Annotated in this window: 112 protein-coding genes, 1 tRNA gene, 1 pseudogene and 2 riboswitches (1 of these 116 only partly in view); of the genes and pseudogenes, 55 read left to right on the forward strand and 59 right to left on the reverse strand. The window is 67.1% G+C overall.

Annotation, left to right across the window (positions count from 1 at the left end):
• On the forward strand, window positions 1-595 hold a 595-nt coding region (locus ACVOME_RS00005), incomplete at its 5' end, for an autotransporter outer membrane beta-barrel domain-containing protein (RefSeq protein WP_481504571.1).
• A gap of 82 nt (window positions 596-677) precedes the next feature.
• Here ACVOME_RS00005 and ACVOME_RS00010 read toward each other — a convergent pair.
• Window positions 678-1130 (reverse strand): PA2169 family four-helix-bundle protein, encoded by a 453-nt coding sequence (locus tag ACVOME_RS00010; protein ID WP_053517176.1) that lies wholly within the window; start codon window positions 1128-1130, stop codon window positions 678-680.
• 458 nt (window positions 1131-1588) lie between these two features.
• On the opposite strand from ACVOME_RS00010, the gene ACVOME_RS00015 reads away from it, so the two are divergent.
• Together ACVOME_RS00015 and ACVOME_RS00020 are read left to right on the forward strand one after the other, a co-directional pair.
• A complete protein-coding gene (locus ACVOME_RS00015; protein WP_065181611.1) occupies window positions 1589-2086 on the forward strand; it encodes a YciE/YciF ferroxidase family protein in 498 nt (165 codons plus the stop codon).
• 50 nt (window positions 2087-2136) lie between these two features.
• The gene (locus ACVOME_RS00020; protein WP_481504572.1) at window positions 2137-2415 is read left to right on the forward strand and encodes a hypothetical protein; all 279 of its coding nucleotides are present in this window, start codon (window positions 2137-2139) and stop codon (window positions 2413-2415) included.
• Here ACVOME_RS00020 and ACVOME_RS00025 read toward each other — a convergent pair whose 3' ends face one another.
• The 3 genes from ACVOME_RS00025 to ACVOME_RS00035 are packed head-to-tail and all read right to left on the reverse strand — an operon-like array spanning window position 2416 to window position 4410.
• On the reverse strand, window positions 2416-3177 hold the full coding sequence (locus ACVOME_RS00025) for a DNA-formamidopyrimidine glycosylase family protein (RefSeq protein WP_053517171.1): 762 nt from the start codon (window positions 3175-3177) through the stop codon (window positions 2416-2418).
• Window positions 3170-3940 carry a DUF72 domain-containing protein gene (locus ACVOME_RS00030; protein ID WP_065181609.1) on the reverse strand — a complete coding sequence of 257 codons (771 nt, stop codon included), beginning with the start codon at window positions 3938-3940 and terminating at the stop codon, window positions 3170-3172. Before ACVOME_RS00030 ends, ACVOME_RS00025 begins: the two co-directional genes overlap by 8 nt.
• Window positions 3937-4410 carry a BLUF domain-containing protein gene (locus ACVOME_RS00035; protein WP_053517167.1) on the reverse strand — a complete coding sequence of 158 codons (474 nt, stop codon included), beginning with the start codon at window positions 4408-4410 and terminating at the stop codon, window positions 3937-3939. Before ACVOME_RS00035 ends, ACVOME_RS00030 begins: the two co-directional genes overlap by 4 nt.
• A gap of 235 nt (window positions 4411-4645) precedes the next feature.
• On the opposite strand from ACVOME_RS00035, the gene ACVOME_RS00040 reads away from it, so the two are divergent.
• Window positions 4646-4960 (forward strand): KGG domain-containing protein, encoded by a 315-nt coding sequence (locus ACVOME_RS00040; protein ID WP_053517166.1) that lies wholly within the window; start codon window positions 4646-4648, stop codon window positions 4958-4960.
• A 58-nt stretch (window positions 4961-5018) separates the two neighbouring features.
• Here ACVOME_RS00040 and ACVOME_RS00045 read toward each other — a convergent pair whose 3' ends face one another.
• The 4 genes from ACVOME_RS00045 to ACVOME_RS00060 form a co-directional block, all read right to left on the reverse strand.
• The gene (locus ACVOME_RS00045) at window positions 5019-6506 is read right to left on the reverse strand and encodes an FAD-dependent oxidoreductase (RefSeq protein WP_481504573.1); all 1488 of its coding nucleotides are present in this window, start codon (window positions 6504-6506) and stop codon (window positions 5019-5021) included.
• Window positions 6507-6626: 120 nt separating this feature from the next.
• Entirely contained in the window at window positions 6627-7535 is a 909-nt protein-coding gene (locus ACVOME_RS00050; RefSeq protein WP_053517164.1) for a manganese catalase family protein, read from the reverse strand.
• A gap of 30 nt (window positions 7536-7565) precedes the next feature.
• Window positions 7566-8087 (reverse strand): ferritin-like domain-containing protein, encoded by a 522-nt coding sequence (locus tag ACVOME_RS00055; protein ID WP_053517162.1) that lies wholly within the window; start codon window positions 8085-8087, stop codon window positions 7566-7568.
• A gap of 164 nt (window positions 8088-8251) precedes the next feature.
• Window positions 8252-8590 carry a hypothetical protein gene (locus ACVOME_RS00060; RefSeq protein ID WP_229765803.1) on the reverse strand — a complete coding sequence of 113 codons (339 nt, stop codon included), beginning with the start codon at window positions 8588-8590 and terminating at the stop codon, window positions 8252-8254.
• A gap of 191 nt (window positions 8591-8781) precedes the next feature.
• Between ACVOME_RS00060 and ACVOME_RS00065 the strand changes: the two genes are divergently transcribed.
• Window positions 8782-9174, forward strand: a complete 393-nt coding sequence (locus ACVOME_RS00065) for a response regulator (RefSeq protein WP_053517160.1) — start codon at window positions 8782-8784, stop codon at window positions 9172-9174.
• 42 nt (window positions 9175-9216) lie between these two features.
• On the opposite strand, the gene ACVOME_RS00070 is transcribed toward ACVOME_RS00065, so the two are convergent.
• The 3 genes from ACVOME_RS00070 to ACVOME_RS00080 all read right to left on the reverse strand — a co-directional run bounded on the left by ACVOME_RS00070 (window position 9217) and on the right by ACVOME_RS00080 (window position 11434).
• A complete protein-coding gene (locus tag ACVOME_RS00070; RefSeq protein ID WP_053517158.1) occupies window positions 9217-9645 on the reverse strand; it encodes a BLUF domain-containing protein in 429 nt (142 codons plus the stop codon).
• Window positions 9646-9768: 123 nt separating this feature from the next.
• Window positions 9769-10263 (reverse strand): hypothetical protein, encoded by a 495-nt coding sequence (locus ACVOME_RS00075; RefSeq protein WP_065181605.1) that lies wholly within the window; start codon window positions 10261-10263, stop codon window positions 9769-9771.
• A gap of 7 nt (window positions 10264-10270) precedes the next feature.
• Window positions 10271-11434, reverse strand: coding sequence for a zinc-dependent alcohol dehydrogenase (locus ACVOME_RS00080; protein ID WP_065174470.1), 1164 nt, complete (start codon window positions 11432-11434; stop codon window positions 10271-10273).
• A gap of 150 nt (window positions 11435-11584) precedes the next feature.
• On the opposite strand from ACVOME_RS00080, the gene ACVOME_RS00085 reads away from it, so the two are divergent.
• The 5 genes from ACVOME_RS00085 (at window position 11585) to ACVOME_RS00105 (ending at window position 14817) form a co-directional block, all read left to right on the forward strand.
• The gene (locus ACVOME_RS00085) at window positions 11585-11779 is read left to right on the forward strand and encodes a hypothetical protein (protein ID WP_053517152.1); all 195 of its coding nucleotides are present in this window, start codon (window positions 11585-11587) and stop codon (window positions 11777-11779) included.
• A 100-nt stretch (window positions 11780-11879) separates the two neighbouring features.
• Complete coding sequence (locus ACVOME_RS00090; RefSeq protein ID WP_053517150.1) at window positions 11880-12518, forward strand: DUF6766 family protein; 639 nt, start codon at window positions 11880-11882, stop codon at window positions 12516-12518.
• 3 nt (window positions 12519-12521) lie between these two features.
• Window positions 12522-13094: a cysteine hydrolase family protein gene (locus ACVOME_RS00095; RefSeq protein ID WP_481504574.1), complete on the forward strand. Its 573-nt coding sequence runs from the start codon at window positions 12522-12524 to the stop codon at window positions 13092-13094.
• Window positions 13095-13168: 74 nt separating this feature from the next.
• Window positions 13169-13810 (forward strand): glutathione S-transferase family protein, encoded by a 642-nt coding sequence (locus ACVOME_RS00100; RefSeq protein ID WP_065181604.1) that lies wholly within the window; start codon window positions 13169-13171, stop codon window positions 13808-13810.
• Between the two features lie 251 nt (window positions 13811-14061).
• Entirely contained in the window at window positions 14062-14817 is a 756-nt protein-coding gene (locus tag ACVOME_RS00105; protein ID WP_322522602.1) for an SDR family oxidoreductase, read from the forward strand.
• Window positions 14818-14869: 52 nt separating this feature from the next.
• On the opposite strand, the gene ACVOME_RS00110 is transcribed toward ACVOME_RS00105, so the two are convergent.
• A complete protein-coding gene (locus ACVOME_RS00110) occupies window positions 14870-15277 on the reverse strand; it encodes a hypothetical protein (RefSeq protein WP_065181602.1) in 408 nt (135 codons plus the stop codon).
• A 183-nt stretch (window positions 15278-15460) separates the two neighbouring features.
• On the opposite strand from ACVOME_RS00110, the gene ACVOME_RS00115 reads away from it, so the two are divergent.
• Complete coding sequence (locus ACVOME_RS00115) at window positions 15461-15853, forward strand: DoxX family protein (RefSeq protein ID WP_065174465.1); 393 nt, start codon at window positions 15461-15463, stop codon at window positions 15851-15853.
• 178 nt (window positions 15854-16031) lie between these two features.
• Window positions 16032-16649: a hypothetical protein gene (locus tag ACVOME_RS00120; RefSeq protein WP_197600686.1), complete on the forward strand. Its 618-nt coding sequence runs from the start codon at window positions 16032-16034 to the stop codon at window positions 16647-16649.
• 25 nt (window positions 16650-16674) lie between these two features.
• Here ACVOME_RS00120 and ACVOME_RS00125 read toward each other — a convergent pair whose 3' ends face one another.
• Together ACVOME_RS00125 and ACVOME_RS00130 are read right to left on the reverse strand one after the other, a co-directional pair.
• Window positions 16675-17457, reverse strand: coding sequence for an SDR family oxidoreductase (locus tag ACVOME_RS00125; protein WP_197600687.1), 783 nt, complete (start codon window positions 17455-17457; stop codon window positions 16675-16677).
• Window positions 17454-17780, reverse strand: a complete 327-nt coding sequence (locus ACVOME_RS00130; protein WP_065174462.1) for a nuclear transport factor 2 family protein — start codon at window positions 17778-17780, stop codon at window positions 17454-17456. The genes ACVOME_RS00125 and ACVOME_RS00130 overlap by 4 nt, the downstream gene beginning before the upstream one ends.
• Window positions 17781-17879: 99 nt before the next feature.
• On the opposite strand from ACVOME_RS00130, the gene ACVOME_RS00135 reads away from it, so the two are divergent.
• The 3 genes from ACVOME_RS00135 to ACVOME_RS00145 all read left to right on the forward strand — a co-directional run bounded on the left by ACVOME_RS00135 (window position 17880) and on the right by ACVOME_RS00145 (window position 20618).
• Window positions 17880-18815 carry a LysR family transcriptional regulator gene (locus ACVOME_RS00135; RefSeq protein ID WP_197600688.1) on the forward strand — a complete coding sequence of 312 codons (936 nt, stop codon included), beginning with the start codon at window positions 17880-17882 and terminating at the stop codon, window positions 18813-18815.
• 384 nt (window positions 18816-19199) lie between these two features.
• On the forward strand, window positions 19200-20003 hold the full coding sequence (locus ACVOME_RS00140; protein ID WP_196768732.1) for a type I restriction enzyme HsdR N-terminal domain-containing protein: 804 nt from the start codon (window positions 19200-19202) through the stop codon (window positions 20001-20003).
• Window positions 20004-20360: 357 nt separating this feature from the next.
• Window positions 20361-20618: a cysteine peptidase family C39 domain-containing protein gene (locus ACVOME_RS00145; RefSeq protein ID WP_197600690.1), complete on the forward strand. Its 258-nt coding sequence runs from the start codon at window positions 20361-20363 to the stop codon at window positions 20616-20618.
• Here ACVOME_RS00145 and ACVOME_RS00150 read toward each other — a convergent pair.
• From ACVOME_RS00150 to ACVOME_RS00160, 3 genes and pseudogenes are all read right to left on the reverse strand, one after another.
• Window positions 20534-21154, reverse strand: coding sequence for a radical SAM protein (locus ACVOME_RS00150; RefSeq protein ID WP_065181597.1), 621 nt, complete (start codon window positions 21152-21154; stop codon window positions 20534-20536). The genes ACVOME_RS00145 and ACVOME_RS00150 overlap by 85 nt on opposite strands.
• A 113-nt stretch (window positions 21155-21267) precedes the next feature.
• Entirely contained in the window at window positions 21268-22875 is a 1608-nt protein-coding gene (locus ACVOME_RS00155) for a hypothetical protein (protein WP_065181596.1), read from the reverse strand.
• Between the two features lie 48 nt (window positions 22876-22923).
• Window positions 22924-23232: pseudogene (locus tag ACVOME_RS00160) on the reverse strand (ATP-binding cassette domain-containing protein); the annotation flags it as partial.
• Between the two features lie 234 nt (window positions 23233-23466).
• On the opposite strand from ACVOME_RS00160, the gene ACVOME_RS00165 reads away from it, so the two are divergent.
• Window positions 23467-23961, forward strand: a complete 495-nt coding sequence (locus tag ACVOME_RS00165) for a site-specific integrase (protein ID WP_065181630.1) — start codon at window positions 23467-23469, stop codon at window positions 23959-23961.
• Between the two features lie 69 nt (window positions 23962-24030).
• Here ACVOME_RS00165 and ACVOME_RS00170 read toward each other — a convergent pair.
• From ACVOME_RS00170 to dtd, 4 genes are all read right to left on the reverse strand, one after another.
• A tRNA-Ile gene (locus ACVOME_RS00170) sits at window positions 24031-24106 on the reverse strand.
• Between the two features lie 65 nt (window positions 24107-24171).
• On the reverse strand, window positions 24172-25572 hold the full coding sequence (yjjJ, locus tag ACVOME_RS00175) for a type II toxin-antitoxin system HipA family toxin YjjJ (protein ID WP_481504575.1): 1401 nt from the start codon (window positions 25570-25572) through the stop codon (window positions 24172-24174).
• A 199-nt stretch (window positions 25573-25771) separates the two neighbouring features.
• On the reverse strand, window positions 25772-27625 hold the full coding sequence (gene rpoD / locus ACVOME_RS00180; protein WP_053517130.1) for an RNA polymerase sigma factor RpoD: 1854 nt from the start codon (window positions 27623-27625) through the stop codon (window positions 25772-25774).
• A gap of 92 nt (window positions 27626-27717) precedes the next feature.
• Complete coding sequence (gene dtd, locus ACVOME_RS00185; RefSeq protein ID WP_053517128.1) at window positions 27718-28158, reverse strand: D-aminoacyl-tRNA deacylase; 441 nt, start codon at window positions 28156-28158, stop codon at window positions 27718-27720.
• 61 nt (window positions 28159-28219) lie between these two features.
• On the opposite strand from dtd, the gene ACVOME_RS00190 reads away from it, so the two are divergent.
• From ACVOME_RS00190 to ACVOME_RS00205, 4 genes are all read left to right on the forward strand, one after another.
• On the forward strand, window positions 28220-29140 hold the full coding sequence (locus tag ACVOME_RS00190) for a lauroyl acyltransferase (RefSeq protein WP_065181594.1): 921 nt from the start codon (window positions 28220-28222) through the stop codon (window positions 29138-29140).
• A 74-nt stretch (window positions 29141-29214) separates the two neighbouring features.
• Window positions 29215-30351 (forward strand): GTP cyclohydrolase II RibA, encoded by a 1137-nt coding sequence (gene ribA / locus ACVOME_RS00195; RefSeq protein ID WP_074899932.1) that lies wholly within the window; start codon window positions 29215-29217, stop codon window positions 30349-30351.
• A gap of 74 nt (window positions 30352-30425) precedes the next feature.
• Window positions 30426-30926 carry a PH domain-containing protein gene (locus tag ACVOME_RS00200; protein ID WP_053517123.1) on the forward strand — a complete coding sequence of 167 codons (501 nt, stop codon included), beginning with the start codon at window positions 30426-30428 and terminating at the stop codon, window positions 30924-30926.
• The gene (locus ACVOME_RS00205; RefSeq protein ID WP_481504576.1) at window positions 30923-32446 is read left to right on the forward strand and encodes a PH domain-containing protein; all 1524 of its coding nucleotides are present in this window, start codon (window positions 30923-30925) and stop codon (window positions 32444-32446) included. The genes ACVOME_RS00200 and ACVOME_RS00205 overlap by 4 nt, the downstream gene beginning before the upstream one ends.
• A gap of 100 nt (window positions 32447-32546) precedes the next feature.
• Here the strand turns inward: ACVOME_RS00205 and ACVOME_RS00210 are convergent, their stop codons facing one another.
• Window positions 32547-33605: a CDP-glycerol glycerophosphotransferase family protein gene (locus tag ACVOME_RS00210; RefSeq protein WP_481504603.1), complete on the reverse strand. Its 1059-nt coding sequence runs from the start codon at window positions 33603-33605 to the stop codon at window positions 32547-32549.
• On the opposite strand from ACVOME_RS00210, the gene ACVOME_RS00215 reads away from it, so the two are divergent.
• Window positions 33604-34410: a glycosyltransferase family 2 protein gene (locus ACVOME_RS00215; protein ID WP_053517120.1), complete on the forward strand. Its 807-nt coding sequence runs from the start codon at window positions 33604-33606 to the stop codon at window positions 34408-34410. The genes ACVOME_RS00210 and ACVOME_RS00215 overlap by 2 nt on opposite strands.
• Before the next feature lie 97 nt (window positions 34411-34507).
• Here ACVOME_RS00215 and ACVOME_RS00220 read toward each other — a convergent pair whose 3' ends face one another.
• From ACVOME_RS00220 to def, 5 genes are all read right to left on the reverse strand, one after another.
• Window positions 34508-35773: an O-antigen ligase family protein gene (locus ACVOME_RS00220; RefSeq protein ID WP_481504604.1), complete on the reverse strand. Its 1266-nt coding sequence runs from the start codon at window positions 35771-35773 to the stop codon at window positions 34508-34510.
• 143 nt (window positions 35774-35916) lie between these two features.
• Window positions 35917-37629 carry a glycosyltransferase family 39 protein gene (locus tag ACVOME_RS00225; protein WP_481504577.1) on the reverse strand — a complete coding sequence of 571 codons (1713 nt, stop codon included), beginning with the start codon at window positions 37627-37629 and terminating at the stop codon, window positions 35917-35919.
• A 22-nt stretch (window positions 37630-37651) separates the two neighbouring features.
• Window positions 37652-38983 carry a 16S rRNA (cytosine(967)-C(5))-methyltransferase RsmB gene (rsmB, locus tag ACVOME_RS00230; protein ID WP_481504578.1) on the reverse strand — a complete coding sequence of 444 codons (1332 nt, stop codon included), beginning with the start codon at window positions 38981-38983 and terminating at the stop codon, window positions 37652-37654.
• A 3-nt stretch (window positions 38984-38986) separates the two neighbouring features.
• Window positions 38987-39910 (reverse strand): methionyl-tRNA formyltransferase, encoded by a 924-nt coding sequence (gene fmt, locus ACVOME_RS00235; protein ID WP_053517116.1) that lies wholly within the window; start codon window positions 39908-39910, stop codon window positions 38987-38989.
• Window positions 39911-40031: 121 nt separating this feature from the next.
• Entirely contained in the window at window positions 40032-40544 is a 513-nt protein-coding gene (def, locus tag ACVOME_RS00240) for a peptide deformylase (protein WP_053517114.1), read from the reverse strand.
• 126 nt (window positions 40545-40670) lie between these two features.
• On the opposite strand from def, the gene ACVOME_RS00245 reads away from it, so the two are divergent.
• The 9 genes from ACVOME_RS00245 to ACVOME_RS00285 all read left to right on the forward strand — a co-directional run bounded on the left by ACVOME_RS00245 (window position 40671) and on the right by ACVOME_RS00285 (window position 50137).
• On the forward strand, window positions 40671-41801 hold the full coding sequence (locus tag ACVOME_RS00245; protein ID WP_053517112.1) for a LysM peptidoglycan-binding domain-containing protein: 1131 nt from the start codon (window positions 40671-40673) through the stop codon (window positions 41799-41801).
• Window positions 41802-41881: 80 nt separating this feature from the next.
• Window positions 41882-43009 carry a DNA-processing protein DprA gene (gene dprA, locus ACVOME_RS00250; protein ID WP_481504579.1) on the forward strand — a complete coding sequence of 376 codons (1128 nt, stop codon included), beginning with the start codon at window positions 41882-41884 and terminating at the stop codon, window positions 43007-43009.
• A 43-nt stretch (window positions 43010-43052) separates the two neighbouring features.
• Complete coding sequence (locus ACVOME_RS00255; protein ID WP_053517108.1) at window positions 43053-43526, forward strand: DUF494 family protein; 474 nt, start codon at window positions 43053-43055, stop codon at window positions 43524-43526.
• 39 nt (window positions 43527-43565) lie between these two features.
• Window positions 43566-44303: a pilin gene (locus tag ACVOME_RS00260; protein ID WP_053517106.1), complete on the forward strand. Its 738-nt coding sequence runs from the start codon at window positions 43566-43568 to the stop codon at window positions 44301-44303.
• A gap of 48 nt (window positions 44304-44351) precedes the next feature.
• A complete protein-coding gene (locus ACVOME_RS00265; RefSeq protein WP_053517104.1) occupies window positions 44352-45284 on the forward strand; it encodes an RDD family protein in 933 nt (310 codons plus the stop codon).
• A 191-nt stretch (window positions 45285-45475) separates the two neighbouring features.
• On the forward strand, window positions 45476-47962 hold the full coding sequence (locus tag ACVOME_RS00270; RefSeq protein ID WP_111186261.1) for a DNA topoisomerase I: 2487 nt from the start codon (window positions 45476-45478) through the stop codon (window positions 47960-47962).
• Between the two features lie 105 nt (window positions 47963-48067).
• A complete protein-coding gene (tsaC, locus tag ACVOME_RS00275; protein WP_080375246.1) occupies window positions 48068-48658 on the forward strand; it encodes an L-threonylcarbamoyladenylate synthase type 1 TsaC in 591 nt (196 codons plus the stop codon).
• A 56-nt stretch (window positions 48659-48714) separates the two neighbouring features.
• On the forward strand, window positions 48715-49389 hold the full coding sequence (locus ACVOME_RS00280) for a DUF4124 domain-containing protein (protein WP_128987731.1): 675 nt from the start codon (window positions 48715-48717) through the stop codon (window positions 49387-49389).
• Window positions 49390-49414: 25 nt separating this feature from the next.
• On the forward strand, window positions 49415-50137 hold the full coding sequence (locus tag ACVOME_RS00285) for a hypothetical protein (RefSeq protein WP_481504580.1): 723 nt from the start codon (window positions 49415-49417) through the stop codon (window positions 50135-50137).
• Between the two features lie 38 nt (window positions 50138-50175).
• Here the strand turns inward: ACVOME_RS00285 and ACVOME_RS00290 are convergent, their stop codons facing one another.
• Window positions 50176-50952: an SDR family oxidoreductase gene (locus ACVOME_RS00290; RefSeq protein ID WP_065181584.1), complete on the reverse strand. Its 777-nt coding sequence runs from the start codon at window positions 50950-50952 to the stop codon at window positions 50176-50178.
• A 111-nt stretch (window positions 50953-51063) separates the two neighbouring features.
• On the opposite strand from ACVOME_RS00290, the gene ACVOME_RS00295 reads away from it, so the two are divergent.
• Window positions 51064-51276: a hypothetical protein gene (locus ACVOME_RS00295; RefSeq protein WP_053515748.1), complete on the forward strand. Its 213-nt coding sequence runs from the start codon at window positions 51064-51066 to the stop codon at window positions 51274-51276.
• A 100-nt stretch (window positions 51277-51376) separates the two neighbouring features.
• Here the strand turns inward: ACVOME_RS00295 and sppA are convergent, their stop codons facing one another.
• The 4 genes from sppA to ACVOME_RS00315 all read right to left on the reverse strand — a co-directional run bounded on the left by sppA (window position 51377) and on the right by ACVOME_RS00315 (window position 56468).
• A complete protein-coding gene (gene sppA, locus ACVOME_RS00300; RefSeq protein WP_065174443.1) occupies window positions 51377-53299 on the reverse strand; it encodes a signal peptide peptidase SppA in 1923 nt (640 codons plus the stop codon).
• A 109-nt stretch (window positions 53300-53408) separates the two neighbouring features.
• Complete coding sequence (locus tag ACVOME_RS00305; protein WP_053515745.1) at window positions 53409-54773, reverse strand: MATE family efflux transporter; 1365 nt, start codon at window positions 54771-54773, stop codon at window positions 53409-53411.
• Between the two features lie 125 nt (window positions 54774-54898).
• Window positions 54899-55468: a DUF3106 domain-containing protein gene (locus ACVOME_RS00310; protein ID WP_053515743.1), complete on the reverse strand. Its 570-nt coding sequence runs from the start codon at window positions 55466-55468 to the stop codon at window positions 54899-54901.
• A complete protein-coding gene (locus ACVOME_RS00315) occupies window positions 55461-56468 on the reverse strand; it encodes a hypothetical protein (RefSeq protein ID WP_481504581.1) in 1008 nt (335 codons plus the stop codon). Before ACVOME_RS00315 ends, ACVOME_RS00310 begins: the two co-directional genes overlap by 8 nt.
• A gap of 413 nt (window positions 56469-56881) precedes the next feature.
• On the opposite strand from ACVOME_RS00315, the gene ACVOME_RS00320 reads away from it, so the two are divergent.
• The gene (locus tag ACVOME_RS00320; protein ID WP_322522620.1) at window positions 56882-59059 is read left to right on the forward strand and encodes a primosomal protein N'; all 2178 of its coding nucleotides are present in this window, start codon (window positions 56882-56884) and stop codon (window positions 59057-59059) included.
• A gap of 59 nt (window positions 59060-59118) precedes the next feature.
• Here ACVOME_RS00320 and ACVOME_RS00325 read toward each other — a convergent pair whose 3' ends face one another.
• Window positions 59119-59739, reverse strand: a complete 621-nt coding sequence (locus ACVOME_RS00325) for a glutathione S-transferase family protein (RefSeq protein WP_053515737.1) — start codon at window positions 59737-59739, stop codon at window positions 59119-59121.
• A gap of 106 nt (window positions 59740-59845) precedes the next feature.
• Complete coding sequence (locus tag ACVOME_RS00330) at window positions 59846-60640, reverse strand: NYN domain-containing protein (RefSeq protein WP_053515735.1); 795 nt, start codon at window positions 60638-60640, stop codon at window positions 59846-59848.
• A gap of 119 nt (window positions 60641-60759) precedes the next feature.
• Between ACVOME_RS00330 and ACVOME_RS00335 the strand changes: the two genes are divergently transcribed.
• Window positions 60760-62040: an NAD(P)/FAD-dependent oxidoreductase gene (locus ACVOME_RS00335; protein ID WP_065181581.1), complete on the forward strand. Its 1281-nt coding sequence runs from the start codon at window positions 60760-60762 to the stop codon at window positions 62038-62040.
• Window positions 62041-62102: 62 nt separating this feature from the next.
• Here the strand turns inward: ACVOME_RS00335 and ACVOME_RS00340 are convergent, their stop codons facing one another.
• Window positions 62103-62513, reverse strand: a complete 411-nt coding sequence (locus ACVOME_RS00340; protein WP_253119251.1) for a hypothetical protein — start codon at window positions 62511-62513, stop codon at window positions 62103-62105.
• Between the two features lie 137 nt (window positions 62514-62650).
• The gene (locus ACVOME_RS00345; protein ID WP_253119252.1) at window positions 62651-62926 is read right to left on the reverse strand and encodes a GIY-YIG nuclease family protein; all 276 of its coding nucleotides are present in this window, start codon (window positions 62924-62926) and stop codon (window positions 62651-62653) included.
• A gap of 39 nt (window positions 62927-62965) precedes the next feature.
• Window positions 62966-63055: riboswitch (glycine riboswitch) on the forward strand.
• 13 nt (window positions 63056-63068) lie between these two features.
• A riboswitch (glycine riboswitch) is annotated at window positions 63069-63174 on the forward strand.
• An 82-nt stretch (window positions 63175-63256) separates the two neighbouring features.
• On the opposite strand from ACVOME_RS00345, the gene ACVOME_RS00350 reads away from it, so the two are divergent.
• Complete coding sequence (locus ACVOME_RS00350) at window positions 63257-63874, forward strand: trimeric intracellular cation channel family protein (RefSeq protein WP_193395970.1); 618 nt, start codon at window positions 63257-63259, stop codon at window positions 63872-63874.
• Window positions 63875-64071: 197 nt separating this feature from the next.
• Here the strand turns inward: ACVOME_RS00350 and ACVOME_RS00355 are convergent, their stop codons facing one another.
• The gene (locus ACVOME_RS00355) at window positions 64072-65145 is read right to left on the reverse strand and encodes a 3-deoxy-7-phosphoheptulonate synthase (protein WP_065174436.1); all 1074 of its coding nucleotides are present in this window, start codon (window positions 65143-65145) and stop codon (window positions 64072-64074) included.
• Window positions 65146-65402: 257 nt separating this feature from the next.
• The gene (locus tag ACVOME_RS00360) at window positions 65403-65663 is read right to left on the reverse strand and encodes a hypothetical protein (RefSeq protein WP_053515725.1); all 261 of its coding nucleotides are present in this window, start codon (window positions 65661-65663) and stop codon (window positions 65403-65405) included.
• Window positions 65664-66174: 511 nt separating this feature from the next.
• On the opposite strand from ACVOME_RS00360, the gene ACVOME_RS00365 reads away from it, so the two are divergent.
• On the forward strand, window positions 66175-66531 hold the full coding sequence (locus ACVOME_RS00365; RefSeq protein ID WP_481504582.1) for a hypothetical protein: 357 nt from the start codon (window positions 66175-66177) through the stop codon (window positions 66529-66531).
• 59 nt (window positions 66532-66590) lie between these two features.
• Here ACVOME_RS00365 and ACVOME_RS00370 read toward each other — a convergent pair whose 3' ends face one another.
• Together ACVOME_RS00370 and ACVOME_RS00375 are read right to left on the reverse strand one after the other, a co-directional pair.
• On the reverse strand, window positions 66591-67325 hold the full coding sequence (locus tag ACVOME_RS00370; RefSeq protein WP_253119259.1) for a DNA alkylation repair protein: 735 nt from the start codon (window positions 67323-67325) through the stop codon (window positions 66591-66593).
• A complete protein-coding gene (locus tag ACVOME_RS00375) occupies window positions 67322-67822 on the reverse strand; it encodes a MarR family winged helix-turn-helix transcriptional regulator (protein WP_128987723.1) in 501 nt (166 codons plus the stop codon). The genes ACVOME_RS00370 and ACVOME_RS00375 overlap by 4 nt, the downstream gene beginning before the upstream one ends.
• A gap of 166 nt (window positions 67823-67988) precedes the next feature.
• On the opposite strand from ACVOME_RS00375, the gene ACVOME_RS00380 reads away from it, so the two are divergent.
• Window positions 67989-69149: a serine hydrolase domain-containing protein gene (locus ACVOME_RS00380; protein ID WP_481504583.1), complete on the forward strand. Its 1161-nt coding sequence runs from the start codon at window positions 67989-67991 to the stop codon at window positions 69147-69149.
• A 100-nt stretch (window positions 69150-69249) separates the two neighbouring features.
• On the opposite strand, the gene groL is transcribed toward ACVOME_RS00380, so the two are convergent.
• Both groL and ACVOME_RS00390 read right to left on the reverse strand, forming a co-directional pair.
• A complete protein-coding gene (gene groL / locus ACVOME_RS00385; protein WP_053515717.1) occupies window positions 69250-70899 on the reverse strand; it encodes a chaperonin GroEL in 1650 nt (549 codons plus the stop codon).
• A gap of 81 nt (window positions 70900-70980) precedes the next feature.
• Window positions 70981-71268, reverse strand: coding sequence for a co-chaperone GroES (locus ACVOME_RS00390; RefSeq protein WP_006396661.1), 288 nt, complete (start codon window positions 71266-71268; stop codon window positions 70981-70983).
• A gap of 312 nt (window positions 71269-71580) precedes the next feature.
• On the opposite strand from ACVOME_RS00390, the gene ACVOME_RS00395 reads away from it, so the two are divergent.
• From ACVOME_RS00395 to ACVOME_RS00410, 4 genes are all read left to right on the forward strand, one after another.
• Window positions 71581-73371 (forward strand): endonuclease, encoded by a 1791-nt coding sequence (locus ACVOME_RS00395; protein WP_445394071.1) that lies wholly within the window; start codon window positions 71581-71583, stop codon window positions 73369-73371.
• A 68-nt stretch (window positions 73372-73439) separates the two neighbouring features.
• Window positions 73440-73778 (forward strand): divalent-cation tolerance protein CutA, encoded by a 339-nt coding sequence (cutA, locus tag ACVOME_RS00400; protein ID WP_053515713.1) that lies wholly within the window; start codon window positions 73440-73442, stop codon window positions 73776-73778.
• Window positions 73775-76153 carry a protein-disulfide reductase DsbD family protein gene (locus ACVOME_RS00405; protein WP_481504584.1) on the forward strand — a complete coding sequence of 793 codons (2379 nt, stop codon included), beginning with the start codon at window positions 73775-73777 and terminating at the stop codon, window positions 76151-76153. The genes cutA and ACVOME_RS00405 overlap by 4 nt, the downstream gene beginning before the upstream one ends.
• A complete protein-coding gene (locus ACVOME_RS00410) occupies window positions 76150-76716 on the forward strand; it encodes a TlpA disulfide reductase family protein (protein ID WP_053515709.1) in 567 nt (188 codons plus the stop codon). Before ACVOME_RS00405 ends, ACVOME_RS00410 begins: the two co-directional genes overlap by 4 nt.
• A gap of 38 nt (window positions 76717-76754) precedes the next feature.
• On the opposite strand, the gene ACVOME_RS00415 is transcribed toward ACVOME_RS00410, so the two are convergent.
• On the reverse strand, window positions 76755-77675 hold the full coding sequence (locus ACVOME_RS00415; protein WP_065181626.1) for a bifunctional helix-turn-helix transcriptional regulator/GNAT family N-acetyltransferase: 921 nt from the start codon (window positions 77673-77675) through the stop codon (window positions 76755-76757).
• A gap of 296 nt (window positions 77676-77971) precedes the next feature.
• Here ACVOME_RS00415 and ACVOME_RS00420 point away from each other — a divergent pair, with 296 nt between their 5' ends.
• Window positions 77972-80515 (forward strand): TonB-dependent receptor plug domain-containing protein, encoded by a 2544-nt coding sequence (locus tag ACVOME_RS00420; RefSeq protein ID WP_414487705.1) that lies wholly within the window; start codon window positions 77972-77974, stop codon window positions 80513-80515.
• 161 nt (window positions 80516-80676) lie between these two features.
• Window positions 80677-83193 (forward strand): PepSY domain-containing protein, encoded by a 2517-nt coding sequence (locus tag ACVOME_RS00425; RefSeq protein WP_460256052.1) that lies wholly within the window; start codon window positions 80677-80679, stop codon window positions 83191-83193.
• Between the two features lie 36 nt (window positions 83194-83229).
• On the opposite strand, the gene ACVOME_RS00430 is transcribed toward ACVOME_RS00425, so the two are convergent.
• Window positions 83230-85764 (reverse strand): methyl-accepting chemotaxis protein, encoded by a 2535-nt coding sequence (locus ACVOME_RS00430; protein WP_481504585.1) that lies wholly within the window; start codon window positions 85762-85764, stop codon window positions 83230-83232.
• Window positions 85765-85967: 203 nt separating this feature from the next.
• Here ACVOME_RS00430 and ACVOME_RS00435 point away from each other — a divergent pair, with 203 nt between their 5' ends.
• On the forward strand, window positions 85968-86807 hold the full coding sequence (locus ACVOME_RS00435) for an arylamine N-acetyltransferase family protein (RefSeq protein WP_414487702.1): 840 nt from the start codon (window positions 85968-85970) through the stop codon (window positions 86805-86807).
• 23 nt (window positions 86808-86830) lie between these two features.
• Here ACVOME_RS00435 and ACVOME_RS00440 read toward each other — a convergent pair whose 3' ends face one another.
• Window positions 86831-86986 carry a VOC family protein gene (locus tag ACVOME_RS00440; RefSeq protein ID WP_193395982.1) on the reverse strand — a complete coding sequence of 52 codons (156 nt, stop codon included), beginning with the start codon at window positions 86984-86986 and terminating at the stop codon, window positions 86831-86833.
• An 80-nt stretch (window positions 86987-87066) separates the two neighbouring features.
• On the opposite strand from ACVOME_RS00440, the gene ACVOME_RS00445 reads away from it, so the two are divergent.
• Complete coding sequence (locus tag ACVOME_RS00445; RefSeq protein WP_065181625.1) at window positions 87067-87783, forward strand: transporter substrate-binding domain-containing protein; 717 nt, start codon at window positions 87067-87069, stop codon at window positions 87781-87783.
• A 51-nt stretch (window positions 87784-87834) separates the two neighbouring features.
• On the opposite strand, the gene ACVOME_RS00450 is transcribed toward ACVOME_RS00445, so the two are convergent.
• Window positions 87835-88731, reverse strand: a complete 897-nt coding sequence (locus ACVOME_RS00450; RefSeq protein ID WP_065174425.1) for a LysR substrate-binding domain-containing protein — start codon at window positions 88729-88731, stop codon at window positions 87835-87837.
• A 98-nt stretch (window positions 88732-88829) separates the two neighbouring features.
• Here ACVOME_RS00450 and ACVOME_RS00455 point away from each other — a divergent pair, with 98 nt between their 5' ends.
• The gene (locus tag ACVOME_RS00455) at window positions 88830-89012 is read left to right on the forward strand and encodes a hypothetical protein (protein ID WP_459062376.1); all 183 of its coding nucleotides are present in this window, start codon (window positions 88830-88832) and stop codon (window positions 89010-89012) included.
• A gap of 34 nt (window positions 89013-89046) precedes the next feature.
• On the opposite strand, the gene ACVOME_RS00460 is transcribed toward ACVOME_RS00455, so the two are convergent.
• Together ACVOME_RS00460 and ACVOME_RS00465 are read right to left on the reverse strand one after the other, a co-directional pair.
• On the reverse strand, window positions 89047-89613 hold the full coding sequence (locus ACVOME_RS00460) for a GIY-YIG nuclease family protein (RefSeq protein ID WP_111186278.1): 567 nt from the start codon (window positions 89611-89613) through the stop codon (window positions 89047-89049).
• 61 nt (window positions 89614-89674) lie between these two features.
• Window positions 89675-91219 carry an alkaline phosphatase gene (locus tag ACVOME_RS00465; protein ID WP_481504586.1) on the reverse strand — a complete coding sequence of 515 codons (1545 nt, stop codon included), beginning with the start codon at window positions 91217-91219 and terminating at the stop codon, window positions 89675-89677.
• A 120-nt stretch (window positions 91220-91339) separates the two neighbouring features.
• On the opposite strand from ACVOME_RS00465, the gene ACVOME_RS00470 reads away from it, so the two are divergent.
• On the forward strand, window positions 91340-92128 hold the full coding sequence (locus tag ACVOME_RS00470) for a D-alanyl-D-alanine carboxypeptidase family protein (RefSeq protein ID WP_111186280.1): 789 nt from the start codon (window positions 91340-91342) through the stop codon (window positions 92126-92128).
• A gap of 13 nt (window positions 92129-92141) precedes the next feature.
• On the opposite strand, the gene ACVOME_RS00475 is transcribed toward ACVOME_RS00470, so the two are convergent.
• Complete coding sequence (locus ACVOME_RS00475; protein WP_053515691.1) at window positions 92142-92735, reverse strand: TetR/AcrR family transcriptional regulator; 594 nt, start codon at window positions 92733-92735, stop codon at window positions 92142-92144.
• Window positions 92736-92751: 16 nt separating this feature from the next.
• Window positions 92752-93348: an NAD(P)H-dependent oxidoreductase gene (locus tag ACVOME_RS00480; RefSeq protein ID WP_053515689.1), complete on the reverse strand. Its 597-nt coding sequence runs from the start codon at window positions 93346-93348 to the stop codon at window positions 92752-92754.
• Window positions 93349-93550: 202 nt separating this feature from the next.
• Here ACVOME_RS00480 and ACVOME_RS00485 point away from each other — a divergent pair, with 202 nt between their 5' ends.
• Window positions 93551-95599, forward strand: coding sequence for a TonB-dependent receptor domain-containing protein (locus ACVOME_RS00485; RefSeq protein ID WP_197600792.1), 2049 nt, complete (start codon window positions 93551-93553; stop codon window positions 95597-95599).
• A gap of 64 nt (window positions 95600-95663) precedes the next feature.
• On the opposite strand, the gene ACVOME_RS00490 is transcribed toward ACVOME_RS00485, so the two are convergent.
• Window positions 95664-96491 carry an isocitrate lyase/PEP mutase family protein gene (locus ACVOME_RS00490; RefSeq protein WP_180875469.1) on the reverse strand — a complete coding sequence of 276 codons (828 nt, stop codon included), beginning with the start codon at window positions 96489-96491 and terminating at the stop codon, window positions 95664-95666.
• Window positions 96492-96644: 153 nt separating this feature from the next.
• On the opposite strand from ACVOME_RS00490, the gene ACVOME_RS00495 reads away from it, so the two are divergent.
• The 4 genes from ACVOME_RS00495 (at window position 96645) to accC (ending at window position 99972) form a co-directional block, all read left to right on the forward strand.
• Window positions 96645-97379, forward strand: a complete 735-nt coding sequence (locus tag ACVOME_RS00495) for a DOPA 4,5-dioxygenase family protein (protein WP_164151383.1) — start codon at window positions 96645-96647, stop codon at window positions 97377-97379.
• A gap of 232 nt (window positions 97380-97611) precedes the next feature.
• A complete protein-coding gene (aroQ, locus tag ACVOME_RS00500) occupies window positions 97612-98055 on the forward strand; it encodes a type II 3-dehydroquinate dehydratase (RefSeq protein ID WP_065174418.1) in 444 nt (147 codons plus the stop codon).
• A gap of 59 nt (window positions 98056-98114) precedes the next feature.
• Entirely contained in the window at window positions 98115-98594 is a 480-nt protein-coding gene (gene accB, locus ACVOME_RS00505) for an acetyl-CoA carboxylase biotin carboxyl carrier protein (protein WP_053515682.1), read from the forward strand.
• A gap of 10 nt (window positions 98595-98604) precedes the next feature.
• The gene (accC, locus tag ACVOME_RS00510) at window positions 98605-99972 is read left to right on the forward strand and encodes an acetyl-CoA carboxylase biotin carboxylase subunit (RefSeq protein WP_014648613.1); all 1368 of its coding nucleotides are present in this window, start codon (window positions 98605-98607) and stop codon (window positions 99970-99972) included.
• A gap of 133 nt (window positions 99973-100105) precedes the next feature.
• Here accC and ACVOME_RS00515 read toward each other — a convergent pair whose 3' ends face one another.
• Both ACVOME_RS00515 and ACVOME_RS00520 read right to left on the reverse strand, forming a co-directional pair.
• Entirely contained in the window at window positions 100106-100480 is a 375-nt protein-coding gene (locus ACVOME_RS00515; RefSeq protein ID WP_065174417.1) for a hypothetical protein, read from the reverse strand.
• On the reverse strand, window positions 100477-101451 hold the full coding sequence (locus ACVOME_RS00520; RefSeq protein ID WP_053515678.1) for a hypothetical protein: 975 nt from the start codon (window positions 101449-101451) through the stop codon (window positions 100477-100479). The genes ACVOME_RS00515 and ACVOME_RS00520 overlap by 4 nt, the downstream gene beginning before the upstream one ends.
• A gap of 151 nt (window positions 101452-101602) precedes the next feature.
• Here ACVOME_RS00520 and prmA point away from each other — a divergent pair, with 151 nt between their 5' ends.
• From prmA to fis, 3 genes are all read left to right on the forward strand, one after another.
• Complete coding sequence (prmA, locus tag ACVOME_RS00525) at window positions 101603-102523, forward strand: 50S ribosomal protein L11 methyltransferase (protein ID WP_053515676.1); 921 nt, start codon at window positions 101603-101605, stop codon at window positions 102521-102523.
• A gap of 42 nt (window positions 102524-102565) precedes the next feature.
• Complete coding sequence (locus tag ACVOME_RS00530) at window positions 102566-103318, forward strand: DUF3426 domain-containing protein (protein ID WP_481504587.1); 753 nt, start codon at window positions 102566-102568, stop codon at window positions 103316-103318.
• A 115-nt stretch (window positions 103319-103433) separates the two neighbouring features.
• The gene (gene fis / locus ACVOME_RS00535; RefSeq protein WP_005419706.1) at window positions 103434-103709 is read left to right on the forward strand and encodes a DNA-binding transcriptional regulator Fis; all 276 of its coding nucleotides are present in this window, start codon (window positions 103434-103436) and stop codon (window positions 103707-103709) included.
• Between the two features lie 29 nt (window positions 103710-103738).
• On the opposite strand, the gene ACVOME_RS00540 is transcribed toward fis, so the two are convergent.
• From ACVOME_RS00540 to ACVOME_RS00565, 6 genes are read right to left on the reverse strand one after another with little or no spacing between them, the layout of a single operon-like run.
• Entirely contained in the window at window positions 103739-104734 is a 996-nt protein-coding gene (locus ACVOME_RS00540; RefSeq protein ID WP_053515673.1) for a phosphatidate cytidylyltransferase, read from the reverse strand.
• Window positions 104731-105360 (reverse strand): lysophospholipid acyltransferase family protein, encoded by a 630-nt coding sequence (locus ACVOME_RS00545; protein ID WP_193395991.1) that lies wholly within the window; start codon window positions 105358-105360, stop codon window positions 104731-104733. The genes ACVOME_RS00540 and ACVOME_RS00545 overlap by 4 nt, the downstream gene beginning before the upstream one ends.
• Before the next feature lie 12 nt (window positions 105361-105372).
• Complete coding sequence (locus ACVOME_RS00550; protein ID WP_065181556.1) at window positions 105373-105810, reverse strand: hypothetical protein; 438 nt, start codon at window positions 105808-105810, stop codon at window positions 105373-105375.
• Window positions 105807-107141, reverse strand: coding sequence for a phosphatase PAP2/dual specificity phosphatase family protein (locus ACVOME_RS00555; protein WP_429001199.1), 1335 nt, complete (start codon window positions 107139-107141; stop codon window positions 105807-105809). Before ACVOME_RS00555 ends, ACVOME_RS00550 begins: the two co-directional genes overlap by 4 nt.
• Entirely contained in the window at window positions 107141-108904 is a 1764-nt protein-coding gene (locus ACVOME_RS00560) for a bifunctional alpha/beta hydrolase/class I SAM-dependent methyltransferase (RefSeq protein WP_481504588.1), read from the reverse strand. The genes ACVOME_RS00555 and ACVOME_RS00560 overlap by 1 nt, the downstream gene beginning before the upstream one ends.
• Window positions 108905-108928: 24 nt before the next feature.
• Window positions 108929-109546, reverse strand: a complete 618-nt coding sequence (locus ACVOME_RS00565) for a CDP-alcohol phosphatidyltransferase family protein (RefSeq protein WP_322522627.1) — start codon at window positions 109544-109546, stop codon at window positions 108929-108931.
• Window positions 109547-109756: 210 nt separating this feature from the next.
• Between ACVOME_RS00565 and purH the strand changes: the two genes are divergently transcribed.
• Window positions 109757-111018: the 5' portion of a bifunctional phosphoribosylaminoimidazolecarboxamide formyltransferase/IMP cyclohydrolase gene (purH, locus tag ACVOME_RS00570; RefSeq protein ID WP_065174411.1), read on the forward strand. Its footprint extends 322 nt past the window's final position; the window shows 1262 of its 1584 coding nt (coding positions 1-1262); its start codon is at window positions 109757-109759; the stop codon falls past the right edge of the window.

The following is a 111018-nucleotide window of genomic DNA, read 5'->3' on the forward strand; positions in this document are numbered from 1 at the left end:
GGGCGGCTTCGGTCTGCGCGGTGGCGTGGCCTGGAGCAAGCACGAGGCAGAGAGCACCCGCGAGCTGGCGTTCGCAGGATTCAGCGACACGCTCACCGGCCGTTATGACGCGCGTACCCGCCAGGCTTTCCTCGAAGCCGGCTACCGTTTCGGCTCTGATGAAGGCGGCCTGGAGCCCTACCTGCAGGTTGCCCGCGTCGAAGTGGACCTGAAGCGCATCAACGAGCGGGGCGGCGCCGCCGCACTGCAGGGCGAAGTGGAAGACACCCGTACTACCGTGGCGACCGCTGGGCTGCGCTTCGACAAGGGTCTGAAGGCGTCCTTCCAGCAGGACAGCTGGCTGCACCTGCGTGGCGCGGTGGGTTATCGCCGGGCCTCCGGCGACCGCAGCCAGGTGGCCAACCTCGCCTTCGCCAACGGTGGCGGCGCATTCGCCGTCAGCGGAGCGCCGATCGCCGACAGCGCTGTCGTGGCCGAGCTGGGGCTGTCCGCGTGGCTGCCCCCGCGGCAGTCGCTGGAGCTGGGCTACAGCGGCCAGTTCGGCAGCGAGAGCCGTGACCATGGCGCCACGGCGCGCTGGTCCGTGCGCTTCTGATCCACGTTCAACTTACCTGCTGAAGAGCATTGGGGCGGCCTGGGGCCGCCCCTTTTTTCTCCGGAGAATGCAGCCCGCTCGATCAGGCTGCCTTCATCGCGTGCTTCCGCGCACGCATCACGTTGTGGCATTCCTGCACTTCCGGCAGCAGCTGGGTCACTTCCTGGCGTACCGCCGGCGGCAGGCCCTCATCCTTCAGCGCGTCCTTGAAAGCTGCCAGCAGGCGGTCTTCCGATTCTTCCAGCTCGGCCACGTAGCCATAGTTGGTGTCGCCGAACGCTGCGCGCACCTTGCCGTAGAACTGCTGCATCGAGCCGACCAGGGTGCCGTGTTCGGCGGGCTTGCCACCGGTGGCCGCAACCGCGCCACTGAGTGCCGACACGATGCGGCCCTTGACGCCGGCAATGCGGGTGAACAGTGCCGCCAGCTCGGCGTCCTTCACCTTCGTGGCCGCCTCTTCGTAGAACGACTTGCCGTCGCGTGCGATCTCGATCAGGTCGTTGAGACGATGTTCGATGGTGGACTGGGTGCTCATGTTCTGCTCCTGAAGTTCAGATTCGTTGGGAACGGACAACGGTGTGCGTTGCCTGCATCACTACCTTGGACAAAGGAATGTGGCCCCGGGGTGAGCGTCGTTTGATGCATGCATCACGTCGCTCAACGCGGCCTGACCGCCGCTACCAGGGCACGAAAAGGATGATCCCGGTAATCAACAGCACGGCGGCCAGCACTCCCAGCAGCACCTTCCCTTGTCGCCAGCTCGGCGTCGGTTTTCCTGGCGTGTTCATCGTGTTTTCTCCTGTCGATGCGGACGCTGGCAGCCTGATGCATACGCCAGCGTCGGCACGTGCACGCCATGTGCATCGCGCGTGCACATGTGAGGGCCCTGCATGGACCATGCCGGTGGACAGCGATATCGCGCTCACCGCATGTACGCCGGGCATCAACGCCGGGCCCGCTAGGGTCATCATTCCTTCCCGACTGGAGCCGCACATGGCCATCAAGACTGCCGAAGACCTGTTCATCCACGAACTTTCGGACATCTACAGCGCCGAGAAGCAGCTGACCAAAGCCCTGCCCCGCCTTGCCCGTGCGGCCGAGAATCCGGATCTCGCCGCCGCCTTCGAAACCCATCTGGAGGAAACCCAGGGCCAGATCGAGCGGATCGACCAGGTGGTCGAGACGCTGGGCATCCGTCTCAAGCGCATCAAGTGTGCAGCGATGGAAGGGCTGGTGGAGGAAGGCAAGGAAGTCATCGACAGCATCGACAAGGGACCGGTGCGTGATGCCGCACTGATCGGTGGCGCCCAGAAAGTCGAGCACTACGAGATCGCGTCGTACGGCACCATCGCCGCGCTGGCCAAGCAGCTGGGCTACAAGGACGCGCTCCCCCTGCTGCTGGAAACACTGGCCGAAGAAAAGTCGACCGACGAGAAGTTGACCCTGCTGGCCAAGGGGGGCGGCAACGCCAAGGCAGCACAGGCCGCCTGAGTTCCACTGCGATACGCCGCCAGGGACGGCGGCGGCAACAGGAGATCCCGATGCATCCGGATATCATCGGCTGGATGGCGACCCTTGTGCTGGTCGCCACCTTGCTCAGGCAGATGGTCAAGCAGTGGCGTTCGCCACATCCCGAGACACTGTCACGATGGTTGTTCGCAGGCCAGATGGTGGCCTCGGCGCTGTTCACCCTCTACAGCCTGATGCTGGGCAGCAGCGTCTTCGTGGTGACCAATCTGCTTCTGTTGGCGACGGCTCTGCTTGGGCAGGTGTTGGCGCGGCATCGCCAGAGGCAGCCCCCCCTCCCTCCCCCCTGTTGATCACCGCTGGCGGATACCGGCCGGCCCGGGATCGCCGAACAGGACCTGATCGCGGGGACAGAAAAAGCTGCGTCGCCGGGTTCTGCCCAGATACTGCTTGCTGACGGGGCCGCCACATCGCGGACAGCTGCGTTTGGCATGCACCTGCCAGTGCTTCTTGAGCTCGTGGCGACGCTTCCATTCCAGGAACTCGTAGCTGTAGGTCCTGGCTTCGCGGATCAGTGAACCCAGCCTGCGCGGCGGCAGGTCACCCACACGCGTGGCCGGGTGTACGCCGATCCGGAACAGCACTTCGTTCTTGATGATGTTGCCAACGCCGGCAAAAACGTTCTGGTCCAGCAGTGCGTCGCACACCAGGACGTCAGCCATCGCTTTCAGGCGGCGGCGCGCGAGCCGGGGGTCCCACGCATCGCTCATCACATCGGTGCGCCAGTCGTAGGCTTCTTCCAACGGGCCGTCGATGAGTTTGACCGAACAGGCATAGAGGTTCAGTTCGCCGGCATCGAACCTCAGCGATACGCGCGGAGGCGAAGGCTTGCGCTCATCGATGCGCCAGCTGCCGAACAGCATCAGATGGATCCGCAAGGTATGCGTGCCGAACTCCAGCAGGAAGTGCTTCCCCCAACTACGCACGGATCGCACGCGCTGCCCTGCAAGCATGGACAGGTCAATCCGGCTGTTGCCCCCGACATGTCGCAGTATCTGGCCGGTGAACATCTCGGCGGCCTCGCGCAGCAGCACGATGGAAGGGCCTTCAGGCATGGCCGTGTTCTCCGAGCAGTGCCTGCAATCGCAGTGCATTGCTGACCGCATGGCCCTGCGCCGTGTTGTCCAGGATCATCCAGGCGCAATGGCCGGCACGCGCGCGGTCCCTGAGCAGCCCGGCCAGCCGTGCCAGTGTGGTCTCGTCATAAGCGCTGCGATAGATATCCGGCTGGCCGTGCCATCGCCAATAGCTCCAGCCGCGGGCCCCGCCCGGCTCGCCCGCCTGCGCGACCCGCGCCGGGTCCGCCGCCACGCGCGCGATGTCATGGACCGCCAGCAGCGCATCCACCTCGGCACTGAACCAGGACGGATGTCGAGGCTCGCACGCCACCTGCCTGCGCGTGCGCCGACGCAGATCGTGCAGAAACGGTTCGACGTGCTGCGGCTCGTACGCCAGGCTGGGAGGCAACTGCAACAGCAGCGCACCCAACCGGCTGCCGAGTTCTTCCACCGCAGCCAGGAACGGGTCGAGCAGCGGGCCGGCACCGCGCAGCCGCTGCTCGTGCGAGATGGAACGCGGCATCTTCACCGTGAAGCGGAAATCGTCCGGAACGGAAGCGGCCCAGCGCCGATAGGTCTGGGGCAGGTGCGGGCGATAGAACGAGGAGTTGATCTCGACCAGAGAAAGGCGCGTGGCGTAGCGCTGCAGCAGACTGTCACCTCCACCGAAACTGGAGCGATCCGCCGCCGACAGGGACCATCCTGCGCAACCGATGCGTATCCGCGTTCCGGCAGGGTGCGGTTCCACCCCAGCGCTCATGACCCGCTCCCACCAGCAGGCGCAGCCTGCATCATCGGTCCGCCCTGATCGGCTCGCAGGAGAGGCGCCGTCAACAGCTGCAGCCTGTCCAGCGCGCTGGTCGGAATTCCGCTGGCCGTGCTGCGCACGAACCCGGTCCAGTCGGACAGGGCCACCCTGCCGAGTGCCGTGTGCTCCACCTGCAGCCAACCCATCCGCCAGTGCGAGAACTGGCGGCGACCGATACGACCACGGTTGAGCTCGACCACACTGTGATGGCTGCTGCTGTCGAGGATGCGCCGCCACGCGGCGTCCACGCCCTGCTGTGGCCCCTCCAGATACTGAAGGAAGCGATGACCATCGAACAGAAGCACGCCGGTGATGTCCGCTGCTTCATTGAATGCCACCGCGTCGTTGACGAGACCGCGCAGCCGTTCCGCGCTCAATGAGGCAACGGCTTCGCTCGCATAGGCAATGGCACGCAGAGGCATGGGGGCACCGGTGATTGCAGGGGTCTCTACCTTAGTCCTTGCTACCGAAGGTGCGGTGATTCCGGCGTGCAAGCCGCGTTCAAGTGCGGGGCCGGCTGTGCGCTCGTGGTGATGGCATGAGGAATACGGCAAGCGCGGACGACATCGTGTTGCCGCATGAAGCACCGCCGGCTAGCGGCGGATGTGGATGATGGTCGGTGCCGTCAATACGACGGCTCAACACTGGAGACATTCCATGGCCAACCAGAATCAGAACCAGGGCAACAGCAACCGAGGCTTCGCTTCGATGGACGAGGACAAGCAGCGCGACATCGCTGCCAAGGGCGGACGCGCTGCGCATGAGTCGGGCAACGCACACGAATTCAGCCCGGAGGAAGCCCGTGAAGCCGGCCGCAAGGGCGGCGAATCCGTAAGCCAGGATCGTCAGCACATGGCCGACATCGGTCGCGAGGGCGGGCAGGCGAGCCGCGGCGGCGGAAACCGGGGCGACGGTCAGCAACAGCAACAGCAGCAACGCGGCGGCAATAACCGTGGCGGCCAGCAGCGCTGATCGGTCGTGACCGGATGCAACAGCGGATGGGCGGGCAACGTTCCCGCCCATCTTCACATCAGCGGCGCGGCTCCAGTCCCGTCCGGGCCGGACCTTCCAGCAATGCGCCGGTCGCGCTGAAGCGGCTTCCGTGACAAGGGCAGTCCCAGCTGCGCTCCAGCCCATTCCACTGCACCAGGCACTTCAGATGCGGGCATACCGCTGACATCACATGCACATCGCCCGCGTCGTCGCGATGCACGGCCAGATGATCGCCGCCCACCTGGACGACCACGCCCTCACCTGGCGCGATGTTCGCCGTGCGCATGTGTGTCGCCCGCATCCGGTCCGCGATCAGATGCTTGGCGACGGTCGCGTTGCAGCGGGCCCATCCGGCAATCGAACGCAGCGGTGTGAACCGCATGGGACTGAACAATCGCGCCGCATCGGTCTGCACACCCTGGATGCCCTCGCAGATGGCATGCGCCGCCACACCTGCCCAGGTCAGGCCGTCAGCACCGTAACCGGAGGCTATCCAGACGTTGTCATGGGCACTGTTGCCGATGAAGGGCAGCCGGTCTGCCGGCCGGAACTGCTGCGCCGACCAGCTCACGGATGGGCCTGACACAGCGAAATGGTGCTGCAGATCCGCCTCGAGGGCTGCGCAGGGATCTGTGGCGGGGGTCTCTCCGACGCGGTGCGATTCACCCACCATCACCAGCCAGGGCGCGCCGTCCGGCCCGGTCGCACGCCGCAGGGAGCGGTGCCGGTCCGCAATCCAGTGAATACCGGCGGCGGGCGGCCCGGAGACGGGCGCGGCCACCGCGTATTCGCGATAGCACTCCATCTCTGCCTGTACGAGATTGAAGCCCGCAGGTGAGTGGGTAGCGAGTACGAAATGGTCGGCGCGGATCGAGCCATGCCGTGTGCTGGCGATACCCGCCTCGGGATCGAGCGCGGTCAACGCGGTGTGCTCATGGATCCGGACGCGGCCTGACAATCGCATGGCAAGTTCAGTGCAGAACGCAGCCGGGTCGAACTGCGCCTGCCCCTCGAGCGTGAAGGCGTGGCCCAGCGTGAACGGAAGTCCGTGCTGCCGATGCCGGCACGGCAGGCCGGCGCAGGTGTACGCCTGCAGCTCCCTCTCGAACTGCAGTGTCGCCTGCCGGTCCCGGCCCTGGACTCCGTACTGCATCGGGACCCGGTCGAAACCGCAACGCAGGTCGTATCGTCTGACCAGCAGTTTGATCGCACGGATCGCCTGGGCGCGCCACCGCACCACGCGGGACACGACATCGCCTCCCCAGCGCGCGACCAGATCCGCCATGTTCGAAACCGGTGCATACAGATTGCCCGTCGACAGACCCGTATTACGCGAAGCAATGCGTCCCGCGTCCACCACCACGACGTCCAACCCGCAATCGGCAAGCCGGGCTGCAGTCAGCAGGCCCGTCATCCCCGCGCCCACCACCAGCACCTGCGTGCGCAGGTCGCCCTGTGCCGGCGGACAGGGATGGCTCTGCATCATCTCCAGCCACAGGCTGGTGCGTGGGCGCGGGTCGTTCATGGTCACTCGTCTCCCTCCGGAGAACCGTTTATGGCGATCAGGGGGTGAAGCGGCGGCGGCCTCGCTGTGTACGTTCTGTCGGCCATGTATCCGTTACAGGGTGCCGCGCCCATCGCTGCATCATGGCTCGCGCGCCGGAAGATCCAGCGCACCCGAGCCGGGACCGGCACCCAGCTCGGCACCGGTCGCCGGCCTCGCCTCTGGATCAGACATCGTGCGCACCGTCATCGCCTGCACGGCAGCCTGTTCACGTGTGTCCAGTTCCACCGAGGCGCTGCCGTCGCCGCCATCCAGGGCCATCTGCGCATCGCGGTCGTCAACGCGCTCCCAGAGCTCGCCGCTGTTCCAGCTCCCCTGCAATCCCTCCGATCCTTCGCCCTGCGACAGGTCCACGTACAGATCCGTGTAGGCCGGGTCACCGGGCAGCTTGCCGGGCGGGAAGTTGGGCTGGATGCTGTGCAGCGCCTTCTCGAATGACTTCATATGTGCCACCTCGCGGGTCATCAGGAAGCGCAGTGCGTCCTTGATGCCGGGATCGTCGGTGACGTTGATCAGGCGCTCATAGACCAGTTTGGCGCGGGCCTCGGCGGCAATGTTGGAGCGCAGGTCGGCACTGGGGTCACCGATCGTATCGATGTAGGCGGCAGTCCACGGCACCCCGCTGGAGTTCACCAGCGCAGGACCGGCACCGTAGAGGATCTGCTCTGTGTGGCTGGTGCTGTTCTGCCCCAGCAGCCGCATGTCCTCGGCCTCTGCCAACGCCTCGGACTGTATCGCCTTGGGCCCGCGGTTCAACAGCGCGATGATGGTGCCGATGATTTCCAGGTGGCTGATCTCTTCCGTGGCAATGTCCATCAGCAGATCCTTGCGCCCGGGATCACACTCCGCCAGCCCCTGGGTGAAGTAGCGCATGGCCGCCGCCAGTTCGCCCTGCGGCCCGCCGAACTGCTCCAGCATCAGCGTGGCCAGCTGCGGGTTCGACGCACGCACGCGTACGGTGTACATCAATTTTTTGTGATGGAAAAACATGGCAATCTCCAGTAGCGGGCACGCCCTGTCCTAGCGCTTGGCTTCAGCACCGGGGGTTTCATCACGGTTGAGGAAGGCACCGACCAGGCCGTCCTGGTGATCTTCCAGCCAGCGCGCCATGGCAACCTCCTCCTGCAGGATCTGCCCGCACACGGCAGCGATGTCGGCAGCGCCGGCACGCTCGGCGGCGATGATCAGGGCGCGGTACGTGGCGATCTCGGTATTCTCGAAACCAAAGGACAGACCCAGACCCTTCACGACCTCATCCTCCATCAGGCTGTTTCCGGCCGCGTGGATGGCGGCCGTCAGGCTGGCGAACACGCCCTTGGCCGTGGGCACGCTGCCACCCAGTGATTCAATGCACTGGCGCAGCGATGCAGCCTGCTGCTGGGTCTCCTGAACGTGCTGGGCGATACGCGCAGCCAGCGCGGGATAGTTCTCGATACGCGAGGCCATGGCCTTCATCATGGTCTCGGCTTCCTGCTCCATTGCGTAGGCGTCCTGCAACCACTTCAGCAGGCGCTCGCTGCGAGCCGTAGTCTTCTCGGACATCACGACACTCCGGTGCGGGGCAACATGCCACCGCGGATCATGCTGAAGGCGTGTCGATCAGCTGCACGTGGTCATGCGTGAGCGGTTTCCAATGGCGCGTCAACATGACGCCGATGCCGCGCTAACACCCTTGCGTCGTGCTGTCCATTGCCGCCGATGCGCGCTCAGGCCTGCAGCACGGATGAGGGAGCCGCAGGCGGCATCGTGTACGTGCGCGCGGCAGCGGCCGGCCGGCCCTCCGCAGCGGACAGCACCTGCATGACCCGATGCTCGGCTCGACGCTGCGTGACCTCCACGCCCACCACGTAGACGAAGCGGCCATCGAACTTGGCCTGTGCGCCGTCGAGACCGTCTGCCAACAGCAGTGCCCGCTTCAGCGACTTCATCCAGGCGCGGGAGGGCACCCCGTCAAGTTCGACGACGACTGCCGTCCCACCGCAGGCGAGCGGCATGCTTTCCACGCGCAGCACCTGGGGCGCAGACAGGGATCCGGAAGCGTTCATTGGGCGACTCCTCGTGCGGGGACGGCGGCAGTATCCACAGTGATCGCCAAGGCATCGTCAACGTCGCCGGCCCATCCGTGCACGCTGCCTGCACGGCACGCGCGGCTTCGCGTCGACACCACATCATCTCCGCATCGCCTTGATGGCCTGCGGCGGACACTGTCGTCCCCACGGCTCTATAGACCTACCTCATGCCTCGCACGACCGGCCAGCCTCCCTGCAATCTGCTTCTGGTGGAGGACCAGTTCGATCTGGCGGCACTGATGGAACAGGCACTTGAGGACAGTGGCGACCACGTCACCCATGCCTACAGCGTGTTTGACGCCCTCGGCCTGCTGGACCGTCAACGGTTCGATGGCGCGGTGCTGGATGTGGAACTGCGCGATGGCGTGGTGTTTCCGGTAGCCGACCGCCTGGCCGAACTGAAGATTCCCTACCTCTTCGTCTCTGCGGTGTACGACCAGCTGGTACCTGCGCGCCACCGGCGTGCCCCCTTCGTCGCCAAGCCGTTCCACATCGAGGGCCTGCAACGCGCTGTCCGTCAGACGCTCTGCAGCGATACGGCGGCGGGAGGCCAGCGCTGAACCAGATCGTGCAGCAGCGAAACACGCGCCGCCGACGACGGCTCAGGCCGCGCGGGCGTAGGGCTCGACCACGGCAAGCAGCCGCTCCATCGCCGTTGCATCCTCGTGACCGTCGGCAGCGCGCAGGATGAAGCTGGTCCAGTCCGCCCGGGCGATGTCCCGCAGGATGTCAGACTCTGTATGCAGGCATCGCATTGGCCAGAACGGCAACCGGCGCTGACCGACTCGACCGTGGGCCAACTCGATGATGCCACCATGGCTGCTGGCACCCGTCACCCGTGAGTAGGCCACCTCCAGTCCATCCGGTGGGCCTTCCATGTACTGCAGGAACCGCTGCCCATCAAACAGCAGCACACCGGTTACACCCGCGCCTCGATTGAAACGCGCGGCGTCGGCCATCAGGGATTCCAGCTTCCCGGCCGTGAAACCCTCGCTGGCCTCACTGATGTAGACGATGGCTCTGTTCGGCACAATCCGGCTCCTGCTCCCACAAACATCGAGCCTATCGTGCTTCCCGTTCAGCGCCTGTATACACGTACCGTGACCCGGTCACACTCCGCTGCATTCATACTCGTGTCGGCGGCCGCAACGCGGTCATCGCGAAAGAGACCGGTCTGCGCGCAGGCAGTGCCGCAGTTCCCACAGCCATGACAACGCAACCACCATCGCCGGCAGCAGCGTGAGCACCCAGTCCTGCGCCGGCGCCGGGCGCCATTGCAGTGCCCACGCCGGTTCAGCGTGATGGGCTACCCAAAGCACGAACAGCCACGGTGCCACATCCAGCACGCTGTGCACATGCTGCTCGGCCGGACTAATGCGTCGCCGGCCATCCGCGCTGGCGGTATCGAGATACCCCGCGATCGCATGGGCGGCCGCCAGCACGGCAAGCAACACCGCCAGCGCCCGCGTATCGGCCAGCAGCAACCAGGCCAGCACACCAGTCCCCACAAGCCCCAGCTGCACCCCATGCAGCGTGCTCTCGCGCAGGCCCGAGGTGTGGGGCAGATCGGTGCGGCGATGAAAATGGAAGTCCAGCGTGCCTGCGGCAAGCCACAGCACGTACAGGACCATCATGGCCGAGGCGCTCATGCTGCTCTCACGGCGTAAGCACGATCTTGCGGCAGTCATCGTCCTTGGCATCGAACATCGCGTAGCCCTGTGCGGCGTCGGCCAGCCGCATGCGGTGGGAGATGATGTCGCCCGGGTCGAGGCGGCCCTCCATGATGGCATCCAGCAGTTCCGGCATCAGGCCCTGCACATGCGTCTGTCCCATCTTGAAGGTCAGGCCCTTGTCAAAAGCATCGCCGAGCAGGAAGCCGTGGATGAAACCGGCATAGACGCCGGGAATGCTGATCACGCCGCCTCTTCGCGCGGCCGCGATGCACTGCCGGATCGCCACGCCACTGCTGCCTTCCAGCTTGACGGTGGTCAGCGCTGTTTCCAGTGCACTGCCTTCGGCCTCGAATCCGACGGCCTCGATGCAGGCATCCACGCCCCGGCCACTGGTCTGGCTGAGGATGTAATCGGCAGGATCCGGAATGTCCCTGAAATCGATCGGAATGACGCCGTAGGCATCCCGTGCATAGTCCAGCCGGTAGGACAGATGGTCGACCATGAAGATGGTTTCCGCACCCAGCAGGCGGCAGCATGCTGCGCTCATCAGGCCGACTGGACCCGCTCCGAAGATGGCCACGGTCGAGCCCGGCCTGATGCCCGCGTTGAGTGCAGCCTGGTAGCCGGTGGGCAGGATGTCGGACAGGAACAGGACCTGCTCGTCCGCCACACCGTCCGGAATCCGCAGCGGGCCGATGTTGGCCTTGGGCACGCGGACAAATTCAGCCTGCCCCCCGGCCACGCCCCCGTACAGGTGGCTGTAGCCGAACAGCGCTGCAGGAGGCAGCAGGCCTTTCTGGTTGAGCGCCGCCCCCTTGCCGGGATTGGTGGTCTCGCAGGCGGCATACTCGGCCAGGCGGCAATGGAAGCACTCACCGCAGGCAATCACGAACGGGATCACCACGCGGTCACCGGCGCGCACCTGGGTGACGGCGCTGCCGACCTCTTCCACGATGCCCATGAATTCATGGCCGAGCACATCGCCATCATGCAGGTCCGGGATCTTGCCGCGATACAGGTGCAGGTCCGAGCCACAGATGGCTGTCGCGGTCACGCGCAGGATGAGATCGTCATCCTGCGCCAGCACCGGATCGGGAACTGTCTCGACGCGCACATCCCTGCGGCCGTGATAGGTCAGTGCCTGCATCGTGCTTCTCCAAGGGAACGGACCTGCAGGATCGCAGCCCGCCCCCTGCGGGCAGAGTGACCGCACGGTGTGCGGGATGTTCATTCGACTGCGCCATTGCGTTAACCCGGACGCGCGCAGGCTGGAGCCTCCATCCACGGGAACACTGCCATGAGCAACAAGCTGCCGTTCAACCCCACCGTCGATGTCGATGACCAGGCCAAGGCACATACACCCGACAAGCGCCGCAACGACAACGCCAGATGGAAGGAGCACGACATGCCCGACGATGGCGATGGCCCCAAGGCGCGCCCGGATGACTATGAACGGCTCGATCCGGACCCCACCGGAAAGCGCCATCGCTGAGTCCGCCTCACGGACCGCATGCGCCGGATTCACGGATGTTTCGTGACCGGCCACGCAAGCTCACCGCATCCCCCATAGGATCTGCATGGCGAGGTGCTGCATGTGGAAGCGGAACGGTCTGTCACTGGTGCTGCTGGCTCTGACCGTGCTGTTCATTGCCGGCCAGGCACTGTCAGGACTGCAGGTGCACAACGAGGAGCTGGTCCACCACGGCCGCGCGCCGCTGGATCTGTGGCATTACCTGGCCAGCGGCCACTTCATCAGTGCCACCTTCGAGAACTGGGAAAGCGAGTTCCTGCAGATGGGCATGTACGTGCTGCTCACCGTCAGCCTGCGCCAGCGCGGCTCTGCGGAATCGCGCCCACTTGACCCTGCACAGGAACACGCACGGATCGAGCCCGGCCCGACACCCTGGCCGGTGCTGCGTGGCGGTATATGGAAGACGCTCTATGGACATTCACTGGCGATCGCCTTCGGACTGCTCTTCCTGGTCAGCTTCAGTCTGCACGCCGTCGGCAGCTGGAAGGCAGAACAGGTGGAACAGCAGTTGCAGGGGCTGCCCCCTCCGTCCTTCCTGCAGCATCTGACCAGCAGCACGTTCTGGTTCGAGTCCATGCAGAACTGGCAAAGCGAATTCCTGGCGGTACTGGCCCTGGTCGTGCTGACCATCTTCCTGCGGCAGAAGGATTCCCCGCAGTCCAAGCCCGTGCAGGCGCCGCATGCGCAGACCGGAGACTGAGCCATGCCACGCCAGAATGCCACGACCGCACTGCTGGTCATCGACATGTTCAGCCGCTTCGATTTTCCCGACGCTGGCGCGCTGGCGCCCCTGGCGGAGCGGGCCGCGACCCGCATCCGCAGGGTGCGTGACCATTGCGATGCCCGCCGCTGGCCGGTGATCCATGCCAACGACAACTTCTCCGACTGGCAACGGGATTTCCGCCAGCAGGTGGAGCAGTGCAGGCGGGACGGTGGCAGTGCCGCGCGCATCGCGGACAAGTTGGCGCCGGCCCCTCACCACTATTTCGTGCTCAAACCGAAGCACTCGGCGTTCCTCGCCACGCCCCTGCCGATCCTGCTGGCCAAACTGGGGGTCCGCCACCTGTGGCTCACCGGCATGGCGACCGATTCCTGCGTGCTGGCGACCGCGCTGGATGCCAACGCGCGGGAGTTCGAAGTAACCGTGGTGGCTGATGCCACCGCGGCGCTGCCAGCACGCAGGAGAGTGGCACTGCAGACGCTGGAGCGTTCAGGCGCCGCACGGATCGAGACGGTTGCCGGGCTGCTGTCCTCGCCGCGGCGAGCGCAGCGCTGAGCAACGGTCGATTTCCGGTCCTGCCGTTCGTCGACACAGGGAAGGCAGGCCTCCCGCCGGCCGGAGCACCTCCGATGACCCCGATCCTCACTGCCTTCGCCACCTCGCCCGATCGCGGCCAGGGCTTGGCCCGCGACATGCGCGTGCGCTGGGCACTGGAAGAACTGGGCGTGGCCTATGACGTCCAGCTGCTGTCCTTTGCCGAGATGAAGCAGCCGGCCCATCTGGCGCGCCACCCCTTCGGGCAGATCCCCACCTACCAGGAAGGCGAGCGGGTGCTGTTCGAATCCGGCGCGATCCTGCTGCACCTGGCCGAGCGCCATCGCGGCCTGCTGCCGGCCGGGGACAGCGCCCGCATGCGCGCGATCATGTGGATGTTCGCTGCGCTGAACACCGTCGAGCCGCCCATCGTCGAGCGATCCATGGCATGGCTGCTGGAACGCGAGCAGCCCTGGTATGCGCAGCGGCAGGTGATGCTGGACGAGCGCGTGCACGCACGGCTGTCCCAGCTGTCGGCATGGTTGGGCGACAGGACTTGGCTGGAGGACGAATTCAGCGTTGGCGACCTGATGATGGTGGCGGTGCTGCTGCGTCTTCAAAGCAGCGGCATGATCGGCGGGTATCCGACGCTGGCCGCCTACCTGGCGCGGGCCACGGAACGCCCTGCCTACCAGCGCGCATTCGCCGCCCAGCGGGCGGTCTTCCAGAGCCGGTAGCCCTGCATCGGGCGGGACCCCGATGCGCCGACACGGTTGACGCCTCACCAGGCTGCGCCTACAGTCTGCCCCGCAGCCCCGCAACGGCGCTGCCGCAGGCGTTATCGTCATCCAACGCGCCCACAGCCGGGAGGGCCTCAGCAGAGGAAACCCGGGCGACAGGCGCCACGGTACTGCCCTGCCCTTCGCTCCTGCGGGAGCGGATGCATCACGCCGTGGCCTTTCCCAAGACCCTCTGGAAAGGCATTCCCATGAACCTCACCGGCAACACCATCCTCATCACCGGCGGCAGCCGCGGCATTGGCCGTGCATTGGCCGAAGCGCTGCACGACCGCGGCAACCAGGTCATCATCACCGGCCGCGACCGGGCACTGCTGCAGGCGATCGGCGAGCAGCGCCCGGGCCTCGTCGCCCTGCCGCTGGAGCTGGGCGATCCTGCATCACTGGCGGACCTGGCCGAGATCGTCCATGCCCGCTTCCCCGGCCTCAACGTGCTCATCGCCAACGCGGGCATCTCCCGCCCGGAAAACCTGGCCAGCGGACACTGGGACGACTTCGATGCCGAAGCCATCATCGACACCAACATCCTGGGGCTGCTCCGCACCGTGGCCACGTTCCTGCCGTTGCTGACACAACAACGCAGCGCCACCTTGATGGCCACCGGTTCTGCGCTCGCCTTCCTGCCACTGGCCAGCTTCCCGACCTACTGCGCCAGCAAGGCGTTCCTGCATTCGTGGCTGGTATCGCTGCGTCATCAGCTTCGCCATCTGCCGGTGGAGGTGCTGGAACTGTCGCCCCCGTATGTGCAGACCGAACTGACGGGTGAGGCGCAGGCGACCGACCCGCGCGCGATGCCCGTGCAGGAGTACGTGCAGCAGGTTCTGCTGAAGCTCGAGCGCGGGGACCACCCGCGGGGAGAGCTGCTGCTGGAGCCGGACCAGGCACGACGCTGGGCCGAACGCGATGGCACCTACGACACGCTCTTCGCACTGATGAATCCAGCCTAGCGCAGGCACGGAATGCAATGTAGGCCGCCGCCGGCAGACGCCGGCGGTGGCTTCAGCGCGCGCTGCGCCGACAGGCCGCCTGCACCAGCATCAACTGCGCGACCAGGATCAGCATCGCGCATCCCGACAGCAACCACGGGTCGATGTACCACTGCGCGTTGAAGCTGAAGCTGCCTGAGGAAATGCGCTTCCAGCCGTTGAAGTGCTGCATCGCCGCCACCACGAACGCGAAGCCTCCCGCGGAGAAGGAGAGCCAGGGCACGACGATGCCGCCGGGCCGCGCGAACAGGGTCAGCACCCCCAGCACGCCGATGACCGTGCGCTGCACACGGCAATAGGGACAGACGTAGGCCAGCCCGCTCCACTCCACCGACCACGCCAGCAGGCTCACCAGCACAGCCACGGCGCCTGCGATGTACAGGATCTTCGCTGGAATCGTCATGCCGCCATCGTCTGCCATCCTGTGCCTCCTTCGTCTCCGGACCCGCGCAGGGTAGCGTGAAACGCGCCGTATGACCCCACCCCGCATCCCTGTGCGCGGAATGCTCTCAACGCGGGCTTCACCGGCTCTGGAGTCCGATCGGCCCATCTCCTGTGCCCTCGCGCACGGCCACCCTGCCTGTCTCCGCCTGAGGATATCGACGTGAACCACTCATCGCCTCCCCTTGCCATACTCGTTGCACGCGTACTGCTGATGCTGCTGTTCCTGGTCTCCGGCCTTGGCAAACTCGGCAACCTGGCCGGCACACAGAGCTACATGGAGACGATGGGCGTGCCCGGCATCCTGCTGTGGCCAACCATCGCGTTCGAGATCATTACCGGCCTGTGCATCCTGCTGGGCTTCCAGACCCGTCTGGTCGCCGCGGTCCTGGCCGCCTTCAGCCTGGTGACCGCCTTCATCTTCCATCACCAGTTCAACGATCCCACCCAGCAGATCATGTTCCTGAAGAACATGGGCATCGCCGGTGGCTTCATTCTGCTGGCCTGCACCGGCGCCGGCCGCTACAGCATCGATGGTCGCCGGCGTCGCGGATGAGGGCACGCTCGTCCATCTGAGGCTGACGGGGGTGGCAGCGTGTCGTTTTTCACCGCTCCCCCGCCTTCGCGATCTGCGCCGGCGCCCGACACCGCGCCGGTTGCGGCCCCCTGCCTTGCCTGCATCGGCGAGCCTGTGATTACGTGGTGCTCCAGATCGGCAACGCGCAAGGTCCTGCATGAGCGACACGGTGGATACCTTCTGCCCCTGGATCATCGGCCGTCCCTGCCTGCCGGTCGGCGAATGGGCGGACTGGTCACAGGTGCTGGTGGCAGTGGTGATCGGCTTCGCTGCCATCTATGTGCCCTGGCAGATGTCCCGCGCGCAGACCCAGCGCCGCATCACCACCTCGCTGACACTGTGCGGCATCACCCTCTTCCAGTTCCTGCAGGCGGCGAAGCTGGCCACGGATCGATCCGGCGACACACAGCTGTATCGCTACCACCGCACCTGCGGCATGGACATGCTCAACTCGCTGCGTCAGATTCCAACGCACGAGCTGATCGACTGGGATGTGATCCACGCACGTATCCATCTGGAGATGCGCTGCGTGCAGCTGATCGAGTACGCCGACAACTGGCATATCGAGCAGGAGGGCTTCGCGCGCCTGCCCGACAGTACGCTGGAGGAGCTGGCGCACCGCATCGGCCTGCTCCATGCAAGCCTGGATGAGGTGCGCGGCCTGCTGTTGCGCAGGCGGATGTTCTGGCCATGGCTCTCGCGCCGGATCGTTGCCTTCGAGCGGCTGCCGACAGCACCCGGGCCGGTCAGCCGGAGCGCATCAGCGATCCAATAAGGGTGGCCGACGCCAAGCCCGTCCATCACACGGTGGGGACCGTACCCCCATCGATCCGATACTCCGTCCCTGCGATCGACGCGGAGCGCGGGGAGGCCAGGAAAGCGATCAGGTCGGCCACCTCCTGTGGCTTGGCAGGTCGACCCACCGGAATCCCGCCCAGCCAATCCATCACGATCTTCCTGCCACCTTCGTAATCCGTTCCGGCCTCTGCGGCCATCCTCGCCGCGAACGCCACGGACGCCTCGGTCTCGATCCAGCCCGGCGCAACGCTCAGTACGCGCACTCCCTTGGGTGTCACCTCTCTGGCAAGCGACTTGCTGTACGTGGTGAGAGCGCCCTTTGCCGCAGCGTACGCAGTGGTGGACTCCGGCAGCGGCAGCACGCGCTGGATCGAGCTGACATGGATCACCACACCCGAACCCTGGTGCAGCATCGCAGGCAGCAGTGCACGGTCCAGGCGCACCGCGGACATGAGATTCAGGTTCAGCTCGGCGAACCAGTGCGCATCGCTAATGGCAGCGAAGCCACCACCGGGCGTGTTCGAGCCTCCGAGCACATTGATCACGATGTCCACACCTCCCCACTGCCGGAGGACGGCCTGCGCAAGGTGATCCGTGCCTTCCGCGGTCGACAGGTCGGCAGCGACGTAGGTGACGCCCTCGCGCGTCTGGGTGGGAATGGTACGCGCGGACGTCGTCACGCGCGCTCCGGCCTCCGCCAGGGTTTTCACAACGGCAGCCCCCAGTCCCAGCGTTCCTCCTGTGACCACTGCCCTCAGGTCCTTCAGTTGAAGGTCGAAGTTCATGCCGTGATCTCCAGCGATGCGATCCGGCCACGCTCCAGTCGAAAGCGGTACGTCAGAACCGTCGGGCTGCCGGGAAAGTCACCAGTGACGTCGGCCTGCACCCTGTGGATGTCGTCCTGCCGCTCGATGGCAAACGGCACACTCGTCGCGTGGTACCGGGCCGTTGCCTCGGCCATGAACGCCTTGATGGCATCGATGCCCACGTAGGTATGTCCGTCGTCCTTCATCACCGCGTGTGCCGTGAAGCACTGCGTCAAGGCGTCCGGGTTCTGCTCTGCCGCGAAGTACGCCGCAATGGGCTCGGGAAGGGTCAAGGCGCTCACGTTTCTGTCTCCTCGGGTGGATGGCCCGTAGGATGCTCACCCAGGCTAATTTATTGAATATCCTAGAATCCGGATGGGCTCTTTAGAAACGAGTACATAATGCGCGGATCCGACTTTGCTGAACTCAGGGCCTTTGTTGCCGTCGTGGAGCGTCAGAGTTTTGCGCGAGCCGCAGAGCATCTTGGCCTGTCGCCTTCGGCGCTGAGCCAGACGATCCGCCAGCTCGAAGGTCGCATCGGCGCCCGCCTTCTGAATCGCACCACGCGCAGCGTCGCACCCTCGGCAACGGGCGAACTGCTCTACAGGCGCATCGCCCCGCTGTTCCGGGAGATGGCTGCTGCAGTGGCGGATGCCGGTGAGGCGACGGGGCGGATGAGCGGCACGCTGCGCATCAACACGCTGGGCATCGCGGCAAGGACGGTCATCGCCCCACGGCTTGCGCGCTTCCATCGCGCGCATCCTGATGTCGTGCTCGACATCGTGGTCGACGATGCGCTGGCCGATATCGTCCGGGGCCGCTTTGATGCAGGCATCCGCGTCGGCGGCCAGCTGGAAAAGGACATGGTGGCCGTCCGCCTCACTCCCGACATGAAGATGATGGCGGTGGCATCGCCCGACTACCTCTCACGTCGAGGCACCCCCACCTCGCCGGCCGAGCTGCACGAGCACGCGTGCATCAACTGGCGACTCGAGATGGATGGCAGGCACTATCGCTGGGAGTTCGAGAAGCAGGGGCATCGGCTCGATGTAGCCGTCGATGGCCCTGTCATCACCAATCACGCTGACGTCGGCATTGCTGCTGCGCTGGGTGGGCTCGGCATTGCCTATCACTTCGAGCAGGACGGCGTAGGCGAACTGCTGGCCCAGGGGCGGCTGGTCAGGGTCCTGTCGGACTGGTCGATCTCACGCCCCGGGCTGTTCCTCTACTACCCGAGCCGGCAGCATCGACCCGCCCTGCTGGGCGCCTTCATCGACTGTCTTCTGGATCAAGGGCCATTCGAAGAAGGGAAGCAGACAGAGGTGCGGTCGCGCTGAGGATGGGGTGGGCGCAGCACTCACAAAATCCGACCATCTCATTGAATTTAAAAGAAATATGCCCCCTCCCTGATCTTTGACTCACATCTTGATTCGCTTTGAATAGGCCTGTGAGTTGCCTCCGAACCAAGCCCAATGGACTAATGGCCACAGCCGTATCGTCCCTCATCAGGCAGATGCATTCCGTAGGCGTCAGGACGATCTCGTCATCCTCGGGGGCCCCTGAAGCAGTGCCCGGCTCCTATTCCAGACTCCGTTCTTCAAGATGCTATTGAATCGGTGCAGGATCATCCTGGGCGGCAGCAGATGTACCCAGGCCCCTTGCAATCCATTGCGCGGGACTGGTCAAAGCATCAGTATCCGCAGACGACAACGGGAAGGAGCATGGATGTGCTGAAGATTCCAAAGAAGGTCTCGGACAGGTGGCCCACAACGGTAAGGTCGCTGGTCTCGGTCGCCATTTCCCACAAGACCAAGGATGTGTCTGAAGCCGATACGGTGACTCTGGTCAAGGACATGCTTGCCGACATCTTCGGTTACGACAAGTACAACGAACTGACTAGCGAGCAGCAGATCAGGGGAACGTTCTGCGACCTGGCGGTAAAAATCGATGGCAAGATCAGAGTTCTGATCGAAGTGAAAGCAGCAGCAATCTCGCTGAACGAGACACATCTACGCCAGGCCATCAACTATGGTGCCCACGAGGGCATCGAGTGGATCGTGCTCACCAACGCTCTGGAATGGCGCCTCTACAGAATCAAGTTCGGCCAACCCATCGAGTACGAACTCGTCTCATCGTTCTGCATAGCAGATGTCAACCTGAAGAACGAAGAAGACCAGCGAAAATTGTTCCTGCTCTGCAGAGAAGGAATCACCTCTGACGCAATGGGCCTGTATCACCAGCACATCTCCGTACTCAACAAATTCACGGTTGCGCAGGTTGTTCTCGGTGAGCCGGTCGTTTCTGTCATCCGCCGGGAGCTTCGCCGTCTTTTCCCGGAACTGAAGATCGAGTCGGAAGCAGTTGTCGAGCTTCTCAACAATGAGATTCTGAAGCGCGAGGTCCTGGACGGAGAGAAGGTGAAGGACGCCCAGCAGCGCATACGCCGCGCAGTCTCCAAGAATGCCAAATCGAAGGCAAAGAACGCTGTTTCGCCCGACACTGCGCGAGAGCCAGTACCGGGCTAGCTCCTAGGGAGCGCGCAACGCCTCTCCAGCTTCATGCCAAGGCGCGATGCTCCCTTTCGCGCCGACGAGGTCACTAGTGGGGGCGGCCACTCAAGGGAGGCCGCCCATCCGACCGGGGTCGGGATGAAAGAGACCGTTGCATGCACTCAGCTCCCGCCACATTCCCCATTGAGACGGGCTGCCAGAAGCCTGCCCGCAACCATCAGATCTGCCCGCGCGATGCTTCCCAGAACCAGCGCAGAACCGCGGCGACTCAAATCCAATGCACTCAAAACCGCCAGTCGTTGTATTTGATTTTCGAATGGTTGTTTGAGCCGCTTTTTGGCATCCAGAGACGTGTGCTTGAGGAAAATCCCAATGGCTGATGCCTCCGCATCTGCAGAGCAGAGGCGCCCCGATCGACATTCGCGAGCGGACGTCTGGACCGAACTCCGTTTTGGATGGGGTCGCGAAACGCCATTGATCCTGCAGGCAGAAACCGCTGAATGTGGGCCAGCCTGTCTGGCCATGGTCGCGGGGCACCACGGTCATCAGGTAGATATGCTGGGAATGCGGGCGAAATTCAGATCTCCGTACTCGCCTGGGGTCTCTCCATCGACGAATGGATCATCATGACTCCTGTCCGGCAATAGGAACCCCATATGACGGAACTTGAGCTCCTCAACAAAGTGGTCAAATGTCTCTTCAATCGGGATGTCGCGTCCAAGCACACTCAGTACGCCGATAGCACTGATCTTTCGCTCGGTCTCCAGCTCGTGAAGCCGCCCAACCGTGCGCGCGATCTTCTCATGCGATCCCTTCCCTTTATGGGTTACCCGGAATCTATCGTTGTACTCGGCTGGACCATCAAAACTAATGCCCACGGCAATACTGAACTCTGAAATCAGATCTTCCCACTCGGCCGTAAGGTGATATCCATTTGTCTGTATGCCAAGACTCAACCCGCATATGGGGGCCAACGTCTCATACAGAGCAGAAACCAGTCCCCTGAAATCGAGATCCCTCATCAGGGTGGGCTCCCCGCCGTGGAAGACGATGTTTACATTCCTGATGCCTAGATCCTCGACGCCACGCTTGATGTAATCAGCGACGGCTGAGAATTTGCCAGGCTTCATGATTGGATCGCGGTCCTTGTAGGAATCATCGCCCATGAAGAAGTACTAACAGTAGCTGCAAGCGAGGTTGCAGCGCTCGATCTTGATGATGACCTGCAGCTCATGTAGCTTCTGAATCGGGGAAGATGCGTTGCTGTTGACTACGTCGATCATGGTTGCCCCATAGGCGTGATTCGGGAAAGATGAAACGGCGTGTATAGGGATCTTGGGGGGGATTGGCACGACACGATCGACGGTTTCGCAGAGTTGTCGGAGTAGTCGATGCTCACTGCTCCTCCATTCCGGCAAGCTGAAATCCATGCAGATCGAGCGTCCAACACATGCTCTTTAAAATCAAACCCATCTATTGCCGCGGGTTTTCCCCCAGGCGTCAGAGAGCTACAGGTCTTCACCTCGGGATCAAGCACAATCACTCCGCCACCGGTAAACAGGCCGTAGTTCCCTTGGCAGTCGTTGCGTGAAACCTCTCGCATCAGTTCGGCGGCAATGCGGAACTGCTGGTCCTTGCTCAAGCCGCTGATCGTTTCGCGAAGCACGTAGCCATTCTGGGCTAGAAGTTCGATCATGGCGTTCTGCACCGACGATCGCGCACCGAATGCCTCATTTAAGTCGGTGCGTTCATTGAAACGAGACGAGGAGTTCTCCTGCAGGGTACTTTTCCAGAACGTTCCCAGAGAAGCTGCTGGATCAGAATCTGTCCGGACGAGGTTGAGGAACGTGTAGACCATCCCGCAGGAGTAAGCGAGTTGATACTCGCCCTCACTGATCAGGTCGTTCAATGGTCGCTTCTTGTGCTCTGCCTGGTCGATACATGACTCTGCAGCTGCGCCTACGTCACGCGTGATCCCTTGCTCCTTGCTCCCAGTCTCCTCCGACAGAAACAAGCTCGCTGCCATTTCTGCCCCGCCCTCGAGCAGCATGATTCTGCTTTCCTGCGGGAGTGACTCCATCATCTGCACATCTTGATTCCACTGATGAAATGCTTCATGAGCAATGAAGTGAGACAAGTCTTTTGGAAAGCCTTTTGAGGTGTCCAGGCAACCCGCGCGAAGGCCAATCAGCAGCAGTCCGGGCAATGAGCTTCCGCTGAAGTGGCAGCCCTGCTGGGTATTGGCGCCCTGCTCAATCAAGAAGATTACAGAGCTCACGCTATGCCGCTCAGGTCCGAGGGCGCGCCTATAGAACTTCTGGGCCTTCTCCAGCCAATCCTGATACTGGCTCCTGAACGCCTGTGGCACGCCTTGATCCGCCAGCATCGTTGGAACGGGTACTGGCCGCCCATCGCTGAAGAATGCGTAGCCTTCGAACGCCGTCACCGGAGAGTTTGCCGGGTGCTGTGAGGCTCCTGAATCGATATCGCCACATAGGCGTTCATACTGCGGATCTTCAGGATTGATGAGGGGCCGGAGGTTGATCGCGACAGTTGAGGGCGCCAACCTGATGATTAGCGGATACTTTCTTCCCTCGGGAAGCAGACTCCTGCTGATATCCAGGGTATAGGCGTGTTCGTCCGAGCGGGCGCTCTTCGACGCTTGCCACTCCTGCAGGTTGAGTTTGGGCGTACCCCGCGAGGTCACTCGCAAAGTCGCCTTTGACATGGCTATGTCGACCTCAAGGCCGGACGCGAGGCAATCACGCTTCCCGGCCCACGCGTTTGCCGTGAGCAGTGCCCACATGAGCAAGGTTGCCAACAGCGCCCACGGCTTTGGAGCTATTGGCACCAGTCGAATGAAAGCCTTGCCGGCAGTTTCGCGCATATCACACCGTCCACAGCCACTTCCTTGAAGCCTCAGACTCAGCATTACTCAGCCCTCCCGGTGGTTTATCTCGAACCGTTCGTCTGCACTTTGTATTGTCTCCATCCGATGGGCGATCACCACCCGGGTCATGCTCGACATCTTCACGGCCGCATTGACGCGCCGCACACACTCGAGGTCCAGATGGCTGGTTGCCTCATCCAGCACCAGCAGACGAGGGCGGCGATACAGCGCCCGAGCGAGGATCACTCGCTGCTTCTGCCCTCCAGACAGGCTGGAGCCCATGTCGCCTGCCAGAGTTCTGTAGCCCATTGGCATCGCCTCGATATCGTCGCTCACTGCGGCGAGTGTCGCCGCTTTCCTAGCAAGGCGAACCATCAGTTCCGTTACCTGCGCCGCACGTTGGCTTGGCGCCTGCGGCACGGCTACTGCAAGCACAACCCCGCACAAGGTGTTCGTCAGGCGAAGGAGGCCCGTGAACACAGAATGCCCACGTCCGAAGCATTCGCCAAGGTGCTAGCCTTCGCCCGCGAGCGCGGTGCCAGGTCGCCTCACACAAAGGGTAGCTGCCCCGCCTACATCGCCCCAGCGATGGTGCTGGCATTCAGCGCACGTCTGCGGGGCATCGAGGTCTGCACGCTGACTGACGTTCACCGCCTCGACCAGGGCGTGCACGGCGAACGACGGAAAGGCTCGCGTGCGTCGATCACAGAATGGAACAGCGAAATGACCGAAGCGTGGGAGACGCTGGTGACGCGGCGTGATGCGATATGGAACCGCGACGGCCGGAACTTCGCCATACCTATCCGACCTGAGAAGCGTTTTCTGCTTGTGGAGCAAACGGGAAATCCTATCGCACGATCTTCAACGTCCAGTGCCTGGCAACGGTTCATCCGTATGGCAATAAGCGAGGGCGTGATTGAGGAAAGCGAGCGGTTTTCGATGCATGGCCTCAAGCACCGGGGCGTTACCGACACCGCGGGCAACCTTGGCGACAAGCAGGACGCTGCCGGGCACAAGTCGCCAACAACGACAGGCCGCTACGATCACGGCATGCCGGTCGTGAAACCACCGCGCAGGCGCTGAATTTTCCCGACAATTCTCCCGGCGGCACAAAAAAGACACTTGGGCGGGAGCCTAAGTGCCTGCTCTTTATGGTGGGCCCACCAGGATTCGAACCTGGAACCAAAGGATTATGAGTCCTCTGCTCTAACCGTTGAGCTATAGGCCCGTGCAACGTGAAAGTGTAGTTGAGTCAGGCCTTCTCTCGCCACCGACCGGCCGCAGAAGCGTGCCTCAGCCGAAACGGTTCCCCATGGCCCGGACCCGAGCTGCATTCTGTCCGGCCACCTCCAGCAGCACCTTGGACCGCAGCAGGCCCGACGCTGCTACCCGCTCCCAGAAATCTACCGCCAGCGGAGCCGCCCAGTGCAGGTGATCCAATTGGCCTGCGCGCCGTGGTGCGACCGGGGGAAGCGGCGTTGTCGCCCGCAGAACGCCGGTTCGCGAGGGGGCCAGGGACATCGGCAGCATGTCGTAGGCAGGGGCAAGCGGCAACGCCCCGCGATCCAGCAGATGGAAGCCGACGTTGCCCTGATGCATATCGGTATTGCCAATCAATTGCCCAAAGGCGTGCAGCCGCGACAGGGCGGTTGCGGTCTCCTGATGGATCCACCGCTGCGCCAGCAACTGCTCACCCGCCTGCCCCCAATCCATGGTTACGTCACCCACATACGCCGAGGACAGGGCCAACAGCGACACGAATCCACGCCGTCCCAGTGTGCCCGGCGAGCGGTCAAACCGCTTCACCTCCAGGAAGGTGTGGCTGTCGGTCTGGATGAGCGACGATTCTGCTGCAGATACACCCGCCTCGCGCAGAACCTCAAGCGCCAGATGCTCGCAGACCAACAGGTCTGCCCACCGCTCGGCAGCCTCCCCCGCGCCCGGCAGGGCGAACTTCACCAGCGCGGCATAGCGGCCGCCATCGTGCTCGACCGTCGCGGTGAACTTGGGCTGTTCGCCGCCGGGCGAGGAGCCGACATCTTCGCCTTCCAGCGCAGCAGTTGCCCATTCGGGATAGCGCTGCTGCCGATCCTCGCTGCGCACGCGGTCCGGCGGTGTGTCCATCGTCGCAAGAGCAGACGAAACCGCGTCCCCGCCCAGCAGCAGATTGCCGACATCGGTACCACCTGCGCGCACCAGCGCCTGAAGGGTGTCGCCAAGCTGCCAGCGGTTGATGTCCTCAGGGAGGCCAAGCTCACGTCCGCGTCGGTGGGCGAACGTTCTTCCCAGGAATCCCTGTGGCCTCAGGTCATCCAGATACCAGGGCAGGCCCGGGAAGTGACCCATGATGTCGCCCTCGGGCGGGCGGACAAGATTCGGACGATCCCCTTGCGTCTGAACGTAGAAGGTGTCGCCGCGCAGTGCCACGACCTGCCCCAGCTCTTCCAGACGACCATCTTCGCGCATGCGGAAGAGAGGCCATTCGCTGCCGGCGGGGGTGTCCTGGCGCTGGGCGTAGGCAGTGGCCCGGGTGCGGCCCAGCCGCACCACCGCGCCTCCCGCGTCGGTGACCAGCCGCCCCAGGGTCGGGCGAGTGATCCCAAGGCCCGCCAGAAGATCGGCCGCCGGCACCACCTGCCCGGGGGGCAGGCGCTCCAGCAGGTCGTTGACCAGGTGAGTGCGGGGACGGGCCATGCACCAATATCGTTACGAGTTAATTTACGTATTATTGCCACATGGTGAGGCGATGCGCAAGGCTCCGGTCAACACAATCCATTGATTGCCATAGGGTCGCGCGGTTTCACCATCCGAATTAAATTACGAATTAATTTACGAAAAAAAAGGAAAACCCCGCCGAAGCGGGGTTTTCCAGTTCACGACACAACCGCTGGAATCAATCGATATCCAGGAAGCTGCGCAGCTGTTCCGAGCGGCTCGGGTGACGCAGCTTGCGCAGCGCCTTTGCTTCGATCTGGCGGATGCGCTCGCGGGTCACGTCGAACTGCTTGCCGACCTCTTCCAGCGTGTGGTCGGTGTTCATGTCGATGCCGAAGCGCATGCGCAGCACCTTGGCTTCCCTCGGGGTGAGGCCGGCCAGCACGTCACGCACGGTTTCAGACAGATTGATGTTGGTGGTGTTCTCGATCGGGGACTCCACATTGGTGTCCTCGATGAAGTCGCCCAGATGGGAATCCTCGTCGTCGCCGATCGGGGTTTCCATCGAGATCGGCTCCTTGGCGATCTTCATCACCTTGCGGATCTTGTCTTCCGGCATGTCCATTTCCTTGGCCAGCTCCTCCGGCGTGGCCTCGCGGCCGTACTGCTGGAGCATCTGGCGGGAAATGCGGTTCAACTTGTTGATCGTCTCGATCATGTGCACCGGAATACGGATGGTGCGCGCCTGGTCGGCGATCGAGCGGGTGATGGCCTGGCGGATCCACCAGGTCGCATACGTGGAGAACTTGTAGCCGCGGCGGTACTCGAACTTGTCCACGGCCTTCATCAGGCCGATGTTGCCTTCCTGGATCAGGTCGAGGAACTGCAGGCCACGGTTGGTGTACTTCTTGGCGATCGAGATCACCAGGCGCAGGTTGGCCTCGACCATCTCCTTCTTGGCCTTGCGCGCCTTGGCTTCACCGTAGGCCATGGCACGGCTGATTTCCTTCAGCTCTTCCAGGTCCAGCTGGGTCAGCTTCTCGATGTCGATCGTGGCCTGCTGTTCGGCAATGATCTGGTCCTTCACCTCACGCAGCGCCGACGACCACTTCTGCTTGCGCTTCAGTGCGTCTTCCACCCACTCCAGGTTGGTCTGGTTGCCTTCCCAGGAGCGGATGAAATCCTTGCGCGGCATGCGCGCGGTGACGGTGGCCAGGTTCAGCACGCGGCGCTCATGGCTCTTGATCTCGGCCATGGTGTCGCGCAGCTGCTTGGTCAGCACGTCGGTCAGCGGCAGCGGCAGCTTCAGGGTGACGAACACGGCCGACATCTCTTCGCGCAGGCGCGGCAGGTTCTTCTTGTCGCCCTTGCCGGCGGCCTTCTTGAAGGCATTGAAGGCATCGCTCAGCGCCTGCATGCGCGCGGCGACTTCCTCCGGGTCCGGACCGGTCGGTGCGGCTTCCTCATCGGCGCCGTCGACATCATCGTCCTCGTCCTCGTCGGCTTCGGCGTCGGCATCGTCGCTGTCATCGGCGGCGGCCGCCGGCGGAGCCGGCTCTTCGTCGGTCAGGTCGTTGAAGCCGACGATCACTTCGGCCAGGCGCTTCTTGCCTTCCTTGTGGGCTTCGTAATCGGACAGCAGCGATTCGACCGACACCGGGAACTGGCCCAGTGCGGCCTGTACCTGGCCCAGGCCTTCTTCGATGCGCTTGGCGATGGCGATTTCGCCTTCGCGGGTCAGCAGCTCGACAGTACCCATTTCGCGCATGTACATGCGCACCGGGTCGGTGGTACGGCCACCTTCGGTGTCGAGCGCGCTCAGCGCGGCAGCGGCTTCTTCGGCCGCGGTGTCGTCGACTTCGCGGTTGCCGGTGTTGCCGTCGTTGAGGAGGAGAGTCTCCACATCCGGCGCAACTTCATGGACATCAATGCCCATGCCGTTGATCATGCCGATGATGTCTTCGATCTGTTCCGGGTCGACCATGTCGTCCGGCAGATGGTCATTGACTTCGGCGTAGGTCAGGTAGCCCTGTTCCAGGCCCTTGCTGATCAGTTGCTTGATTTCGGATTGGGCAGGACGTTCGTTGGCCATGTAGTGCTCGCGCCACCGGCTGGGTAGGAAATAGGGAACGTAGCATTATACCAGCCCGGGGCCCCGCCTGCCGGGCGGTGGTCCCGGCGGCTTCAGGGCCTGAGAAGGAAGGTCACGGGACCATCATTGACCAGGCTGACGATCATATGGGCACCAAAGCGGCCCGTTTCCACCCCTGGCGCGTGATTTTCACGGCAGATGTCGACAAATCGATTGAACCCGCGTTCAGCCTCGGCCGGCGGCGCCGCAGTGGTGAAGCTGGGGCGCATGCCCGACCGGGTGTCGGCCGCCAGGGTGAACTGGCTGACCAGCAGCAGGCCGCCGCCGGTATCGCGCAGCGAGCGGTTCATCTTCCCGGCTTCATCGGCAAACACCCGGTAGCCCAGCAGGCGCTCGGCCATGCGCTGCAGCTGCGGCTCGGTGTCGCCCGGCTCCATCCCCACCAGGGCCAGCAGGCCAGGGCCGATCTGGCCGACGGCCTCGCCATCGACGTGGACGGCGGCCTGGCTGACGCGTTGGATCAGGACGAGCATCTGTGGGTTTCCGGTCGGGGGGCCGGCCACGATAGCAGCGCCCTTGGCTAAACTTGCGTGGATGAACCCGCAACGCAAAGCCCGGCTGGCCTATCGCGCCACCACCCTGTTCACGCGCCTGCCCTGGCCGCTGCTGCGCGGCGTCGCGCAGGCCCTGGCCTGGGCCTGGATCCGTCTCAACGCCCGTGAGAGTCGCGTCACCCGCCGCAACCTGGAGCTGGCCTACCCGGATCTGGACCCCGTTGCGCGCGAGCGCCTGCATCGCGATCTGCTGCGCTCCACCGCCCTGCAGGCCATCGAGACCCTGCGCCTGTGGAGCCGCCCGCCGGCCGAGAACCTGCGCCTGCACCTGAAGCAGCGTCAAGGTGAAGCGCTGTATGACGCGGCGCTGGCCAGCGGCAGGGGCGTGATCGTGGCCGCGCCGCACTTCGGCAACTGGGAGCTGCTGAACCAGTGGCTGGCCTCGCGCGGACAGATCGCCATCGTCTACAAGCCGCCGGAGGATGAAGCCAGCGACGCGTTCCTGCAGCTGGTGCGGGGTGGCCAGAACGTGCAGCAGGTGCGCGCCGAGGGCCCGGCGGTGCGCCAGTTGTTCAAGGTACTCAAGGATGGTGGCGCCACCGGCATCCTGCCGGACCAGCAGCCGAAGGCCGGTGACGGCGTGTTCGTTCCGTTCTTCGGTGTGCCGGCGCTGACCATGACCCTGGTCAACCGCCTGGCCGAACGCACCGGCGCCATCGTCCTGTATGGCTGGTGCGAGCGCATTGGGCCGGACATGGAATTCGCCCTGCACGTCGAGCCGGCCGACCCCGCAGTGGCCGACCCGGACCCGCAGACTGCGGCCACCGCCCTCAACGCCGGGATCGAACGCATCGCCCGCCGCGATCCGGCGCAGTACCAGTGGACCTACAAGCGCTATACGCTGCGGCCACCGGGCAGCGGCGAGGATGACCCCTACGCGACCGAGGAACACCCCCACTGAGTCCCACCGTGCCGCCCTGCGACCGGCGGCCGCAGCACGTTGAATACGACGCCGGCGCCCCCATAGAGACTGCGATGTCCGCCTCCCCCGGTCCTGCCATGCCTGCTGCCTCCTCCCTGTTCGGCGACCCGGCCGCGATCCGCTGCGAGCGCGCGGTCGCGGAACTGCGCGCCGGTCGCCCGGTCCTGCTTCACGACGGCCAGGGCCAACGCCTGGCCGTGATCGCGCTGGACAGCGCCACCGCCAGCAGCTTTGCCGCCTTTGCCAGCGCAGCGCGCGAGCGTCATTACCTGTTCCTGACGGCGACCCGCGCCCGCGTGCTGGGGGTGGAGGCACCTGACGGTGTGCGCCTGCCGCTGGCCGGTATCGCCTTCGACGCCCTGCCGACGCTGGGCTACCTGCGCGAGCCCGGGCCGATGCCGGCTCACTGGACCGCAGGCGATGCCTTCGATGCCGGCGCGGTTGAACTGGCCCGCCTGGGCCTGCTGCTGCCGGCCATGGTCGCGGTGCGCCTGGATGCGGATGATGCGACCTTCGACGGCGCCGCCGACGTCGCCCTGTGCGACCTGGCCGAAGGTGCGGCGCACGCCGCCCACGACTATGAGCTGGTCGCCCGTTCGCCGGTACCGCTGCGCGATGTCGGCATGACCACCTTCGCGGTGTTCCGCGGCGGCGTTGCACAACGCGACCAGGTGGCGATCATCGTCGGCGACCCGGACCTGTCTGCCGTGGTGCCGGTACGCGTGCACTCCTCGTGCCTGACCGGCGACCTGTTCGGTTCGCTCAAGTGCGACTGCGGGGACCAGCTGCGACGCGGTCTGCGCAAACTGAAGGAACTGGGCGGCGGCGTGCTGCTGTATCTGGACCAGGAAGGCCGGGGAACGGGCATCGCTGCAAAGATGCGCGCCTATGGCTACCAGCACGACGGGCTGGACACGATCGACGCCGATGCACAACTGGGCTTCGGCGCCGATGAGCGACGCTATGGCAGCGCCGTGGCGATGCTGCGCGGCCTGGGCATCAGCCGCGTGGCCCTGCTCAGCAACAATCCGACCAAGGCACAGCGCCTGCGCAATGCCGGCATCGAAGTGCTGGACTGCATTCCGGTCACTGGCGAGATCACGGCCGAGAACGAACACTACCTGCGCACCAAGGCCGACCGTGCCGGCCATCTGCTCGATGTCGATGCACTGATCCAGGCGGCGCAGTAGCGCGCCCGACCTGCTACCGTCTGCGCGGTGCGGCTGCGGCCGCCCCGCCTGCCCTGCCGCCCGACGGAGCCCGTGTGACCGACCAGCCTCTTCCTGCTGTGCCCATCAACGACTGGCAGCCGCTGCCGGCCCGCGCCGCACGCCTGGCCGCGCTGGAAGGCGCATTCGGTGGACTGTTCGTGCCAGGCGCACCGCTGGCAGCCGCGTGGTGGTTCTTCGATCTGCCTGCCGGGCTGTGGGGTGCAGCGTCGGGCCTGCTGGTCGGCGCCCTGTTCGGCGCGTGGCTGGGCCATCGCCGCCTGACCCGCACACGCTGGCGCCTGGACGCACAGGGCCTGGGCCTGCGCAGGGACCTGATGTGGCAGACCGAAACGCAGGTACCGGTCTCGCGCGTGCAGCACCTGGATCTGCGCCGTGGTCCGCTGGAGCGGCGTGCCGGCCTGGCGACGCTGATCGTGCACACCGCAGGCACCCGCCTCAGTGCCGTGACTGTCAGCGGCCTGGATGATGCCGACGCCGAACGCCTGCGCGACACCCTGGCCCACCAGCTCGACCAGGACGCCGACGCCCTGTGAGCCAGCCACCGCCCCTGCCGCCCCCGCTGCCACGCGGCGGCGACGAACAGCGCCTGCACCCCTGGTCATGGCTGTTCGTGCTGCTGATGCAGCTGCGGCACTACTTCCTGCCGTTGGTCGCGCTGCTGGTGTTCGGCCAGCGCGGCGACCGCGACCCGCTGTGGGCGCAGTTGATGCCGCTGCTGGCCATCGCCGCGCTGGTGGTGGTCTCGGTGCTGCAGTACCTGAGCTACCGCTACCGCATCGGCAGTGATGCGATCACCGTGCGCAGCGGGCTGCTTGCGCGCAACCGCCGGGAAATTCCCTTCGCCCGCATCCACAACGTGGAAGTGCGGCAGAACCCGTTGCACCGGCTGTTCGGCGTGGCCGAGCTGCGCCTGGAGTCGGCCGGCGGCGTGCGCCCGGAGGCAGAGATGCGGGTGCTGCGGTTGGACCAGGCATTGGCACTGGAGCAGCTGGTGAAGCAGCGCGGAAAGGCGCCTGGCAACGCACCGGCTGCCACCGCCGACCCGACCGATGAAGTGCTGCTGCGCATGTCCACTGCCGAAGTGATCCTGCTGGGCCTGCTGTCCAACCGCGGCTGGGTGCTGTTCGCCGCCGCCATCGGTGCGCTGCTGCAGGTGATCCCGCGCCGTTCGCTGGACGGCGTGATCTCCAGCGGAGGACGCGAGGCATTCGGCTACGCCAGCCAGCTGCACGAGGGCCTTGCCGGCCTGCTGATCCTGGCCGCGCTGGTGCTGGTCGCAGGCTGGCTGCTGATGCGCCTGCTGTCGGTGGTGCTGGCCCTGCTGCGCTATGCCGGCTTCACCCTGACCGAGCAGGAACACCGGCTGACGGTCGCGGCAGGCCTGCTCAGCCGCACGCGCAGCAGCGTGGCGCGCCGGCGCATCCAGGCCTGGACCCTGCGTGAAGGCACCCTGCAACGCTGGTTCGGGCGGCGCCAGCTGCAGATTGACAGCGCTGCCGGCGGCCCCACCCGCGAGGAAGATCGGGCGCTGCGCGAACTCGCGCCGCTGGCACCGGCCGCCGACTGCGATCATCTGGTGCAGCACCTGCTGCCTCAGCTGCAGTGGCCGCCCGCGCACTGGCAGCCGGTGCCGCAGCGCGGCTGGTGGCGGTTGTGCCTGGGCAGCGTACTGCTGGTGCCGTTGCTGGCCGCCGCGATGTACTGGCGCTGGGGAACACCCGGCCTGCTGTTGCTGGGCTGGCTGCCGGTCGCGCTGTGGGTCGCCCATCGGCAGATGGCGCGCATGGGCTGGCATCTGGATGATCGCTACGTCGCGGTGCGCGGCGGATGGTGGAGGCGCTGGTGGCGCTGGGCGGAACTGGACAAGCTGCAGGGCCTGCGCCTGCAGCGCTCACCGCTGGACAGGCTGCTGGGCACGGCCAGCCTGCAGTTGGACACCGCAGGCGCGCATGGTGATGTGGCCCTGGCGCTGCATTACCTGCCGCACGCACAGGCACGGGCGCTGATGGCGCAGCTGGCCGCCGCGCTGCCGCGCCGCAAGCTGCGCTGGTGACCCGTTGCCGCCCTTCCACGCCTGGCGTGGATCTACTGTAGAGCCGAGCCCATGCTCGGCTTGCCACAGCCGAGCGTGGGCTCGGCTCTACATCCCCCGATCACCGCTGTGATGGCCCCCAGTAGCCCAGATCCCTGCGGATCTGCAGGTCACGCATCCAGCTGCCGAAGGGTTTGCGGCGCAGCGCGCCCATCTCGCCGGACAGGAAATCCTCGGTTGCGGCAATCACCCGCTCACTGGAGCGGCCGTCACGGTACGGATGGATCGCGTCGGCATAGCGCACGATCTCCGCCTGCAGGGCGGCATCCGGGTGCAGCACGCGCTGCAGCATGACGGGCAGCTGCGCCGGCACGTCGAAATCGATCATGTGCGGTTTCGGGACGCGGTTGCGGAAGGTCACCACCGGCTTGTGCTGGACGATGAACTCCGAAACGATCGAAGACGTATCGGACACCAGCACATCAGCGGCGCGCTGTGCGGCCATGACCTGCTCCGGTTCGATGAAGCGGGCATTGGCGCCGGCCAGCGCACGGTAACGCTCGAACAGCTCCGGCGGGCACTTCGGGTGCAGGGTCAGCAGCCAGTAGCGCTCCCCGGCCGCGATGTCGGCGGCGATCTGCGCATGCAGGTGCGGGGCGGCGCTGAGCCGCTCGGTGAAGGTCGAGCCGAACAGGATCACCGGACGACCGCCCGCCGCTGCGCGCAGCGCGGCGCTTTCGCCACCATCGTCGCGGAACAGCGGGTCCAGCTTCGGCCAGCCGGTCTCGGCCACCGCGAAGTGACCCTGCAGGGCGGCGATGTCGCGGAACGGCGCGGTGGTGGCCGGGCCCTGGGTGCAGTACAGGTCGAACATCCCGCGTACCCGGAAATGGCCACGTGCGCTGTCGCGCTTCTCCACGTTGAAGCCATGGAACAGCTGCACCTTGGCACCGGACAGGAACGTCGGCACCCAGTTGGCCGCGCTGTACACCGCGCGCGGGCGCATCGCCAGGGCCTGCTTCAGGCCGATCACGGGCACGCCCGGCAACTGGCTGCCGGCGGCGCCACCTTCGAACCAGGCAGCCACCTCCTGCCCGGACGCGTGCAAGGCCTGCGCCAACGGGGCGAGAATAGGCAGCGCATAGCGCTCCGTCGCAAACAACAGGTACCCGGCCATCATGTCCTCCACGACCGCTCCCATCGAACGGCCTCGCATCTCGGCGTGCATTATCGCGTTCAACGAGGCCGGCCGCATCGGCGACTGCCTGGCCTCGCTGGCCTTCTGCGACGAGATCATCGTGGTGGACTCGTATTCCAGCGACGCCACCGTGGCCATCGCCGAGGCTGCCGGTGCCCGCGTGCTGCAGCGGCCGTTCGATGGCTTCCGCAGCCAGAAGGCGTTCTGCGTCGAGCAGGCAGCACATGACTGGGTGGTGTGCCTGGATGCCGACGAGCGCATCAGCCCGGAACTGCGCGCCTCCATCGAACAGGCCCGCGAGGGGGGATTCAGCGGCCACGCGGGCTACCGCTTCGCCCGCCTTTCAGAGTATTTCGGCCGCTTCCTGCGCCACGGCAACGCCTATCCGGACCGGGTGATGCGCCTGTTCGACCGCCGCCGCGGCGGCTGGCGCGGCACCCGTGAGATCCACGAGGCCGCCAGCGTCGATGGCAGCGTCGGCACCCTGCGCGGTGACCTCATCCACTACCCCTACCGCTCGCTGCAGCAGCAACTGGCCAAGACCGAGAAGTACGCGCGGATGATGGCCGAGCACGAGTTCGCACGCGGCAAGCGCGCCACCCTGGGCAAGCTGGTGCTGGCACCGGCCTGGCGCTTCTGGCGGGGATTCATTTTCCGCGGCGGTTTCCGCGATGGTTGGCACGGCCTGGTCTATGCCTACGTGCGTGCCAACTACGTGCGGCAGAAGACCATCATGCTGTGGATGCTCGGCAACGGTCAGGCGGTGGCCGACCCGCCGCAGCCCTGATCCGCCGGGCATGGCCGGCGCGACCGCTCCCGTGCACCTGCGTGCGCCGGGCATGGCGGTGCAGGGGTAGCGCCGGGCCATGCCCGGCGGCGGGGCGTCAACCCGCGTTGGCCCCGCGGTGGCGGGCACCTTCCAGGATCGACAACCCGGCCAGCAGGCCGACGATGGTGACGTAGAAGCTGGCCGTCATCTGGTGCGCGAACATCGACTGGGTCAGCCCGCACAGCACGTACGTGGTCACGATCATGATCCCGGCCGCGGCAGGCCCGCGGAACGTACTGCGCCCGCTGCGCCGATGCAGGCGCACGAACACCCACAGCGGAACGCCATACACCGCCAGCAGCAGCAGCAGGCCGGGCATGCCCTGGGTGGCGGCCCATTCGGCTACGTCGTTATGGGCATGGCCAAGGTGGCAGCGCTGTTCGTCCGGGTTCTCGCGGCAGACCGGCACACGCTGCATCGCGTCATCGAAGTGGCCGATTCCGACACCGACCAGCGGGTGGTCCAGGAAGGTATCCCAGGCAACCTGCAGACGCTCCACGCGGGCACCGGCGGAAGAGTCGCTGTCGCCCTGCTCCATGCGCTGCATGTCGCTGTGCAGCTCGCTCAGCCGCACCTGGTGACGCAGCTCGGGCACCGACAGCAGCAGGGTGGCGCCAATCGCCAACATGCCTGCCAGCACCGACAGGCGGGCGGTGCCGGTCCGCCAGCGCAGGCTCAGCGCCAGCACCACCAGCAGGGCCAGCAACGCCGCGAACACGCCACGGCTGCCGGTCAACACGATGGTTCCACAGCCGGCCGCCATGCCGACGATCACCAGCGACCAGCGTCGCGAAGGTCGGCAGAACACCAGCAGCACCATCAGCACCATCACGATGTCGGCCAGCACGATGGCATTGGTGAACAGCTCCGCACGCGGAGCCCCCTGCAGTACCTGCCACAGCGACATCGCGAAGGTGGCGACCAGCCCGGCCAGCGCGCCACGCCAGAGCCAGCGCAGGTCCGGGCGCAACGCGCAGACCCACAGGGCGATCCAGGGGATCACCACGAAGCGCGAGCGGTTGTCGACATCGCGCAGCCCCTGCTCGAACAGCAGCACCGACAGCAGGCCCAGCGCCAGCACCGCGAGCATCAGCCAGGTCAGCACCTTCACCGGCTGCCCGCCCATGTGCCGGGCGCGCCACAACAGTTCCGGCGCCAGCAGCGTGCTGGCCAGCAGCAACAAGCCATACGGTAGCAGGTTGATCGGCACGGTAAGCACCAGCGCCGGAAGGCAGAACAGACCGATCTGCGCCAGCCAGTGCGCCGTGCGCTGCCGACCGCCGACGGGGGCACCCGGCAGGTCGCCGGCCGCGGGGTTCAGGTTGTCCGGTGGAGCTGGCACGTCGGAAGTTTCGCTGCGGGTGTGCGGGAAGAACGGGGGCGGCCACAACGGCCACTCCCAGTGTGCTGTTTTACTGCCTTTGTCGCCTGTTGGGCAGTCTGGACAAGCGTGGACACAGGCCGTTATCCCCGTTCCTGCAAACGCCGTTCACGTTCGCGCTCGCGATCGCTGGCCTGGCAGGGCGCGACCACCGCCTCCGCCGGCACCAGCCACCAGCGGCGACGATTGGCCACGCCCGCCGGTTCGGCCCGGTCGCGGTCCACGCACGGCAACATGGCGTCCTCCTGCACCAGCAGCCAGCGCCGCGCCGGCACCAGCCGCTGCCAGCGCGTCGCCGCCTGCAGTTGTTCACCCCAGGGGGTGTTGAAGCCGAACGTGGCCGCCGGTCGATCGGCCATCAGCAGGTTCTGTTCCTTCCAGGCCACCAGGCCCAACTCGGCCTGCGGGCCGATGCGCTCCCCCACATGGCGCATCAGGCCCCGCGCCGAACCCGAATCGTTCAACAGCGGGTAGCCCACCAGGCTGTACAGCACCCACACCGTGGCCAGGGTCGACACCATGGCCAGATGACGCCGGCCACGGCCAGACAGCAACAGGCTGGCCACACCGCAGGCGCCCATCGCCAGCGCCGCCCAGGCCAACGCATCCATCACGCCCGGTGCCAGACCACGTTCGTGCTCCAGCCTCGACTCAAATCCCGGCTTGCCCAGCAATGCCAGTGCGCCTGCTAGCAGCGTGCCGAGCGCCAGGGCTAGCGTGAACAGCCCCAGCAGTGCCTGCACGTCGCGACGACGCAGAAGGCCGGGCAGCAGCGGCGCCAGGGCCAGGCAGAACATCGGCAGCGCAGGGAGAATGTACACATCGCGCTTGCCCTCGGGAATCGAGAAGAACAGCACGATCAGCAACCACCACCCCAGCAGAAGCAGGTAGCGCGCGTCGCGTCGCTGCAGCCGGCGGCGCCAGGCCGGAATCGCCCACGGCAGTGCCAGGAACGCGGGAATCCACATCGACGGCATGATCGCCAGGAAGTACCACCACGGCTGGTGGTGGTCCCAGGACTGGGCATAACGCCCTGCGGTCTGCTGGAACAGGATGTCGTCCATGTAGGCGCGGTACTCATCCAGCCCGGTCGCCAGCGCCGCCAGCACCATCGGCAGCAGCCACAGCGCCACGGCCAGCAGGAACGCCAGCGGCGCCAGCCAGAAGCGCAGGTCGCGCGCATGCAGGCGCACACCGTTCCACCGCAGCGCCGAGCCGATCACGGCCGGAACGAGCATCAGCAGGGCGATCACGCCCACGCCCTTGGTGATGACGCCGATCCCGGCGAAGAACCAGCCCAGCCACCACCAGCGCCATGCCGGGCCCAGCAGCAGGTGGCGCAGCAGCCCGTAGTTGGCCAGGGTGATGAACAGCACCACCAGCGGATCGATCTGTGCCTTCTTCGCCTGGAAGGTGAACTGCAGTGCGAACAGCAGTGCCCAGCCTGCGTACAGGCCGACGCGTCGCGTCCACAGCCGATCGCCGAGATCGACCACGCACCACAACGTGCCCAGCGCAGCGATCAGCGAGGGCAGCAGGAACGCCAGCCGCCAATCGCCGATCAGGTGATAGAGCGTGGCCTGCCACCACATCAGCATCGGCGGCTTGTCCGAGTACAGCTCCAGGCCGCGATGCGGGAACAACCAGTGACCGCTGTCCACCATCTGCTTGGCGACGAGCGCGAAGCGCGGCTCATCCGACGGCCAGGGATCGCGCAGGCCGAGTCCAGCCCCCAGCACCAGCAGGGCCATCACCACGAACAACCACGTCTCTCGCGACGCGCGGGTTTTCAGCATGAGGACTTGAACGGCAGCGGATTCACACCGCTTTTAGCAGACGCGCGTAGAAGAATCCGTCAGCATCGCTGTCACCGGGCAGTCGTTGGCGTGCAATGCCTTCGCAATCCAGCCCGAACGCCTCGTCCAACGGCTGCGCCACCGCATCCGGGTGCCACTTCAGGAACGCGCGGATCTGCTCGATGTTCTCCGCACTCAGGATCGAGCACGTGGCATACAGCAGGACGCCACCGGGGCGCAGCATCGACCAGCATGCCTCCAGCAGCCGGGCCTGAACGCCGACCAGCGCATCGATGTCCTCGGCGCGGCGGTGGAACATCACATCCGGCTGGCGGCGGATCACGCCCGTGGCCGAACAGGGCGCATCGAGCAGGATCGCATCGAACGGCGTGCCATCCCACCACGCGCCAGGATCGCTGGCGTCTGCCGCCAGGGTCTGTGCGCCCTCACCGACACCCGTGCGCGCGTACGTGTCACGGGCACGCGCCAAGCGACGGGCGTCGATGTCCAGCGCCAGCAGGCGCAGGCTGGGATCACGCTCCAGCAGGTGCGCCGACTTGCCGCCCGGTGCGGCGCAGGCATCCAGTACCCGCGCCCCGGCGGCCGGCGCCAGCGCATCGGCCGCGCACTGCGCCGACAGATCCTGCACCGAGAGCGCGCCCTCGGCGAAGCCGGGCAGCTGGTTGACAGCGACCGGCGTCGCCAGCCGCAACGCGTCCGCACTGAGCGGACTTGGCTCGGCGACGATACCGGCCTCGGCCAGCACGGCCAGGACCTTCTCGCGGCCACCGTGCTGGCGGTTGGCGCGCAGCCACAGCGGCGCAGGCTGCAGGCTGGCGCTGAAGATCGCCTCGGCCTGCGTCGGCCAGTCGCGCTCGATGGCCTCGGCCAGCCAAGCCGGAAACGCATCTCGGGCCGGCTGTTCCGGGAATCCCTCACGCTGGGCGCGGCGCAGGATGGCATTGACCAGGCCCGCCTGGCGCTCACGGCCCAGCGCCCGCGCTGCGTCGACGGTGGCCGACAGGGCCGCGTGCGCCGGCAGTTCCAGTACGTCCAGCTGGGCGAAGCCGACCATCAGCAGCGTGCGCAGGTCTGCATCGCGCGCCGAGAGCGGCTTCTGCATCCACGCCTGCAATGCCGCGTCATAGGTACTGCGACGGCGCAGCACGGCAAAACACAGCGCTTCCAGCAACGCCCGATCACGGCTGTCGGCCAGCTTCGGCAGGGCCCACGCCAGTTCCGCCTTCAGCGAACGGCCACGGGTGAACACCTGGGCCAGCACGCGCGCGGCCAGCATGCGGGTGGCTGCACCCGGCGCCGCCCTGGCGATGGAGAAGTCATTCTGTTTCGTCACCGCTTACGCTCCCACGCGCAGGTCGCGACGGGCGTTGAGGTAATCGGCGGCAGTGATCGCCTTGCCACCTTCGCGCTGCAGCACGCGCAGGCGCAGCGCGCCCTGGCCGCAGGCAATGTCGATGCCTTCGCGGCCGGCAGCAAGTACCGTTCCCGGTGCCTGGCCGTGCTCCATCGCCTGCGCCACGGCGCCATGGATGCGCACGCGCTCACCGGCCAGCGTTGCTTCGGCGACAGGCCACGGGTTGAACGCACGCACGGTCCGCGCCAGCACCGCTGCATCCTGCGCCCAGTCCAGCTTCGCCTCGGCCTTGTCCAGCTTGTGTGCATAGGTCACGCCCTGCTCCGGCTGAGGCCGCGCGATCGGCTTGATGCCGGCGCGCAGCAGTCCCAGGCCATCGGACAACACCTGCGCACCCAGCTCGGCCAGCTTGTCGTGCAGCTGGCCACCGGTATCGGTGGCCGCGATCGGCAGCGCCTGGTGCAGCAGCACCGGGCCGGTATCCAGTCCGGCTTCCATCTGCATCAGGCACACGCCCGTGGTCTCGTCACCGGCCTGGATCGCGCGCTGGATCGGCGCCGCACCGCGCCAGCGCGGCAGCAGCGAAGCGTGCACGTTCCAGCACCCGTAGGTCGGGATGGCCAGCACGGCCTTGGGCAGGATCAGGCCGTAGGCCACCACCACCATCAGGTCCGGCTTCAGGTCACGCAGCTGCTGCTGGGCCGCTTCGTCCTTCAGCGATTCGGGCTGGTACACCGGAATGCCGCGGGCCACCGCCTCAAGCTTCACCGGCGAGGGGGCCAGGCCGCGACCACGACCTGACGGACGGTCAGGCTGGGTGTAGACGGCCACGACCTCGTGGTGGCGCGCCGCTGCGCGCAGCGATGACACCGCGAATTCCGGCGTACCGGCAAAGACAATCCTCATGGCTACCCCACTTGCAGGATGGATTCGTGCAGGAAAGAAAACGGCGCCGTCGGCCGGCGCCGTACAGCCCGCGCGCTGCGCGCAGGCACGGGCCACCCCTGCGGGCGGCCCGGAGCGGCGATCACGCCACGTGCTTGCGCTGCTTGGCCAGCTTCTTGCGGACCATCTCGCGCTTGAGCGGCGACAGGTAATCGATGAACAGCTTGCCGTCCAGGTGATCCATCTCGTGCTGGATGCAGGTGGCCAGCACTTCACCGGCCTCCATCTGCTGTTCCTGGCCATTGCGGTCAAGGAACTTCACGGTGATGGTGTCGGCACGGGTCACGTCGGCGAAGATGCCCGGCACCGACAGGCACCCTTCCTGGTACACCCGGCCCCCGTCCTTGGCGACGATCTCCGGGTTGATGAACACCAGCGGCTGGTTCTTCTCTTCGCTGACATCGATGACCATGAAGCGCTTGTGCACGTCCACCTGGGTAGCGGCCAGGCCGATGCCCGGCGCGTCGTACATGGTCTGGAACATGTTGTCGACCAGTTCCTGGAAGGCCGGCGTGGTCACTTCGGCGGCGTCGATCAACGCGGCCTTGGTACGCAGGCGCGGATCGGGGAACTCAAGAATCGGGAGGAGGGCCATGGCAGTTTCCGGATAGGGGGCCGGCACGCCGGCATACGTCGCAGATTCTAGCTGCAACGCTTGCCTTGCGCCCCGGTTTCTGGACTATAGTGCGCGGACCTGTTGGGGAATCAGGGCTTCACACCTATGTTGCTTCGTTTTCGTACGGTCGTCGCCGCGGCGATGCTGACCGTGGCTGCCTATGCTACCGCCGTGGAAGTGAATGGCGGGCACCCGGATACCTATGTGGTCCGAAAAGGGGACACGCTGTGGGATATCGCCGCGCGTTTCCTGCAGAAGCCCTGGCTGTGGCCGGAGATCTGGCAGGCCAACCCGCAGATCGCCAACCCGCACCTGATCTATCCGGGTGACGTGCTGAGCCTGGCCTACCTGGACCGTGTGACGGCCCAGCCCGGGCCCCGCCAGGAGGCCCCGATCGATGCCATTCCGCTGGCCCAGGTCGAGCCGTTCCTGAAGCAGCTGAGCGTGGTCGACCGCATCGACCACCTGCCCTACGTGGCGGGCCTGGAAGAAGACCGCCTGCGCGCCAGCAGTGGCGAAGCCGTGTACGTGCGCCTGGCCGATGCCCAGGTCGGGCAGCGCTGGGCCGTGGTCCGCCCGACCGTGCGCTATGGCGTGCCCAAGCCCACCGAGGACCTGACCGCCAATGGCGAGGTCACCCCCGGCAGCGGCAACCTGTGGCGGGCCTACAACGCGCCGACGCGACGTGCGCACCAGATGCTGGGCTACGAGCTGATGCAGGTCGGCACGGGCACCATCACCCAGGTTGCCGGCGGCAAGGTCGAGGCGTCCACCCTGGTGCTGGACAAGAACAGCGGCGGGCGTGAAGTCCGCGCCGGCGACCGGCTGGTGCCGGTCGAGGCAAGGCCCTACGACCTGCAGTTCGTCCCGCATGTGCCGGCGGCGGGCGTCGAGGGCGTGGACGTGCGCGTGCTCGCGGTGACCGACATGTTCAGCGTTGGCGGGCCACGCGATGTGATCGCCATTTCGGCGGGCCGCGCGCAGGGCGTGGACAACGGCACCGTGTTCTCGCTGTGGCGGCCGGGCCGCCACGTCGCGCACCGGATGAAGTACCCGGGGTCCTCGCGCATGGATGATTCGCTCAGTACCGGCGCCGGCCGGGTCTCGCTGCCCGACGAGTACGCCGCGCATGCGATGGTGTTCCGCACCTTCGACAACGTCAGCTATGCGCTGGTGATGCAGGGCGTGAAGCCTGTACGGGTGGGCTACAGCGCGCTGCATCCGGACACGAAGTAGGGTTGCCGGGAACATCCCTGACAGCCGCACGCGAAGGCGCCCTAGGGCGCCTTTGTTGTCTGCGGTCGATAGTGGGGGGGATGACCAAGCAGGCAGATGAGGCGCTGGTGCGCCTGGTGATGGCGGGAGGCGCGCTGGCGCCGCGGCGGGCACTGCTGCAGGGCGCGGGCAGCGCCGAAGCGGCCCTTGCGCTGGGCGTGGCCGGCTGGCGCGCCCATGGCTGCACCCCGGAGCAGTGCGCAGCACTGGAACGCCCCGATGCGCAGCGGTCGAAAGCCGCCCTGCACTGGCTGCAGGACGACCACCATCACCTGCTGGCCGTTACCGACCCGGCCTTCCCGCCCCTGCTGCCGGAGGTCCCCAACCCGCCGCTGGCGCTGTTCGTGGCCGGCGACCCCGGCCAGGCCGGGCGCCCGGCGGTGGCGGTGGTTGGCAGCCGCTCACCCACACCGGCCGGTCGGGCACTGGCGGCGCGTTTTGCCGGCAGCTTCGCCGAAGCCGGACTGGCGGTCGCCAGTGGGCTGGCGGCCGGTATCGATGCGGCCGCCCACCTTGCGGTGCTGGACGCCGGCGGCAGTACCGTTGCCGTCATCGGAACGGGCCCCGACCGTGCCTATCCGGACCACCATGCGCCACTGCAGGCCCGGATCGGCGCCGAGGGTGCCGTGCTCAGCGAGTACCTGCCCGGTACGGCTGCCCGTCCCGGCCACTTCCCCGCGCGCAACCGGCTGGTGGCCGGGCTGGCCCTGGCCACCGTGGTGATCGAGGCGGCGCACCGCTCCGGTGCCCTGATCACGGCGCGTCTGGCCGCCGAGGCCGGTCGCGAGGTATGCGCCGTGCCCGGCTCGGTGCTCAATCCGCGGGCGGCCGGCTGCCACCGCCTGATCCGCGAGGGAGCTGCCCTGGTGGAACGGCCCGAGGACGTGCTGGAGCTGCTGGCCCCGGCCCTGCGCCAGCAGCTGCCGGCCTTGCAATCGCGGCTGGCCACCCCCACTGAACAGGCAGTGCCAGCCGACCTGCCGGCACGCTGGGTCGGCGACCCTGACTACCAGCGGTTGTGGCAGGCCCTGGACCTTGACCCAATCAGTATGGATTCACTGATCACGCGCTGTGGATTGACGGCGCCGCAGGTGTCCTCCATGCTGCTGGCCATGGAACTTGCGGGAATCGTGGTCTGCGTACACGGCCGCTACTGTCGAACTCCCTAGTTTCTTCACCTCCACAGCGTCGCGCGACGCAGGCCGAGGGGCAATGAAAGAGAGCATCCTGGATGTACTGCTGTACCTGTTTGAACACTATTTCAGCGAAGATGCGGACCTGATCCGTGACCGCGATTCGCTCCAGAACGGCCTGATCCAGGCCGGATTCAGCCCTACCGAGATCAACAAGGCATTCGACTGGCTCGATGCCCTGGCGGCACAGCGTCCGAGTGTGGCCCAGGCGCGGGTCGATGGCCCGGTGCGCATCTATCACGGGCCCGAGCTGGACAAGCTGGACGTGGAATGCCGCGGTTTCCTGCTGTACCTGGAGCAGCACGGCATCCTCGATGCCGACCAGCGCGAGCTGGTGCTGGACCGGGCGATGGCGTTGGACCAGGACGAACTGGACCTGGACGATCTGAAATGGGTCGTGCTGATGGTGCTGTTCAACCAGCCCGGCGCCGAGGCGGCTTACGCCTGGATGGAAACGCAGATGTTCATGGACGAGCCAGAACCCCTGCACTGACCTTACACTTGGGGCATAGCGCATTCAGGAGCGTGCCCCGTGAGCGAGTGGTTCCATGCAGAAGGCAACCGGCAGCAAGGCCCACTGCCGGCAGAACAGCTTGTCGAGCTGTTCCGCAACAATCAGATCAGCCTGGACACCCTGGTGTGGCGCGATGGGCTGCCGCAATGGCAGCCATTGCGCAGCGTGGTGGATGAGCTCGGCCTGATCGTGCCGGCCGTCGATGCCGCCCGCGACGACCCCGGGCTGCAGCCCCCTGCCCCGCAGCCTCCGGTACTGCCGGCGGCAACCCCCTATGCCCACAGTGCGCCCGCGGCCGCGTTGCCGCCACCAAAGAAGGGCCTGTCCGGCTGCGCCCTGACCGCCATCATCGGCGGGGCACTGCTGCTGGTGGTGGTACCCATCGTGGCGATCCTGGCGGCCATCGCGCTGCCTGCCTACAACGACTACACGCTGCGCTCCAAGGTCGCCACGTCGCTGACCGCACTGCAACCACTGAAGGACCAGGTGCAGCATTTCGCCGACGAGGAAGGACGCTGCCCGGGGGCCAACGATGCCGGTTTCCCGGCGCCGGGGGACTTCTCCGCCGCAGGCCTGTCAGCGGTCCACATCGGCCGCTTCAACAACGGTCATTGCGGTATCGAAGCCACGCTGGCCGCGCCCGGCAAGACCATCGATGGCGATCTGCTGTGGCTGGAATACGACCGCGACAGCGGCCGCTGGGAATGCAGCGGCGAAAGCAACGACAAGTATCTGCCGCAGCAGTGCCGCGGCTGAGCCATCGGCACTACACCCCAAGCAAGGACGACCCAGGAGGGACACACAATGACTGAGTGGTATTTCGCCGAAGGACAGCAACGCCAGGGACCGCTGCCGGTCGAGGACATCCGCCAGCGCTTCCAGCGCGGCCAGCTGACACTGGATACGCTGGTCTGGCGCGAGGGCATGGCGCAATGGGCCGCGCTGCGGCAGGTGGTCGACGAGCTCGGCCTGCAGACCCTGGCCAGCGCCACCACGGCCGCTGACAGTGGCGGCTTCGACCTGCGCAGCGACTACCAGGCCATCGACAACGGCACGGCGCCGCTGCCCGGCACCGGCGCGCTCAGCAGTTCGCCCTACAGCGCGCCGGGCACCGCAGCCATGGCCGGCCACGCACAGCCGGTGATGGGCGGCGAAGTGGTGTACGCAGGCTTCTGGAAGCGCGTGGCTGCCTATGTGATCGACTACTTCGTGCTGCTCATCCCCGGCACGATCATCGGCGTCATTTCCGCCCTGGCACTGGGTGCGGGCATGGGGGCCGCCGGCAGCGGCGAGTCGGCCATCGAGATCATGGGCCAGCTGGTCAGCGGCCTGCTCAACCTGGTGATCTCCATGGTGTACTACACCTGGTTCCACGCCTCGCGCGGCGGTGCCACCCTGGGCAAGATGGCCGTCGGCATCAAGGTCGTGCGCAGCAACGGTGACCGGCTGACCGTGGGACGTGCCTTCGGACGCTACTGGGCCGCCGTGCTGAGCGGCCTGATCCTGTGCATCGGCTACCTGATGGCCGCGTTCACCGAGCGCAAGCAGGGCCTGCACGACATGATGTGCGACACCCTGGTGGTGGACCGCTGGGCCTTCACCGACCAGCCGCAGCTGCAACGCCGCGAGCTGGGCGTGGTCACCATCGCCGTCCTGGTCATCACCGCCCTGCTGGCCCTGGCCGGCCTGGTCCTGATGGTGGCGGCCATCGGATTCATCGCCAAGATGGCCTCCTGACCGGCCATCCTCACGCCTGGGCGCTTGACATGGAGCGTCCGGGCGTGATTCCTCTAATAAGGAAACCTGAACGCCCGGCACCCAACCGGGCGTTCAGTTTATGGATTTGCCCGTGGCCGCTTCACTAATGCGGCCGTTTGCTCCACCCTAGCGGCCCCTCCCCTGCGGCTCGCCCCACAGACACTGCTGCCATGCCCAAGCACCTGCTCATCGTCGAATCGCCGGCCAAGGCCAAGACGATCAACAAATACCTCGGCAAGGACTACACCGTCCTGGCCTCGTATGGGCACGTGCGCGATCTGATCCCGAAGGAAGGCGCGGTCGATCCGGACAACGGGTTCGCCATGCACTACGACGTGATCGACAAGAACGAAAAGCACGTCGATGCGATCGCCAAGGCAGCCAAGGGCGCCGATGACATCCTGCTGGCGACCGACCCGGACCGCGAAGGCGAGGCGATCAGCTGGCACATCGCCGAGATCCTGAAGGAGCGCGGGCTGGTCAAGGACAAGCCGATGCAGCGCGTGGTCTTCACCGAGATCACCCCGCGCGCCATCAAGGAAGCGATCAACCAGCCGCGGGCCATCGCCAGCGATCTGGTGGACGCCCAGCAGGCACGCCGTGCGCTGGATTACCTGGTCGGTTTCAACCTGTCGCCGGTGCTGTGGCGCAAGGTACAGCGCGGCCTGTCCGCCGGCCGCGTGCAGAGCCCGGCACTGCGCATGATCGTCGAGCGCGAGGAAGAGATCGAAGCCTTCATCGCGCGCGAATACTGGTCCATCGCCGCCGAATGCGCGCACCCGTCGCAACACTTCAATGCCAAGCTGGTGAAGCTGGACGGACAGAAGTTCGAACAGTTCACCATCACCGACGGCGATACCGCCGAGGCCGCCCGCCTGCGCATCCAGCAGGCGGCGCAGGGCTCGCTGCACGTCACCGACGTGGCCAGCAAGGAGCGCAAGCGCCGCCCGGCGCCGCCGTTCACCACCTCCACCCTGCAGCAGGAAGCCTCGCGCAAGCTCGGCTTCACCACCCGCAAGACCATGCAGGTGGCGCAGAAGCTGTACGAAGGCGTGGCAATCGGCGATGAGGGCACGGTCGGCCTGATCTCCTACATGCGTACCGACTCGGTCAACCTGTCTCAGGATGCGCTGGCGGAAATCCGCGACGTGATCGCCCGCGATTACGGCATCGGTTCGCTGCCGGACCAGCCCAACACCTACCAGACCAAGTCCAAGAACGCCCAGGAAGCGCACGAAGCGGTGCGACCGACCTCGGCGCTGCGCACGCCGGCGCAGGTGTCGCGGTTCCTGACCGACGACGAGCGCAGGCTGTACGAACTGATCTGGAAGCGCGCGGTAGCGTGCCAGATGATTCCGGCCACGCTCAACACCGTCAGTGTCGACCTGTCGGCCGGCAGCGAACACGTCTTCCGTGCCAGTGGCACCACCGTGGTCGTGCCCGGCTTCCTGGCCGTGTATGAGGAAGGCAAGGACAGCAAGAGCGCCGAAGACGAGGACGAAGGCCGCAAGCTGCCGGCGATGAAGCCCGGCGACCGCGTGCCGCTGGAACGCATCCTGGCCGAGCAGCACTTCACCCAGCCGCCGCCCCGCTTCACCGAGGCGGCACTGGTCAAGGCGCTGGAAGAGTACGGGATCGGTCGTCCCTCGACCTACGCCTCGATCATCCAGACCCTGCTGTTCCGCAAGTACGTGGAGATGGAAGGTCGCAGCTTCCGTCCGTCCGACGTCGGTCGTGCAGTGTCCAAGTTCCTGTCCAGCCACTTCACCCAGTACGTGGACTACGACTTCACCGCCAGGCTTGAAGACGAGCTGGACGCCGTCTCGCGCGGCGAGGAAGAGTGGATCCCGCTGATGTCACGCTTCTGGGAGCCGTTCAAGGAGCTGGTCGAGGACAAGAAGGAATCGGTCGATCGTGCCGAAGCCAGTGGTGCGCGCGAGCTTGGCACCGACCCGAAGACCGGCAAGCCGGTCAGCGTGCGCCTGGGTCGCTTCGGGCCGTACGCCGCCATCGGCAGCACCGCCGAAGATGCCGAGGAGAAGCCGAAGTTCGCTTCGCTGCGCCCGGGCCAGTCGATGCACACCATCACCCTGGAAGACGCGCTGGAGCTGTTCCTGATGCCGCGCGCGCTGGGTGAGGACAAGGGCGAACCGGTCAGCGTCGGCATTGGTCGCTTCGGCCCGTTCGCCAAGCGTGGCAGCACCTATGCCTCGCTGAAGAAGGAAGACGACCCGTACACCATCGACCTGGCCCGCGCCGTCTTCCTGATCGAAGAGAAGGAAGAGATCGCGCGCAACCGGATCATCAAGGAATTCGAAGGCAGTGACATCCAGGTGCTGAATGGCCGCTTCGGCCCGTACATCAGCGACGGCAGGATGAACGGCAAGATTCCCAAGGACCGCGAGCCCGCCTCGCTGACGCTGGCCGAAGTGCAGCAGCTGATGGAAGAAACCGGCAAGCCGGTGCGCAAGGGCTTCGGCGCGAAAAAGGCCGCTGCCAAGAAGGCACCGGCGAAGAAGGCAGCGGTGAAGAAGGAAGCCGCGCCGAAGAAGGCACCGGCCAAGAAGGCGGCCGCGAAAAAGGCGCCGGCAAAGAAGGCCGCCGCCAAGAAGGCACCGGCGAAGAAAGCGGCCAAGAAGGTCGTCAAGAAAGCCTGATGCGGGACAGCGCCCGGCCATGGGTCGGGCGCAGGCAGTGCAGTACCCGGTCCGCCGCCGCCTCGATGGCGCCGGTCCACCCCATCTGCACGCGGTGGGAGGATAATGAAGGCCCATGCCGGGCCCGTCGCCACCATGAAAGAACTCACCCTGGATTCTGCCGTCACCCTGCTGCGCTCCGGCGGCGTGATCGCCTATCCCACCGAAGCGGTCTGGGGCCTGGGATGCGACCCGTCGCACGAAGCGGCGGTGCACACGGTGCTGCGGCTGAAGCAGCGGCCGATCGAGAAAGGCATGATCCTGGTGGCCGCCGAGCTGGCGCAGCTGGAAGGCTGGGTACGCCTGCAGGCGTTGCCCGACGAGCGTCAGCGTGCAGTGCTGGCCAGCTGGCCCGGCGCCAACACCTGGATTCTTCCTGCCGGATCACGCGCGCCAGGCTGGATCACCGGCGAACACAGCGGCATCGCGGTGCGCATCAGCGCCCACCCGCTGGTGGCGGCACTGTGCCACGCGTGGGGCGGGCCGCTGGTCTCCACCAGCGCCAACCTGGCCGGCGAGCCACCGGCACGCAGCCGCGAGGAACTGGATCCGCGCCTGCTGCGCCTGCTGGACGGCATCCTGGACGGCCCGACCGGCGGCCTGGCCCAGCCGACGCCAATCCGCGATGCGCTCAGCGGCAACGTCCTGCGATCCTGAGCCGCCCTGTGGACGCGCGGATTGCGCCGCTCCGCCGGATCCCGCACGCTGCCTCCATGAGCCCGCTGCGCGCCGCCCTCTGCCTGAGCCTGCTGCTGCCATTGACCGCCACCGCCGGCGACGATGTGCGTGTCTACCGCTGTGTCGGCAGCAATGGCGCCGTGGCACTGCAGGACACGCCGTGCAGCAGCGGCCGCCAGGAAGTGCGCGACCTGCAGCGGCCGCGTGATCCGGCGCCGCAGGTGGTGCGCAGCGACGCCGCGCCCGCAACCAGCACGCCGCCGGCCGTGATCGAGCGCGAGGTCCGGCACGTCTACGTCCAGCCTCCGCAACCGATGTACGAATGCGTTACCGCCGACGGCGAGCGTTACACCAGCGACAGCAACGAAGGCAATCCACGCTGGGTCCCGCTGTGGACCACGGTCTGGTCGCCGCGCGGCCATTTCGGACCAGGCCATCCCGGGCCCCGCCCGGCCACGGGCGCATCGGCCGGAGGTCCGCCGATCTACCGGCCACCTGCGGTCGGCGTCGGCGTGCAGGTGCCGGCAGGCAACATCCTGGTCCGCGACACCTGCCATGCGCTGCCGCCGCAGGAAGTCTGTTCGCGCCTGCGCGATCGCCGCTGGGAGCTGGACCGCCGCTACAACAGCGCGCTGCAGAGCGAGCGCACCGCGATCAGCAACGAACAGCGCGGTATCGATGCGCGCCTGTCGCGCGACTGCGGGCGTTGAGCCCCTGCCCGTGTAGGCTGCACGCATGAGAAAAGCACTCTGGCTGGTTCTGGCGCTGCTGCCCGCAAACGCGCTCGCCGAGGACATGGTGATCTACCGCTGCGCATTCGGCAGCACTGACGTTCCCACCCTGCAGCGCACGCCCTGCCCCGAAGGCAGCACGCAGCAGATCCAGCGGGTACCGGCGCCAGCAGCGACGCCGGCACCGCGCGTGGAGCCGCCCGCCGGCGAGCAGACGGAGCTCGTCCCGTCGGCAGTGCCGTCGCCGGCAGCGGCGGACACGCCGCGCCGGGTCGACCAGGCGCGCACCATCATGGAAGCGGGCATGGTCGAACCCGCTGGTGGCGGCGACACCATTCTGGACAGCGCAGCGCTGCCGCCGCGGACGGACCCGGCAAGCGGCAGCGACAGCGCGCCACGGGCACCGCTGCCGCCGATCTTCCAGTGCAGCAGCGAGGAAGGAAGCCGCTACCTGCACGAGTACGAGGCGGCGCCGCCGCACTGCGTGCTGCTCGACGTACAGGGTCTTGGCGGTGTCACCCCGGCCAATGCCGCCAGCTGCGAAGTGGTACGCGACCGCTGCGAGGAGGTTCCCGAGATCCAGCGCTGCGGCAGCTGGCAGCAGCGCCTGCGCGACGCCCGGGGGCGCGAGCGCTTCGCCGCGCCGGAGAACCTCGACGCCGCGCGCAGCGAGCGCGAGCGTCTGCAGGCCGTGCTCGAGGCCAGCGACTGCCCGGTACCGGGGTGAGGACCTGCCGGCGTAGCGCGGGCCCAACGCGGTGACGGTCAGAACCCGTAGCGCAGGAAACCGCCGTCCACGGCGATGCATTCGCCGGTGACATAACTCGCCGCCGGCAGGCACAGGAAGCCCACGGCCGCGGCGACTTCCTCCGGCTCACCGATGCGGCGCATCGGCGTGCGATCGATGACTTCCTCGTAGTAGTCAGGGTCGGACAACGGCCCGGAGGTGCGGCGCGTGCGGATGTACCACGGCGCCACCGCGTTCACGCGGATGCCATCCTCGGCCCATTCCACGGCCAGGTTGCGGGTCATCTGGTGCATCGCCGCCTTGCTCATGCCGTACACCACGCCACTGCGCACATGGGTCAGGCCGGAGACGCTGCCGACGTTGACGATGGCCGACGAGGCGTGACGTGCCAGCAGCGGATGCGCATAGCGCGACAGTTCAAACGCCGAGAACAGATTGGTCTCGAAGATGCCGCGCCACTCGTCCTCGGTATAGTCGATGGCGGCGCGGGTGATGTTGCCACCCGCATTGTTGACCAGCACGTGCAGGCCATCGGCATGGTCCTCGACCCAGTCCAGGATCTGCCGGCGATCCTCGTCGTCGGAGACGTCGGCGGCAAGCGCGCGCACCTGCTGGTCGGGATAGGCGTCGGCCAGCTCGTCGCGCGCGGTTTCCAGCGCGTCGATGTCGCGCCCGACAATCATCAGGTCGGCACCGAAGCCGGCCAGTTCACGCGCGATGGCCAGGCCGATGCCGGCGCTGGCGCCGGTGATCAGTGCGGTCTGCCCGTCCAGTCGCCACCGTTGCTGGGTCATGTGTCCTCCCGGGCTGCGCCCGCTGTGTTCCGATGCAGAAAGGATACGCGCTCACGGCACGCCCCTGCCGGCGGTGCCACACTGGCCGCACGCCCGTCGTGGAGAGCCACCATGCGCATCCTGATCCTGTCCGTACTGCTGTCGGCGACTGTATTGCTGGCCGGCTGCCAACGCCCACCGGCACCGGACCCGGAACGGCCGCCGGAACCCCAAGCCCTGGCCCGTGCAGCGCAGCAACCGATCGATCGCGCGCGCGCCGTGCAGAAGACCGTCGATGATGGCGCCGAGCGCGAGCGCAGCGCGGAAGCCGACGCAGCGCGCTGATCGCCGCGATGGCGCTGTCAGCGGAGCGCCGCCAAACGAAAACGCCCGGCCAAGGGCCGGGCGTTTTCCGTCGATCCACGCTACGCGTGGCTGGCTGTGCTCAGAACCCGCAGAAGCAGTACGCCAGGGTCTTTACCGGAGCGCCGTTACCCTTCTCGCGCGCGGCGTTTTCGACGAAGCGCAGCTGGGTATCCACTTCCGGCATCGTGCGCGCCAGCATCATCCGCGCCACGCCCGAATCGGACAGCATCCAGGCACCAGTACGGCTGCCGGCAAACCCACTGACGAACTGCGCGAACGGGGTCGCGGCCTTTTCGATGTAACGCACGCGGAACTTGTCTTCGCCGCCCAGCTTGGCGCGGCTGGCGGCGTCGGCCACGGCGTCTTTCAGGCCACCGAAGGCATCGACCAGACCACGTTCCTTTGCCTGCGCGCCACTCCAGACACGGCCACGGGCCACCTCATCAATGGCCTCGACCGGCTTCTTGCGTGCTTCGGCGACACGTCCGGTGAAGTCGGCGTAGCCCTTGTTGATGACCGTCTGGATGACCTGGCCCACCGCCGGATCCATCGGACGGGTGACGTCGAACGCACCGGCGAAGCGCGTGGTGCCGACACCATCGGTATGCACGCCGATCTTGTCCAGCGCGCGGCTGAAGTTCGGGATCATGCCGAAGATGCCGATCGAACCGGTGATGGTCGAGGGATCGGCGTAGATGCGATCGGCATTCATGCTGATCCAGTAACCACCGGACGCGGCCAGGTCACCCATTGACACCACCACCGGCTTGCCGGCGGCCTGCAGGGCCACCACTTCACGGCGGATCTGCTCGGAGGCGAACACTTCGCCACCCGGCGAATTCACGCGCAGCACCACGGCCTTGACCTGCTCGTCGTCGCGCGCAGCGCGCAGCAGCGCCGACGTGGACTCACCACCGATGCGGCCGGCCGGCAGGTCACCGCCACTGATCTCGCCGGCGGCAACCACCACGGCCACCTGCGGGCGTGCATCCACCGGACTGCGGCGGGCGTCGAGCAGGGCCATGTAGCGACCGAAATCGACATTGCGGAAGCCGCCCTCAGCGTCTTCATCGGCCACGCCGCGTTCGATCATCAGGTCTTCGAACTCCTCGCGGGTCTTCAGCGCGGTCACCAGCTTCTGCTGCAGGGCGAACTTGGCCAGATCGCCACCGGCAGCCGCCACACCTTCGGGCAGCGTATCGATGCCGGCGGCCAGTTGCGCCGGATCCAGCCGGCGCGCCTTGGCGATGTCGCCCAGATAGCGCTGCCACACGTCGTTCATCCAGTACAGGTCGGCTTCCTTGGCCGCCGGCGAAGCAGCATCAAGCACATAGGGCTCGGCCGCGGACTTGTACTCGCCCACCTTGAACAGGTGCACGTCCACGCCCAGCTTGTCCTGCAGGCCGGAGCGGAAGTACTGGCGGTAGCGGCCCAGACCCTCGAGCACCACCGATCCCATCGGATCCAGGTAGACCTCGTCGGCCTGCGCAGCCAGCAGGTACTGCGACTGGCCCATGCTTTCGCTGTAGGCCACCAGCTGCTTGCCGGACGCGCGCAGGCTCTGCAGCGCGGCGGCGACTTCACGCAGCGAAGCGAAACCGGAGGGCTGCAGCTTGTCCAGTTCCAGCACCACGCGTTCGATCTTCTTGTCGTCGCGCGCCGACTCGATCACCCGGACCAGGTCACGCAGCTGGACCTCTTCGGCGCTGTTGTCGCCCACGGCCTTGGCCAGCGCGCGGCTGACCGGATCGGCGCTGAACTGCTCGACCAGGCGCCCTTCCGGTGCGATCACCAGGGTCGTGCGGTCCTGCAGCGATTTGCTGGCACCGGCGCCCATGCCGGCGGCGATGACGAACACCACCAGCAGCAGGAACAGCAGGCCGAAGAACACCAGGTTGAGGATCAACCGGCGGGTGAAATTCATGACGTCCCACAGCCCGATGAAGAAACTGGCGACGGGATTGCGACGCGCCTGGGGCAGCGGGGGCACGGGTTGATTCATGGAGCGCTCCGGATGGCTTCTTGCCGTGGTAACAGCATAGCCGGTGCCGTGTGAGGCGGCATCGGACACAAGTCAGGGGATCGCCCGTCACGGGGTGACGGGCGGAGGGTCAGGACAGCGCGGACTGGCCGATGCGCTGGCTGCTGCGACGCAGGCGCCAGCCCATCAGGATGGCGGCGGCAGTGAGGCCGACGATCAGGCCGATCCACATGCCCTGCGGGCCCATGCCCAGCCCCAGGCCGAGCCCGGCGCCGAGCGGCATGCCCAGGCCCCAGTAGGCGAACATGGCGATGAACATCGGCACGCGGGTGTCCTTCAGGCCGCGCAGAGCACCGGCCGACAGCACCTGGATGCCGTCCGGGAACTGGAAGGTGGCCGCGTACAGCAGCAGCGTGGAGGCCAGGCCGGCCACCGCCAGATCGTTGGTGTACACCCCGACGATGGCATCGTGGCCGAACAGCAGCACCAGCGCGGACAACGTCTGTGTACCCATGATGATCGCGTAGCCGGCCCAGGCTGCACGACGCACACCGAAGCCATCACCCCGCCCCACTGCATGACCCACGCGCACCGTGGTGGCCTCGGCCACGCCCATCGGGATCATGAAGCACAGCTGCGCCACGTTGATTGCGATCTGGTGGGCTGCCGCCTCGTTGGCGCCGAGGCGGCCGATCAGCAGCGCGGTGACGATGAACAACCCACCTTCCATCAGCACGGTGATGCCGATCGGCAGACCGGTGCGCAGCAGGTCCCAGATCGCCTTCCAGCGCGGCCACTCGAAGTGCGAGAACAGCTGCAGATGGGCGAATCGCCGTGTACGCCACAGATAGAGGGCGAATGCGCTTGCCTGCAACCACATCATCACCGCCGAGGCGATGCCCAGGCCCTCGGCACCCAGCTCCGGGAAGCCCAGCTTGCCGTTGGCCAGCACGTAGCCCATCGGCGCCAGCACCACCAGGCCGCCGAAGCCGATCAACATGGTCGGCAGCGTCCAGTGCATGCCCTCGCTGAGATAGCGCATGCAGAAGTACAGCGTCAGCGCCGGCCCGCCCCAGCGCACCGCATGCAGGAACGCTGTTGCGCCGGGCACGATGTCCGGCGCGATGCCGAAGGCGGGCAGCAGCGGCGGCACCACCGTGAGGAAGGTGAACATGATCAGGCCCAGGCCCAGCGCCAGCCACAACGCCTGCCGGAACAGCGGACCGATCTCGCGCTCGCGGCCGGCGCCGTGCAGCTGTGATACCGAGGCGGTCAGCGAGATCAGCGTGCCGATCGGAATCAGCATCGGCAGCCAGAGCAGGGCCGTGCCGATGGTCACGGCCGCCAGGGTTGAGGTGGCGTGATGACCGGCAATCACGTTGTCGACGAAGGAGATCAGGCCGGTGGAGACATGCCCGAGCACGAGCGGCAGGGCGAGCAGACCGGTGGCGCCGACTTCCTTGCTGAAGCGCGGCGTGGAGGTTGCGTTGGACATGGGATGCAGAACGCGAACTGCGGTTGCGCGCGAAGGGCACAGGCACCGGGTTGCGGGCCGTCATCTTACGCGCGCGGTGCGTTCATTCCCATGACATGGCGTGAACGCTGGGTTTGACCGCGCGCTTACTGGCCGGCCTGGCGCTTGAGCCAGGCGTCTCGTTCCGCAGCAGGTACGGCGAGGAACGCGCTGCGCACCGCATCGCGTTCCTGCGGCGGCGTGCGCTGGGCCACCAGCGCCAACTGCGCCAGCTGTGCCGGGCTGAGCTGGTGCAGCACGGCCAGTGCACTGTCGCGCTGCTGCGGTGGCAGGAAGCCGAACAGCCCATGCAGCTTGGGAAACTCCACGCCCAGTTGCGGCCCCAACCGCCAGCCATCGCGGAACGCCTGGTCCTGTGCCTGGAATTGCGAGCGCAGGCGCTCCTGCTGTGCGGCCGGCAGTGCGGCGAACCGCGTGGCCGCCTGACGGATGCGTTCGCGCTCGCTTTCCGGCAGCGCGCGCCAAGCGGCGTAGTCGGCGCGGCGCTGCCGCTGCTGCTGCGCGTCGAGCTGGACGAACGCGGTGGGTGCCGCCGATGGCGGGACCGCGGGCGTGGCCGCCGGCGCGGGTGGCAGTGGAACATTCAGGGTCTGGGGCGTTGCGGACAGCGACAACGGGATGGCCAGCAGCAGGCTGGTGATCACGGACTTATTCATCGGCGGCGGCGGTTTCCAGCACTGCGCTGGCCGGCTCTGGCCGGCTCGGCTTGGTCTGCGATTCGTCCACCGGCAGCGGACCACCGGCGGCCGTCCAGGCATACAGATCGGCCTCGGCCAGCAACGGATAATCGCGGTCGGCCAGCATTGCTGCGTCATCGTTGGCCGGGGCGCTGTCCGCCTGCGGCGTGGCAGCGACCGTGCTCGGCGGCAGCGCCTCGACCGTGACCGGGCCGGCCTCGGCAACCACCCCCTCCGGCAGCGGCGCATCGCTCACCAGCGACCGACCGCTCCAATGGCGCCAGCCCAGAGCGGCTGCCAGCAGTACTGCCACCGTCAGCAGCAGGATCGCCGGCCCGCGCCAGCGCGGTCGGGCATCGGGGCGCCGGCGCCGGGGGCTGGCAGCGCTCCGTTCATCGCGCTGCGGTGCCCTCCAGCTGGACGTCGGCACCTGCGGATTGCTGCTGGTGGCAGCTGCCGGCTGCTGCAGCTGCTGCAGGCGCTGCGCCGGCAGGTCGCGGATGCGCTGCTGCACCTGTTCGGCCAGGCCGCGCCAGGCAACGGCATCCGGCTGACCCTGGGCATCACGCGGGCAGGCATCGGCCAGCAGCTGCTGGTAGCCGGCCTCATCACGATCGAGTACCCGCGTGGCGATGTTCTCATCCAGGCTGCCGCCCACCCGCAGCAGCAGGGCCAGCCGTGGCAGCGGTGCCATGCCGCCCAGTGCGGCGAGTGCCGGCGGCCACTGGCCCGGGGCCGGCTCGCGCAGTGCCTGCCGCTGCCCCAGCAGGGTCCAGAAGCGGGTCGGCCACTGTGCCATCGGCAGATCGCTGGCAACGGCCGAGAAGGCGCGCATCACCGCCACCAGGGTCTGCTCGGCCCGGGCCGGGTCGCCGCATTGCAGCTCCGCCACTACCAGGGCACGGCGCTCTACGCCACGCAGAAACGCCGACAGCGCACCGGCCGCGGTCGAGGAAACAGGGGCGGGCACAGCGGTCATCGGTCACTCCAGAGGTCTGCCGGCATGATAGCGGCAGGCCATCGGCGCCCGGCAGGACTTGCGTCCGTGGGCACTTCATGCTGCAGGTTGTGCACAGCACCACGCTGGCGCCCGGCAAAACCGCGACATCTCGCTGAATTCACTCTGTTTCAGCAATGTTTCACACATAACATATTGATTTTAATAAATTTTAAAGTATGGCGATTTTTTGACCAACCGAAGGGCGAGGCCGTCGCCATCGGCGTCCTGCGCAGCCGTTGACCGGTAACGCACAGTGTTATCCACAGAACGTGTGGATAAGACTGAATCTCCAATGGACACCGATATTTAGGTGACATTTATGATTCGGCGACGTCCCCCGTGTGGGCCTTCCGGGCGGCATGCGGGTGCACACGGCCCGTTACACTGCCCCGATGCTCGACCCGATTCCGACCCTGCAGGTCGCCCTGCCCGTCCCCCTGCCCCGCCTGTTCGACTATCTGTCGCCGCAGGGCGATGCCCCGGACGTGGCGGTCGGCTGCCGGGTGAAGGTGCCGTTCGGCAACCGCGAACTCATCGGCGTGGTGGCCGGCCACGGCCAGGCCGACGACGGCCAGGGCCTGCGTCAGGCGCTCGCGTGGTGCGACCCCGCGCCCCTGCTGCAGGGCGAACTGTGGCAGAGCCTGCAATGGCTGGCCCGATACACCCACGCGCCGCTGGGCGAAGTGCTGAGCACGGCCCTGCCGGGGCCGCTGCGGCACGGCGAAGCCCTGCCCGACACCCATCATTGGGGCTGGCAGCTGACCGCCGCAGGCCACGCGCAGCGCGGCACGCTGCGCGCAGGCAGCCGCCCGCGGCAGTTGGCGGAACTGCTGGCCGACGCCGTCGTGGACGAGGACGTGCTGGGGGCGCGCATGGAGGACTGGCGCAGCGCGGCGCGCAGTCTCGGCAAGCGCGCACTGGCCGAGCGCGTTGCACTGAGCGTGGCGCCACAGCACGCGCAACCGCTGCCCGGCCCGACCCTCAATCCGGACCAGGCCGAAGCCGTTGCCGCGATCAACGCCGCGGTGGGGTTCCAGCCCTTCCTGCTCGATGGGGTGACCGGCAGCGGCAAGACCGAGGTCTACCTGCAGGCGATCATCCACTGCCTGGCCCAAGGCCGGCAGGCGCTGGTGCTGGTGCCCGAAATCGGACTGACGCCGCAGACCCTGGCGCGTTTCCGCGGCCGCCTGGGCATCGCCGTGCATGCGCTGCATTCGGGATTGAATGACAACGAGCGCGCGCGCGTCTGGGCAGCCGCCTCGCGCGGCGAAGCGCGGGTGATCGTCGGCACCCGCTCGGCGGTGTTCACGCCGCTGCCGCAGGCCGGCCTGCTGATCGTGGACGAGGAACATGACGGCAGCTACAAGCAGCAGGACGGCATCCGCTACCACGCGCGCGATTTCGCCCTGGTGCGTGCCAAGGCGCTGGGGGTTCCGGTGCTGCTGGGCAGCGCGACACCGTCGCTGGAAACCCTGCACAACGCCTATGCCGGTCGTTACCTGCACCTGCGCCTGAAGCAGCGCGCCGGCGACGCGCGGCCGCCACGCGTGCGCATCCTGGATGTGCGCAAGCGTCCCCTGCAGGACGGTCTCTCGGCCGAAGTGCTGGCCGGCATCGGCGAGCACCTGCAGCGCGGCCAGCAGGTGCTGGTGTTCAAGAACCGGCGTGGTTACGCACCGGTACTGCTGTGCCATGACTGCGGCTGGACGGCGCCTTGCCAGCGCTGTGATGCGCCGATGACCGTGCATGGCGGCGGCCGTCGCCTGCAGTGCCATCACTGCGGTGCGCGGCAACCGGCGCCACTGGCCTGCCCCGCCTGCGGCAGCCTGGCCCTGCAGCCACAGGGAATCGGCACCGAGCGGCTGGAGGAGCACCTCACCGCCGCCTTCGCCGAGTACCCGGTGGTGCGCATCGACCGCGGCACCACCGCCCGCCGCGATGCGCTGGAACAGCAGCTGGCCAAGCTGGGGGACCAGGCCGGCATCCTGGTCGGCACGCAGATCCTGGCCAAGGGCCACGATCTGCCCCGACTCACGCTGGTGGTGGTGGTCGGCATCGACGAGGGCCTGTTCTCGGCCGATTTCCGCGCCAGCGAGAAACTCGCGCAGCAGTTGATCCAGGTCGCCGGCCGCGCCGGGCGCGCCCGCGATCCGGGCGAGGTGTGGCTGCAGACCCACCATCCGGGTCATCCCCTGCTGGAGACGCTGGTCAACGGCGGCTACCACCCGTTCGCGCAGGCCGAACTGAACCAGCGGCAGGCCGCCGGCTTCCCGCCATTCGCGCATCTGGCACTGATGCGTGCCGAAGCGCAGCAGGTGGAGCACGCCAACGCGTTCCTGCTGGCTGCACGGCGATTGCTGGGCGAACAGGCGCTGGTGGAGGCGTACGGGCCGATGCCGGCACCGATGCCGCGCCGGGCCGGCTACCAGCGCACGCAGCTGCTGCTCTCATCGGCACAGCGCCCGCCTCTGCACGGCGTGCTGGCGCAGCTGGTACCGCAGCTGTATGCCTTGCCGGAAGCCCGCAAGGTGCGCTGGTCGCTGGATGTGGATCCGACGGATCTGTATTGAATGCAAGCGGAATCCGCCGGGCATGGCCCGGCGCTACCGTTACCGCGCGCGATTCCCGCTTACGTCAGCGGTGACATCACGCCGCGCTGGTAAGCGGGTCGCTCACGCAGCCGGGCGTACCACTCGGCCAGGTGGGGCAGGTCCGGACGCTGGATCGGCAGTTCATACCAGGCGTACACCAGTGAACCCAACGGGATGTCGCCCATCGCGAATGTCGCGCCCGACAGCCACGGCTGCGTGGCCAGCGTCGCATCGGCCATCGCCAGGTAATCGGCGGCGCGCACGATGGCGGCATTGATGCGCGATTCGTCGCGGTCTGCCGGCGCGGTGCGCATGATGCCCCAGATCAGATCGCTGTACAGCGGCGCCATCCGCGAGGTGCTCCAGTCCATCCATTTCTCAGCCTGTGCGCGTTCCATCGGATCCTCGGCGTACAGTGTCCCCAGCGCGTAGCGCGCGCTCAGGTAGCGCACGATGGCGTTGGACTCCCACAGCGGCAGGCCGTGGTCCTCGATCACCGGCACCAGGCTGTTGGGGTTCATCGCCAGGTATTCCGGCGTCTGTGTGCCACCGTGGCTGCCGCCCACTTCGATGGACTCGTAGGGCAGGCCGATCTCTTCGGCACACCACAGCACCTTGCGGACGTTGCTGGAATTGCGACGGCCCCAGATCTTCAACATGCGGGTATTCCTTGCGGGCAATGCGAGCGGCAACGATACGCCTGATCGGTGTACATGTGGGCGTGCGGAATGATGCGCGGGGGCGTCGGCCGGGCATGGCCCGGCGCTACCGGTTCTTCTTCGGCAGCGCGCGCACGTAGGACGACTTGCCATCCTTCTTCAGTTCGAACAGACCGATCGCCGCCAGCAGATCACTCAGCTTTCCATAGCCATAGTTGCGCGAATCGAACGAGGCCTGGTTGGCGATCTGGCTGCCCACCGGCCCCAGGTGCGACCAGCCGTCCTCGCCTTCCGCTGCGGACACGGCGCGGCGCAGCATCTTCACCAGACGTGTATCGCTGCGCATTTCCGCGCCGCTCTTGCGCGGGCGCACTTCCTCGCCGCTGCCCGTTTCACCGGTGGCCGGCTCGATGGCACCCGGCTCTGCCGTGCCCTGTTCCACTTCCGGCACGCTGGCATGGGCCTGGCCCAGTGCTTCCAGATAGGTGAATTTGGAACAGGCATTGACGAAGGGTTCCGGCGTCTTCTTTTCGCCGAAGCCATACACCTTCACCCCGTCGGTCAACAGACGCATCACCATTGGAGTGAAATCAGCATCGCTGGAGACGATGGCGAAGCCGTCGAGGTTGCGCGCGTACAGCAGGTCCATCGCATCGATCACCATGGCCATGTCCGAGGCGTTCTTGCCCTTGCTGTAGGCGAACTGCTGGATGGGCCGGATCGCGTACTCGTGCAGCACCGCCTCCCAGCCTTTCAGCCGTGGGCTCTTCCAGTTGCCGTAGGCACGGCGGACATTGGCCACGCCGTAGCGGGCCACCTCCGCCAGCACTTCGTCGATCTTCGATGCGGGCGCGTTGTCGGCGTCGATCAACAGGGCGATGCGCTTTTCCGGTTCGCTCATGGGCCTCTCGCTGGCGGTTGCCTGAATCCGAGTATCGCCGATCCGCGCGCACGCTGACGTGACAGGCCGCCGCCGTGCGAAGATGCCGGACGGTTCCCCATGCCCCCTGGAGTGAGTCGATGAGTCGTGAGCGCGTTCCCCACCTGGTCGTTGTCGGCGGCGGTTTTGCCGGCCTCTGGGCCACCCGTGCGCTGGCACGCGAACGCATCCGCATCACCCTGGTCGACCGCCGCAACCATCACCTGTTCCAGCCGCTGCTGTACCAGGTCGCCACTGCAGGCCTGTCAGCGCCGGACATCGCCGCACCGCTGCGCCACATCCTCGGCCACCAGCGCAACGTGGAAGTGCGGCTCGGTGAGGTCGTGGCCATCGACAGGCAGGTCCGCCAGGTGCGGCTGGCCGACGGCAGCACGCTGGACTACGACAGCCTGCTGCTGGCTACCGGCGCCACTCACGCCTACTTCGGCAACGACCAGTGGGCCGATGATGCGCCCGGCCTGAAGACCCTCGACGATGCCATTGCCCTGCGCCGCAAGCTGCTGCTGGCGTTCGAGCGCGCCGAAGCCGAACCGGACCCGGCCAGGAAGGCGGCGTGGCTCAGCTTTGCCGTCGTCGGCGGCGGCCCGACCGGCGTCGAACTGGCGGGCACCCTGGCCGAGATTGCACGCCATACGCTGCGCAATGAATTCCGCCACATCGATCCGGCCAGCGCCAAGGTGCGCCTGGTGGAAGCCGGTCCACGCGTGCTGTCCTCGTTCCCGGAAGTGCTCTCGCTGAAGGCGCGCCGGCAGCTGGAAAAGCTGGGTGTGGAAGTGCTGACCGGAACGCCGGTGAGCAACATCGACAGCCAGGGCTTCACGCTGGGTGACCAGTTCGTGCCGGCGCGCACCGTGGTGTGGGCGGCCGGCGTGGCCGCCTCGCCGCTGGCGCGCACGCTGGACGTGCCACTGGACCGTGCCGGGCGCGTGCAGGTGCAGCCGGACCTGACCCTGCCCGGGCATCCGGAACTGTTCGTGGCCGGCGATCTGGCCGCGGTGAACCAGGCCAACGGCAAGCCCGTGCCCGGCGTAGCGCCCGCCGCCAAGCAGATGGGCAAGTACGTGGCCGAGGTCATCCGTGCACGCCTGCACGGCAGGCCGGAGCCCGGGCCCTTCAAGTACGCGGACTACGGCAACCTGGCCACCATCGGCCGCATGGCCGCCATCGTGCACCTGGGGCGCCTGCAGCTGTCGGGCGTGCTGGCCTGGTGGTTCTGGCTGGCCGCGCACGTGTTCTTCCTGATCGGCTTCCGCAACCGCATCGTGGTGCTGCTGAACTGGGCGGTGGCGTATTGGAGCTACCAGCGCAGCGCACGCATCATCTTCGGCGATGACCAGGATGACCGCCGGCCGAAACGGTAGCGCAGGTCTGCAACGGGGTCAGATCCCTTTCCTGTGGGGATCTGACCCCACATGGTGTGAACCTACTGCTGCATCAGGCCCATTTCGTCAGCACTCACCTGCATATACATGAACGCAGCGGCCTCGTCGGACATTGACTGCCCCGGCGGAAGGCTGTCGAGCCACGCGGTGATACGCGCATGACGGTCTTTCAATGCATCGCCCATCGCTTGCTTCTCCGCGTCAGTGGCACGTTCCTGCATCTCGCTGCGCAGCAGGTCATCGCCGATGCCCCATTTTTCGGCGAGCGGAATCAGATCGACCAGTTCGGCCGGCACCAGATCGCGGCGTAAACGGGGCGTATTCGGCGCGGTCAGGCCACGCTGCGAGGCCAGCTCGGCGGCGGTACCGATCTGCCCGTGCTGAAGCGGCGACGGCGGTGCCGGTGTCTGCGTGCAGGCCTGCAGGGCCAAGCAGAGGGTCAACAGCAGCATCCAACGGACCTTCATCGGATCGATCCCTGTGTCGATGGTCGCAGCGATAATCGCATGGTCAGAGTTCCTGTCGTCGCATGTTGTGAATGTCCTGAACCTAGTGATGGCGGAGGGCCGGAGCCGAGCACGGCCCGTCTCTAAAGAATTCCCTCGGTCGGCGCCTGCAACCACGCCAGCTTGCGCTCGCGCGGTAGCTGTTTGAGCTGCCACTCGGCGCGCGAAGCCGCGGAGCGGTCCGGGTACTCACGCACGGCCAGGATGCGCAGCGGCGGGCGGGCCCGGGTGTAGCGCGCCCCCGTACCGGCGCGATGGGCCGCGAAACGCGCGTCCACGTCGGTGCTGATGCCAGCGTAGTAGCTGCCATCGCGGCATTCGAGCAGGTACAGGAACCACGGGCGGTGGGACGGGGCCATGCCGGGATTATGCCGTGCTGCACCGCAGCGGATATACTGCCCGCGAATGCAGGAGAGAGGCGCCGCGCTGGCGCCCGCCGAAGGCGCAGGCTCCCATGATCGCTCAGGCCGGTGGGCTGGAATCCCACCAACCATGCATTCGACTCGCCGAGCTGGAGAGAGGTCACCGGGCATGCCCGGTACGATCCGCCGAAGGGGCACGCGGCCTACGCCGCTGAACTCTCAGGCAAAAGGACAGCGGGAGCGGCACCGGTCATCGTCATCCCGTCATTGCGCAGGCAATGGCGGCGTCCGCGCATGGCCGGCCCCACCGCGTCCGGAGCCTGTTCCATGTTGCTGTCCATCATCTACCTGATCGCCATTTCCGCCGAAGCCATGACCGGCGCACTGTCCGCGGGACGCCGCCGCATGGATCTGTTCGGCGTGGTCATGATCGCCTGCGTTACCGCGCTCGGCGGTGGTTCATTGCGCGACATCCTGCTTGGCCACTATCCGCTGGGCTGGGTCAAACATCCCGAGTACCTCGGCTTCACCGTGTGCGCGGCGCTGATCGCCACTTGGGTCGCACGCTGGATGCACCACTTCCGCCGCACCTTCCTGGTGCTCGACGGCCTGGGCCTGATCGCCTTCACCCTGATCGGTTGCTCGATCGCACGCGAGGCCGGTCATGCCACACCGATCGTGCTGATCGCAGGCATGCTGACCGGTGCGTTCGGCGGCGTGCTGCGCGACATTCTGTGCAACGAAGTGCCCCTGATCTTCCAGAAGGAGCTGTACGCGATCATCGCGCTGCTGACCGGCGCCGCCTATCTGCTGCTGCTGCACTGGAACGTGCCCGATGCCACGGCCATCCTGTGCTGCCTGGCGGGCGGCTTCGCCCTGCGCCTGCTGGCGATCCACTACCGCTGGGAAATGCCGAAGTTCGTGTATCACGACGAAGTGCATTGAACGATGGCGTGTTCGCCGGGCGTGGCCCGGCGCTCCCCTTCGTGCCCTGCACCACCCCGGCGATGGACCTGGCGCTGTCGCTCATGCGCAGCGCCAGGCGCATCGCCGGTGCGGACGGGCCGGTCTCCAACTCCGACCGGCCCTGATCGCGGCCGCACCCCCGCAGGCGCAGGCCGCCATCCACACACATGCCGCGCTCAGGCGGCTTCTGACACCGTCACTTCGCGACGGGCGCGCACGGCCGCAGCCAGTCGCTCCAGCACCGTCACGGTGGTGTCCCAGTCGATGCAGCCATCGGTGATGCTCTGTCCGTAGACCAGCGGCTGGCCTTCCACCAGTTCCTGCCGGCCTCCCACCAGATGGCTCTCGATCATCACGCCCACGATGCGCTGTTCGCCGTCCTCCAGCTGAACGGCGATGTCTTCGATCACCTTCGGCTGGTTTTCCGGGTTTTTCAGGCTGTTGGCATGGCTGGCATCGATCATCAGCCGCGTCGGCAGCCGGGCCTTGGCCAGTGCCTGGCAGGCGTCGGCCACGCTGGCCGCGTCGTAGTTCGGCTGCTTGCCGCCGCGCAGGATCACATGGCAATCCGGGTTGCCGGTGGTCGAAACGATGGCGGTGCCGCCCTGCTTGGTCACCGACAGGAAGTGATGCGGGTTGGAGGCCGCGCCGACCGCATCGGCCGCGATCTTGACGTTGCCATCGGTGCCGTTCTTGAAGCCCACCGGGCACGACAGGCCGGAGGCCAGTTCGCGGTGCACCTGGCTTTCGGTGGTGCGTGCGCCGATCGCGCCCCATGCCACCAGGTCGGCGATGTACTGCGGCGAGATCACGTCGAGGAATTCAACGCCGGCCGGCAGGCCCAGCTTGTTGATGTCGCGCAGCAGGCCGCGGGCAATGCGCAGGCCCTTGTCGATCCGGAAGCTGCCGTCCAGGTCCGGGTCATTGATCAGGCCCTTCCAGCCCACCGTGGTGCGCGGCTTCTCGAAGTACACGCGCATGACGATCTCGAGCTCGCCGGCCAGCGCGTCGCGCAGCGGCTTCAAGCGCTGTGCGTACTCGATGGCCGCATTCGGATCGTGGATCGAACACGGGCCGACCACGACCGCCAGGCGATCGTCGCGGCCATGCAGGATCTGGTGCAGGGCCGCGCGCGAAGCACTGACGGTGCCGGAGGCTTCATCGTCACACGGCAGCATCGCCAGCAGCTGGGCAGGCGGTGTGAGCGGTTCGATGGTGCGGATGCGCAGGTCGTCGGTATGGGGGGGCATGGGGGAGGTCTCCGGTACGTAGGGGGTCCCCAGCGAGGCGGCATGAAAAAAGCCGCCAGGTTCGCTGGCGGCTTTCGGGAATGCGTCTGAAGCTTTCTTCAGGGTGAGCGCAGTCCTTCCTCCGCCAGTGGCTTCGGAAAGTAATACCAGTAAAAGCGGGTAGCGGCTGCGTTCATGGGATGTATTGATAGCACAGCTTCTGCGCAGCACAAAATGTTTCATCCGCAACTGGGGAAGCGGTTCAGCAGCACGGCGATCTAGCGGCTGCCATGCACTTCCACGTCCAGCAGCAGGCCCTCGTGGATATCGGCCCAGCGCTCCAGCACCTGGTCCAGCTCCCGCCTCGCCTCCTCCAACTGCTCGGGGTTGAGCAGGGACCGCGCCGTGTAGAGATCGGAGACCAGCCGCCGCAGGGTCGATTCCGGTATCGCCACCGAGGGCCCGTCCACATCCGGCAACTGCAACGCCGGGGTGTCGCCGGGAGGGCCGAACAGCGTGACCTGGAGCGTGCTCTGCATGATCGACTTCCCTGTGGGTAGACGTGGGCAATGCACTGTTTACCGCGTCTGGCGCACCAGCGCATGTGCCGTCACGCGGATCGCTCATGTCGTGACTGGACCGATTGTGCCCGCAGGTTGAGAACGCCTTTCCACACTTTCCACGCCCCGGCCTGGAGGCGGCCTGCAGGCACTCGATGCGCGGTTATACGGGCAACGGCATATGCGATACTTCCGCCGCGTTCATGACGTGTCGCGTACTGCCTTGGCATTCCACGCGGACATGTGCTCAAGATGGTTTGCCACCGGAAAAGGGTGGCCGGGTCGGCAAAGCCCGAGGAGATGTTGTTTACGCTTGTCAGCCGGCGTCGCCTTGCGCGGCGCCGGCTGGCAATCCGTCCGCGTTCCATGGCGGGCGGTGCGTGGGGGCGCTTGCGCCCGCCGGTATCAGCATCTCCCGGTCTTTGCCGCCACGTACCGTCCGCCACCTCTTCCGGTGGCGGTGTCGTCTGTCCTGTACGGAGCACACGCCATGAACACACCACACGTTCCCTTCCCCGGTGCCCACCCCGATCCGGCCAATGCCGATCAGGCGCCGTTCGATCCCAACAGTCTGGTCGCCCACCTGCAACGCATCGGCAGCGGTGCGGACGCCGATGGCCAACCCTGGCCCGAGCGCCATCCAGCGAACGGCCGACGCATGATGCTGGCCGATGCCGATGGCGCACTGGCCGGCCTGCGCATCGTGCAGGAGGTGCTGCTGGCCGCCGAACGCTGCCGCCAGAATGCCGCGCCCGAACATCACGTGAGCGACCGGGTGATGGAAGGGTTGATGCTGGCATCCCTGGGGCTGGCCACGCATGCGGCCGAACGCCTGCAGCCCCACTAGCCGCGTCCGCGCAATGTGACCGGGCCCGATGGCCCGGTCATGGTCCGGCACCCGCCGGATCACAGTGAACGCAGTGCGCGCCTGCGGATGTAGGCGTTGGCAGGGCTGTCGCGCTCGCGTTGCCAGCGTGTGCACAGGTCACGCAGCCACTGCGGCTGGGTCTTCCCGGCATCGTTGAGCCAGTTGCCGACGGAATCCTGCACATAGCGTTCGGGATCATCAGCCAGTGCCTCCAGCAGCGAATGCGCGTGTTCGGGATGCTGCTTGAAAAGAGCGATGTGCGCCGCCCAGACGCCACGGGGACGCAGTGCTTCACAGGCAAACCGGCGCAGATGGGCGGACGGTTCCTGCGTCCACGGCTGCAGGCATTCAAGCGCCAGCAGTGGCCCGGCAACGATGTCGGTGCGCAGCGCCAGCCACGCCCATTCGCGCACGCCGAAATGCGGATCATCGGCCAACGGGCGCATCTTCTCCAGCTTCACCGGCAGGGAGGCGGTGGCATCGCCACCGATCAGGTAGCAGGCCCAGCCGCGCACGGTGTCGGATGCATGCGACTGCCACTGTGCAGGATCACCCTGCCTGGCCTCACGCAACAGCGTTGCCGCCAGAACCATGCGCTGGGTAATGCCTTTGCTGGCGGCATCGCGCATGCATTGAATGGCAGTCTCCGGCAGCACCGCAACGGTCTGCAGCAACACCGCGAAGTCCACGGCCAGACATTCCGCCAGATGCGTGCTGGCGGCTGCCCCGGTATCCAGCTGATGCTTTCGCGCCGGGCTGATCGCTGCGCTCACTGCAGGTCCTTCCGTCCGCCGCCGGTGTGCTGCCACACCTTGGCCAGCAGCTGTGAGAGCTGCACCTGCTCGGCAGTGTCCAGGCCGTTGAACAGGCCCGCGATCCACTGCGTGTGCTGATTGAAGAGGTCTTCGGCCAGGCGCTTGCCCTGCGCGGTCAGCACGATCTGGAGGCGACGGCCATCGTCCGCATCGCTGCGCCGCTGCAGCAACCCTTCGCGCTGCAGGCCATCGAGCAGGCCGCTGATGGTGGCGCGGGTCACGCCTGCACGTTCGGCCAGCGCATGCGGCGACAGTGTGCCGCCGGCACCGTGCAGCAGGAACAGCACGATGAAGCGGCCTTCACTGAGCCCGTGCGGTGCCAGCCGGCTGGCGCAGTCGCGATCGATCGCCGAGGACAGCGACAGCAGCTGGAAGCACAGATGCAGCAGGGCGACATTGGCGTGGCCACGTCGCCGGGCCTCGTCCAGAAGGGCGCCATGTTTTGCCTCAAGCACAGTGATTTCCAATATGTTTAGGCGCCTAATCATATTCATGACGGGATGGAACGCAACACCTACGGGGCCTGCCGCCGGGCCCGGCCGGGCGCACTCCTCGCGCAGGGGGCTGCAAGCAGCCGAAGCTGCGGTAGCATCGCGCCACGTCCCGCCAGGAGTTCCACGCATGCGCCGTGCCGTCCTGCTGTTGCTGACGCTGTTCCCCGCCGCCGTAATGGCCGCTCCCCCTCCCGTGCCCTCCCCGGCCCGGATCGATGCCGAAGCCAAGCGCCTGATGCAGGTGGCTCACGCCCGCGGGATGGCAGTGGCCGTCGTCGACGGTGGCAAGGTCGTGCACGTTGCCGCCTATGGCGAGCGCAACGCTGCCGGCGAACCGCTGCAGACCGACACGGTCATGTATGCGGCATCGCTGACCAAGATGGCCTTCGGCCACCTGATCGCGCAGCTTGCACAGGACAAGGTGATCGATCTGGATGCCAGCATCGCCAGCGCGCTGGACAGACCGCTACCGGACTATCCGGCCGAGCCGAAGAAGTACGCCGATTACACCGTGCTGGCCGGCGACGAACGTTGGCGCCGGCTGACCCCGCGCCTGCTGCTCAACCATGCCAGCGGCTTTGCCAACTTTGCATTCCTGGAGCCGGACGGAAAACTGAAATTCCACTTCGATCCGGGCAGCCGCTATGGCTATTCCGGCGAAGGCCTGATCCTGCTGCAGTTCGTGCTGGAGCGCGGGCTGGGCCTGGACGTGGGTACGCTCATGCAGCAGCGCGTATTCGACCGCTTCGGCATGCCCCGCACCAGCATGATGTGGCGCGAGGATTTCGCCACGAATCTGGCCGACGGCTGGACCGCCGAAGGCACGACGGAACCGCACGATGAACGCAGCCGCGTGCGTGCCGCCGGTTCGATGGACACGACCATCGCCGACATGGGCAATTTCGCGGCCGGCTATGTCAGTGGCCAGGGGCTGTCGGCATCGATGCGCCGGGAGCTGGTGCGGCCGCAGCTGCCGATCACCACCGCCAGCCAGTTCCCGACGCTGCAGCCGGAACTGCCGGTGGCGCAGCGGCGCAGAAACCTGGCTGCGGGACTGGGCGTGGTGACATTCACCGGTGCACAAGGCGCAGGCTTCTACAAGGGCGGACATGACGATGCGGTGGGCAACACGCTGGTGTGCGTCGAACAAGGCCAACGCTGCGTGGTGATCCTGGGCAACGATGTGCGCGCCGAAGCGGCCTTTCCGGCACTGGTGCGCTTCGTGCTGGGCGAGACGGGGGTGCCGTGGGATTGGGAATACGGCGCCACGAAGGCATTCGTGCGCTGACAGGTCGACCACGGTCCACGTCCAGCGGAGGGGGCGGAACGCCCACAAAAAAAACCCCGCCTTGCGGCGGGGTTTTTCACTTCATCGGGAACAGCGGACCTTAGAAGTCCATGCCGCCCATGCCACCCATGCCGCCCATGCCACCGGCGCCGCCCAGGGCCGGCTCGTCCTTCTTCGGAGCTTCGGCAACCATGGCTTCGGTGGTGATCATCAGGCCAGCGATCGAGGCCGCGTTCTGCAGCGCCGAACGGGTCACCTTGGTCGGGTCCAGGATGCCGAACTGCAGCATGTCGCCGAACTCACCGGTGGCGGCGTTGTAGCCGAAGCTGCCGCTGCCTTCCTTGACCTTGTTGACGATGACGGACGGCTCTTCGCCGGCGTTGGCGACGATCTCGCGCAGCGGGGCTTCCATCGCGCGCAGGGCGATCTGGATGCCGTGGTTCTGGTCTTCGTTGGCGCCCTTCAGGCCGGCCAGCGCGGTGACCGCACGGACCAGTGCAACGCCGCCGCCCGGAACCACGCCTTCTTCAACGGCTGCACGGGTAGCGTGCAGGGCGTCGTCGACGCGATCCTTCTTTTCCTTCATTTCGATTTCGGTGGACGCACCCACCTTGATCACGGCAACGCCGCCGGCCAGCTTGGCCACGCGTTCCTGCAGCTTCTCGCGGTCGTAATCCGAGGAGGTGTCCTGGATCTGGGTCTTGATCTGCGCAACGCGCGATTCGACCGCAGCCTTGTCGCCCACGCCGTCGATGATGGTGGTGTTCTCCTTGGAGACCTGCACCTTCTTGGCGCGGCCCAGGTCCTTGATGGTGGCCTTCTCCAGCGACAGGCCCACTTCTTCGGAGATCACGGTGCCGCCGGTCAGCACGGCCATGTCTTCCAGCATCGCCTTGCGACGATCGCCGAAGCCCGGGGCCTTCACGGCCACAACCTTGACGATGCCACGGATGGTGTTGACCACCAGGGTCGCCAGCGCTTCGCCTTCGACTTCCTCGGCCACGATCAGCAGCGGCTTGCCGGCCTTGGCGACGCCTTCCAGCACCGGCAGCAGGTCACGGACGTTGGAGATCTTCTTGTCGTGCAGCAGGATGAACGGGTCATCCAGGTCAGCGGTCTGCGACTGCTGGTTGTTGATGAAGTACGGGGACAGGTAGCCGCGGTCGAACTGCATGCCCTTGACCACGTCCAGCTCGTTGTCCAGGCCCGAGCCTTCTTCAACGGTGATCACGCCTTCCTTGCCGACTTCCTTCATCGCGTCAGCGATGATCTGGCCGATCGACTCGTCCGAGTTGGCCGAGATGGTGCCGACCTGGGCGATCGCCTTGTCGTCAGCGGTCGGCTTGGAGATGTTCTTCAGCTCGGTGACGGCAGCCACGACGGCCTTGTCGATACCGCGCTTGAGGTCCATCGGGTTCATGCCGGCAGCAACGGCCTTGGCGCCTTCGCGGATCAGGGCCTGGGCCAGCACGGTGGCGGTGGTGGTGCCGTCGCCGGCGTCGTCGTTGGTGCGCGAAGCAACTTCCTTCACCATCTGCGCGCCCATGTTCTCGAACTTGTCAGCCAGTTCGATTTCCTTGGCGACGGAGACGCCGTCCTTGGTGATGGTCGGGGCGCCGAAGCTCTTCTCGAGCACGACATTGCGGCCCTTCGGGCCGAGGGTGGCCTTGACGGCATTGGCGAGAACGTTGACGCCGCGCACCATGCGCGAACGGGCGTCTTCACCGAAACGGATATCCTTGGCAGCCATTGCAATTACCTCATTGGTCGCGCCGGGCCGTGCCCGGCGGCTGGGATGTGGGGATCAGGTTGAAACAGGTCGCGGCGGGGCTCAGCCGATGACGGCGAGCACGTCGTCTTCGCGCAGGACCTTGTACTCGACGCCTTCGCTCTTGTACGAGCTGCCGGCGTACTGGCCGTAGATGACCTTGTCACCGACCTTCAGCGACGGCGCGCGCACGCTGCCGTTGTCCAGCGGCTTGCCGGGGCCGACGGCCACGACTTCACCCTTGGTGGACTTTTCCTTGGCCGAGTCGGGGATGACGATGCCACCGGCGGAGATTTCGTCGGCTTCGATCGGCTTGACCACAACGCGGTCGTGCAGCGGCTTGATGCTCATAGGAGACCTCTTAAGTGATTGATTGGTCTAAAAAAGTCCGGCGATGTTAGCACTCGCACCAGGCGAGTGCCAGAACCGCACGTGAAGAAACCCGACAAGGTCGGGAGCACGGCAGAGATGGAGCCCCCCGGGAGGCTTTCAAGGGGCATAGCGAAAAAAGTTTCCGCGCCGGACGCTGCGGCAGTGCGGTGGGGCGGCCCCGAATTAGGTGACCAACGTCGCACTGTCAGATATCTGACGTTCATTTACGACAAAGTGTCACTGGATCGGCCTTAGGCTCGGCCGCGCATTCCCAATCACAAGGAGTCGTCGATGCGATTGCTGTCCCCGCTCGCCACCGCCTGCGTGCTGGCCCTGGCCACCGCGCCGGCCCAGGCCGAGGTCTTCATCAACGAACTGCATTACGACGACAGCACCGCAGCCGGTGACGTCGGCGAGGCGATCGAGGTCGTGGCCACCGCCGGCGAGGATCTGTCCGGCTATCGGCTGTATCTCTACAACGGCAGCACGCCGTCGGCCGCTTCGGTGTACGCCAACACGGCCGTCCCTGCCGGCAGCGCGGCCGGGTGCGGCAGCGCCACCCTGGCCGTGGTCAGCTATCCGACCAACGGCATCCAGAACGGTCCCAACGACGGCATCGCGCTGGTCGACGCCAGCGGCAAGGTGGTCCAGTTCCTCAGCTATGAGGGCACGATCACTGCCTCCGGCGGTCCTGCCGCAGGCATGACCAGCCAGAACATTCCGGTGGCCGAGACCAACAGCACGGCCCCTGGCACCTCACTGCAGCTGACGGGCAGCGGCAGCCAGTACGCCCACTTCACCTGGGCCGAATCGGCGACGCACACCTTCGGCAGCTGCAACAACGGCCAGACCTTCAGCGGTGGGGGTACGCCCGGCCCCAATACGCCGCCATCGGTGTCCACCACCACCCCGGCCCAGGGCAGCAGCACGTTCCCGGCCGCGGCCGATCTGGAAGTGGTGTTCAGCGAGACGGTGAACCTGGCCAGCGGCGCCTTCGCGCTGAGCTGCGGCGCCTCCGGCAGCGTACCGCTGACCCACCCGGCCAGCGGCAGGAGCGTGAAGCTGTCCACCAACACCGCGCTGGTGGCCGGTGAGGCCTGCCGCTTCGACATCCGCGCCGCGCGCATCACCGACCTGCAGGGCGCGCATCCGGCTGCCGACAGCCGCATCGCCTTCACCGTGGCCAGCGCCACGGGCAACCCCGATCCGGGCAATCCCGGCGTACCGGCGGGCTACTACTCCAGGGTCAACACCTCCAGCCCGAGCCAGCTGCGCTGCTCGCTGCACGCGACCATCAAGGGCCACACCGCCTATCCGTACAGCGGGTCGGGCACCAGCACCTGGACCATCCTGGAGATCGCCGACGAGGATCCGAACAATCCCAACCGCATCCTCGATGCCTATCGCAACCGCAGCTACGCCAAGGTCAGCGATCGCGCTGGCACGGGCAGCGGCCTGACCTACAACCGCGAGCACACCTGGCCGAACTCGCTGGGCTTTGCCAGCACCACCGGCGACAAGGGCCTGCCGTACGCGCCCTACACCGACACCCACATGCTGTACCTGACCGATGCGCAGTGGAATGCCGACCGCGGCAACAAGCCGTTCGGCAAGTGCGATGCCAACTGTGGCGAGCGCGCCACCGAGGCCAACAACGGCCATGGCGGCGGCAGCGGCGGCTACCCGGGCAATTCCAACTGGGTGCGCACGCCGGACGGCAACACCGGCACCTTCGAGGTGTGGGGCCATCGCAAGGGCGACATGGCGCGCGCGGTGATGTACATGGCGATCCGCTACGAGGGCGGCAAGGATGCAGCCACCGGCCAGTCCGAGCCGGACCTGGAGCTGACCGACGACCGCAGCCGGATCGTCAGGACCAGCAGCTCGCCGGCCTACATGGGCCTGCTCTCGACCCTGATCGACTGGCATCTGTCCGATCCGCCGGACGACGCCGAGCGCGCGCGCAACGACGTGATCTACAGCTTCCAGGGCAACCGCAACCCGTTCATCGACCACCCCGAGTGGGCGACGCCGGCGTTGTTCACCTCGGCCAAGCCGGCGACCTGCCAGCTGGCCAACTGACCGCGCAACGCAGCGGTCCATCGCCGCCGCCGGACCTTGATCCGGCGGCGGCCCTATACTCGACGGTCATGCCGACCGTCGATCCCGTCCTGCTGCTGTTGACCACCTGCCCGGACCGGGCCAGTGCCGAGCGCATCGCGCATGCGCTGGTCGGCGAGCGCCTGGCCGCCTGCGTGACGCGCCTGGAAGGGGCGCAGTCGACCTACCGCTGGCAGGGCGAGGTCACTACCGATGCCGAGCTGCAGCTGCTGGTGAAGACTACGGCCAGCCGCGTGGAGGCAGCGATGGCACGGATCGTCGAACTGCATCCGTATGAACTCCCCGAGTGCATCGCGGTCGAAGCCCGGGCCGGACTGCCGGCCTATCTGGATTGGATCCGGGCGCAGACCCGGGAGGACACCGCTTGATGAATCTGTTTGCCCGTGCCGCCGCGCTGTGCGCCCTGCTCTCGCTGGCCCTGCCTGCATTCGCCCTGGACGAGAAAGATCTGCTGCCGGTGGATCAGGCGTTCGCGCTGACCGCCAGTGCGCCGGAGCGGAACCAGATCCAGCTGCAGTTCAAGATCGCGCCGGGGTACTACCTCTATCGCCACCGCACCAGCGTCAAGGCCGACCCGGCCTTCAATGCCGGTGCGCTGCAGATGCCCAGCGGCACCAAGCACCACGACGATTTCTTCGGCGAGGTCGAGACCTACCGCGAACGCCTGCAGGTTTCGCTGCCGGGCGCCCCGACGGATGCGGCCGGCACCCTCAGCCTGGAAGTGCGCTACCAGGGCTGCGCCGATGCCGGTGTCTGCTACCCGCCGCAGAAGCGCGTGGTCCAGGTGACACTGCCCGGTGGTGGCGGTGGCGCCGCAGCCGCCCTGCCAACCGCGCGGGTCACCGGCGTGAGCGCGTTCAACACTCCGCTTGCCGGGGCCGGCAGCGGTGGTGGCCTGCGCCTGCCCGGCAGCAGCAACAGCCAGGCGCTTCCGCTGCCCTCCGAACAGGCCTTCGGCTTCGACGCGATCGCCAGCGATGGCAACACCCTGCTGCTGCGCTTCAGTCCCGCGCCGGGCTACTACCTGTATCGCGATCGCACCTCGCTGAAGCTGGAAGGCAGTGCCGGTGTGCTGGCTGCTACGCCGCGCTGGCCCGCCGCGCAGTCGCATCGCGACGAGCACTTCGGCGATGTGTCGGTGTACTTCAACCAGGTCGAAGTGCCGCTGCCGCTGCGCCGCACGGTGACCGACGCGGTGGACAGCACACTGGTGGTGACCTTCCAGGGTTGCCAGACCGATGGCATCTGCTACCCGCCGATGACCCGCCGGGTGAAGCTGTCGATCCCCGCGGGAAAGATCAGCGCCCACGCCGGCCAGCCTGCGCCACGCAGCGAAATGATCCGACCGCTGCCGGCGGGCAGCGCCGCACCGCGCGAGGCGGCCAACGGCACCCCGTTGCGCCTGCTGCCGACCGTGCCGAACAGCGAACCGGCGCGTGCCGATGTGGCCGGCGCGCAGGCAGGGTTCGCCGCCGATGCGCGGGGCGACAACGCGCTGCGTACCCGCCCGCCGGCCACGACCCCGGATCCGGACCGTTCGTTCCTGTGGGTGCTGCTGCTGGCACTGGCCGGTGGCCTCGTACTGAACCTGATGCCCTGCGTGCTGCCGATCCTGTCGCTGAAAGTGCTGGGCCTGGCACAGAGCGGTGAGAGCGCCGAGCGCGCCCGCAGCCACGCCATGTGGTACACGCTGGGCGTACTGGTCGCCTTCGCGGTGATCGGCGCGCTGATGGTCGGCCTGCGCATGCTTGGCAATGCGGTGGGCATCGGTTTCCAGCTGCAGCACCCAGGCGTGGTCGCGGCACTGGCCTACATCATGTTTGCGGTTGGCCTGAGCCTGTCCGGCGTGTTCACCCTCGGCGGTGGCCTGGGCAACCTCGGCCAGTCACTCGCCCGTCGCAGCGGTCCGGCCGGCGATTTCTTCACCGGTGCGCTGGCCTGCGTGGTCGGCAGCGCGTGCGTCGGTCCGTTCATGGGAGGCGCGGTCGCCTATGCCTTCGTTGCCACGCCCGTACAGGCGATGGCCGTGTTCCTGTTCCTGGGCCTGGGCCTGGCCCTGCCGTTCCTGCTGATCGGCTTCGTGCCGGCGCTCGCGCGGCGCCTGCCCAAGCCCGGCCCGTGGATGGAAACGCTCAAGCACGTGCTGGCGTTCCCGATGTATGCCACCGCACTGTGGCTGCTGTGGGTGCTGGGCAAGCAGCGTGGCGTGGACGGCATGGCGCTGGCGCTGGGCGGACTGCTGCTGCTGTCCCTGGGCCTGTGGTTGTTCGAGCGCAGCCGCTGGCGCAGCCAGCGCGCCGCCGGCCTGCTGGGCGTGCTGCTGGCAATCGCCGCGCTGTTACCGGTGTGGGGCGTGACCCAGCTGAAGCCACCGGCACGTGCGGCACAGGCCACCAGCGAGAACGTCGTGGAGTATTCGCCGCAGCTGCTCGACCGCCTGCGTGCCGACAACCGCGTGGTGTTCGTCAACATGACCGCCGACTGGTGCGTGAGCTGCAAGGCGAACGAGCGCGCCGTGCTGTCGCGACCGGAGTTCAGGGAGCTGCTCAGGCGCACCAACGCGGTGTACATGCGCGGCGACTACACCAACGTGGACCCGCAGATCACCGCTTTCCTCGATGAGCACAAGGCCGTGGGCGTTCCGCTTTACGTGGTGTACGGGCCCGGCGCACCGCCGACGGTGCTGCCGACCCTGCTTACCCAGGCCGTGGTCGAAGAAGCGCTGCTGCGCACCGCACGATGAGGTGGCAACGGCCAGCGCTGCTGTGGACCGCGGTGCTGGCTGCCGGCCTGGGCCTGTGGGCCGGCCATCGGCTGACGCCGGTGCCGGCGGCGGACGCTGGCGATCCAGACGTGCAGCCACCTGCAGCACCGCTGCCCGTGCTGCAGGCAGGCGATGCCCTGCCCGCACTGGTGCTGCCGGACCTGCAGGGACAGCCGCTCGATCTGCGCCAGCGTTTTGCCGGCCGGCCGCTGCTCATCAATGTCTGGGCCAGCTGGTGCGGGCCCTGCGTCGAGGAAATGCCGGAACTGTCGCGCTTCGCGCAGGCGCAGCAACCTGACGGCGTGCAGGTGCTGGGGCTGGCGCTGGATACACCCGAAGATGTGCAGCGTTTCCTGCAGCGGGTGCCGGTGGACTACCCGATCGTGCTGGAGACGCCCGGTCCGCGCGATGCCAGCGTGCAGCTGGGCAATGCCCAGGGGCTGCTGCCTTACAGCGTGCTGGTGGATGCACAGGGCCGCATCGTGAAGCAGAAGCTGGGGCCGTTTGCCGCCGGCGAAGTGCAGACGTGGGCCCGGCTGTAAGCCTGGCCGCGGCCGGCATCCACGCGTCCTGATCCCGGTCAGACCAGAGAGCGCGCCCAGAGCTGGGACACCTGTGGCTGGCCGAACAGCTGCTCGTGCTGCTCGGTCATCAGTTCGAAGCCGGCCCGTTCGTACAGGCCGCGGGCGTCGATGAGCGCGGCATTGGTCCACAGCACCATGCGCTTGTAGCCCACCGCGCGCGCGAAGCTCATCGCCTCGTCCACCAGTCGCTGCCCGATGCCCCGCCTGCGCGCGCTGGCATCGACATGCAGCAGCCGCAGCTTGGCATTGTGCGCGTCGTGCCGGACCACGAACACCGACCCCACCGGGGTGCCGTCCAGTTCAGCGATCCAGCAGCGCTCGGTCTGCGGGTCGTGTTCGCGCAGGTAGCGGGTGACGATGTCGGCCACCAGCGCTTCAAACTCCGCGTTCCATCCGAATTCGCGTGCATACAGCGCGCCGTGCTTCTGGATCACCCAGCCCATGTCGCCGGGGCGGGGATCGCGCAGCACGCAATCCGACGATGCACCTCCCAGCAGTGCCTGGATGTGCGCCATCGCCTCCAGAAGGCGCTGGCATCCTGCTTCGCTGATATCTCCCAGCATGGCAGCGACGCTTTCGCTGGACGCTGCATCCAGCTGTGCGAAGGCGGCGCGGCCCGCTTCGGTCAACACCAGCCGGTTCGCGCGCGCATCCATCACCGACGGTTCGCGTTGAACCAGACCGCGCGCCTGCAGCCCGCTCAGCAGCCGGCTGAGGTAGCCCGCGTTGAGGTCCAGCCGATGGCCCAGCTGCGCAGCCGTGATGCCCTGGCCCGCCGCCAGTTCGAACAGCACCCGCGCCTCGGTGAGGGTGAAGTCGCTGTGCAGCAAACGCTCCTCGAGCACCGCGATCCTGCGGGTGTAGAAGCGGTTGAAGGCGCGGACCTGTGCGACGGGATCGGAAGTGAGCGCAGACACGGGGACGTTCCTGATGGTTGCCTTGGGCACACAGTACATGCCTTGAGCAACCATATAAGGCTGTTTTGCGATCCATTCCGCGTCTTGGCGCCTTAAAACGAAAGATTCGTTGCAGTACGGTTTACGTTCTGTTAATTCTGCGTTTAGCGACCAGGGCCCTGGCTGCAAGGAGAACCAACAGGATGAACGACTGACCGACAAACCACTCAAATCGACTGCAGGGTGCATGCATGAAACACGGAATTCGCAGAAGTGTTCAGGCTCCAGACGCAATCACGCCATTGGCATCCGCAGTAATGGTGGCCCTCGCCACCGCGCTGCTGTCCACCAGCCCCGTTGCACGGGCGCAGGACAGCGGCACATCGACGACGCCCGACGCGGCCACCACCCTGGATACCGTTTCGGTACTGGGCAGCCGCACCAAACCGCGCACGGTGTCCTCGTCGGCGGTGCCGATCGACATCATCAGCGGTGAAGAGTTCCGCAACCAGGGCGCGACCGACGCCCTCGACCAGCTCAAAGTGCTCGTGCCTTCCTTCAACGTCAGCACGATTCCCATCGACGATGCGGCCAGCCTGGTGCGTCCGGCCAACCTGCGTGGCCTGCCGCCGGACAACACCCTGCTGCTGGTCAACGGCAAGCGTTTCCACCGCTCGGCGGTGATCACGTTCCTCGGCCACGGACTGTCCGACGGCGCACAGGGACCGGACCTGTCCGTGTTCCCCTCGCTGGCGCTGGAACAGGTGGACGTGCTGCGCGACGGCGCAGCGGCACAATACGGCTCGGACGCCATTGCCGGCGTGCTCAACTTCAGCCTGAAGAAGCTGCGCGAAGGCGGCACCGCCGAGGTGTTCGCCGGCCAGTACTACGAGGGCGACGGGCTCACCACCCAGTACTCGGCGCAGATCGGCCTGCCGCTCGCCGAGCACGGCTTCGCCACCCTTACGGCCGAATGGCGCAACGCCGACGACACCTCGCGCAGTGTGCAGCGCGACGATGCCGCCGCGGTCGCAGCGGCAGGCTACCCCGGGGTGAAAGATCCTGCGCAGATCTGGGGATCGCCGAAGGTGGACGACGACCTCAAGCTGGTCGCCAACCTCGGTTACGACACCGAGAACGTGGAGTTCTACCTGTTCGGCAATTACGCCAAGCGTGAAGTGGATGGCGGGTTCTACTACCGCGACCCCACCGCACGTTCGGGCGTCTACTCCAACGATGGCGGCCAGACATTGCTGGTGGGCAACCTGACCGGCGTGGGCGCATGCCCCACCATCGCCCTGCGCGATGGCGCCGGCAACCTGCTGCCGTACGGCACCGTGAGCGGCGCGGTGGCTGCCCTGCCCGCCAACTGCTTTACCTTCCTGTCCAGCCTGCCCGGCGGCTTCACCCCACGCTTCGGCGGCAAACTGGAAGACGCCTCGGTGTTCGCCGGCGCCAAAGGCACCTGGGGTGAGTGGTACTGGGACGTGAGCGGCTCCTGGGGACGCAACGAGATCGAGTTCACCATCTACAACACCGTCAACGCCTCGCTCGGTCCCGACCAGCCGGCCGGGCTGTTCTTCCGCCCGGGTGGCAATACCCAGACCGAAAAGAACCTCAACGTGGACGTCAGCCGGGACATCCCGGTCAGCTTCAGCAGCCAGCCGCTGCGCCTGGCGATGGGTGCCGAATGGCGCGAGGAGAGCTTCAGGATCAGCCCCGGTGACGGCCCGTCCACCGCCATCGGGCCGCTGACCGAACAGGGCTTCGCGCTGGGCTCCAACGGATTCAACGGCTTCAGCACGCGCACCGCCGGCACCTTTGATCGTCGCAACTGGGCCGCCTACGCCGACCTGGAAGCACAGCTCACCGAGCGGCTGCTGCTGGCCGGTGCGCTGCGCTACGAGGACTACGATTCGTTCGGCAGCACCACCACTGGCAAGCTCACCGCGCGCTTCGACTTCAACGAGCACTTCGCTCTGCGCGGCGCCTACAACACCGGCTTCCGTGCGCCGACTCCCGGCCAGGCCAACATCAGCCAGATCAGCACCGTGTTCGGCGGTACCGCACTGGAAGACATCGCCACCCTGCCGCCGACCAATCCGATTGCCCAGCTCAAGGGCGCGCAGCCGCTTACTCCGGAAGAGTCCAGGAATGTGTCATTGGGCGCGGTGTGGACCGAAGGTGACTGGCTGGTCACCCTGGACGGCTATCAGATCAAGGTGGAAGACCGCATTGCCCTGAGCACCAGCTTTGCAGTCACTCCGGAGGAGCGTGCGGCGCTGGTGGCCGGCGGCAATGCGGAAGCCGCGTCCATCTCGCAGGTAACCTACTTCGGCAACGCCTTCGATACCACCACCACCGGCGTGGACCTGGTGACCAGCTTCAAGAGCAACCACTTCGGCGGGGTCACCACCTACTCGCTGGCGGCCAACTGGAACCGCACGAAGGTGGACCGCTACGACACCGACTTCATCGACGAAGCGCGCGTGTACAAGCTGGAGAAATCGCTGCCCAGGACCAAGGGCTACTTCAGCATCAATCACCAGCGGCAGATCTTCCACGCCAATCTCCGGTTCAACTATTACAGCAGCTGGTACGAGGATCACCTGGACAGCGGCGTGATCTCCGCCGAGGACGGCGGCCTGCCGATCTACGGGGGCAGCGCGTTGATCGTGGATGCGGAAGTGGGCTGGAAGTTCGATTCGGGCCTGTACGTCAGCGTGGGCGCGCAGAACCTGTTCGACCGTGTGCCGGCCAGCAACCCCTGGGGGGGTGTGGCCGGTGCGCAGTATCCGGTGCATTCGCCCTACGGATTCAACGGCGGGTTCTATTACACGCGGGTGGGCTGGAAGTTCTGACGCAGGTGCAAGTGCACGCAACGGTGGCCATGGAAGGCCCCGTCGCTGGCGCCACCCCACCGGCTTGACCGCAGGCAGGGCGCCCCCGAGAATTACGCGACTAATTCTCATTTGCTGTTGCGCAGGATGCGGGCGGCAGCCCTCCTGGCTTTCATCCCCCGATGTTCAAGAACGTCCTGTTCCAACTGCACTGGCTGCTGGGCATCACGGCCGGCACCGTCCTGGCCATCATGGGCCTGAGCGGCGCAGCCCTGTCTTTTGAAGATGAACTGCTGCGCGCCGCCAACCCCGGCTTCGCCGCCATCGCCGAACATCACGCCGAAGGCCAGCAGCCGCTGCCCCTGAGCGAGCTGGTGCCGATGCTGCAGGCCGACAGCAAACGGCCGTTGCAGCGGCTGCGCGTGGATGCCAGCGGCCAGCGCCCATCGGTGGCCCGTTTCGCCGGCGGCAAAGCGCACTGGGTGTACTTCGACCCATACAGCGGCGAGCGCTTCAGCGCCCTGCGCGGGCAGGCCTTCTTCGACTTCGTCGAAGACCTGCACCGCCACCTCGCCGCGGGCGAGCGCGGAAAATGGATTACCGGCAGCTGCGCGATCGCCCTGCTGTTCTTCACGCTGTCCGGGCTCTACCTGCGCTGGCCCCGCCGCTGGTGGCACTGGCGAAGCTGGCTGGCCGTGGAATGGAAGCGCAGCGGCCGCGGCTTCCTGTGGAGCCTGCATTCGGTGGCCGGCACCTGGGTGCTGCTGATCTACCTGATGAGTGCCCTGACCGGCCTGTGGTGGTCGTTCGACTGGTATCGCAGCGCGGCCAATGCCCTGCTCGGCGTGGCGCCACCGGCCAAGCAGGTGATCGATGCCGGCGCCGTGCTCGACCTGCACCGCGTGGAAACGACGCTGTACGCGCAGGCCGGGGTGCGCACCGGTTACATCGACCTGCGGCTGCCCGAGAAGCCCGGCCAGGCACTGAATGTGCGGACCATGGCGGGCGATCCAGCATTGCGCGGCGGCCATCATGACCGCGCGCACGATCTGCTGCAGCTCGACCCTGCCAGCGGTGCGATTCTGGACGCGCGTCCCTACGCGCGCCAGGGCGCTGGCGGTCAGCTGGCCACCAGCGTGTTCGCGCTGCACTCGGGCAGCTACTTCGGGATTCCCGGGCGCATCATCGTGATGCTCAGCAGCCTGGGCATGAGCCTGTTCTTCATCACCGGCTGGCTGCTCTATCTCGACCGTCGCCGCAGCCAGCGCGCCGCACGTGCGCTGCGCCAGCCGCTGCCGGCGGCCGCAGCCAACGGCGCCGCATGGCTGGTGGTGCATGCCAGCCAGAGCGGCCTGGCCGAACAGCTGGCATGGCGCGCGGCAGCGCAGCTGCAGGCCAGCGGACAGGCGGTGCAGGTATTGCCGCTGGCAAGGATCGACGCGCACCGCCTTCAGGCGGCGAGCCACGCGCTGTTCGTGCTCAGTACCTTTGGTGACGGCGAACCGCCGGATTCGGCACGACGTGCCTCGCGCCAGCTGCTGGGCCGATCCCTGGACCTGGCCACACTGCAGTTCGGCATGCTCGCGCTGGGCGACCGCCAGTACCCGCACTACTGCGCCTTCGGCCGCCAGTTCGATGCGTGGCTGCTGGGCAACGGTGCCCGCGCGATGTTCGACCGCATCGACGTGGACGCTGCATCGGTCGCGGCATTGCGCCAGTGGCAGCAGCAGCTCGGCCTGTTGACCGGCATTGCTGCCGACGACAGCGTGCTGCCGGCGGCCACCCGCATGCACGACTGGCAGCTGCTGGATCGCCAGCAGCTGAACCCGGGCAGCGTCGGTGGTCCGATCTGGCGGATCCGGCTGGCCGCGCCGGATGACGTGCAGTGGCAGGCCGGCGACATCCTGCACATCGCGCCGCGGCACAGTGCCGCGCATGCCCGTGCGGTACTGCGGGCGCATGGACTGGACCCGCTGCAACCGCTGCTGATGGAAGGCGGCACGCAGACCCTGCAGTGCCTGGCCAGCGAACGTGAACTGCCGGACGCGGCCAGTGCGCTGCAGGTGCAGGATGCCGGACGCTGGCTGACGGCCCTGCCCGTACTGCCGGGCCGCGAGTATTCGATCGCCTCCTGCCCGGCCGATCGCGTGGTGGAACTGGTCGTGCGCCTGGTGCACGACAACAACGGGCGCCCGGGGCTGGGTTCGGGCTGGCTGTCGCTGCATGCGCCGGCAGGCGCGCACATCGCCGCGCGCGTGCACCGCAACCCCGGCTTCCATCGCGTGCCGGGCGCACCCATGGTGCTGATCGGCAACGGCACCGGCATCGCCGGCCTGCGCGGCCTGCTGCGCGAGGCGGCACACGCAGGCGAGCACGGCCACTGGCTGCTGTTCGGCGAGCGCCAGCGCGCTCATGACTTCCTGTTCGCCGATGAGGTGAGCGCATGGCAGGCGCAGGGCCATCTGATCCGGGTCGACCTGGCGTTCTCGCGCGACGCAGCGGGCGGTTACGTCCAGGACCGCCTGCGGTCGGCCTGCGATGAACTGCGGGAATGGATGCAGCGTGGCGCCGTGATCCATGTCTGCGGCTCGCTGCAGGGCATGGCCGAGGGCGTGGATCAGGTACTGCGGGGCGCGCTCGGTGACGAGGTGGTGGAAACGCTGCTCGAGAGCGGCCGCTACCGGCGCGACGTGTATTGAGCCGCGCCGCCGGGCTGGACCCGGCGGCGGACGCGATCACGCCGCCGCGCGGGCCTGACGGTCCGGCTGCAGGCGGAACGCGGACACGGCTTCGGCCAGCGCGCGCACCTGCGCCTGCATCTGCGCGGTCGACGAGCCGGCTTCTTCCACCAGGCTGGCATTGCGCTGGGTACTGGCCTCCATCTGCACGATGGCGTGGTTCACCTGGGCGATGCCTGCGTGCTGATCCTGCGAGGCGCTGCGGATGCCGGCGAGCAGGTCCGCCAGCTGCTGCACGCTGCCGACGATCTCGTCCATGGTGGTGCCCGCCTGCGCGGCCTGCACGCTGCCTTGGCCGACGCGTGCCACGGAATCCTCGATCAGCGCCTTGATCTGCCTGGCTGCCTCGGCACTGCGCTGCGCGAGCAGACGCACTTCCGCCGCCACCACCGCGAAACTGCGGCCCTGCTCTCCGGCACGCGCAGCCTCCACGGCGGCGTTGAGCGCAAGGATGTTGGTCTGGAATGCGATGCCGTCGATCAACTGGGTGATGTCCCCGATGCGGCGCGATGCTTCACTGATGCCCTGCATGGTCTCCACCACCTGACCGACGGCGACCCCACCCCGCTGTGCAACCGCTGCAGCCCCCTGCACCAGCGCGTCGGCACGTCCGGCGGCGTCGGCGTTGCGGCCGACGGTGTCAGTCAGCTCATGCATCGAGGCTGCGGTCTCTTCCAGATTGGCCGCCTGCTGCTCGGTACGCTGCGAGAGGTCGTGATGGCCAGCAACGATTTCACCGACACCGCTGTCCAGGCTGGCAGCGGCGCGCTGGATGCGGGTGACGATGCGGCCGAGCTGTGCGACGGTTGCATTGGCGTCGTCGCGCATGCGTGCGAACACGCCCTGCAGCTCACCTTCCATGCGCACGCTGAGATCCCCACGGGCCAACGCCGCCAGCAATGCCTGCAGGTCCCCCAGGTTGGTTTCAAAGGTGGACAGCAGGCGGTTGATGCTGGTGGACAGCGTATGCACGAAACCGTGCTTGCCCTGCAGCGAAATGCGCCCGTGCAGGTCACCCTGCGCGGCAGCGTCGACCAGTGCCGCCACCTCGGTCTCCAGCAGCGTTTCCAGCGCACGGCTGCGCCACTCCAGCGCCACGCCCAGGAACTGGTCGTCATCGACGATGGCATTGGCGATCAACTGATAGCGCACACCGGCATGACTGATTTCCCGCTCCTGGCGGTGGCGCGCGTCGACCAGGCTGGCCAGGGCCGGATGCAGGTCCCGCGCGTCAGTGCCGACCAGCGCGTCGGCCTGCAGGCCCAGCACGTGCCGCAACGCAGGATTGGCGTAGTCCACCTGGCCTTCGGCATCGACCACCATCAGCCCGGTCTGCGCGCAGTCCAAGGCCTGGCGTACGCGCGTGTTGCCACGGGCCATCGCACGCTCGGTCTCGATGCGCGCACGCAGCCGCTGCTGCATGTCCACCAGGCGCTGTGCCAGCTGGCCGATCTCGTCGTTGGCGTTGTGCACGCGCAACGTGGTATCGAGCCGGTCATCGGCGATGTCGCTGGCGAACCGCAGGGTGTCCTGGATCGGCCTGCGCACCGCGCGCAGCACCAGCAGCAGGCTGGTGATCAGCACGCCGGCCACCAGCAGCAGGGTGAGGGTGAACAGCACGCTCATGGTGCGTGCACCGGCCTGCTGCCGCGCCTGCGCCAGGGCCAGCGCCTTCACCTGTGCCTGCTGGAAGGCGGCGAGCGCAGGCGCCACGCCGGCAGCCGTCTCCAGCAGCGATTGCGTCTCCACATCAAGGCCGACGCGGGCAGCGGTATAGCCAAGCAGTGCCGACTGATAGGCGTCCATGCCGGTGCGGAGGGCCTCCTGCACGTCGGGCGGCAACCCCGCCAGCGCCAGATCGAACGGCAGCTTCTCTTCGCTGGCGCGGTCGGCATGAGTCGAATCGCCATCGAGCAGCAGCAGCGCTTCCTGACGCCGCATCTTCTGCAGGTGCAGCGCCAGTGCCGGCCGGTCCAGGCCATCCACCCGCTGCTGCAGGGCATCGGCGGCCTGCTGCAGCTGTGCAGCCAGGCCCGCATCACCACGCCCCATCTCGTCCACACGTTCGAACAGCGCGGCCACTCCCTGCGAGAATCCCTCGGCGGCCTCGGTGAGCGCCTGCAATGCCTTGCGGCGACCGGCATCCATCGGCATCGCCCTGAGCGCCTTCAGATCGACCTGCAGTGCCTGCTGGGCCGCCTGCAGCTGGCTGCGGTCGGCATCGTCGAAACTGCGTGCATACTGGGTCTGCAGGCGACGCGCCTCCGCCACCCGCGTCGCCAGGCGTGCGGCCAGATCGCTGCCACGCTGGTAACTGGCCTGGCTGCGTGCGGCCTGACTGCTGGCATGGCCGGTCCAGGCATGGACGGCGGCGATCGCCACCAGGCCCGCGCCGCAGACCAGCAGGGTGGCCTTGAGTTTGTTGGCCACGCTGAGCCGATGCGGCTGCAGCCAGACCAGCAGGTGTGGAAGCGCCGAGCGCATCGCGATGAGACGGGTGCGCAGGGACCGAAGGGGGACGGCGGCCGACATCACAGACTCCAGGCGCAAGGACGCACCTGTATCGGCCTGACCGGCGACAACTTTAGGCACATTGCCGAAGCCGTGGCACGCACCGTGCCGGTTGCGCTCTTTGTACCGGCCCCAGGCGACGGAGACGTGACACGGCGCCCGCGCTTGACCTCAACCCCGGTTGCGGTTGCACAGTGGGATTCTTCCCACCTGCCGCCCTCGCCATGACCCCGCTCGACGTCCCCCGTTATCTGCAGCGCCTGCAACTGGATGCTCCGCCGTCGCTGGACCTTGCCGGACTGACCCTGCTGGTGCAGCGCCACAACGCCCTGCTCCCCTTTGAAACCCTCAGCAGCCTGCTGCGCGACGCGGTGCCGATCGATCTGGACAGCGTGCAGCACAAGCTTCTCGACCAGCAGCGCGGCGGTTACTGCTTTGAACTCAACGGCGGCCTGCTGGCGCTCCTGCAGGCAGTGGGCTTCGACGCACAGCCGCTGAGCGCGCGCGTGCTGCTGGCGGCACAGGACAATGCCCCGACGGCGCGTACCCACCTGCTGCTGCGCGTGCACGTCGAGGGAGAGGACTGGCTCGTCGATGCCGGCTTCGGTGGCCTGACGCCGACGGTGCCGCTGCGGCTGCACGAAACGGCGCCGCAGGCCACGCCGCACGAGTCTTTCCAGCTTCAGCAGCTGGCGGGTGAAGACGACTTCGTGCTTTCCGCCCAGGCGGGCGACGCATGGCGCGCGATGTACCGCTTCGACCTGCGGCCGCCAGCGCCGATCGACAACGTGGTGGCCAACTGGTACGTGTGCACGCACCCGGATTCGGGTTTCCCCGGCCAGCTGCGCGCGTCACTGGCCGGCCCGGACTGGCGGCGCACCATCGGCAGTGGCAACTACACCGAGTACCGCCCCGGGCAGGCGCCGCTCAAGCGTCCGCTGCGCGATGCCGCCGACGTGCGCGACGTCCTGCAGTCGGCATTCGGCCTGCGCGTGCCGGACGATGCGCGGCTCGACCCGGCGATCAACGATTGGCTGCAGCGCTCGCACGCCGCATCACGGTAGCACCGCGCGGCACGGTGCCCGGGTTACAACGTCACCGGCGCCTGCAGCGCAATGCGGTTGCCCTCGCTATCGCAGATCTCGGCCACCCGCCAGTGGCCGGCATCATGCAGTTGCAGGTAGAAGGCGATGGCGCGAGCCAGGTCGCTGGCCGGAATCTCGACATGCGCGATGGGGTTCATCGTCGCAGGATAGCGCCGCCCTGACATTCCGTGCGCATCGTTGCGGGCATGCTGGCCTGCCCCCCTTCGCGGAGCGCTGCATGACCCTGGCCGATCACCGAAGTGCACTGGCGCCACTGGGCCATCTGCGCGTCGCCATCAATCTGGGGAATCCGGTCCTTGCGCAGGGCGACGCACGATCGCCGCGCGGCCCCTCGGTGGAGCTGGCCACCGCGCTGGCGCAGCGGATGGGCGTGCAGGCGCGATTCACCTGTCACGATGCGGCCGCATCGGTGGTCGCGGCGGCAGCCGACGACGCATGGGACCTGGCCTTTCTCGCCATCGATCCGGCACGTGCCGGCCGCATCGCCTTCAGTGCACCGTATGTGGAGATCGAAGGAACCTACCTGGTGCGCGAGGACAGTCCCGCGCGGCAGGTGGCCGATCTGGATCGCGATGGGCTGCGTATCGCCGTTGGCCGCGGTGCCGCCTACGATCTGTTCCTGAGCCGGGAACTGCGGCACGCCACGATCGAGCGTGCCGACACGTCGGCGACGGCCATCGATCTGTTTGACGTACGGCGCCTGGATGCCGCCGCTGGCGTGCGCCAGCCACTGCAGGCCTGGGCACTGCAGCATCCGGGACACCGCGTGCTCGCCGACCGCTTCACTGCGATCCAGCAGGCCGTGGCCGCACCTGCGGCGCGCCCCGCTGCCGCCCTGCGGGCCCTGTTCGACGAGGTCGAGGCGATCAAGGCAGGGCCCCTGCTCGAGGACGCTTTCGCACGTTCCGGACAGGCGGTCACCCTGGTGCGATGACGCAGCAGTGGCCCGCAGCACGCGACAGGTGGCTGCGTGCGCCGGGCCGGATCAGCCCTGCGTCTCCATGTGCCGCGCATGCTCGCTGGCCTGCGCATGCAACCACTCACGGAAGGCGAGGAATCCACGGTGGCGCGCCGAGCGCTGCGGATACACCAGCCAGTGCGGCCAGGCGGTTTTCAGCCGCTGCTCCGACAGCGCGACCAGCTGGCCCGAATCCAGCAGCAGGCGCGCGCGCGTCAGCCGGCCCAAGGCCACACCGACGCCATCGAGCGCTGCACGGTGATGCGCTTCCGAATCGTCGAGCACCGCCACGAACCGCGAAGGGGGGCTCTGCCCGATCAGGGCAAACCACGCGGCCCATGCGCCATCCGGATCGCCCAGCAGCGGCCACTGCGCCAGTGGAGCACGGTCGATGCCGCCCATCCGCGCGATCAGCGCCGGGCTGGCCATCGGCACCAGCCACTCATCGAACAGCCGCTCGACCACCAGCCCGGCCCATTGCCCGCCGCCTACGCGCAAGGCCGCGTCGAACTGCAGCTGCCGATCGAAATCGACAAGGCGTTCGCTGGACTGCAGGTTGATCTCGATCTGCGGGTGTGCGGCGACGAAATGACCCAGCCGTGGCACCAGCCATGCGGAGGCCATCGACGGTACGGCGCTGATCGTCAGCACATGTTCGGCGCGCGCGGCGTAGCGCTGGAACACCTCGTTGATTGCATCCAGGTGCGGCCCGACCCGATCGAGCAGGCGCTGGCCCTCCAGGGTCAGTGCGACCCCACGCGCCTGGCGGACCAGCAGCGGCTGGCCGAGGCGTTCTTCGAGCTGCCGCATCTGGTGGCTGAGCGCGCTGACGGTCAGGTTCATCGACGCCGCGGCGCGTGACAGGTTGCCCAGGCGCGCGGCAGCCACGAAACCCTGCAGGGCATGGAGGGGTGGGCGGGACATGAGGCTTGAATCCTGTTCAAGTCAAGCTTGCGGAAATGTCGCTTTTTGCGTCCTCATGCTGCCCGTATCGTTCAATCCACTCAAGTGGAGCGACGATCATGAACATCTTCAGCAGTCTGTTGTTCCTGCACGGTCACATCGCAAGCGCCGAGCTGGCCCGCCAGTTGGCCACGCCGGTGGCCAGCACGACCGGGGTACCGGGAAAGCCGTACCGGACCACACACCTCGACCGTCCAGCTGCGGCAAAGGTGCCTTGCCCCACCTGCCCCGCCCCGCGCTGAGCGCGACAGCGGCGGGCTCACAGGGGCCGGGCCGCTAGTGCCCGTACCAGGCCTGCACATGGGGCGGCAGCGATGGCAGCGGGTCGATGTCCAGCGCGCGATAGCCATCGAGGGTATCGCGCAGCACCGCCGGTCCGGGGCTGCCCGGCATGCGCAGGCTTTCCTCTTCCGGCAGCTGCAGGGCGGCCCAGTCATGCAGGCGATCCAGCCGCTGGACCATGGCGGCGCGCAGCCAGGGGCGCAGCGGGAAGGTCCGATATCCGCGCCCATCCAGCGCACGCACAGCATCGGACAGGGCCTGGTTCGCCCCACGCACCCATTCGGTGCGTCCGCCGGCCTTGTCCTGCACGGTCATCGGTGCCGGCGCGCGATGTGCACGAAAGGGGGAACGCAACTCCAGCTCCAGGTCACGCGCATCGCGCTCGGTTTCCGCCTCCACCAGCGCCCCGGCGCACAGATCGAAGAACTCGAACCAGCGCCGATGCAGTGCGCTGATGCGGCCGAGCGGGTCACGCGTAAAGCCGATCTTGGCGTAATCCTCCCAGGCGCAGGGAAAGACGTAGGCGAAGACACGACCATCGATGCGGATCTGCGGTTCCATCGGCGCAGGCTGCATCGCCCCGGACGCGATGGCAACCGGGCCGGACCGTGCACTGTTCTGCTCAAGGCCGCTGCAGTACGTCCTGCACTGCGGCAGCCACGTCGGTGTTGTCGATGTAGCTGCCATCATTCCACCGCACATGCTGGCGGTAACCGGCGTCGATGCCGCGCACTCGGGCGGTGAGCCGCTCGGCGCCCGCGCCCTTGGCCCACAGCGGTACCAGTGCGTTGGAGTGATTGCCGGTGGGGCGGAAGCTCATCCCCGGCATCCGCCCGCGCCCGTTGTTGCGCACCGGCTCGAACGCCACCTGCTGCGCGTCGGGGCCCATCGGCATGCTGTTGTCGTGGTCGGTGGTGACGATCAGCAGATTGCGCTGCCATCCGCCGTTGCGCTCGATCCACGCCACCACCGCCGATACCGCATCGTTGAACTCGACCGTCTCTTCGATCAGGCGGCCGTACTGCGGCTGGTCGCCGCACTGGCCGTAATGCCATTCCGTGCCGCACGCGCTGGTATGCGCGGCCCAGTCGGTGGCCCCGCCTTCCACCATCAGGAACAGGCCCTTGGACGAGCGCTGCTGCAGGAACTGCAGGGCGCCGCGGGTCATGGTCGCCAGGTCCGGCACGCTGTCGATCTTCCTCACGCCGGAGGGAGTAGTCGCATCCCTGCCCAGGACCTGCAGCTGACGCGCCTGCTGCAGGGTGCTGGCCACACGCGGTACGCCGATCAACGGGCGGTCGGCTGGCAACCGTCCCTGTGCAAGCGCAGCGAACGCTTCCCTGCTGCGGATCAACCGCCACGGTCCGGCAGGATTGCCGGCGATGGGAGTGCCTGCTTCCAGCTGCTGCCAGTCCTGCTGCGACACCCACTCCCAGGGGTTAGCGCAACCTTCTTCCTTCACTGCGCCTGCATCGTCATCGCAGGCACGGCCATCGACGCTGTAGCCGGGGCCGCCGGTTCCCATGACCAGGTCCATGTGGCCCTGCGCCAGCATCTGGTGGGCGATGGCATGGTAGTTGTTGCGCGACGCGTTCTGCGCGGCGAACGCGGCCGGTGTCGCGTGCGAGAACGGCACCGAGGTGACCACACCGGTTGCCATGCCCAGGCGCTTGGCGCGCAGGGTGTTGAACTCTACCGCGACGCCGTCGTTGTTGACGTTGATGGCGTTGTTGTACGTCTTGATGCCCGACGACAACGCCGTGCCCGCCGCGGCGCTGTCGGTCGCCACCGCGGCCAGGTACTGATAACCGGCGAACGGAAGATCCGCTGCCGGTACCGGGGTGGCATCCCATGCTTTCGCGGCGTCGTAGCCGAGCGTCTGCGCCGAATCGTGCGTGGGCTGGCTGCTGGCGTTGAGCGGGAACGTGGCCACCGCAAGGCGCTGCGGGAAGTGCGCGTACGGGGCGCCTTCGCGACTGCCATACTGCCAGTACGCGGCGGCATCCCAGGTTCCCCAGCCCGCGCCGTCGTTGATCATCACGATCACGTTGTGCGGGTAGCCGCCGGTCGGCGCCTGCGCACGCGGTGCCGGCTGGCAGCCGGCGAGGGCTGCCAGCGCGGCCAGAATCGAAGGGTAGAGCCAACGGCGCGGCGTGTGTGCGGTCATCGTGCATCCTGTGGGGTCGGGCAGGCGGCCCGGAATGCGCGACGTTATATCATTGCAATATTGCAGATTCACGCATCGTGGCAGCGGTATCCTGTGGAACGTCTCCCCTGCCGCGCCACCATGCCGTCTCCACGTCCCCCGGTCTCCTCGATCACCCTGGATGCCGGCAGCTTCGCGGTCATCCACCAGGAGAACGCCGACCTGCAGCGTCCGCCTGCTTCACTGACCAAACTGATGACCGCGTACGCAGCCTACGAACAGGTCGCATCCGGCGCCGCCGCTTGGGAGATGCCGGTGACCGTTGCCGCCGAGGACGTGCAGGCGGTTGCTGACGATGAAACGCGCATGGGCCTGGTGCCCGGCGAAACGGTCACGCTGGGCCGGCTGCTGCAGGGCATGCTGGTGGTATCGGGCAACGACGCGGCCCTTGTGCTTGCCCGCCATCTGCACGGCTCGCAGGCGGCGTACCTGCAGCACATGAACGCGCTGGCGCGGCGTCTCGGCCTGGGCAGTACCTGGTTCGCGTCGGTGTCCGGCATCACCACGCCGCGGCACGTATCCAGCGCACGCGACATGGCGGTGCTGGCGGGCCGCCTGCTGGCAGATCATCCGCAGGTGCTGGCCATCACCGCACAGCCGGCGTTCGCGCACGGGACGTTCAGCCGCAGCAACCAGAACGCACTGCTCGCCGATGAAGGTGTGGACGGCCTGAAGACCGGCTATACCCGCGCGGCCGGGTTCTGCCTGGCGGCTACGGCGCGCCGCCCCATCGCCGGACACGCGCAGCCGGTGCGATTGATCACCGTGGTGCTTGGCTCGGAAGACCGCGAAGCACGCGATGCGCGGGTGCGCAGGCATCTTGCCAGTGGATTCGCCGCGTTGGCCGGCGACACCGTCGCAGAAGCCTGAGCTGCGCGGGCAGTCAGTCCCGTACAACGGTGGATACGATCACCCGCTGCAGTTCGCGTTCCGCGTCGGCTTTGCCGATCGCGCCATTGGCCACCGCTTCGGACAGCGCTTCGGCAGCGCCGAGGATCGCCCAGCGCCCCTCCACCGGTACCTGGCCGTCACCGGCGAACGGGCCCAGCCAGTCCGCGCAGTTGTCGATGAACTCCTGCTGGTAGCAGTGCCGCACCTCGCGCAGCTCCGGCGCGCCGACCAGCGCTGCGAGGATGCTCTGCACGTCACTGCCCTGGCTCAGCACGCAGTCGATGTAACCGGACGCGATGGCCGCTGCGCGCGCGGTCAGTTCTGCCGGCGCCGCGGCGATACGGTCATTGAAGATGAGCGTCTGCCGCTGGTCGTAGTCATGGTAGAGCGCCGCCAGCAGGCCGTTGCGCGTCACGAAGTGATCGTAGGCCACCGGCTTGGTCACGCCCGCCGCTTCGGCCAGGCGCCCCAGGGTCAAGGCATCGGTGCCTTCGGCGCCTACCAGCGCCCATGCGACATCCAGCAGCTGGCGGGCCCGCTGCTCGCGGGTCAGTCGGCGACGCGTGGGGGTGTCGGTGGCAGGCATCGGCGGAACACGGCTGTCAGCTCGTTGGATGTCCGATTTTACGGCCGATCTCCATCGCGGTCTGCAGATGCGCCGCGGCCGCCCCGGTGTCCGCCTCCAGCAGCAGGGTGGAGGACAGCACGCGCGCGCCGCAGTAATCGAAGATGCCCATGTCGATCTGCGTGTTCATGGCCGCGCCATAGCCACGGCGTTCAATCATCGCGGCATCGGCACCCCCGATACCGACCAGATGCACCTGCAGCCGCTGCAGCCGCTTCTCCACTTTTCCATCGGCACCCTCGGCGTAGGCCCAGCCCTGGGTGAAAACGCGATCGATCCAGCCCTTCAGCAGCGCCGGGAACGACCACCAGTAGAGCGGGTAGACCAGCACCAGCGTGTCGGTCGCATCCAGCCGTGCGTGCTCGGCCGCCACATCGGCCGGTGGCGGCGCGATGCCGCGGAACAGGGCCTGGTCCTGCCCGTTGAAGCGCGGGTCGAAGCCTTCGGCCATCAGATCGGCCATGGCGGTGGTATTGCTCTCATCGGCATCGGCGATGGCCTGCGCGATGCGAGCGGCTACCGCGTGGGTCAGCGAGGCAGGATCGGGATGGGCAACAACAATCAGGCTGTGCATGGGCAACTCCTTGGAGATTAGTTACTAATGGTAACTAGCGCACCCAGCCCGATCAGCACTGCCAGCAGGACACTGTTTCTGGCGTTCTGTATCGCCTCAAGTCAAATGCAAATGATTCGTGATACGATTGTTAAGGAGATCTGAAACCCCACACGGACGTCCCAGCCATCGCCAGTGGACCCCTCACCCGGAGTACCGCGCGATGTTGCATGCCAGTCTGAAGTCCCGTCGTTCCGTTGCCACGCTGGCCGTGGCCATCGGCCTTGCCCTCGCCTCCCAGGCCCACGCCGAGGCGTCAGCCGATGCCGCCGCCAAGCAGATGGACACCGTGGTGGTCACCGCCACCGGCGCCCAGCAATGGATCCGGGATGCCCCCGCCAGCATCAGCGTGATCACCCGCGAGGACATCGAGCGCAAGCCGGTCAGCAGCATCGGCCAGCTGTTGAGCACCGTGCCCGGCGTGACCGGCGGTTACGCGCTGTCCGGTGCGCAGTCGAAGATCCGGCTGCGCGGCCTGCCCGAGCAGTACACACTGATCCTGATCGATGGCCGCCGCCAGGGCAGCTCGGCCGGCGTGAACTATCGTGATGACCTGGGCCCGCAGGATCTGAACTGGCTGTCGCCGGACATGATCGAACGCATCGAAGTGGTGCGCGGCCCGATGTCCTCGCTGTACGGTTCGGACGCGATGGGGGGTGTGATCAACATCATCACCCGCAAGATCGCCGACCACTGGGGCGGCTCGGCCACCTTCAACTACAGCAAGCCCGATTCGGACACCCGCGGCAACACCACGCAGATGGGAGCGCTGTTCAGTGGCCCGCTGACCGACAACCTGGGCGTGCGCATCGGCGCCAACGTCACTGACCGCGAATCCGACCGCGGCGCGCGGCAGACACCGGGCAACAAGGCAGAGAACGCCAACGTGCTGTTCGACTGGCGCATCAGCGACAGCCACGTCGTGGGCGTGGAGGCCTCGCGCGGAACGCAGCGCAACAGCGGGGCCGGCCAGGTCAACAGCTGGGGACTGTCCAAGCTGGTGCAGACCGGCTACGTGATCCGCCATGACGGCACCTACAGCGACGCCACCACGTCGAAGACCACGCTGGTGCAGAACGAATACGAAGACAAGGGCAGCGACGTCGGCAACCGTTCGAAGGAAACGGTGTTCGATACCGCCTTCAACACCGGCTTCCACTGGGGCGTCGAGCACAGCCTGAATGTGGGCGGGCAGTGGAAGCGCGAGGAGTTGGAGAACAGCGACACCATCGGTACCGTTCCGGTCACCTGGACGGGCAGCGGCCGCATCAGCCCGACCAGCGAGGCCGACTCCTGGGCGCTGTTCGCCGAGGACCACCTCACCCTGCACGAGCGCTTCGTGCTGACCCTGGGCCTGCGCTGGGACAACACGGAAAACTACGATGACAACCTGAGCCCGCGCATCTACGGCGTCTGGCACCCGGCCGACGCATGGACCGTGCGCGGTGGCATTTCCAAGGGCTTCCGTGCCCCCAACCTGAAGCAGGGAACGGCCGGCGCTGCGACCCAGTCCGGCGGCAACGGCTGCCGTGCCCTGACCGCCGAAGGCTGGAGCAGCCGTTCGGTGAATGCCGACGGCACGCGCGGCTGCTACATGGCCGGCAACCCCAACCTGGAACCGGAGACCAGCACCAACTACGAGCTGGGCGTGGGCTTCGACCGCGAGGGCTGGTCGGCCTCGGCCACCTACTTCCTGACCAACTTCGACGACAAGATCGAACAGGTGCCGCTGAGCCAGATCCCCGGCCAGACCACCAGCTTCGTCAACGGCTACTGGTGGACGGTGGCACAGAACATCCAGAAGGCACGCACCCGCGGTGTGGAAGCCAGCGTGACCGTGCCGCTGCACGAACGCCTGAACTGGACCACCCACGCCACGCGCATGCTGGAATCGAAGAACCGCACCACCGGCGCCACCCTGCTGGTAGTACCGGAGCTGACCGCCAACACCTCGCTGGAATGGCAGGTGACCGATGCCTGGTCGTTGAATGCCAGTGCGCAGCACATCGGCAAGCAACTGGTATCGGCCACCAGCGCCACCTTCGCCAAGGCGTACACCACCTGGGATCTGGTGACCGGCTTCGACGTGAACGAGAACCTGACCCTGCGTGCCGGCGTCCTGAACGTAGGCGACGTGTCCACCATCGACGAAGGCAACAACTACGACGGCGGCGCACGCACCTTCTTCGTGGGCGCCACCGCACGGTTCTGATGCAGCACTGGCTCGGATCCCTTCGCGCAGCGAAGGGATCCTGCCGTGCATCCGCGGCCCTGCCTCAGCGGAACAGCGCGTTCAGCGCCGCACCCGATGCTGCCGCCTGCAGGCCATCAAAGCGGCCTTCCTGCTGGATGGGATCGGTGGCCCGCATCAATCCCCCCCACGCCGCACGGGCCAACGCCCCGCCCAGGCTGACCCGGCGTACCCCCATCGCAGCGATGTCCTGCAGCGTCAGTGACGTCGGTCCGCCCACCAGCAGGTTCACCGGCTTGCCGCCGGCCGCGGCCACCACCGCCTGGATCTGTTCGGCCGTGGTGATGCCCGGTGCGTACAACACATCGGCACCTGCGGCCGCGTAGGCACGCAGGCGCTGCAGCGTGTCTTCCAGATCCGGTACGCCCACGAAGAAGTTTTCCGCCCGGCCCACCAGCAGCACATCGGCCGCGGCGCGATCGATGGCCGCACGCGCCGCACGCAGGCGTTGCACGGCCTCCTCCAGCGGGCGCAGCGGCGCGTCGGCCAGACCGCTGGCATCTTCAATCGACAGAGCGGCGATGCCCGTATCCAGTGCCGCCGTCACGGCCTCAGCCACGTCCTGTGGCGTGGCGCCGAAGCCATCGCCGAAGTCTGCGTTCACCGGCAGGTCGGTGGCGGCCACCATCAGCCGCAGGTGGTCAAGCGTCGCCTGCAGCGATACCGCACCATCGGGGCGACCTTCGCTCCATGCACACCCCGCGCTGGTGGTGGCCAATGCCAGGAAGCCCTGCCGCTGCAGGTAGCGCGCGCTGCCGATGTCCCACGGATTGGGCAATACGAAGCAGCCCTGCGCATGCAACTGCCGGAACGTGGCACGTCTGCGGGCAGTGGTGGCATCTGCGCTGTTCATGGCGGGTATCCGTGCGGTGAGCTGACCACCCTATCCGGGCCGCGCACAGGACTCAACGCACCTGCGGCGCAGCATCAGGTGATGCCACCGGATCATTGGACGCGGCCCCCGCATCCGTCCGACGGTGACGGTCCGCCGTCCACGGAAACGACCATGCCGCGCTCCCCGCATTCCCCTGACGCCGTTGCTGGCGACGACACCGATGCACACCAAGCCGCGCCGTTCTCACCCAGCCGGCGCCGCCTGATCGCATCGGCCGGCCTGGCCGCAGGTGGCCTGGCCGGCGCCACGAGTCCGGCCGCCGCAACACCGGCCCGAGAGGTGGCGAACACGACCGCACCGGGGCGTCCCGGATTCCAGGCGATCGTCCCGCCGCCGGCGCAGGGCCGCAGTCCCTGGGGACAGGACACCGCCAGCGAACCGACCCCACGACCGCGCAGCACACGCCCGGGCGAATCGCCATTGCCGACCCTCCCACGCCCCTACACCGACATCAAGAGTTACCACGCCCACATCTATTTCGACGAGGACACCTCGGCCAAGGCCGCACTGATCCGGCGCTGGGTGGCGGAACGCTTCCCGGTGGAACTGGGCAACTGGAATCCGGAGCCACGCGGCCCCCATGTCACCCCGTCCTTCTACTTCGGCTTCACCAACGATCTCCTGCCGGTCGTGGTGCCATGGCTGCAGCTCAACAGCCTGGGCCTGACGATCCTCATCCACCCCAACACCGGCGATGGGCGCGCCGACCACCTGCATTACGCGCTGTGGGTGAACCGCGCGCAGCCGGTGAACGCCTACGACTGGCCCGCGCCCCGGCCGGGCGAACAGGAGCCGCTGGAACAGGTGTTCCCCAACGTCGTGCCGACGCGGCCGCTGGAAACCTGAGCAGACCCGCCCGGCCTGGCCGGGACAGGAGCGGCTGGCCGCCATCGTCGGCGTACGTGCGGGTATCAGCAGCCGTCGCCACGTTCAGCGCGCCTTGAGGCGCTGCCCGGCATACGGGCACAAGCGCTTCCAGCGATTTCAAACAATCGATTGAAACGCGGCAAACTTCGCCGAACTGGACAGCATCGGCCGCTTCCGCCAGACTGCCGCCCTTTCCAGTCGATCGGATCCCATGGCGAAGCTGCTGGTCCTGCACGGCCCCAACCTCAACCTGCTCGGTACCCGCGAGCCGGAGGTCTACGGTCACACCACCCTGGCCGATATCGACCAGGCGCTGGCCCGCCAGGCCGATGCCGCCGGGCACGTGCTGGAGAGTGTGCAGTCCAACGCCGAACACGCGCTGGTGGACCGCGTACAGGCCGCCCGCACCGACGGCACGGCGTTCATCCTGATCAACCCGGCCGCGTTCACCCACACCTCGGTCGCCCTGCGCGATGCGCTGGCGGCCGTGGCCGTGCCGTTCATCGAAATCCACCTGTCCAACCCGCACGCCCGCGAACCGTTCCGCCAGCACAGCTATTTCAGCGACAAGGCGGTCGGCGTGGTGTGCGGCTTCGGCGCCGACAGCTACCGCTACGCGATGGACGCGGCGCTGCTGCGGCTGTCCGCCACCTGATTGTCGACCCGGGCGCCCACGGCGCTCTCCTCACCTAGATAGAAACCCAAGAGGCCCTCATGGATCTGCGCAAAATCAAGAAGCTGATCGACCTGCTGGAAGAGTCGAACCTGGCCGAAATCGAAATCAAGGAAGGCGAAGAGTCCGTGCGCCTGTCGCGCGCGCCGGTCGCCGGCTATGCCGCCCCGGTCGCCGCTCCGGTGTATGCCGCCCCTGCCGCGCCGGCGCCGCAGGCAATGCCGATGCAGTCGCCGACCGAAGCCTCCACCGGCGGCACCGCCAAGCCGGGCCCGGCGCTGCCGGAAGGCCACGTGCTGCGTTCGCCGATGGTCGGCACCTTCTATGCCTCGTCCGCTCCGGACAAGCCGGCCTTCGTCACCGTGGGCCAGCAGGTCAAGGAAGGCGAAACCCTGGCCATCATCGAAGCGATGAAGATGTTCAACCCGATCGAAGCCGACGCGTCCGGCACCATCGTCGCCATCCTCGGCGAGAACGGCCAGCCGGTGGAGTTCGACCAGCCGCTGTTCGTGATCGGCTGAGGGGCACGCCATGCTCGACAAAGTCGTCATCGCCAACCGAGGGGAGATCGCGCTGCGCATCCTGCGCGCGTGCCACACCCTGGGTATCCGCACGGTGGCCGTGCACTCCACGGTCGACCGCAACCTCAAGCATGTGGCCATGGCCGACGAGTCGGTCTGCATCGGCCCGGCGCCGTCGCCGCAGAGCTACCTCAACATCCCCGCCCTGATCGCCGCGGCGGAAGTCACCGATGCCCAGGCCATCCATCCGGGCTACGGCTTCCTGTCGGAGAACGCCGATTTCGCCGAGCGCGTGGAGGAATCCGGCTTCATCTTCATCGGCCCCAAGGCCGACACCATCCGCATGATGGGTGACAAGGTCGAAGCCATCCGCGCCATGAAGGCCGCCGGTGTGCCGTGCGTGCCCGGCTCGGGCGGCCCGCTGGGCGAGGACATCGTCGCCAACACCAAGATCGCCCGTGAGATCGGCTACCCGGTCATCATCAAGGCAGCGGGCGGCGGCGGCGGTCGCGGCATGCGCGTGGTGCACGCCGAAGCCTCGTTGAAGACCTCGATCGAAACCACCAAGAGCGAAGCGAAGGCGGCGTTCGGCAATGGCGAGGTCTACATGGAGAAGTTCCTGGAGAACCCGCGCCACGTGGAGATCCAGGTGCTGGCCGACGGCCAGGGCAATGCCATCCACCTCGGCGAGCGCGACTGCTCGATGCAGCGCCGTCACCAGAAGGTGGTCGAGGAAGCGCCGGCACCGGGCATCACCGCCGAGCAGCGCGAGCAGATCGGCAAGGTCTGCGTGGAGGCCTGCATCCGCATCGGCTACCGCGGCGCCGGCACGTTCGAGTTCCTGTACGAGGACGGCCGCTTCTACTTCATCGAAATGAACACCCGCATCCAGGTGGAACATCCGGTCACCGAAATGGTCACCGGCATCGACCTGGTGGCCGAGCAGCTGAAGATCGCCGCCGGCCAGAAGCTGTCGATCAAGCAGAGCGACGTGGTGCTCACCGGCCATGCCATCGAGTGCCGCATCAACGCCGAAGATGCTGAAACCTTCGTGCCGAGCCCGGGCACCATCACCGGCTTCCATCCGCCGGGCGGCCCCGGCGTGCGCGTGGACACCCACATCTACAGTGGTTACCGCGTGCCATCGAACTATGACTCGATGATCGGCAAGCTGATCGTGCACGGCCCGGACCGCGAAACCGCGATCGCCCGCATGCGGGTGGCGCTGAGCGAAATGGTGGTCGACGGTATCAAGACCAACATCGCCCTGCAGCAGCGGATCATGCGCGACAAGGGCTTCCAGGCCGGTGGCCAGAACATCCACTACCTGGAAAAGCGTCTGGCCGAGCGCAAGAACAAGCCGATCGCGCTGACCTGATCGGTACAGGTGCCGGACACGAAAAGGGCGGGGAGATCCCCGCCCTTTTCTGTTTTCTGCAGCGCCTTCCCCCCGCGCCCGGCGTACCGGGAAAAGCAGCCGCGCGTGAGGGCCCGGCGCTGCAGGATCGGTGTCAGTGCCTGTCGGCCGCGGTTGCCGGAATCTGCGAGTTCGGCAGCGGGCGCACGCCATTGGGCGAGGTCGGATCGACGATCACCATGGTCTCGGTCGAGCCATCGGGCCAGACCACCTGGAAGGTGCTGCCCGCCGGCAGCGATGCGAACGGCACGCCGCTCTGCGCGCGATAGACCGCAGCGACCTGGCTGGCGCCGGCGCGGCGCAGGTCTTCCTGTGCCTTCACCGTGGTCAGCTCCACCTTCGACAGATGCCGGTAGCGATCCTCGTAGGTATCGATCATCAACAGGCCCACCGCGCCGGCCGAATAGGCCACGAACAGTGCCACCCAGAACCAGAACTTGGCCCCGTGAAGGAATCGACGGTAGTTCATGGCCTGCTCCCCCTTCCAATCAATCGCTTGATCCATTCGTTCATCTTCCCAGCACCTTGCCGCGAAACCGCAGCGTCATACACGAAATCCCGGAAATCCTGCGTCTCATCCTGCGAACAGATCCCTCCATTCGCACAAAAACTGTTGACCAGCACACTGTCGGCCCCACACGGTAGACCGAGTTCGCAGGCCGCAAGCCGCCACGCCATTTCGCTGAGCTGCTCGCCGGCCACCAGCCCGTCCAGTGCACTGTCACCGGCGGCGCGCACGCCCATTCCCGGAGCGAGGGCCATGAATGCCTCCGGATCGCGCGACAGGCGCACGCGCTCGACCAGGCCACGGCGGTAGTCCGCGCTGTCATGCAGCGGCTCACCTTCAGCGAACAGCGCAGCTTCGGCCGCCAGATTGCCCTGCGCGGCCGCCTTGCGACGCTCCGCCAGCACCAGTGCCGCGCCCAGTTTGTCGCCGGGCACGAACCCGCCGCAGCGCTGGGCCACGCGCTCGCGCGCATCGACCATGGCCGGTGCGGCACTCAGGCCCAGCCCCGCCAGCACGTTGTTGTCCAGGCGATACCCGCCCGGATCGACCGCGTACTGCGCGCAATAGTCATACACCCGGCTGAGCATCCAGCGCGCTTCGTGGTTGCCACCGTCGGCCTGCGCGCGCAACCGCTGCGCATAGGCGAACAGATCGGTGGCGCCCTCGATGTCGGCCCGGATGTCCAGCGGCAGGCCGGACGGCAGTGCGCCGCCCCGCTCGAAGGCCGCCAGACGCCGCGCCAGCGCCTCGGGCATGACCGGCATCGTCGTCCCATCCTCGTTGCCCGCCACCTGGGCCGTCGGCAGCCCGGAGGCCGCGACCGGAGACGATACCGAGCCCACGTGCCCGCTGGCCCGATACCCGGCCACGCCCAGCACGGCCACCGCCGGCAGCACGAGCAACCAGGTTTTCAGGGTCGGAGCGAGGGCCATCGGCAACGGAAAGCGTCGGGGGCGCACAGGAAAGCGCGCAGTTTAGCAAGGCCCGGCAGGCCTGTCTGAACGGGGGGCGTTCATCTCAGAGCATACGGAGACGCCCCGATGGTCTAGCATGGCCCCCTTTCCCGCGATTGCCCCCGATCCCATGCCGTTCCTGGAACTGACCCTGCGTTGCACCGAAGCCACCCAGCCCCGCTATGAGAATGCGCTGGAGGACGTCGGGGCGTTGGCCGTGACCCTGCTCGATGCCGAGGCCGACACCAGCAACGAGCAGGCGATCCTGGAACCGGGCGTGGGCGAGACGCCGCTGTGGGACAGCCTGGTGCTGACGGCGCTGTTCCCGGCTGACAGCAACGCGCTGTTGCTGCTGGCGGCGCTGGAAGCGTTCGACCCGGAACTGGACTGGAGCGGTGGCAGCTTCCGCGCCGTCGAGGACGAGGACTGGGAGCGTGCCTGGCTGGACCAGTTCCAGCCGATGGACTTCGGCAGCCGCACCTGGATCGTGCCGTGGAACCATGAGCTGCCGGAGGCGGCGCAGGCCGCCGACGCGGCCGTCGTCCGGCTGGACCCGGGCCTGGCCTTCGGCTCCGGTACTCATCCCACCACCGCGCTGTGCCTGCGCTGGCTGGACCAGCTGGCCGTGGACGGCCAGCTGCAGGGCCAGCGCGTGCTCGATTTCGGGTGCGGCTCGGGCATCCTCGCCCTCGCTGCGCTGAAGCTGGGCGCCGCCGAGGCGATCGGCGTGGACAATGATCCGCAGGCCCTGGTCGCGACCGCCGACAATGCCGAGCGCAATGGCGAGCAGGGCCGCATGCAGGTCTATCTGCCACAGGACGAGCCGGTGGCAACCTATCCCATCGTGGTCGCCAACATCCTCGCCTCGGCACTGGATGCCCTGGCCGAGCTGCTGGCCGCGCGCGTGGCCGGCGGTGGCCGCATCGCACTGTCGGGCATCCTGCATGGACAGGAGCACGAACTGCTGCAGCGTTACAGTGCCTGGTTCGACGACCTGCAGGCGACCCGCGATGGCGACTGGATGCGCATCACCGGCGTGCGCCGCGCCTGATCGTGTTTGAATGAGCGCTCGACCCGAACCCGCACCGTGAGCATGTCCGAGCCGACCCCCGCACGACGTCCACTGGCCACCTTCCTGCGCCCCGCGCCGGAAGGCGGAACGGCACCTGCCGTCGAGGCGCACGTCGATACGCCTGCACAGGCCGGTCCGGCGCCCGAACCCACTGCGGCGGAGATCGAACATGCGCCGGCAGCGGCGGTGATCACTGCGCAACCCGTTCCGCAGCACACCGATGATGTGCCCCCGCATGCCGCGGCGGTGGCATCACCATCGAACCATGACGCACCCGGTTTCCTCGCCCGTGCACCTTCACGCTCGCGCCCGGCGCCGCGCTGGCACTGGCTGCTGGTGGCGGGGCTGGCGGCGCTGCTGATCCTGCAGAGCGTGCTCGCCGACCGCGCGCGGCTGGCCGCCGATGCCGGCCACCGCACATGGCTGGTGGCGCTGTGCAGCGTGCTGCGCTGCAGCCTGCCCGCCTGGCACGAACCCGCCGCCTTCACCATGACCAGTCGCGACATCCGCCCGCTGCCTGATCAGGCCGGCGTACTGCAGGTCCAGGCCAGCATCCGCAATGACGCGCGATGGCCACAGGCCTGGCCCGACCTGCGGCTTTCGCTGTCCGATGCGGACGGACGGGTCATCGGCAGTGACGTTTTCAGCCCCACGCAGTACCTCGGCGAGAACCCGGGTACCGCCGTGCTGGAACCGGGTCAGAGCGCACACATCGCGTTCCGCGTGCAGGAGCCTGCGGCGTCCACTGTCGCATTCACCTTCGAGTTCCTGTGATCGGGACGAAGGCGACCAGCCATGGCAGGTCGGGCACGCTCGCGCTAGACTGACCGCCACCACCTCATCCGGCCGCGCGCTCCGCGTGCACGGGCCAACCAGATCGGGAACCCCCTTGAACGCTGTCCTTTCTCGTCCTGACAACAGTCGTGGCGCTCCCCGGCCACCGCTGCGCGAACATGTCGCCCAGTCCGTGCGCCGGTACCTGCGCGACCTTGATGGCTGCGATGCAGACGACGTCTACGAGATCGTGCTGCGCGAGATGGAGATTCCGCTGTTCGTGGAAGTGCTCAACCACTGCGAAGGCAACCAGAGCCGGGCCGCGGCGATGCTGGGCATCCACCGTGCCACGCTGCGCAAGAAGCTGAAGGAATACGGCATCAGCGCCTGAGCGCGGATGGCGACGTCGTGGAAGCGGGGTCACCCGCCGCCGCCCGCCTTCCAGTAATACCGCACCACGTGGAAGAACACCGGTGCGGCGAAGCACACCGAATCCAGCCGGTCGAGCATGCCGCCATGGCCCTCGATCATGTGGCCCCAGTCCTTGATGCCACGGTCGCGCTTGATCGCCGACATCACCAGGCCACCCCAGAACCCCATCAGGTTGATCAACAGCGACAGGCCGAACGCCTGCAGCGGCGTGAACGGCGTGATCCACCACAGCGCAGCGCCCACCACGCTGGCACTCAGCACGCCACCGATGAAGCCCTCCACTGTCTTCGACGGCGACAGCCTGGGCGCGATCAGGCGCCTGCCCAGCAGCTTGCCCCAGATGTACTGCAGCACGTCCGAGGACTGCACCACGATCACCAGGAACGCCAGCAGCAGCACGTTGCGCGCGGGCTCATGCCCGGGCACACGCAGGTTCAGCAGCAGGGGCACGTGCGAAATGCAGAACACGCAGATCATCAGCCCCCACTGCACCTTGGCCGTGCGCTCCAGGTAATGCGTGGTGTCACCGCCGATCGTCGCCAGGATCGGCAGGAACAGGAACGCATAGACCGGAATCAGCAGCGTGTACATGCCATACCAGTCGATCCACACCAGGTAGTACTGCCAGGGCAGTACGATGTAGAACGCCGCCAGGAGCGCGTAGTAGTCACCTGACCGGGTAGGTGCCAGGGTGATGAACTCGCGCAGGGCAAACAGCGAGATGATCGCGAACAGCACGATCACCCCGGCCCGGCCGAACAGCAGCGCCAGGCCGACCACGATCGCCATCACCCACCAGGCGCGGATGCGCGAGACCAGATTGGCGATGACCGCGCTGGGCCGTCCACGCTGCCGCCAGCGCAGGGTCTCGGCCACCAGCGTCGCCAGCACCAGCACCGCGCCGACCCCGGCGAACAGCAGCCCGGTCTGCTGGCCCACGCTGCGCGCGGCGAGGTCACCCGATACGGCGATCAACCCGCTCATGCGCGTCCTCCGTCCGGCGCCAGATCCAGCAGCGCCTGGCGGCTGCGCTGGAGAAACGCCGTCTTGTCCTCATCGGCCTGCAGCCGCAGCGGAGTACCGAAGGTGGCCGTGCACAGCAACGGCAATGGCAGGAACCGTCCCTTGGGCATCACCCGCTTCAGGTTGTCGATCCACACCGGGACGAATTCCAGTTCCGGACGCTGCCGCGCAAGATGGTAGATGCCACTCTTGAACGGCAGCAGCGGCTCATCGCCGACGTTGCGCGTGCCTTCCGGGAACAGGATCAGCGAGCACTCCGCATCCACCGCGTCACGCAGCGCCTGCAGCGGATCCTGCTGGCGGCGCGCCGCTTCGCGCTCGACCAGCACGCCGTTGAACACCGCATCGATCAGGTAGCGCCGCAGGGCGTCGCGCTGCCAGTATTCGGCGGCCGCCACCGGACGCACCTGCCGCCGCAGTGCCGGCGGCATCGACGACCAGATCAGCACGAAATCCCCGTGGCTGGCGTGGTTGCCGTAGTAGACACGGCGCTCGCTGGAGGGCGCGCATCCGACCCATAGCGCCCGCGCGCCGGTGAGCACATGGATGGCGCCACTGCAGGCGCGGGCGATCAGTTCAGCAAACATCGATGTCTCCCCTCAGGTCTGCGGCCACAGCACGGCCAGCAGCAGCGTGGCGAACTGCAGCAGCGCTGCCGCGTACTGGCGCAGCAGCAGGCCCCGCATGCCCGCCCAGCGCACATCCCATCCGCGCGTAGGCGCCTGTGCGTCGCGGCGGCGCAGGCCGGCGACATGCAGGGCCGCGTCCACCCGTTCGGCCGCCGCCTCACCGTGCAGATTCTCCTGCAACAGCAGCTGCAGGAGGCTGGCGTCCAGCTGTACGCGCACCGCGTAGTACGCCTGCACCATCCCCGCCGCCACGCTCAGCAGCAACAGGCCGGCCGCGAACATCGCCAGTCCCGGCTCGATGCCCAGCAGCAGCAACGCCACCAGCAGCAGTCCCAGTGACAGCGCAGCGGGCAGCCGGCCCTGGCGCAGCAGCAGGCGCATCATCGGCAGGTCGACAGCGAGGCTCATGCGGGGCTCTCCGAGGTGATGGCGGCCTGGATGGCGCGCAGGTGGTCGTCATGCAGAACGATGGAGGGCCGCGCGGCACGTATCCGTGCCACCGCCTCGGCTGCGTCCCGTGCCCGGCCGCTGCACAGCAGCCAGGTCGCTACGCTGGCCGCACTGCGCGAATAGCCCAGGGCACAGCACACCAGTACTGGCCCCTGCATGCGCAGGCGTTCGATGGCGGCAGCGGCCTCGCGCAGCTGAGCCGGCGAGGGCACCACCATGTCCAGCATCGGAACGCTGGCATACGCAGCACCTGGCGCCCGGCACGACAGCTCTGCGCAGGTATCGACCACGCCGTGCAGTGGCGACGCCAAGGCCGCCCGTGGAATCCGTCCCAACCACACGCCATCGGCCACCGCCGAGGGCTGCGGTGCCCGCCATGTCCATAGCCGCGAATTGATCCAGGCGGCGCCCAGGTAAGGCGCGAGCAGCCAGCGCGCGGCCATGGTCAGGCGCCCGTCGTCGCGCTTCTGGAACATGGCCGTGCCCAGTCCGGCGTACGCCAGCGCCACCAGCAGCAGCGAGATCGCCGGCCACAGCAGCCACAGCGCAGTGCCTCGCAGCGCCAGCGCCGGCACCAGCAGCACGGCGGCACCCAGAAGGTAGAGCAGCGCCAGCCGCCACCGCGCGGGATCCTCCGCGGACTGCCAGGCACGCAACGGCGGTGTTCCCTGGTCCGGCCACAGCCACACGCACAGCCAGCCCACCAGCAGGCCGGTGGGAATGTCGATGAAGTGATGCTGGAACGTGGTCAGCACCGAAATGCCGATCAGCAATGCCCACGCATGCAGCACCCGCCGCCAGGCGCCCTGCAGGTAGTGGGCGAACTTCACCCACAGCACGATCAGCAGCACGATGTGCAATGACGGCGCCTGGTTGAAAGGCTTGTCGAACCCCAGCAGCACTTCGAACAACCAGCCATAGGCACCGCCCGTCTCCGGCCGCTCGAAGCTGAAGCGCAACGGCCACAGCAGAAAGCAGGTCACTGCGATCACCTGTGCACTGAGCAGCCGCAGCGCATGGCGGTCCAGCTCCAGGCGCTGCCGGCACAGGAAGAACGACACCGCGTAGAACAGGTCGATCGACCAGTACGGCACGATCGTCCAGGGCACGAACGGAATGCGCGTCTCCCAGTCGAACACGACAACCGGAACCACGTCGTGGCGGCCGGCCATCCAGTTGGCAAAGCCATAACTGGCAAAGAAGAACGGGCCCAGCACCGCCAGCCACAGCAGCGCGCGGCGCCACGGACGCGGTGCATCGGCAACGATCGGCGTTGCGGTGATGGCCATCAGGCGACCCGACGTGCCAGCGATACGGTGAAGATGCCGAACGCATCGATGCGCTGGGTCACCTTCTCAAAGCCCGACAGCCGCACCAGCTCGTCCATCTCCTGCTGGGTGCGCCGTCGCATGACCCAGGCAGCGCCTCCGCGATGGCTGGTGAGTGCACGGGCGATGAATTCCAGCTGCGGGTGCCAGGGCTGGCCGGTATAGGCCAGGTAGCCCCCCTCCGGCACCACCGCGGCAATACCCTGCAGCGAACGCAGCACGGCATCGTTGTCGGGGAACAGCTCGTACAGGCCTGAGACCACTGCCAGCGTCGGCGTGGGTTCCACCGTCGCCAGCAACGCCGGATCGAACGCGTCGCCCTGCTCGAAGCGGGCGATGTCGGCGGCTCCCAGCCGTTCGATCAAGGCCTGGCCCTGGGTCACGTTGAGCGGGCTGAAATCACGCAGCACGATGCGGTCAGCGCGCTGTTCGCCCTGGCCCAGGGCTTCCAGCACATAGCGGCCATGGCCGGCGGCCACGTCCAGCACCTGCACCGGCAGATCCTGGCCGCGCAGGCGCGTGGCGGCATCTCGCAGCAGTTCCTGCAGGTGCTGGCCACGCACGCGGATACCACGCCAGCCGATCGCATCGAGGTAGTTGCGGTCGATCATCCGCCCCACCGGTCCCTTGCCGCGCGCTTCGTCGCGGTAGATGTAGTCCAGCGTGCTGCCGGAATCGAAACCGGTCTGCAGGCCCAGCGCGATGCCTTCGGACAGGGTGCCGCCCAGGCGCAGGCCCGCGCGCACCCCGCGCCAGCGCAGGTCGGCCAGGCTGTTGCGTTCCGGTGGCCAGGCCAGGATCTCCGATTCCTCGAACGTCGGCCCATGCCGATGGGCGTCGCGCCGCGACAGCGTGCGCAGCGGTTCGGCGAAACGCGCCTGGATGAAGTCGCGGATGCGCGCCAGTGCCGGCGCACGATGGCGCTCGCCCAGCGTGTCGTGGAAGAAGCCCGGCAGGTACACGCGCTCCTTGATCGGACTGGACAGGCGCTCATAGAAGCGGTCCTGCGGACCACGGTGCACCACGAAGTCGGAGCCGGACACCAGCAGTTGCACCGGCACGCTGATCGCCTGCGCGTCGGCCACGATGCGGTCGGCGGCTTCATACAGGCCCAGCAGCACGCGTACCGAGATCGGCCGGGTGATCAGTGGATCGGTGCGGTAACTCTCCACCCGTGCCGGATCATGCGTCAGCCACTGCGGCTTGACGTAGCTGTTGACGAAGAAATTGCCGCGCAGCTTCTGCATCAGGGCCAGGCCTGGACGTGCGAACGGCACATACAGCTTCACCTTGAATGCCGGTGACGCCAGCACCAGCGCGCGCAGGCGGGGGGCATAGTCGTGTACCCAGGTCGCAGCGATGACCGCGCCCACGCTCTGCGCGACCACGACGATGTCCTCGACCGCGATGCCGTGCTCGCTGCCGATGTGGGCGATGAAGCTGTCCAGGTCGCGCACCAGCGCAGGGAAGCCCGGTGCGTCGCCACGCTCGCCCGGCGAACGCCCATTGCCGCGCGCGTCCCAGGCGAAGAAGGCGATCTCCGGCAGGTCCAGCTCGTCGACCAGATGGGCGACCCGCCCTGAATGCTCGTGGCCACGATGCAGCAGCACGATGGCCCGGACCGTGCGCCCCGGTGGTGTGCCTGCGGCCGCAACCGGCCAGTGCCGGTAGAACAGCGGTACTTGGTCGAAGCTGTGGAATTCCCGTTCCTGCACCTGACGCATGCCTTCTCCTGGTGGGCTGTTGACTTATCGCTGCGCTGTGGCCGCTTCCTTCAGTCCCCGCCGGACGCGGTTGACCGCCGTTACCCCGCACAGCAGCGCCATCGCTGCGGCCACGCCGCCGACCGTCAAGGCACCGGCCCAACCGAACGCCAGCAGCAGGCCCAGCAGGCCGATGACGAAGGCACGGTCGCTCTTGCCCATTGGGCCGTCATAGCGGCGGCCGGCACCGACCATCAGGCCCAGCACGCCGGCGTACTCGCTCAGTGCTGCGCCCCAGGCCAGCAACCACAGCGCTTCCGGGCGAACGCCCGGCACGCTGAGCAGACTCAGGTACAGCGCCGCATCGGCCACCACATCGCACAGCTCGTTCAGATAGGCGCCCAGCCGCGACTGCTGGCCGAACTCGCGGGCCAGCATGCCGTCCACGGCATTGAGGGCCATGCGCAGCAGCATCCACAGCGGCAGGGCCAGATACAGCAGCGGTTGCTGTGGCGCACAGCACCAGACCACGACGGCGACCAGCAGCGAGACCACGGCAGCGGCCACGGTCACCGCATTGGCAGTGATCCCCGCGCGATGCAGGCCGCCTACGGCCGGACGCAGCAGGTCCTGGAAACGTCCTTTCAATGCATAGATCGACACGATCCGAACCCGCAGCTCCCTGGCAGTTCCGGCACAGCCTACCCGATTGGGAGCGCACCTCCGTCGAAATGTCCGCGGCGCGGCGCCGGCCAGGGCATACCGAAGGCGGCCGCAGGGCCGTTGGGGCCGGTCAATTTTGCCGCCGCCGCCCGCCGTCGGCCCCCACCGCCTACAATATCGGCCCCGCTCCGCTGCCGATTGCCCTGTCCCATGACTGCTGATCTGTTGCCCGTCCGTCGGGCCCTCCTCTCCGTTTCCGACAAGACCGGCCTGGTCGAGCTGGCCACCGCTCTGGCCGCCCGCGGCGTCGAGCTGCTGTCCACCGGCGGCACCGCCAAGGCGATCCGTGATGCGGGCCTGGCCGTGAAGGACGTCGCCGAGGTCACCGGTTTCCCGGAAATGATGGACGGGCGGGTCAAGACCCTGCACCCGATGGTGCACGGCGGCCTGCTGGGCCGCTCGGGCCTGGATGACGCCGTGATGGCCGAACACGGCATCGGCGCCATCGACCTGCTGGTACTGAACCTGTACCCGTTCGAATCGGTCACCGCCAAGGCCGACTGCACCCTGGCCGACGCGGTGGAGAACATCGACATCGGCGGCCCGGCCATGCTGCGCTCGGCGGCCAAGAACTTCGCCCGCGTGGCCGTGGCCACCGACCCGTCACAGTACGCCGAGCTGCTGGGCGCCCTGGACACCCATGATGGCCAGCTGCCGGCGGCCACCCGCTTCGCCTTCTCGGTCGCCGCGTTCAACCGCGTCGCCCAGTACGATGCGGCGATCAGCAACTACCTGTCGGCGGTCACCGCCACCGACGCCGCCGTGCCGGTGCGTGCCGAGTACCCGGCGCAGATGAACTCCACCTTCGTCAAGGTGATGGACCTGCGCTACGGCGAGAACCCCCACCAGAGCGGCGCGTTCTACCGCGACCTGTACCCGGTGCCGGGCACCCTGGCCACCTTCCAGCAGCTGCAGGGCAAGGAACTGAGCTACAACAACCTGGCCGATGCCGATGCCGCCTGGGAATGCGTGCGCCAGTTCGATGCGCCGGCCTGTGTCATCGTCAAGCACGCCAACCCGTGCGGCGTGGCGGTGGGTGCCGGCAACGGCGATGCCTACGAGCTGGCCTACGCCACCGACCCGACCAGTGCCTTCGGCGGCATCATCGCCTTCAACAAGCCGCTGGACGCCGCCACCGCACAGGTCATCCTGGACCGTCAGTTCGTGGAAGTGCTGATCGCACCGGACTACGAGCCGGCGGCGCTGGAATACGCGCAGAAGAAGGCCAACGTGCGCGTGCTGCGCATTCCGCATGGCGACGGCCTGAACAACTTCGACAGCAAGCGTGTCGGCTCGGGCCTGCTGCTGCAGTCCTCGGACAACCGCGGCATGACCCGTGACGAACTGAAAGTGGTCAGCAGGCTGGCACCGACCGACAAGCAGTTCACCGACCTGCTGTTCGCCTGGAAGGT

Source organism: Stenotrophomonas sp. STEN008 (assembly GCF_056760435.1).

Bases quoted from the DNA above. Each gene is read 5' to 3' on its own strand.
- ACVOME_RS00010 (WP_053517176.1), bottom strand. From the start codon at position 1,130: ATGAGCACCCAGTCCACCATCGAACATCGTCTCAACGACCTGATCGAG.
- ACVOME_RS00015 (WP_065181611.1), top strand. From the start codon at position 1,589: ATGGCCATCAAGACTGCCGAAGACCTGTTCATCCACGAACTTTCGGAC.
- ACVOME_RS00020 (WP_481504572.1), top strand. From the start codon at position 2,137: ATGCATCCGGATATCATCGGCTGGATGGCGACCCTTGTGCTGGTCGCC.
- ACVOME_RS00025 (WP_053517171.1), bottom strand. From the start codon at position 3,177: ATGCCTGAAGGCCCTTCCATCGTGCTGCTGCGCGAGGCCGCCGAGATG.
- ACVOME_RS00030 (WP_065181609.1), bottom strand. From the start codon at position 3,940: ATGAGCGCTGGGGTGGAACCGCACCCTGCCGGAACGCGGATACGCATC.
- ACVOME_RS00035 (WP_053517167.1), bottom strand. From the start codon at position 4,410: ATGCCTCTGCGTGCCATTGCCTATGCGAGCGAAGCCGTTGCCTCATTG.
- ACVOME_RS00040 (WP_053517166.1), top strand. From the start codon at position 4,646: ATGGCCAACCAGAATCAGAACCAGGGCAACAGCAACCGAGGCTTCGCT.
- ACVOME_RS00045 (WP_481504573.1), bottom strand. From the start codon at position 6,506: ATGAACGACCCGCGCCCACGCACCAGCCTGTGGCTGGAGATGATGCAG.
- ACVOME_RS00050 (WP_053517164.1), bottom strand. From the start codon at position 7,535: ATGTTTTTCCATCACAAAAAATTGATGTACACCGTACGCGTGCGTGCG.
- ACVOME_RS00055 (WP_053517162.1), bottom strand. From the start codon at position 8,087: ATGTCCGAGAAGACTACGGCTCGCAGCGAGCGCCTGCTGAAGTGGTTG.
- ACVOME_RS00060 (WP_229765803.1), bottom strand. From the start codon at position 8,590: ATGAACGCTTCCGGATCCCTGTCTGCGCCCCAGGTGCTGCGCGTGGAA.
- ACVOME_RS00065 (WP_053517160.1), top strand. From the start codon at position 8,782: ATGCCTCGCACGACCGGCCAGCCTCCCTGCAATCTGCTTCTGGTGGAG.
- ACVOME_RS00075 (WP_065181605.1), bottom strand. From the start codon at position 10,263: ATGAGCGCCTCGGCCATGATGGTCCTGTACGTGCTGTGGCTTGCCGCA.
- ACVOME_RS00080 (WP_065174470.1), bottom strand. From the start codon at position 11,434: ATGCAGGCACTGACCTATCACGGCCGCAGGGATGTGCGCGTCGAGACA.
- ACVOME_RS00085 (WP_053517152.1), top strand. From the start codon at position 11,585: ATGAGCAACAAGCTGCCGTTCAACCCCACCGTCGATGTCGATGACCAG.
- ACVOME_RS00090 (WP_053517150.1), top strand. From the start codon at position 11,880: ATGTGGAAGCGGAACGGTCTGTCACTGGTGCTGCTGGCTCTGACCGTG.
- ACVOME_RS00095 (WP_481504574.1), top strand. From the start codon at position 12,522: ATGCCACGCCAGAATGCCACGACCGCACTGCTGGTCATCGACATGTTC.
- ACVOME_RS00100 (WP_065181604.1), top strand. From the start codon at position 13,169: ATGACCCCGATCCTCACTGCCTTCGCCACCTCGCCCGATCGCGGCCAG.
- ACVOME_RS00105 (WP_322522602.1), top strand. From the start codon at position 14,062: ATGAACCTCACCGGCAACACCATCCTCATCACCGGCGGCAGCCGCGGC.
- ACVOME_RS00110 (WP_065181602.1), bottom strand. From the start codon at position 15,277: ATGGCAGACGATGGCGGCATGACGATTCCAGCGAAGATCCTGTACATC.
- ACVOME_RS00120 (WP_197600686.1), top strand. From the start codon at position 16,032: ATGAGCGACACGGTGGATACCTTCTGCCCCTGGATCATCGGCCGTCCC.
- ACVOME_RS00125 (WP_197600687.1), bottom strand. From the start codon at position 17,457: ATGAACTTCGACCTTCAACTGAAGGACCTGAGGGCAGTGGTCACAGGA.
- ACVOME_RS00135 (WP_197600688.1), top strand. From the start codon at position 17,880: ATGCGCGGATCCGACTTTGCTGAACTCAGGGCCTTTGTTGCCGTCGTG.
- ACVOME_RS00140 (WP_196768732.1), top strand. From the start codon at position 19,200: ATGGATGTGCTGAAGATTCCAAAGAAGGTCTCGGACAGGTGGCCCACA.
- ACVOME_RS00145 (WP_197600690.1), top strand. From the start codon at position 20,361: ATGGCTGATGCCTCCGCATCTGCAGAGCAGAGGCGCCCCGATCGACAT.
- ACVOME_RS00150 (WP_065181597.1), bottom strand. From the start codon at position 21,154: ATGGGCGATGATTCCTACAAGGACCGCGATCCAATCATGAAGCCTGGC.
- ACVOME_RS00155 (WP_065181596.1), bottom strand. From the start codon at position 22,875: ATGCGCGAAACTGCCGGCAAGGCTTTCATTCGACTGGTGCCAATAGCT.
- ACVOME_RS00165 (WP_065181630.1), top strand. From the start codon at position 23,467: ATGGTGCTGGCATTCAGCGCACGTCTGCGGGGCATCGAGGTCTGCACG.
- yjjJ (WP_481504575.1), bottom strand. From the start codon at position 25,572: ATGGCCCGTCCCCGCACTCACCTGGTCAACGACCTGCTGGAGCGCCTG.
- rpoD (WP_053517130.1), bottom strand. From the start codon at position 27,625: ATGGCCAACGAACGTCCTGCCCAATCCGAAATCAAGCAACTGATCAGC.
- dtd (WP_053517128.1), bottom strand. From the start codon at position 28,158: ATGCTCGTCCTGATCCAACGCGTCAGCCAGGCCGCCGTCCACGTCGAT.
- ACVOME_RS00190 (WP_065181594.1), top strand. From the start codon at position 28,220: ATGAACCCGCAACGCAAAGCCCGGCTGGCCTATCGCGCCACCACCCTG.
- ribA (WP_074899932.1), top strand. From the start codon at position 29,215: ATGTCCGCCTCCCCCGGTCCTGCCATGCCTGCTGCCTCCTCCCTGTTC.
- ACVOME_RS00215 (WP_053517120.1), top strand. From the start codon at position 33,604: ATGTCCTCCACGACCGCTCCCATCGAACGGCCTCGCATCTCGGCGTGC.
- ACVOME_RS00210 (WP_481504603.1), bottom strand. From the start codon at position 33,605: ATGATGGCCGGGTACCTGTTGTTTGCGACGGAGCGCTATGCGCTGCCT.
- ACVOME_RS00225 (WP_481504577.1), bottom strand. From the start codon at position 37,629: ATGCTGAAAACCCGCGCGTCGCGAGAGACGTGGTTGTTCGTGGTGATG.
- fmt (WP_053517116.1), bottom strand. From the start codon at position 39,910: ATGAGGATTGTCTTTGCCGGTACGCCGGAATTCGCGGTGTCATCGCTG.
- def (WP_053517114.1), bottom strand. From the start codon at position 40,544: ATGGCCCTCCTCCCGATTCTTGAGTTCCCCGATCCGCGCCTGCGTACC.
- ACVOME_RS00245 (WP_053517112.1), top strand. From the start codon at position 40,671: ATGTTGCTTCGTTTTCGTACGGTCGTCGCCGCGGCGATGCTGACCGTG.
- dprA (WP_481504579.1), top strand. From the start codon at position 41,882: ATGACCAAGCAGGCAGATGAGGCGCTGGTGCGCCTGGTGATGGCGGGA.
- ACVOME_RS00255 (WP_053517108.1), top strand. From the start codon at position 43,053: ATGAAAGAGAGCATCCTGGATGTACTGCTGTACCTGTTTGAACACTAT.
- ACVOME_RS00265 (WP_053517104.1), top strand. From the start codon at position 44,352: ATGACTGAGTGGTATTTCGCCGAAGGACAGCAACGCCAGGGACCGCTG.
- ACVOME_RS00270 (WP_111186261.1), top strand. From the start codon at position 45,476: ATGCCCAAGCACCTGCTCATCGTCGAATCGCCGGCCAAGGCCAAGACG.
- tsaC (WP_080375246.1), top strand. From the start codon at position 48,068: ATGAAGGCCCATGCCGGGCCCGTCGCCACCATGAAAGAACTCACCCTG.
- ACVOME_RS00280 (WP_128987731.1), top strand. From the start codon at position 48,715: ATGAGCCCGCTGCGCGCCGCCCTCTGCCTGAGCCTGCTGCTGCCATTG.
- ACVOME_RS00285 (WP_481504580.1), top strand. From the start codon at position 49,415: ATGAGAAAAGCACTCTGGCTGGTTCTGGCGCTGCTGCCCGCAAACGCG.
- ACVOME_RS00290 (WP_065181584.1), bottom strand. From the start codon at position 50,952: ATGACCCAGCAACGGTGGCGACTGGACGGGCAGACCGCACTGATCACC.
- ACVOME_RS00295 (WP_053515748.1), top strand. From the start codon at position 51,064: ATGCGCATCCTGATCCTGTCCGTACTGCTGTCGGCGACTGTATTGCTG.
- sppA (WP_065174443.1), bottom strand. From the start codon at position 53,299: ATGAATCAACCCGTGCCCCCGCTGCCCCAGGCGCGTCGCAATCCCGTC.
- ACVOME_RS00305 (WP_053515745.1), bottom strand. From the start codon at position 54,773: ATGTCCAACGCAACCTCCACGCCGCGCTTCAGCAAGGAAGTCGGCGCC.
- ACVOME_RS00310 (WP_053515743.1), bottom strand. From the start codon at position 55,468: ATGAATAAGTCCGTGATCACCAGCCTGCTGCTGGCCATCCCGTTGTCG.
- ACVOME_RS00315 (WP_481504581.1), bottom strand. From the start codon at position 56,468: ATGACCGCTGTGCCCGCCCCTGTTTCCTCGACCGCGGCCGGTGCGCTG.
- ACVOME_RS00320 (WP_322522620.1), top strand. From the start codon at position 56,882: ATGCTCGACCCGATTCCGACCCTGCAGGTCGCCCTGCCCGTCCCCCTG.
- ACVOME_RS00325 (WP_053515737.1), bottom strand. From the start codon at position 59,739: ATGTTGAAGATCTGGGGCCGTCGCAATTCCAGCAACGTCCGCAAGGTG.
- ACVOME_RS00330 (WP_053515735.1), bottom strand. From the start codon at position 60,640: ATGAGCGAACCGGAAAAGCGCATCGCCCTGTTGATCGACGCCGACAAC.
- ACVOME_RS00335 (WP_065181581.1), top strand. From the start codon at position 60,760: ATGAGTCGTGAGCGCGTTCCCCACCTGGTCGTTGTCGGCGGCGGTTTT.
- ACVOME_RS00340 (WP_253119251.1), bottom strand. From the start codon at position 62,513: ATGCTGCTGTTGACCCTCTGCTTGGCCCTGCAGGCCTGCACGCAGACA.
- ACVOME_RS00345 (WP_253119252.1), bottom strand. From the start codon at position 62,926: ATGGCCCCGTCCCACCGCCCGTGGTTCCTGTACCTGCTCGAATGCCGC.
- ACVOME_RS00350 (WP_193395970.1), top strand. From the start codon at position 63,257: ATGTTGCTGTCCATCATCTACCTGATCGCCATTTCCGCCGAAGCCATG.
- ACVOME_RS00355 (WP_065174436.1), bottom strand. From the start codon at position 65,145: ATGCCCCCCCATACCGACGACCTGCGCATCCGCACCATCGAACCGCTC.
- ACVOME_RS00360 (WP_053515725.1), bottom strand. From the start codon at position 65,663: ATGCAGAGCACGCTCCAGGTCACGCTGTTCGGCCCTCCCGGCGACACC.
- ACVOME_RS00365 (WP_481504582.1), top strand. From the start codon at position 66,175: ATGAACACACCACACGTTCCCTTCCCCGGTGCCCACCCCGATCCGGCC.
- ACVOME_RS00380 (WP_481504583.1), top strand. From the start codon at position 67,989: ATGCGCCGTGCCGTCCTGCTGTTGCTGACGCTGTTCCCCGCCGCCGTA.
- groL (WP_053515717.1), bottom strand. From the start codon at position 70,899: ATGGCTGCCAAGGATATCCGTTTCGGTGAAGACGCCCGTTCGCGCATG.
- ACVOME_RS00390 (WP_006396661.1), bottom strand. From the start codon at position 71,268: ATGAGCATCAAGCCGCTGCACGACCGCGTTGTGGTCAAGCCGATCGAA.
- ACVOME_RS00395 (WP_445394071.1), top strand. From the start codon at position 71,581: ATGCGATTGCTGTCCCCGCTCGCCACCGCCTGCGTGCTGGCCCTGGCC.
- cutA (WP_053515713.1), top strand. From the start codon at position 73,440: ATGCCGACCGTCGATCCCGTCCTGCTGCTGTTGACCACCTGCCCGGAC.
- ACVOME_RS00410 (WP_053515709.1), top strand. From the start codon at position 76,150: ATGAGGTGGCAACGGCCAGCGCTGCTGTGGACCGCGGTGCTGGCTGCC.
- ACVOME_RS00420 (WP_414487705.1), top strand. From the start codon at position 77,972: ATGGTGGCCCTCGCCACCGCGCTGCTGTCCACCAGCCCCGTTGCACGG.
- ACVOME_RS00425 (WP_460256052.1), top strand. From the start codon at position 80,677: ATGTTCAAGAACGTCCTGTTCCAACTGCACTGGCTGCTGGGCATCACG.
- ACVOME_RS00430 (WP_481504585.1), bottom strand. From the start codon at position 85,764: ATGTCGGCCGCCGTCCCCCTTCGGTCCCTGCGCACCCGTCTCATCGCG.
- ACVOME_RS00435 (WP_414487702.1), top strand. From the start codon at position 85,968: ATGACCCCGCTCGACGTCCCCCGTTATCTGCAGCGCCTGCAACTGGAT.
- ACVOME_RS00440 (WP_193395982.1), bottom strand. From the start codon at position 86,986: ATGAACCCCATCGCGCATGTCGAGATTCCGGCCAGCGACCTGGCTCGC.
- ACVOME_RS00445 (WP_065181625.1), top strand. From the start codon at position 87,067: ATGACCCTGGCCGATCACCGAAGTGCACTGGCGCCACTGGGCCATCTG.
- ACVOME_RS00450 (WP_065174425.1), bottom strand. From the start codon at position 88,731: ATGTCCCGCCCACCCCTCCATGCCCTGCAGGGTTTCGTGGCTGCCGCG.
- ACVOME_RS00455 (WP_459062376.1), top strand. From the start codon at position 88,830: ATGAACATCTTCAGCAGTCTGTTGTTCCTGCACGGTCACATCGCAAGC.
- ACVOME_RS00460 (WP_111186278.1), bottom strand. From the start codon at position 89,613: ATGGAACCGCAGATCCGCATCGATGGTCGTGTCTTCGCCTACGTCTTT.
- ACVOME_RS00465 (WP_481504586.1), bottom strand. From the start codon at position 91,219: ATGACCGCACACACGCCGCGCCGTTGGCTCTACCCTTCGATTCTGGCC.
- ACVOME_RS00470 (WP_111186280.1), top strand. From the start codon at position 91,340: ATGCCGTCTCCACGTCCCCCGGTCTCCTCGATCACCCTGGATGCCGGC.
- ACVOME_RS00475 (WP_053515691.1), bottom strand. From the start codon at position 92,735: ATGCCTGCCACCGACACCCCCACGCGTCGCCGACTGACCCGCGAGCAG.
- ACVOME_RS00480 (WP_053515689.1), bottom strand. From the start codon at position 93,348: ATGCACAGCCTGATTGTTGTTGCCCATCCCGATCCTGCCTCGCTGACC.
- ACVOME_RS00485 (WP_197600792.1), top strand. From the start codon at position 93,551: ATGTTGCATGCCAGTCTGAAGTCCCGTCGTTCCGTTGCCACGCTGGCC.
- ACVOME_RS00490 (WP_180875469.1), bottom strand. From the start codon at position 96,491: ATGAACAGCGCAGATGCCACCACTGCCCGCAGACGTGCCACGTTCCGG.
- ACVOME_RS00495 (WP_164151383.1), top strand. From the start codon at position 96,645: ATGCCGCGCTCCCCGCATTCCCCTGACGCCGTTGCTGGCGACGACACC.
- aroQ (WP_065174418.1), top strand. From the start codon at position 97,612: ATGGCGAAGCTGCTGGTCCTGCACGGCCCCAACCTCAACCTGCTCGGT.
- accB (WP_053515682.1), top strand. From the start codon at position 98,115: ATGGATCTGCGCAAAATCAAGAAGCTGATCGACCTGCTGGAAGAGTCG.
- accC (WP_014648613.1), top strand. From the start codon at position 98,605: ATGCTCGACAAAGTCGTCATCGCCAACCGAGGGGAGATCGCGCTGCGC.
- ACVOME_RS00515 (WP_065174417.1), bottom strand. From the start codon at position 100,480: ATGAACTACCGTCGATTCCTTCACGGGGCCAAGTTCTGGTTCTGGGTG.
- ACVOME_RS00520 (WP_053515678.1), bottom strand. From the start codon at position 101,451: ATGGCCCTCGCTCCGACCCTGAAAACCTGGTTGCTCGTGCTGCCGGCG.
- prmA (WP_053515676.1), top strand. From the start codon at position 101,603: ATGCCGTTCCTGGAACTGACCCTGCGTTGCACCGAAGCCACCCAGCCC.
- ACVOME_RS00530 (WP_481504587.1), top strand. From the start codon at position 102,566: ATGTCCGAGCCGACCCCCGCACGACGTCCACTGGCCACCTTCCTGCGC.
- ACVOME_RS00540 (WP_053515673.1), bottom strand. From the start codon at position 104,734: ATGAGCGGGTTGATCGCCGTATCGGGTGACCTCGCCGCGCGCAGCGTG.
- ACVOME_RS00545 (WP_193395991.1), bottom strand. From the start codon at position 105,360: ATGTTTGCTGAACTGATCGCCCGCGCCTGCAGTGGCGCCATCCATGTG.
- ACVOME_RS00550 (WP_065181556.1), bottom strand. From the start codon at position 105,810: ATGAGCCTCGCTGTCGACCTGCCGATGATGCGCCTGCTGCTGCGCCAG.
- ACVOME_RS00555 (WP_429001199.1), bottom strand. From the start codon at position 107,141: ATGGCCATCACCGCAACGCCGATCGTTGCCGATGCACCGCGTCCGTGG.
- ACVOME_RS00560 (WP_481504588.1), bottom strand. From the start codon at position 108,904: ATGCGTCAGGTGCAGGAACGGGAATTCCACAGCTTCGACCAAGTACCG.